General features: G+C 70.7%; 102 protein-coding genes and 1 pseudogene (2 of these 103 cut by a window edge). 39 read left to right on the forward strand and 64 right to left on the reverse strand.

Annotated features, from left to right (window positions below):
* From Q7L65_RS04010 to Q7L65_RS04060, 11 genes are all read right to left on the reverse strand, one after another.
* On the reverse strand, positions 1 to 560 hold the 5' portion of the coding sequence (locus tag Q7L65_RS04010) for a thiamine pyrophosphate-dependent dehydrogenase E1 component subunit alpha (RefSeq protein ID WP_304718952.1). 463 nt of this gene lie to the left of the window's left edge; only the first 560 of its 1023 coding nucleotides appear in the window; it begins with the start codon at positions 558 to 560; the stop codon falls past the left edge of the window.
* Positions 561 to 574: 14 nt separating this feature from the next.
* The gene (locus Q7L65_RS04015; protein ID WP_304718953.1) at positions 575 to 1648 is read right to left on the reverse strand and encodes a hypothetical protein; all 1074 of its coding nucleotides are present in this window, start codon (positions 1646 to 1648) and stop codon (positions 575 to 577) included.
* A 100-nt stretch (positions 1649 to 1748) separates the two neighbouring features.
* Positions 1749 to 2579 carry an SDR family NAD(P)-dependent oxidoreductase gene (locus tag Q7L65_RS04020; RefSeq protein ID WP_304718955.1) on the reverse strand — a complete coding sequence of 277 codons (831 nt, stop codon included), beginning with the start codon at positions 2577 to 2579 and terminating at the stop codon, positions 1749 to 1751.
* An 85-nt stretch (positions 2580 to 2664) separates the two neighbouring features.
* Positions 2665 to 3609, reverse strand: a complete 945-nt coding sequence (locus Q7L65_RS04025) for a TIGR03619 family F420-dependent LLM class oxidoreductase (protein WP_304719139.1) — start codon at positions 3607 to 3609, stop codon at positions 2665 to 2667.
* Positions 3610 to 3673: 64 nt separating this feature from the next.
* Positions 3674 to 4141, reverse strand: coding sequence for a hypothetical protein (locus Q7L65_RS04030; protein ID WP_304718956.1), 468 nt, complete (start codon positions 4139 to 4141; stop codon positions 3674 to 3676).
* A 2-nt stretch (positions 4142 to 4143) separates the two neighbouring features.
* The gene (locus Q7L65_RS04035) at positions 4144 to 5286 is read right to left on the reverse strand and encodes a branched-chain amino acid ABC transporter permease (RefSeq protein WP_304718957.1); all 1143 of its coding nucleotides are present in this window, start codon (positions 5284 to 5286) and stop codon (positions 4144 to 4146) included.
* Entirely contained in the window at positions 5283 to 6176 is an 894-nt protein-coding gene (locus tag Q7L65_RS04040) for a branched-chain amino acid ABC transporter permease (protein ID WP_304718958.1), read from the reverse strand. Before Q7L65_RS04040 ends, Q7L65_RS04035 begins: the two co-directional genes overlap by 4 nt.
* A complete protein-coding gene (locus tag Q7L65_RS04045) occupies positions 6173 to 7009 on the reverse strand; it encodes an ABC transporter ATP-binding protein (RefSeq protein WP_304718959.1) in 837 nt (278 codons plus the stop codon). The genes Q7L65_RS04040 and Q7L65_RS04045 overlap by 4 nt, the downstream gene beginning before the upstream one ends.
* The gene (locus tag Q7L65_RS04050; protein ID WP_304718960.1) at positions 7006 to 7722 is read right to left on the reverse strand and encodes an ABC transporter ATP-binding protein; all 717 of its coding nucleotides are present in this window, start codon (positions 7720 to 7722) and stop codon (positions 7006 to 7008) included. Before Q7L65_RS04050 ends, Q7L65_RS04045 begins: the two co-directional genes overlap by 4 nt.
* A gap of 3 nt (positions 7723 to 7725) precedes the next feature.
* Positions 7726 to 9006, reverse strand: a complete 1281-nt coding sequence (locus Q7L65_RS04055) for an ABC transporter substrate-binding protein (RefSeq protein ID WP_304718961.1) — start codon at positions 9004 to 9006, stop codon at positions 7726 to 7728.
* Between the two features lie 129 nt (positions 9007 to 9135).
* Complete coding sequence (locus Q7L65_RS04060) at positions 9136 to 9786, reverse strand: DUF4286 family protein (protein ID WP_304718962.1); 651 nt, start codon at positions 9784 to 9786, stop codon at positions 9136 to 9138.
* Positions 9787 to 9934: 148 nt separating this feature from the next.
* Between Q7L65_RS04060 and Q7L65_RS04065 the strand changes: the two genes are divergently transcribed.
* The 5 genes from Q7L65_RS04065 (at position 9935) to Q7L65_RS04085 (ending at position 15196) form a co-directional block, all read left to right on the forward strand.
* Complete coding sequence (locus Q7L65_RS04065) at positions 9935 to 11299, forward strand: NAD(P)/FAD-dependent oxidoreductase (protein WP_304718963.1); 1365 nt, start codon at positions 9935 to 9937, stop codon at positions 11297 to 11299.
* Positions 11300 to 11331: 32 nt separating this feature from the next.
* Complete coding sequence (locus tag Q7L65_RS04070; RefSeq protein ID WP_304718964.1) at positions 11332 to 12519, forward strand: dipeptidase; 1188 nt, start codon at positions 11332 to 11334, stop codon at positions 12517 to 12519.
* Entirely contained in the window at positions 12516 to 14303 is a 1788-nt protein-coding gene (locus tag Q7L65_RS04075; protein ID WP_304718965.1) for a D-arabinono-1,4-lactone oxidase, read from the forward strand. The genes Q7L65_RS04070 and Q7L65_RS04075 overlap by 4 nt, the downstream gene beginning before the upstream one ends.
* Before the next feature lie 66 nt (positions 14304 to 14369).
* On the forward strand, positions 14370 to 14696 hold the full coding sequence (locus tag Q7L65_RS04080) for a DUF6092 family protein (protein WP_304718966.1): 327 nt from the start codon (positions 14370 to 14372) through the stop codon (positions 14694 to 14696).
* Positions 14693 to 15196: a nitroreductase family protein gene (locus tag Q7L65_RS04085; protein ID WP_304718967.1), complete on the forward strand. Its 504-nt coding sequence runs from the start codon at positions 14693 to 14695 to the stop codon at positions 15194 to 15196. The genes Q7L65_RS04080 and Q7L65_RS04085 overlap by 4 nt, the downstream gene beginning before the upstream one ends.
* A 40-nt stretch (positions 15197 to 15236) precedes the next feature.
* On the opposite strand, the gene Q7L65_RS04090 is transcribed toward Q7L65_RS04085, so the two are convergent.
* Entirely contained in the window at positions 15237 to 16757 is a 1521-nt protein-coding gene (locus Q7L65_RS04090; RefSeq protein WP_304718968.1) for a glycoside hydrolase family 5 protein, read from the reverse strand.
* A gap of 165 nt (positions 16758 to 16922) precedes the next feature.
* Between Q7L65_RS04090 and Q7L65_RS04095 the strand changes: the two genes are divergently transcribed.
* Both Q7L65_RS04095 and cysC read left to right on the forward strand, forming a co-directional pair.
* Entirely contained in the window at positions 16923 to 17744 is an 822-nt protein-coding gene (locus tag Q7L65_RS04095; RefSeq protein WP_304718969.1) for a hypothetical protein, read from the forward strand.
* Positions 17745 to 17758: 14 nt separating this feature from the next.
* Positions 17759 to 18376 (forward strand): adenylyl-sulfate kinase, encoded by a 618-nt coding sequence (cysC, locus tag Q7L65_RS04100; RefSeq protein ID WP_304718971.1) that lies wholly within the window; start codon positions 17759 to 17761, stop codon positions 18374 to 18376.
* Here the strand turns inward: cysC and Q7L65_RS04105 are convergent.
* Complete coding sequence (locus tag Q7L65_RS04105; RefSeq protein WP_304718972.1) at positions 18373 to 18747, reverse strand: hypothetical protein; 375 nt, start codon at positions 18745 to 18747, stop codon at positions 18373 to 18375. The genes cysC and Q7L65_RS04105 overlap by 4 nt on opposite strands.
* Positions 18744 to 20321 (reverse strand): hypothetical protein, encoded by a 1578-nt coding sequence (locus Q7L65_RS04110; protein WP_304718973.1) that lies wholly within the window; start codon positions 20319 to 20321, stop codon positions 18744 to 18746. The genes Q7L65_RS04105 and Q7L65_RS04110 overlap by 4 nt, the downstream gene beginning before the upstream one ends.
* A 216-nt stretch (positions 20322 to 20537) precedes the next feature.
* Here Q7L65_RS04110 and Q7L65_RS04115 point away from each other — a divergent pair, with 216 nt between their 5' ends.
* From Q7L65_RS04115 to Q7L65_RS04130, 4 genes are all read left to right on the forward strand, one after another.
* A complete protein-coding gene (locus tag Q7L65_RS04115) occupies positions 20538 to 21380 on the forward strand; it encodes an ABC transporter ATP-binding protein (protein ID WP_304718974.1) in 843 nt (280 codons plus the stop codon).
* Positions 21377 to 22240, forward strand: coding sequence for an ABC transporter permease (locus Q7L65_RS04120; RefSeq protein ID WP_304718975.1), 864 nt, complete (start codon positions 21377 to 21379; stop codon positions 22238 to 22240). Before Q7L65_RS04115 ends, Q7L65_RS04120 begins: the two co-directional genes overlap by 4 nt.
* Before the next feature lie 328 nt (positions 22241 to 22568).
* On the forward strand, positions 22569 to 23909 hold the full coding sequence (locus Q7L65_RS04125; protein WP_304718976.1) for a diacylglycerol kinase family protein: 1341 nt from the start codon (positions 22569 to 22571) through the stop codon (positions 23907 to 23909).
* Positions 23909 to 24127, forward strand: coding sequence for an amphi-Trp domain-containing protein (locus Q7L65_RS04130; RefSeq protein WP_304718977.1), 219 nt, complete (start codon positions 23909 to 23911; stop codon positions 24125 to 24127). Before Q7L65_RS04125 ends, Q7L65_RS04130 begins: the two co-directional genes overlap by 1 nt.
* A 131-nt stretch (positions 24128 to 24258) precedes the next feature.
* Here the strand turns inward: Q7L65_RS04130 and murF are convergent, their stop codons facing one another.
* From murF to Q7L65_RS04150, 4 genes are read right to left on the reverse strand one after another with little or no spacing between them, the layout of a single operon-like run.
* Positions 24259 to 25584: a UDP-N-acetylmuramoyl-tripeptide--D-alanyl-D-alanine ligase gene (murF, locus tag Q7L65_RS04135; RefSeq protein ID WP_304718978.1), complete on the reverse strand. Its 1326-nt coding sequence runs from the start codon at positions 25582 to 25584 to the stop codon at positions 24259 to 24261.
* Positions 25565 to 26206: a D-Ala-D-Ala dipeptidase VanX gene (gene vanX / locus Q7L65_RS04140; RefSeq protein ID WP_304718979.1), complete on the reverse strand. Its 642-nt coding sequence runs from the start codon at positions 26204 to 26206 to the stop codon at positions 25565 to 25567. Before vanX ends, murF begins: the two co-directional genes overlap by 20 nt.
* The gene (gene vanA, locus Q7L65_RS04145; protein WP_304718980.1) at positions 26203 to 27243 is read right to left on the reverse strand and encodes a D-alanine--(R)-lactate ligase; all 1041 of its coding nucleotides are present in this window, start codon (positions 27241 to 27243) and stop codon (positions 26203 to 26205) included. The genes vanX and vanA overlap by 4 nt, the downstream gene beginning before the upstream one ends.
* Positions 27236 to 28144, reverse strand: a complete 909-nt coding sequence (locus tag Q7L65_RS04150; protein WP_370552518.1) for an NAD(P)-dependent oxidoreductase — start codon at positions 28142 to 28144, stop codon at positions 27236 to 27238. Before Q7L65_RS04150 ends, vanA begins: the two co-directional genes overlap by 8 nt.
* Positions 28145 to 28365: 221 nt before the next feature.
* Between Q7L65_RS04150 and Q7L65_RS04155 the strand changes: the two genes are divergently transcribed.
* From Q7L65_RS04155 to Q7L65_RS04170, 4 genes are all read left to right on the forward strand, one after another.
* Positions 28366 to 29049, forward strand: coding sequence for a response regulator transcription factor (locus Q7L65_RS04155; RefSeq protein ID WP_304718981.1), 684 nt, complete (start codon positions 28366 to 28368; stop codon positions 29047 to 29049).
* Positions 29042 to 30184, forward strand: a complete 1143-nt coding sequence (locus tag Q7L65_RS04160) for a HAMP domain-containing sensor histidine kinase (protein ID WP_304718982.1) — start codon at positions 29042 to 29044, stop codon at positions 30182 to 30184. Before Q7L65_RS04155 ends, Q7L65_RS04160 begins: the two co-directional genes overlap by 8 nt.
* On the forward strand, positions 30181 to 30942 hold the full coding sequence (locus Q7L65_RS04165; protein ID WP_304718983.1) for a FadR/GntR family transcriptional regulator: 762 nt from the start codon (positions 30181 to 30183) through the stop codon (positions 30940 to 30942). The genes Q7L65_RS04160 and Q7L65_RS04165 overlap by 4 nt, the downstream gene beginning before the upstream one ends.
* 183 nt (positions 30943 to 31125) lie before the next feature.
* The gene (locus tag Q7L65_RS04170) at positions 31126 to 32649 is read left to right on the forward strand and encodes a S8 family serine peptidase (RefSeq protein ID WP_304718984.1); all 1524 of its coding nucleotides are present in this window, start codon (positions 31126 to 31128) and stop codon (positions 32647 to 32649) included.
* Between the two features lie 78 nt (positions 32650 to 32727).
* On the opposite strand, the gene Q7L65_RS04175 is transcribed toward Q7L65_RS04170, so the two are convergent.
* Entirely contained in the window at positions 32728 to 33315 is a 588-nt protein-coding gene (locus Q7L65_RS04175) for a mismatch-specific DNA-glycosylase (RefSeq protein WP_304718985.1), read from the reverse strand.
* Positions 33316 to 33393: 78 nt separating this feature from the next.
* On the opposite strand from Q7L65_RS04175, the gene Q7L65_RS04180 reads away from it, so the two are divergent.
* Positions 33394 to 33978 carry a hypothetical protein gene (locus Q7L65_RS04180; protein WP_304718986.1) on the forward strand — a complete coding sequence of 195 codons (585 nt, stop codon included), beginning with the start codon at positions 33394 to 33396 and terminating at the stop codon, positions 33976 to 33978.
* Between the two features lie 81 nt (positions 33979 to 34059).
* Positions 34060 to 35358 (forward strand): amidohydrolase family protein, encoded by a 1299-nt coding sequence (locus Q7L65_RS04185; RefSeq protein WP_304718988.1) that lies wholly within the window; start codon positions 34060 to 34062, stop codon positions 35356 to 35358.
* 51 nt (positions 35359 to 35409) lie between these two features.
* On the opposite strand, the gene Q7L65_RS04190 is transcribed toward Q7L65_RS04185, so the two are convergent.
* The 15 genes from Q7L65_RS04190 to Q7L65_RS04260 form a co-directional block, all read right to left on the reverse strand.
* Positions 35410 to 36291: an NAD(P)-dependent oxidoreductase gene (locus Q7L65_RS04190; RefSeq protein ID WP_304718989.1), complete on the reverse strand. Its 882-nt coding sequence runs from the start codon at positions 36289 to 36291 to the stop codon at positions 35410 to 35412.
* A gap of 13 nt (positions 36292 to 36304) precedes the next feature.
* Complete coding sequence (locus tag Q7L65_RS04195; RefSeq protein ID WP_370552519.1) at positions 36305 to 37597, reverse strand: M24 family metallopeptidase; 1293 nt, start codon at positions 37595 to 37597, stop codon at positions 36305 to 36307.
* 97 nt (positions 37598 to 37694) lie between these two features.
* Positions 37695 to 38516, reverse strand: coding sequence for a transketolase (locus tag Q7L65_RS04200; RefSeq protein ID WP_304718991.1), 822 nt, complete (start codon positions 38514 to 38516; stop codon positions 37695 to 37697).
* Positions 38513 to 39469, reverse strand: a complete 957-nt coding sequence (locus Q7L65_RS04205) for a transketolase family protein (protein ID WP_304718992.1) — start codon at positions 39467 to 39469, stop codon at positions 38513 to 38515. Before Q7L65_RS04205 ends, Q7L65_RS04200 begins: the two co-directional genes overlap by 4 nt.
* A gap of 118 nt (positions 39470 to 39587) precedes the next feature.
* Positions 39588 to 40307: an SDR family NAD(P)-dependent oxidoreductase gene (locus Q7L65_RS04210; protein ID WP_304718994.1), complete on the reverse strand. Its 720-nt coding sequence runs from the start codon at positions 40305 to 40307 to the stop codon at positions 39588 to 39590.
* A 19-nt stretch (positions 40308 to 40326) separates the two neighbouring features.
* Positions 40327 to 40860, reverse strand: coding sequence for a VOC family protein (locus Q7L65_RS04215; protein WP_304718995.1), 534 nt, complete (start codon positions 40858 to 40860; stop codon positions 40327 to 40329).
* Between the two features lie 64 nt (positions 40861 to 40924).
* Positions 40925 to 41683, reverse strand: a complete 759-nt coding sequence (locus Q7L65_RS04220) for an SDR family NAD(P)-dependent oxidoreductase (protein WP_304718996.1) — start codon at positions 41681 to 41683, stop codon at positions 40925 to 40927.
* A 45-nt stretch (positions 41684 to 41728) separates the two neighbouring features.
* Entirely contained in the window at positions 41729 to 42796 is a 1068-nt protein-coding gene (locus Q7L65_RS04225; protein ID WP_304718997.1) for an ABC transporter permease, read from the reverse strand.
* On the reverse strand, positions 42793 to 44370 hold the full coding sequence (locus tag Q7L65_RS04230) for a sugar ABC transporter ATP-binding protein (protein ID WP_304718998.1): 1578 nt from the start codon (positions 44368 to 44370) through the stop codon (positions 42793 to 42795). The genes Q7L65_RS04225 and Q7L65_RS04230 overlap by 4 nt, the downstream gene beginning before the upstream one ends.
* Positions 44367 to 45599, reverse strand: coding sequence for a substrate-binding domain-containing protein (locus tag Q7L65_RS04235; protein WP_304718999.1), 1233 nt, complete (start codon positions 45597 to 45599; stop codon positions 44367 to 44369). The genes Q7L65_RS04230 and Q7L65_RS04235 overlap by 4 nt, the downstream gene beginning before the upstream one ends.
* Positions 45600 to 45926: 327 nt before the next feature.
* Positions 45927 to 46625: a FadR/GntR family transcriptional regulator gene (locus Q7L65_RS04240; protein ID WP_304719000.1), complete on the reverse strand. Its 699-nt coding sequence runs from the start codon at positions 46623 to 46625 to the stop codon at positions 45927 to 45929.
* Positions 46626 to 46737: 112 nt separating this feature from the next.
* Positions 46738 to 47487: an SDR family NAD(P)-dependent oxidoreductase gene (locus tag Q7L65_RS04245; protein ID WP_304719001.1), complete on the reverse strand. Its 750-nt coding sequence runs from the start codon at positions 47485 to 47487 to the stop codon at positions 46738 to 46740.
* A 115-nt stretch (positions 47488 to 47602) separates the two neighbouring features.
* A complete protein-coding gene (locus tag Q7L65_RS04250; protein WP_304719002.1) occupies positions 47603 to 48598 on the reverse strand; it encodes a TIGR03619 family F420-dependent LLM class oxidoreductase in 996 nt (331 codons plus the stop codon).
* Positions 48579 to 49907 (reverse strand): MFS transporter, encoded by a 1329-nt coding sequence (locus tag Q7L65_RS04255; protein WP_304719003.1) that lies wholly within the window; start codon positions 49905 to 49907, stop codon positions 48579 to 48581. The genes Q7L65_RS04250 and Q7L65_RS04255 overlap by 20 nt, the downstream gene beginning before the upstream one ends.
* The gene (locus Q7L65_RS04260; protein ID WP_304719004.1) at positions 49904 to 50866 is read right to left on the reverse strand and encodes a hypothetical protein; all 963 of its coding nucleotides are present in this window, start codon (positions 50864 to 50866) and stop codon (positions 49904 to 49906) included. The genes Q7L65_RS04255 and Q7L65_RS04260 overlap by 4 nt, the downstream gene beginning before the upstream one ends.
* A 133-nt stretch (positions 50867 to 50999) precedes the next feature.
* Between Q7L65_RS04260 and Q7L65_RS04265 the strand changes: the two genes are divergently transcribed.
* A complete protein-coding gene (locus tag Q7L65_RS04265; protein ID WP_304719005.1) occupies positions 51000 to 51602 on the forward strand; it encodes a TetR/AcrR family transcriptional regulator in 603 nt (200 codons plus the stop codon).
* Here Q7L65_RS04265 and Q7L65_RS04270 read toward each other — a convergent pair.
* Positions 51571 to 52656, reverse strand: a complete 1086-nt coding sequence (locus Q7L65_RS04270; RefSeq protein ID WP_304719006.1) for an enoyl-CoA hydratase/isomerase family protein — start codon at positions 52654 to 52656, stop codon at positions 51571 to 51573. The two genes, Q7L65_RS04265 and Q7L65_RS04270, sit on opposite strands and share 32 nt — an antisense overlap.
* Positions 52657 to 52660: 4 nt before the next feature.
* A complete protein-coding gene (locus Q7L65_RS04275; protein WP_304719008.1) occupies positions 52661 to 54190 on the reverse strand; it encodes a CoA-acylating methylmalonate-semialdehyde dehydrogenase in 1530 nt (509 codons plus the stop codon).
* A gap of 147 nt (positions 54191 to 54337) precedes the next feature.
* Between Q7L65_RS04275 and Q7L65_RS04280 the strand changes: the two genes are divergently transcribed.
* Entirely contained in the window at positions 54338 to 55435 is a 1098-nt protein-coding gene (locus Q7L65_RS04280) for a zinc-binding dehydrogenase (RefSeq protein ID WP_304719010.1), read from the forward strand.
* A gap of 31 nt (positions 55436 to 55466) precedes the next feature.
* A complete protein-coding gene (locus tag Q7L65_RS04285) occupies positions 55467 to 57368 on the forward strand; it encodes a GAF domain-containing protein (RefSeq protein WP_304719011.1) in 1902 nt (633 codons plus the stop codon).
* 36 nt (positions 57369 to 57404) lie between these two features.
* Here Q7L65_RS04285 and Q7L65_RS04290 read toward each other — a convergent pair whose 3' ends face one another.
* The 19 genes from Q7L65_RS04290 to Q7L65_RS04380 all read right to left on the reverse strand — a co-directional run bounded on the left by Q7L65_RS04290 (position 57405) and on the right by Q7L65_RS04380 (position 80711).
* Positions 57405 to 58409, reverse strand: a complete 1005-nt coding sequence (locus Q7L65_RS04290; protein WP_304719012.1) for an enoyl-CoA hydratase/isomerase family protein — start codon at positions 58407 to 58409, stop codon at positions 57405 to 57407.
* Complete coding sequence (locus Q7L65_RS04295; RefSeq protein ID WP_304719013.1) at positions 58406 to 59500, reverse strand: Gfo/Idh/MocA family protein; 1095 nt, start codon at positions 59498 to 59500, stop codon at positions 58406 to 58408. The genes Q7L65_RS04290 and Q7L65_RS04295 overlap by 4 nt, the downstream gene beginning before the upstream one ends.
* Positions 59497 to 60324 (reverse strand): SDR family NAD(P)-dependent oxidoreductase, encoded by an 828-nt coding sequence (locus tag Q7L65_RS04300; protein ID WP_304719014.1) that lies wholly within the window; start codon positions 60322 to 60324, stop codon positions 59497 to 59499. Before Q7L65_RS04300 ends, Q7L65_RS04295 begins: the two co-directional genes overlap by 4 nt.
* Positions 60321 to 61619 carry a pyridoxal phosphate-dependent aminotransferase gene (locus Q7L65_RS04305; RefSeq protein ID WP_304719015.1) on the reverse strand — a complete coding sequence of 433 codons (1299 nt, stop codon included), beginning with the start codon at positions 61617 to 61619 and terminating at the stop codon, positions 60321 to 60323. The genes Q7L65_RS04300 and Q7L65_RS04305 overlap by 4 nt, the downstream gene beginning before the upstream one ends.
* On the reverse strand, positions 61612 to 62664 hold the full coding sequence (locus Q7L65_RS04310) for a zinc-binding dehydrogenase (protein ID WP_304719016.1): 1053 nt from the start codon (positions 62662 to 62664) through the stop codon (positions 61612 to 61614). The genes Q7L65_RS04305 and Q7L65_RS04310 overlap by 8 nt, the downstream gene beginning before the upstream one ends.
* A complete protein-coding gene (locus Q7L65_RS04315) occupies positions 62661 to 63563 on the reverse strand; it encodes a sugar phosphate isomerase/epimerase (protein ID WP_304719017.1) in 903 nt (300 codons plus the stop codon). The genes Q7L65_RS04310 and Q7L65_RS04315 overlap by 4 nt, the downstream gene beginning before the upstream one ends.
* The gene (locus Q7L65_RS04320) at positions 63560 to 64480 is read right to left on the reverse strand and encodes a sugar phosphate isomerase/epimerase (RefSeq protein WP_304719018.1); all 921 of its coding nucleotides are present in this window, start codon (positions 64478 to 64480) and stop codon (positions 63560 to 63562) included. Before Q7L65_RS04320 ends, Q7L65_RS04315 begins: the two co-directional genes overlap by 4 nt.
* Positions 64470 to 65285 carry an ATP-binding cassette domain-containing protein gene (locus tag Q7L65_RS04325; protein WP_304719019.1) on the reverse strand — a complete coding sequence of 272 codons (816 nt, stop codon included), beginning with the start codon at positions 65283 to 65285 and terminating at the stop codon, positions 64470 to 64472. The genes Q7L65_RS04320 and Q7L65_RS04325 overlap by 11 nt, the downstream gene beginning before the upstream one ends.
* Entirely contained in the window at positions 65282 to 66358 is a 1077-nt protein-coding gene (locus Q7L65_RS04330; protein ID WP_304719020.1) for an ABC transporter permease, read from the reverse strand. Before Q7L65_RS04330 ends, Q7L65_RS04325 begins: the two co-directional genes overlap by 4 nt.
* A gap of 104 nt (positions 66359 to 66462) precedes the next feature.
* Positions 66463 to 67512 carry an ABC transporter substrate-binding protein gene (locus tag Q7L65_RS04335; RefSeq protein ID WP_304719021.1) on the reverse strand — a complete coding sequence of 350 codons (1050 nt, stop codon included), beginning with the start codon at positions 67510 to 67512 and terminating at the stop codon, positions 66463 to 66465.
* 193 nt (positions 67513 to 67705) lie between these two features.
* Positions 67706 to 69511: a thiamine pyrophosphate-binding protein gene (locus tag Q7L65_RS04340; RefSeq protein WP_304719022.1), complete on the reverse strand. Its 1806-nt coding sequence runs from the start codon at positions 69509 to 69511 to the stop codon at positions 67706 to 67708.
* 1 nt (position 69512) lies between these two features.
* Entirely contained in the window at positions 69513 to 70328 is an 816-nt protein-coding gene (locus Q7L65_RS04345; RefSeq protein WP_304719023.1) for an IclR family transcriptional regulator, read from the reverse strand.
* A gap of 785 nt (positions 70329 to 71113) precedes the next feature.
* Positions 71114 to 72133 carry an SIS domain-containing protein gene (locus Q7L65_RS04350; RefSeq protein ID WP_304719024.1) on the reverse strand — a complete coding sequence of 340 codons (1020 nt, stop codon included), beginning with the start codon at positions 72131 to 72133 and terminating at the stop codon, positions 71114 to 71116.
* Complete coding sequence (locus Q7L65_RS04355; RefSeq protein ID WP_304719025.1) at positions 72127 to 74295, reverse strand: hydantoinase/oxoprolinase family protein; 2169 nt, start codon at positions 74293 to 74295, stop codon at positions 72127 to 72129. The genes Q7L65_RS04350 and Q7L65_RS04355 overlap by 7 nt, the downstream gene beginning before the upstream one ends.
* A 37-nt stretch (positions 74296 to 74332) precedes the next feature.
* Positions 74333 to 76204: a hydantoinase B/oxoprolinase family protein gene (locus tag Q7L65_RS04360; protein ID WP_304719026.1), complete on the reverse strand. Its 1872-nt coding sequence runs from the start codon at positions 76202 to 76204 to the stop codon at positions 74333 to 74335.
* 41 nt (positions 76205 to 76245) lie between these two features.
* Complete coding sequence (locus Q7L65_RS04365) at positions 76246 to 77265, reverse strand: ABC transporter permease (protein WP_304719027.1); 1020 nt, start codon at positions 77263 to 77265, stop codon at positions 76246 to 76248.
* On the reverse strand, positions 77262 to 78773 hold the full coding sequence (locus tag Q7L65_RS04370) for a sugar ABC transporter ATP-binding protein (RefSeq protein ID WP_304719028.1): 1512 nt from the start codon (positions 78771 to 78773) through the stop codon (positions 77262 to 77264). The genes Q7L65_RS04365 and Q7L65_RS04370 overlap by 4 nt, the downstream gene beginning before the upstream one ends.
* A 16-nt stretch (positions 78774 to 78789) precedes the next feature.
* On the reverse strand, positions 78790 to 79827 hold the full coding sequence (locus Q7L65_RS04375) for a substrate-binding domain-containing protein (RefSeq protein WP_304719029.1): 1038 nt from the start codon (positions 79825 to 79827) through the stop codon (positions 78790 to 78792).
* Positions 79828 to 79859: 32 nt separating this feature from the next.
* On the reverse strand, positions 79860 to 80711 hold the full coding sequence (locus Q7L65_RS04380) for a PfkB family carbohydrate kinase (protein WP_304719030.1): 852 nt from the start codon (positions 80709 to 80711) through the stop codon (positions 79860 to 79862).
* Between the two features lie 156 nt (positions 80712 to 80867).
* Between Q7L65_RS04380 and Q7L65_RS04385 the strand changes: the two genes are divergently transcribed.
* On the forward strand, positions 80868 to 81926 hold the full coding sequence (locus Q7L65_RS04385; protein ID WP_304719031.1) for a LacI family DNA-binding transcriptional regulator: 1059 nt from the start codon (positions 80868 to 80870) through the stop codon (positions 81924 to 81926).
* Positions 81927 to 82824: 898 nt separating this feature from the next.
* On the opposite strand, the gene Q7L65_RS04390 is transcribed toward Q7L65_RS04385, so the two are convergent.
* On the reverse strand, positions 82825 to 85899 hold the full coding sequence (locus Q7L65_RS04390) for an RHS repeat-associated core domain-containing protein (RefSeq protein ID WP_304719032.1): 3075 nt from the start codon (positions 85897 to 85899) through the stop codon (positions 82825 to 82827).
* A gap of 1236 nt (positions 85900 to 87135) precedes the next feature.
* Between Q7L65_RS04390 and Q7L65_RS27675 the strand changes: the two genes are divergently transcribed.
* Positions 87136 to 87363: a DNA methyltransferase gene (locus tag Q7L65_RS27675; RefSeq protein WP_370552520.1), complete on the forward strand. Its 228-nt coding sequence runs from the start codon at positions 87136 to 87138 to the stop codon at positions 87361 to 87363.
* An 11-nt stretch (positions 87364 to 87374) separates the two neighbouring features.
* Complete coding sequence (locus tag Q7L65_RS04395) at positions 87375 to 87854, forward strand: hypothetical protein (RefSeq protein ID WP_304719033.1); 480 nt, start codon at positions 87375 to 87377, stop codon at positions 87852 to 87854.
* Positions 87855 to 88018: 164 nt separating this feature from the next.
* Here Q7L65_RS04395 and Q7L65_RS04400 read toward each other — a convergent pair whose 3' ends face one another.
* On the reverse strand, positions 88019 to 90517 hold the full coding sequence (locus Q7L65_RS04400) for an FG-GAP-like repeat-containing protein (protein WP_304719034.1): 2499 nt from the start codon (positions 90515 to 90517) through the stop codon (positions 88019 to 88021).
* A 938-nt stretch (positions 90518 to 91455) separates the two neighbouring features.
* Entirely contained in the window at positions 91456 to 91776 is a 321-nt protein-coding gene (locus Q7L65_RS04405; RefSeq protein WP_304719035.1) for a DUF1508 domain-containing protein, read from the reverse strand.
* Positions 91777 to 91864: 88 nt separating this feature from the next.
* On the opposite strand from Q7L65_RS04405, the gene Q7L65_RS04410 reads away from it, so the two are divergent.
* The 4 genes from Q7L65_RS04410 to Q7L65_RS04425 all read left to right on the forward strand — a co-directional run bounded on the left by Q7L65_RS04410 (position 91865) and on the right by Q7L65_RS04425 (position 96355).
* A complete protein-coding gene (locus Q7L65_RS04410) occupies positions 91865 to 93094 on the forward strand; it encodes a hypothetical protein (protein ID WP_304719036.1) in 1230 nt (409 codons plus the stop codon).
* A 197-nt stretch (positions 93095 to 93291) separates the two neighbouring features.
* Positions 93292 to 94422, forward strand: coding sequence for a reverse transcriptase family protein (locus Q7L65_RS04415; protein ID WP_304719038.1), 1131 nt, complete (start codon positions 93292 to 93294; stop codon positions 94420 to 94422).
* Between the two features lie 260 nt (positions 94423 to 94682).
* Complete coding sequence (locus tag Q7L65_RS04420) at positions 94683 to 95237, forward strand: DUF4365 domain-containing protein (protein WP_304719039.1); 555 nt, start codon at positions 94683 to 94685, stop codon at positions 95235 to 95237.
* A complete protein-coding gene (locus Q7L65_RS04425) occupies positions 95234 to 96355 on the forward strand; it encodes a hypothetical protein (RefSeq protein ID WP_304719040.1) in 1122 nt (373 codons plus the stop codon). The genes Q7L65_RS04420 and Q7L65_RS04425 overlap by 4 nt, the downstream gene beginning before the upstream one ends.
* A gap of 301 nt (positions 96356 to 96656) precedes the next feature.
* On the opposite strand, the gene Q7L65_RS04430 is transcribed toward Q7L65_RS04425, so the two are convergent.
* Positions 96657 to 98444, reverse strand: a complete 1788-nt coding sequence (locus Q7L65_RS04430) for a UvrD-helicase domain-containing protein (protein ID WP_304719041.1) — start codon at positions 98442 to 98444, stop codon at positions 96657 to 96659.
* Complete coding sequence (locus Q7L65_RS04435) at positions 98434 to 100239, reverse strand: ATP-dependent endonuclease (protein WP_304719042.1); 1806 nt, start codon at positions 100237 to 100239, stop codon at positions 98434 to 98436. The genes Q7L65_RS04430 and Q7L65_RS04435 overlap by 11 nt, the downstream gene beginning before the upstream one ends.
* A 183-nt stretch (positions 100240 to 100422) precedes the next feature.
* On the opposite strand from Q7L65_RS04435, the gene Q7L65_RS04440 reads away from it, so the two are divergent.
* Positions 100423 to 101004, forward strand: a complete 582-nt coding sequence (locus tag Q7L65_RS04440; protein ID WP_304719044.1) for a hypothetical protein — start codon at positions 100423 to 100425, stop codon at positions 101002 to 101004.
* Positions 101001 to 102071: an XRE family transcriptional regulator gene (locus Q7L65_RS04445; RefSeq protein WP_304719045.1), complete on the forward strand. Its 1071-nt coding sequence runs from the start codon at positions 101001 to 101003 to the stop codon at positions 102069 to 102071. The genes Q7L65_RS04440 and Q7L65_RS04445 overlap by 4 nt, the downstream gene beginning before the upstream one ends.
* Here Q7L65_RS04445 and Q7L65_RS04450 read toward each other — a convergent pair.
* From Q7L65_RS04450 to Q7L65_RS04465, 4 genes and pseudogenes are all read right to left on the reverse strand, one after another.
* Complete coding sequence (locus Q7L65_RS04450) at positions 102055 to 102402, reverse strand: tyrosine-type recombinase/integrase (protein WP_370552521.1); 348 nt, start codon at positions 102400 to 102402, stop codon at positions 102055 to 102057. The genes Q7L65_RS04445 and Q7L65_RS04450 overlap by 17 nt on opposite strands.
* Positions 102395 to 103081: pseudogene (gene xerC / locus Q7L65_RS04455) on the reverse strand (tyrosine recombinase XerC); the annotation flags it as partial. The gene Q7L65_RS04450 and the pseudogene xerC, both read right to left, overlap by 8 nt.
* A 313-nt stretch (positions 103082 to 103394) precedes the next feature.
* Positions 103395 to 103643 (reverse strand): helix-turn-helix domain-containing protein, encoded by a 249-nt coding sequence (locus tag Q7L65_RS04460; protein ID WP_304719047.1) that lies wholly within the window; start codon positions 103641 to 103643, stop codon positions 103395 to 103397.
* Positions 103594 to 104181, reverse strand: coding sequence for a replication-relaxation family protein (locus tag Q7L65_RS04465; protein WP_304719048.1), 588 nt, complete (start codon positions 104179 to 104181; stop codon positions 103594 to 103596). The genes Q7L65_RS04460 and Q7L65_RS04465 overlap by 50 nt, the downstream gene beginning before the upstream one ends.
* A 116-nt stretch (positions 104182 to 104297) precedes the next feature.
* Between Q7L65_RS04465 and Q7L65_RS04470 the strand changes: the two genes are divergently transcribed.
* The 10 genes from Q7L65_RS04470 to Q7L65_RS04515 form a co-directional block, all read left to right on the forward strand.
* The gene (locus Q7L65_RS04470) at positions 104298 to 104741 is read left to right on the forward strand and encodes a hypothetical protein (RefSeq protein ID WP_304719049.1); all 444 of its coding nucleotides are present in this window, start codon (positions 104298 to 104300) and stop codon (positions 104739 to 104741) included.
* Between the two features lie 889 nt (positions 104742 to 105630).
* Complete coding sequence (locus Q7L65_RS04475) at positions 105631 to 106221, forward strand: PadR family transcriptional regulator (RefSeq protein ID WP_304719050.1); 591 nt, start codon at positions 105631 to 105633, stop codon at positions 106219 to 106221.
* Positions 106222 to 106950, forward strand: a complete 729-nt coding sequence (locus Q7L65_RS04480; RefSeq protein ID WP_304719051.1) for an ATP-binding cassette domain-containing protein — start codon at positions 106222 to 106224, stop codon at positions 106948 to 106950. It abuts the gene before it with no gap.
* An 8-nt stretch (positions 106951 to 106958) separates the two neighbouring features.
* Entirely contained in the window at positions 106959 to 107675 is a 717-nt protein-coding gene (locus Q7L65_RS04485) for an ABC transporter ATP-binding protein (protein WP_304719052.1), read from the forward strand.
* A gap of 2 nt (positions 107676 to 107677) precedes the next feature.
* A complete protein-coding gene (locus tag Q7L65_RS04490) occupies positions 107678 to 110212 on the forward strand; it encodes an ABC transporter permease (protein ID WP_304719053.1) in 2535 nt (844 codons plus the stop codon).
* A 26-nt stretch (positions 110213 to 110238) separates the two neighbouring features.
* The gene (locus Q7L65_RS04495) at positions 110239 to 111282 is read left to right on the forward strand and encodes a DUF2600 family protein (RefSeq protein WP_304719054.1); all 1044 of its coding nucleotides are present in this window, start codon (positions 110239 to 110241) and stop codon (positions 111280 to 111282) included.
* Positions 111283 to 111348: 66 nt separating this feature from the next.
* Positions 111349 to 111771, forward strand: coding sequence for a hypothetical protein (locus Q7L65_RS04500; protein WP_304719055.1), 423 nt, complete (start codon positions 111349 to 111351; stop codon positions 111769 to 111771).
* Between the two features lie 150 nt (positions 111772 to 111921).
* The gene (locus Q7L65_RS04505; protein ID WP_304719056.1) at positions 111922 to 112374 is read left to right on the forward strand and encodes an autotransporter; all 453 of its coding nucleotides are present in this window, start codon (positions 111922 to 111924) and stop codon (positions 112372 to 112374) included.
* An 89-nt stretch (positions 112375 to 112463) separates the two neighbouring features.
* Positions 112464 to 113168 (forward strand): hypothetical protein, encoded by a 705-nt coding sequence (locus Q7L65_RS04510; RefSeq protein ID WP_304719057.1) that lies wholly within the window; start codon positions 112464 to 112466, stop codon positions 113166 to 113168.
* A 421-nt stretch (positions 113169 to 113589) separates the two neighbouring features.
* Positions 113590 to 113869 carry the beginning of a hypothetical protein gene (locus Q7L65_RS04515; protein WP_304719058.1) on the forward strand. The gene runs 605 nt beyond the window's last position, so the window shows 280 of its 885 coding nt (coding positions 1-280); its start codon is at positions 113590 to 113592; its stop codon lies off the right edge, out of view.

Below are 113869 nucleotides of genomic sequence, written 5' to 3' on the forward strand. Positions count from 1 at the left end.
TTCTCGCAGACGATCAGCAGCGGGCTCTCCCAGTAGCGCGCCATCGTCAGGACCTCGTGCGTGACGCCCTGCGCAAAGCCGCCGTCGCCCATGAACGCGACGGCGATGTCGTCGGTGCCGGCGCGCTTGCGCGCCCACGCGGCGCCGGCCGCCCACGGCAGGCCGCCGGCGACGATCGCGTTCTCGCCGTAGAAGCCGGTCGCGCGCTGATGCAGGTGCATCGAGCCGCCGCGCCCGCCGCTGACGCCGGTGGAGCGGCCGAACAGCTCGGCGATCATGCCGTGCGCGGTGACGCCCTTCGCGATCGCGTGCCCGTGGCCGCGGTGGGTGCTGGTGACGATGTCGGCGAGCCGCAACGAGGCGCAGACGCCGACCGCGCACGCCTCCTGACCCATCGAGGAATGGAACGATCCGTGCATCCGGCCGCGTCTGTGCAGCGACTCGATCTCGCCCTCGACCGAGCGCACGAGCAGCATCTCGCGGTAGTAGCCGAGACCGGCCTCGAGCGCGGCGCCCGTGAGCGCCTCGGCCGTGACCGCTCCGCCGTTGTCGCGTTGCATCCGTGCCATCTCCTTCACCGTGGCGCCTTCGTCGGCAGCCCGCCGAGCCAGGCGGCGCTGGCCGGCAGGTCGGTCACCGACTTCAGCCCCGGCGACGCCTGCAGCACGCCGGGGACGCTGTTGACGATCTGGGCGGCGGTCGCGGGGATCGCGTCCATGCCGGGGTCGAGCGTGAGCCGCACAGGGTGCAGGCCGTCGATCTCGAAGTGGTCGACCGATCTCATCCCGGCCTGCTCGGGACGCAGGTGCAGCACCAGCTCGAGTTGCACGAACGCAGCGCCGCCGACGCTGCCGACCGCGCGCTGCACGAAGCCCTCCGTGCGCCCGGCGGCGACCGCGCCGTAGAGCGTCGGCGCGTCGGTCTCGGCGACCATCGGCTCGAACGTCTCCTGCACGGGGCCGTCGAGCTGCACGCCGAGCCGCGCGCAGACCAGCTCGATCGACTCCGGGAAGCCGACGTGGCCGGCGATCGAGCCGTCGGCGTGGCCGGACTCGAACTCCTGCGGCGTGTAGCCGATCCCCAGCCGCAGGTGGATGTTCTGGCCGAAGCCGGCGACGTCGACGACGCGGCGGCCGCGGATCGCGGGGATGTCCCACGAGACGCCGCTCGCCGCCGCCAGCAGCGCGTCGAACATGAAGCCGGGGTTGACGCCGGTGCCGAGGATCGTCGCGCCGGCGGCGCGTGCCGCGGTGTCGATCCGGCGGGCGTCGTCGGCGAAGCGCCCGTACGGGAAGGCCAGCTCCTCGCAGGGCGAGACGAGGTCGATGCCGGCCTGCGCGACGGCGACGACGTCGTCGCCGGTTGCGCTGAGGAACGAGCCGGTCATGTAGAGGATCACGTCGGGCTGCGCGGCGAGCACGTGCTCGAGGCCGTCGCCGACGACCACGTCGCCGCCTCCGCCCGGAGCGCTCGCGCCGCTCACGTCGCGCAGGCTGCGGCCGATGTCGGCCGGCTCCTTCGTCGCCGCGGCGACCAGCTCGTAGCCGCTGCGGTGATCGAGCAGCAGGCGTGCGACGGCCTTGCCGATGCCGCCCAGTCCGCACAGCCCGATGCGCGCCGGACGCGCCAGTTCGTTACCGGTGGTCATCGCACAAGCCCCGTCGTGACAGCGTTCTCAAGATCAATGCTCGACATGTGAACATGCGTCCGGATGATGAACAGCGCCTCGGCGACTGTCAAGGCGACGGTCATGCCGCACGCTCGCGGAAGCCGCGCCAGGCGAGCGAGCCGCCGTCGGCGAGGTAGGCGGCGCCGGTCACGAACGAGGCTTCGTCGGAGGCGAGGAAGCAGACGAGGTTGGCGATCTCCTCGGGACGACCGAGCCGCGGCACGAGGTGCGAGCCCGCCGCCGCCCACTCCGCCTCGGCGCGATCGTCGGCGGCGTCGAGGTAGCCGGCCATCAACGGCGTGTCGATCGAGCCCGGGCAGTAGCAGTTGGCGCGGATCCCGTACGGCGCCAGCTCGATCGCGGCGACCTTCGTCAGCTGCATCACGCCGCCCTTCGTCGCGCAGTACGCCGGTGCCATCGGATAGCCCACGAACGAGCTGGTCGAGCCGGCGTTGACGATCGCGCCGCCGCCCGCCGCGCGCAGATGCGGGATCGCGTGCTTCATGCAGAGGAAGACGCCCTTGAGGTTGACGTCGCAGATGCGATCCCAGGTCTCCTCGGGCATCTGCTCGATCGTCGTCACGTCGGCGACGTCCGCCTCGTGCACGCCGGCGTTGGCGTTGAGCACGTGCAGCCCGCCGAACAGCTCGACCGTCGTCTCCATCAGCGCCTGCACCGACGCGCCGTCGGTGACGTCGCAACGGACCGCCTCGGCGCTGCCGCCGGCCGCCGCGATCTGCGCGACCGTCTCACGCGCGGCGTCGAGGTCGACGTCGCTGACGACGACCCACCCGCCGCGCGCCGCCATCCCGAGCGCGTTCGCCCGCCCGATCCCGCTGCCTGCGCCGGTCACGACGCAGACGCGCTCCTCCAGCGAGCGTCGCGTCCCACGTGCCGCTTGCGTGCTCATCGCAGTCTCCGTTCCGTCTTCGTTACCCGTTGCACCGCGGCCGTGTCGCGCCGATGCGCCTCGGGCCGTTGCTCGCGGCGGCCGCTCAACGCACGTTCCCGGCGCCGTTCACCAGCGGCGCGACCGCTTCGCCGAACCAGCTCAGCTGCTCGTTGACCTCGGCCGCGCTCGTTCCGGCGAAGTTGATCGCGAGCTCGTTGAAGCCCGCCGCCGCGTAGCGCGCGACCGCCTCCGCGACCGCCTCGGGCTCGCCGGGGACCGTCGCGCTGCGCTCGTCGTCGCGCGCGGCGATGCTGGCGCTGAGCCGGTCCAGCTCCTGCTCCGCTCTGCCGATCCCGATCGTGTAACGGATCGTCAGCGCGTCAGGGTCGCGGCCGGCGTCGGCGACGCGCTCCTTCAGCGTCACGACCGTCGTGCGCAGCTCGTCGTCCAGCGCGGCGCCCATCGGCATCCAACCGTCGCCCAGCTCCACCACCCGCCGCAGCGGCGCGGGCCCCGTGCCGCCGGCGATCCAGATCGGCACGTGCGGCGCCTGCGCGCAGCGCGGCTCGAACGTGAGGTCGGAGAACTGCACGTGCTCGCCCGCGAACGCCGGCCGCGGCTGCGTCCACAGCGCCTTCATCGCGCGCAGGTACTCGTCGGTGATCGCGCCGCGCTCGGCGTGGTCGACGCCCAGCATCGCGAACTCCGGCGCCAGCCAGCCGACCGCCGCGGCGAGCGTGAAGCGGCCGCCCGACAGCTGGTCGATCGTCGCGATCTGCTTCGCGGAGACGAGCACGGGCCGGTATGGCACGACGAGGCTGGTGACGATCCGCAGCCGCGTCGTGCGGGTCGCGAGATAAGTCGCGAGCACCGTCCAGTCGGGCCAGTCCGGCGTGACGCCGGCGGCGCTCGGGCCGTCGGGGCAGACGACGTGATCGGAGACGGTCACGCTGTCGAAGCCCGCCCGCTCGGCGAGCACGGCGGCGTCGCCCATCGCTTCGAGCGATCCCCAGCGACCGTACGGATAGAGCCACAGCGAGAAGCGCATCGTCACGCCGCCCGGGCGCCCCCGCGCGCGCGGCGCGTCGTGGTGCTCGCCGTCGCGGCGCCCACTAGGCCGCCTTGCCGGCCTCGACCAGCGCGCGGATCGGCGCGACCGGGCAGGCGTTGTCCCAGTGCATCAGCCGGCCGACGTGCTGCATCCCGACGAACCAGCCGAGGCTGAAGATCAGGTCGGAGAACTCCGCCTCGCTGAACTGCCCCTGCAACTCGACGGTCAGCTCGTCGGACGGTCCGCCGGGCGCGACGGCAGCGGCCGCATAGCGCTCGACCAGCGCCGCGCGGGCCTGGTCGGCCTCCGACAGCTGGGCGTCGCGCTCCATGATCGCCTCGCCCTCCTCGGCGGTGCGAAAGCGCGTGCAGTACGAGCAGCCGATCGCCTCCGCGAGCGCGATCCGCATCCGCTCCTTGATGACGGGGTCGAGCGCGTTGTCGACCCACAGGACCTGCTCGGCGTGTTGGACCAGATCACCGACGGGCGCGTGTCTGCCCATGAAGACCTGAAAGACGTTCTCGGCCATTCCTACCCTCCGACGAGTCGCGTCGCCTCCGGCGGAGGCGCAGACAGTGGTTGCTGCCGGCCCTCGTCCGGCAGCGGGGTGCTGCCCGGCGGCCGCTTGCGCGTGCCGGGCCCGACCTGCAGCTCGGCCGCGCCGAGCAGTCCGTCCGGTCGCCAGCGCAGCATCGCGATCAACGCGACGCCGAGCACGGCGGCCGAGATCCCGGTCGCGAGCTGGATGTGCACGCCGACGACGTTGACGCCGTCCTCGACGCGTCGCAGCAGCTCGTTCACGACCGAGATCACCGCCGCGCCCGTGAGCGCGCCGGTGATGCTGTTGATGCCGCCGATGATCGCCATCGAGATGACGACGGTCAGCTGCGGCAGGTAGAAGGACGCCGGCGAGAAGCCGCCCAGCAGCTGCGCGTAGAGCGCGCCGCCGATGCCGGTGATGAACGCCGACAGCGCGAACGCCCACAGCCGCGAGCGCACCAGCGGTACGCCGGAGGACTCCGCCGCGACCGGCTCGTCGCGCGCCGCGCGGGCGCGCAGGCCCAGCGCGGACCACTTGAACCACGACGCGAGCGCGACCGCCACCGCGAGGCTCGCGAAGACCCAGAAGAACGTCGTGTTCGTCGGGATGCCGTAGATCGACTGCGGCCCGCGCGTGATCGGCGTCGCCTGCGCGATCACGTTGTTGACGATGATCAGCAGCCCGAGCGTCGCGATCGACGCCGCCGCGCCCGACAGCCGCATCAGCGCGCCGCCGGCCAGCAGCCCGATCGCGCCGGCGACGAGGCCGCCGATCACGAGCGCGGGCGCGATCGAGACGCTCCAGCTGCCGATGAACGACGGCAGGTCGGGCAGGAAGATCGACTTGTCGGCGATCGGGATCGCGGCGATGCCGCCCGCGTACGCGCCGAGCGCCATGAAGGCGATGTGGCCGAACGAGACGATGCCGGTGTTGCCGACGAAGACCTGGAAGCCGACGACCATCACCGCGTTGATGCCGAACAGCAGCACGATGTCGGTCAGCCCGCTGTCCTGGTAGAGCAGCAGCGAGATCGCGGTCACGACGGCGACGGCGAGCAGCGGCCCGACGATCGCGCCCGCGAGGCCGCCGCCGCCGCGCACGCGGTCACGATGAAACGAGATCGGGCCCGTCATCGCGCCGCCTCCGCCGCTGCGCCGCGGCCGGTCAGGCCGGTCGGCCTGAGGATCAGGATCGCGATCACGAGCGCGAACACGATCGCCGGCAGGTACGAGAGCGCGCCGTCGGGCAGCGCGACGCTCATGATCGTTTCGAGCGCGCCCAACGCAAGGCCTCCGATCACCGCGCCGTAGACGCTGCCGAGGCCGCCGAGCACGATCGCGATGAACGCCTTCAGCGTCGGATCGAGGTCCGAGCGCGGCGTCACCGCGCCCGTCTTGGCGAACCACAGCAGGCCGACGACGCCGGCGATCGCGCCGCTGATCGCGAACACGATCATCAGGATCCGGTCGGGCTTGACGCCCATCAGCCGCGCGACGTCCGGCAGCTCGGCGGCGGCGCGGATCTGAGCGCCGAGCGCGGTGCGGTTCATCAGCAGCCAGAACAGCGCCACGACGACGATCCCGCTGCCGATCGTGACGATCTCGACGACCGGCACGCTGACGCCGCCGACGTGCACGACGTCCTTGAAGAAGCCCGGCAGCGGCAGCACTCTCGGACCCTCGGAGAACAGCAGGATCGCGACGTACTGGATCACCAGCAGCACGCCGAACGAGGTGATCAGCAGCGTGATCGGGTTGGCGCCGATGAAGGGGCGGTAGGCGAAGCGGCCCATCGCGACGCTCAGCACGGTCACGAACAGGATCGTGATCGGCACGACGAGCGCGAACGGGACGCCGTGGTCGCCGAGCACGTAGACCGCGTACGCGGCCCACACGAGCAGCATGCCGTAGGCGAAGTTGACGAGGTTCATGACGCTGTAGACGAGCGTCAGACCGAGCGCCAGCAGTGCGTAGGTGGAGCCGACGCTGAGCGCGTCGACGATCCGCTGGACGATCTCCGTCACCGGGTTTCGCTCCGTTCGGTCGCAGTCTCGATCTTGGTCTCTGCCTGCTCGATGCCGAAGTACGCCTCGAGCAGGATGTCGTCGCCCTGCATCGCGGAGGCGCGGTCCTCCAGCACCTTCTCGCCGAGCTTGAGGATGCAGGCGCGGTCGACGAACTCCAGCGCGCGCCGCGAGGACTCCTCCACGACGACGAGGCTCTGCCCCTCCTCGCGCAGTCGGTGCAGCACGTCGTAGACGTCGTTGCCGACCTTCGGCGCGAGGCCGAGGCACGGCTCGTCGAGCAGCAGCAGCCGCGGCTGCGCGATCAGCGCGCGGCCGATCGCGAGCATCTGCTGCTGGCCGCCGGACAGCTCGCCGCCCATGTTCGTGCGGCGTCTGCCGAGTACGTCGAACATCCCGTAGACGCGCTCAAGGCCCTCCGCCAGGTGGCGCTTCGCCTCCGCCGCGCCGAAGCGCCGCTTCAGCGCCGTCCCGCCGATCTTGAGGTTCTCCTCGATCGACAGGCTGGTGAAGATGCCGCGCCCCTCGGGCGCCAGCACGAGCCCGAGCCCGGCGCGCTCGTCCGCCGGCATCCCGGCGAGGTCCTGGCCGGCGAACGAGACGGAGCCCGACCACGGCGTCATCAGCCCGGCGATCGTCGCCATCAGCGTCGACTTGCCGGCGCCGTTGGCGCCCAGCACCGCGATCGCCTCGCCCGGCTGCACGACGAGCGACAGCTGCTTCAGCACCTGCGTGCGGCCGTAGCCGATCACGAGGTCTCTGACGTCCAGCAGCGGCGTGCCGACGGCGGCGTCGTCGGACAGCGCGCGGTCGCGGTCGCTGGTCGCCGTCATGGCGCGCTCCCGAGATACGCCTCGACGACGTGCTGCTGTCTGAACGCCTCCTGCGGCGGACCCTCGAAGATCACCTTGCCGTCGTCGAGCACCTGGATCCGGTCGCTCGCCGCCAGCATCAGGTTCATGTCGTGGTCGATCAGCAGGATCGAGATCTGACGCTCGCGCCGGACCTCCTGCAGCAGCTCCAGCAGCTCGGCGGTCTCGCTGTCGTTGAGGCCGGCGGCAGGCTCGTCGAGCAGCAGCACCGACGGCTCGCCGACCAGCGCGCGCGCCAGCTCGACGCGCCGCTGGTGGCCGTACGGCAGGCTGCCGACGACCGTGCGCTCGAACGGCTGCAGCCCGAGCCGCTCGATCTGCGCGGCGACGGCCGCCTTGCCGCCGTCACCGCGCCCGCCCGCCGCATTGACGCCAACGCTGACGTTCTCCTGCACGGTCAGCTCGCCGAACAGCTTGAGGTTCTGGAAGGTGCGCGCCAAGCCAGCCTTGGCGCGCCGCATCCGCGATGCCTTCGAGATGTCCCTGCCGTGCAGCGAGACCGCGCCGCCGTCGATCTGCAGGACGCCGGAGATGCAGTTGACGAGCGTCGTCTTGCCGGAGCCGTTGGGGCCGATCAGCCCGAGGATCTCACCGTCGTCGAGCTGCAGGTCGACGCCGCCGAGCGCCGTCACCCCGCCGAACCGCTTCACCACTGCGCGTGCCTGCAGCGACATCGGCTAGTACCCGTTCGCCGATCGCAGCTCGCCGGCGTCATAGGTGTCGAGCTGTCTGAACTCGCCACCGTCGATCCCGACGATGACGGGGTTCCAGACCGCGTAACCGTCCTGCCAGCGCAGCAGCGTCCCGCCCGGCACTCTGACGTTTCTCTGCGCGCGGATCGCGTCGGCCGCGGTCTTCGCGTCGGTCACGTCTCTCTGCTTCAGCGCCTCGGCGATCGCCAGCATCATCTGGTAGGACTCCGGCGCGTTCGCCTGCTCCGGGAAGTGGCCGAACTTTCTCTGGTAGGCCTGCGTGAATCTGAGGATCTCCGGGTCCGTTCTGGGATCGGTGCCCGCGCCGCTGAAGTAGACCTGCACCGCGAACGCGAGGTCGTTGGACTGCGCTCTGCCGACGAGCTTGGGCAGCTCCTGCGTGTCGAGCGTGACGTTGCCGAGCACCGGCGTCGTGATGCCGGCCGCGCGCAGCTGCTTGACGAAGGTGCCGACGCCCGGGAAGGCGGCGAGCGCCTGGATCACGTCCGGTCTGGTGCTCTTGATCTTCGAGATCGTCGAGGCGTAGTCGGACTGCCCGCCGATCGAGTCGACCTTGTCGCTGCCGACGACTCTGCCGCCGCCCGCCTCGAAGACCTTTCTGAACGTCGGGTCCTGCTCGGTGAAGTAAGCGCCGCCCGCGTCGATGACCTGGAACGCCGTTCTGTAGCCCTGGTCGAGCGCGTATCTGCCCTGTGCCAGGCCGAGCTCGATCGTCGTGATGCCGGCGTTGAAGAAGAGATCGCCGACGGCTCTGCCGAACTGCGTCGAGGAGGCAGCCGAGGACAGCGTCAGCGCGCCCGCCTCCTGCCCGGCGCGCGCAGCGGCGATGCCGAGGTCGAAGTCGTCGGGCACGAACAGGATCTGCGCACCCTGGTCCAGCAGCGACTTCGCGACCGTCGCACCGACGGCCGGATCGGACTTCATGTCCGCCGAGATGACCTTCAGTCTGCATCCCTTGATGCCGCCGGACGCGTTGATCTGGTCGATCGCCACGAGCAGCCCTCGTCTACCCGCCAGGTCGAAGAACGACCCGGAGCCGGAGTCGGCCATGTCCATGCCGACGGTGATGCTCCCATCTCTACACGCGAGCGAGCGGCCTCCGCCGCTGTCGCTGCTCGCACTCGTCGATCCGCTGCTGCCCGAGCTGCTGGAGCTGTCGGAGCTGTCGGAACCGCATGCTGCGACGCCGGCGCCGAGCACCAGCGCGATGCCCAGGAGGGAGCATCGCTTGAGAAAGCCGCCCATGAATACCTCTTCACGTAGTTATCACGATGCGTGCAGTTGTTCACTCTGCGTGCATTCGACCGTATCGCACCCTCCTGGCCGCGTCAACGGCCACGAGGCGCAACTCTGCTGTGGGGGAGCATCGGTGAGTCACTCTGGTGCTCCTGCGGGCAGCCGCGAGGCCGCTGCACCGAGCACGGTGTAAGAAAGGCGATAGACGCGGAAGCCGTGGTAGCCGCGCAGGTTGCCGACCTGCTCGTCCCAGCCGACGGCGGCGTCGTATTCGGGCGAGTGGAACGGCAGCCGCTCGTCCTCGAGCTCGTAGATCGCGAGGAAGCGCGCTGCTGCGTCAGCGCTTGCGAAGCGCCGCGCCGAGCGCCAACCCGGACAGCCCAGGATCTCTGGCACGTGCACGTTCGAATACCACGCGTCGAACGAAACCGCATGCTCCGGCGCCACTTCCGTAGTGATCACGTTCAGCAGCGCGGGGGTCTCGTCGTGCTCGCCGGCCCGGTCGCAGAGACGGAAGGTCTCGGCGTCGTAGTTGCGAATCCGCCGGCCGATCGACTCCTCGCGAAACGGCGTCAACTGGAGCGCCAGCTCCGCGCCCGCCTGCGTCCCGGGGGCCAGCTCGTGGATCGTCAGGTGGTCCGGCGAACCCGTCGCGCTGCCGTAGACGAGCGCCCGCACCGCGCCGCTCTGCGCGAGCGCGCGCGGGAGATGCTCGCCGCGGTACCACTGCTCGAACGACTCCGCGTACGCCGGGTCGACATCGAGCAGCGACAGGTGGATCAACGCCATCTGTTCACTCTACAAAAATCTGTTCGCATTGTGAAGGTTTTGATGCTGACTTCGGTGAAGAGGCCTTGAGCGAAGAGGACCGGGGTGGGCAGCCACCCAACCTCTCTGTCAAGCTCTTGCGCATGGAGCAGCTTTTAGGTCTTTCGTGGTGACGGGCGACGCGGAGCGGCGCGATGCCGACGTCGCGGTCGTCGGCGCCGGCATCTCCGGGCTGCACGCCGCGCGGCTGCTGACGGCGGGCGGCCTCGACGTCGTCGTGCTGGAGGGACGCGACCGGATCGGCGGCCGCACCGTCTCGGCGCCGATCGGCGCGGGCCGCCAGGTCGAGCTCGGCGGCCAGTTCGTCGCGGCGAGATACCAACGCCTCACCGAGCTGTTGCGCGAGTTGGAGATCGACACCTTCCCGACGTACGACGACGGCGAGAACCTGCTCGACTTCGGCGACCGCCGCCGTACCTACAGCGGAGCGGTGCCGCCGCTGCCGCTGCTCGCGCTCGCCGGCATGGGGCTGGCCGAGTGGCGCCTGAACCGGATGGCGCGCAGCGTCGCGCCGCAGGCGCCGTGGACGGCGCGCCACGCCGCGCAGTGGGACGCGCAGACGTTCGGCGGCTGGCTGCAGCAGCACGGTCCGCGCAGCGGCCAGGCGCGCACGCTGCTGAACCTGCTCGCCGGCACCGTCTGGGGCGCCGAGCCGGAGCAGCTGAACCTGCTGCAGGCACTCGCCTACGCCGCCGCGGCGGGCGGCCTGCGCCAGACCGCGGGGGTGCGCGGCGGGATGCAGGAGCGGCGCATCGACGGCGGGCCTGCGCAGCTGTGCGCGGCGCTGGCCACGACCGCTGGCGAGATCCGCCTCGGGACGACCGTGCGCGAGATCGTCCATCCGCGCGACCGCGTCGACCTGCGCGCCGACGGCCTGATCGTGCGCGCCAGGCACGCGATCGTCGCGGTACCACCGGCGCTCGTGTCGCAGATCGCGTTCGATCCGCCGCTGCCGGTCGCGCGCGACGATGCCCTGCGACGGCTGCCGGCCGGGCGCGTGACGAAGGTCGTCGCCGTCTATCCGACGCCGTTCTGGCGCGACGACGGACGCAGCGGCCAGGCGGTCAGCGACGCAGGGCCGGCCGGCGCGACGTTCGACAACTCGCCGCCGGACGGCCGCCCGGGCGTCCTGCTCGGCTTCGTGACGGGCAGACGCGCGACGGCCTTCTCCGCGCTCGCGGCGGCGGAGCGGCGGCAGTTGGTCGTGGCGCAGTTCAGACGCCTCTTCGGCGCGGCGGCGGACCGCCCCGAGCAGTACCTCGAGCACGACTGGGCGGCCGACCCGTTCGCGCGCGGCTGCTACTTCGGACTCGCCGGCCCCGGCATGGTCAGCGCGGTCGGCGACCTGCTGGAGCAGCCGCTCGGGCGCCTGCACTGGGCCGGCGCGGAGACGACGGTGGCCTCCTACGGCGGGATGGACGGCGCCGTGCTGGCGGGCGACCGCGTCGCCGCCGAGGTGATCGCCTCCCCATAGAGCAGATTTTCTGTATAGAGTCGCGAGCGACCATGATCGTCGATTGGCACGCGCACTATCCGATGCAGGTCGTCAAGCGCCCGCGCTCGACGCTGGACCAGATGCGCAAGGTCGGCGGCCGGGCGACGCTCGGCGATCGCATACGCGCGCTGATCATCAACGTCGCGAGCCGCTTCGCCAGCGACAAGGACGAGCACTCCGGCAACCGGATCACGGTCGACGGCATGCGCAGCGGCGGCGTCGGCGTGATGCTGTCGGTGCTGTTCCGGCCGTTCGACGAGATGGACCTGAGCAAGCCGTACGCGGCACCGCCGGCGTCGAGCTACTACGCGGGGCTGCTGCACGACCTCGAGGCGGTCGAGGCGGACATCGCCGAGAAGGACCCGGCGGTCGTGCGGTTCGCGCGCGACGGCGCCGAGCTGGAGCAGTGCCTCCAGGACGGCGCGACGGCGATGGTCCACTGCGTCGAGGGCGGCTTCCACCTCGGAGACGGCAGCGACGAGATCGCGACGCGCTGCTCCGAGCTGGCGAGACGCGGCGTCGCGTACGTGACGGTCGCGCACCTGTTCTTCCGCCAGGTCGCGACGAACGCGCCGGCGATCCCGTTCATCCCCGACCCGCTCTACGGCGTCGTCTTCCCGCAGCGCGGCAAGGACCGCCTCACGCCGCGCGGGGAGGCGGTCGTACGCGGCCTCGTGCGCAACCGCATCCTGATCGACCTCAGCCACATGGACCCGCCCGCGATCGCCGAGGTCGTGAGACTGCTCGACGACGAGCTCGACCCGGACGCGCAGCTGCCGCTCGTCTCCACGCACGCCGGCTACCGCTTCGGCAGACAGCGTTACATGCACGACGACGAGACGCTGCGCGAGATCAAGCGCCGCGACGGGATAGTCGGGCTGATCATGGCCCAGCACCAGCTCAACGACGGGATCCGCAGAGACCACACCGACACGTTCGAGCAGTCGCTGGAGGTGATCTTCAGACACGTCGACAAGATCGCGGAGGTGACCGGGAGCCACCGTCACGTCGCGATCGGGACCGACTTCGACGGCTTCATCAAGCCGACGATGAGCGGGCTCGACACGACGGCCGACCTCGCCCGCCTCGACGCGGCGCTGCACGATCGCTACGGCGACGACGCCGAGCTGATGACCTCGCAGAACTCGCTGCGCGTGCTGCGCAGACTGTGGTCGGCGGCAGGTCCGCCCGGGCGATGAGCGGGGCCGGGGTCGCGGGCGCGCCGGAGGCCGACGGCTTCCACCACCCGGCCGGCGAGCAGGAGCTCGTCGCGCTCGTGCGGCGCGCCTACCGCGAGGGGCTGCAGCTGCGCGTGCGCGGCGCCGCGCACTCCGTCTCGCACGCGATCTACAGCGACCCGGCCGGCGCCCTGCCCAACCGCGTCGGCCAGCAGTCGCCGCCGGCCGGCCCGAACCTCGACGTGATGCTCGACCGGCACGCGGGCTGGCGCGTGCGCGACGCGGCGCGCAAGCTCGTCGAGGCGGACGCCGGCATCCACCTGGGACTCGATCCGAGCGACCCGGCCGGCGCGGGCGCGCTGGAGCGCAGCCTGCTGTGGCAGCTCGCGACGCAGAAGCGCTGGACCCTGCTCGACACCGGCGGCGTCACGCACCAGACCGTCAGCGGCTTCACCGCGACCGGCTCCTCGGGCGGGTCGCTGCAGTTCTCCGCCAACCGCAACCTGTGGGGCTTTCGCTTCGTCGACGGCCGCGGCGAGCTGCACGAGCTGACGCGCGACGACGCCGACCCCGAGCTGTTCTACGCGATGTGCCCGCACCTGGGCCTGCTCGGCGTGATCTCGACGGTGACGTTCGAGTGCGTCGACGCGTTCGAGATAGACGGCCGGGAGGCGACGACGACGCTCGACGACTGCCCGGTCGACCTCTTCGGCGACGGCGGCAGCGACAGCGAGGGCGCCCGTCCGTCGCTGGAGCGCTTCCTGCGCGAGACGGAGTTCGCGCGGCTGGAGTGGTGGCCCCAGCGCGGCGGCGAGCGCGTGCTGACGTGGCAGGCCGCACGGCGGGCGCCGCAGCCCGGCTTCCAGCCGCGCCCGTACAGACGCTTCGGCGACGACGACCCCGAGGCCGCCCAGCACCTGATCGGCGTGCTGTTCGCGATCATCGGCAACCTCGACGACCTGTCCGCCGCCAAGCCCAAGCTCGAGGACGACTTCGACGAGCTGAGACGGGTCCTGGAGCTGCTCGGGAGCAAGGACCTCGGCGCCGTCGGCAAGCTGCTGGCGCGGCTGCTCAGCGTCGCGATCGAGTTCAGCGTCGACGCCGCGATCACGCTGCTGGAGCCGGCCGCGCCGCTGATCGAGCGCGAGCTGCCGGGCGTCTTCCCGCGCCTGGTCGACCTGTTCGTCCCGCTCGACGCCGACAGACACGGCGCCGGCCGCGGCAGACCGCAGACGTTCCAGGACTTCAGCTGGCACGGCCTGCCGATGGACAACCAGGCCAGCGACGTGCTGATACCGACCGAGTTCACGGAGGCGTGGGTGCCGCTGGGGCGCGCGCAGGAGGTGATGGGCCTGCTGCGCGACTACTTCGCCGCCCCGCGCGACGACGGCGCCGCGCTGCGCCGCAGCGGGACGTACGCGTGGGAGCTCTACGCGGCGATGCCCGAGCGCTTCTGGCTGAACGCCTCCTACACGAGCGGCGACGACGAGTGGCGCGACGGCGCGCTGCGGATCGACCCGTACTGGTATGCCGACAACGCCGCCGATCCCGTCGACACGCTGTTCGCCGGTCTGTGGCATCTGCTGCGCGACGCCGGGATCCCGTTCCGCCTGCATTGGGGCAAGTTCCACCCGCGCCGCCCGACGGGCGACCGCACCTGGGTCGACTTCTTCCGCGCGCAGTACCCGCGCTGGGACGACTTCCTCAGACTGCGCGCCGAACGCGACCCCAACAACATCTTCCTGACCGACTACTGGCGCGACCGCTTCGGGCTCTGGGACGAGCCACGGCCGCGGCCGCGGTGACGAGACCTCCGCCCTCGGTGATCTCGCACGGACGCGCGGCGGGCGGGCGGGCGTAGACTGGCGGCCATGTGCGCGAGCGAGCGTCTGGTGATCTCCGAGGGAACGGCCGTCGAGGTGCTGGCGTACCTCGTGACGGCGGCGCGCACCCAGCTCGACGAGGCGGCCGAGTACGCGCCGATGCGGCTGCTGACCGCCGCGCGCCGGCTCGCCGACGGGCTCGACGCGCGGGCGTCGGCGCCGCTGCGCGAGCTGGTCGCGGCGATCGACGCGATGCCCGTGGTCGCGACGCCGTCGGCCGATCGCGACGCCTACGTCGCGCGCGTCGACGAGCTCTGCGTCGCGCTCGCCGACTGCCTGCTCGCGCTCGAGGGCGACATCGGCGAAGGCGCATGAACGACGCGGCGTACGCGGCGATCACGAGCCGCCGCGTCACGCGCAACATGAGCGCCGAGCCGGTCGCTCCGGAGGCGTTCGAGCTGGTGATCGGCGCGGCTCGGCACGCCCCGAACGCCGGCAACCGGCGGCTGCAGCCGGTGGTCCCCGTGACCGACCCCAGACTGCTTCGGCTGCTGCGCTTGATCGCACCCGGGATGGTGCCGAGACCGCAGGCGGCGGCGGTCATCTGCATCGACGTCGCGCGCGCCCTCGACTACGGCTTCCGGCCCGACGCGCCCGGTCTCTACGTCGACGTCGGGACGACCGCGGCGACGCTGCTGCTGGCGGCGCACGCGGTCGGGCTCGCGTCGTGCCCCGTGACCTCGTTCAGCCGCGCCGCCGCCGGCCGCCTGCTCGGCCTCGCCCCCGGCGTCACGGCGCAGATGATCGTCTGCCTCGGCCACGCCGCCGTCGACCAGCCGCTCGCGATGGGCGCCTGGGCGCGGCAGCCGCGCTGACCGCGCGTCGCCCGGCGCCCGCCGCGGCAACCGCCGCGGCTCAGCCGACGCGGAAGCCGAGCGTCCGCGAGCGGGCTCTGTTGCCGGCGGCGTCGGTGACCGCGACGACGAGCCGGTAGCGCCCGGCGCGCAGCGCTCTTCTGGTCACGACGAGCCGCACCGCGCCGCGCTTGGCGTGACGTCTGAGCACGAGGACTCTGCGCGTTCTTCTGCCGATCCGGCGCTGCAGCGTGGCGCGCACGGTCGCCGGTTCGTTCAGCGTCAGCGCCAGGACGAGCGCGCCTCTGCGGCGGGTGACCGAGGTCTTCGTCAGCTTCGGCGCGGTGCGGTCGCCGCCGCGTCTGGCGGGCGTTCTTCTCGCGCTGCCGGGGGCCGGCGGCGCCGGGGTGCCGGATCCAGGTCCACCGGGCGGCGGGGTCCCCGCCGCGAGCGCGGCGAGGTGCGCCTTCAGCGCCGTGCCGTTGGGTGCGGCGGGCGTGCCGCTCGGACCCTCGATCAGCCGCAGGCTCGCGCACGGCGGGTCGGCCAGCTCGTCCGGCGCCAGCACGACCCACTGCCATGCGAGGTAACCGATGCCGCGCGCGTCGGCCCAGTTCATGTAGTTCGTGACATGTGTGTCCGTGCAGTCGGTCTCGCCGAACTCGCCGGTGACGACCGGCACCTGCGCCGCTACCGGCGCGATCTCCGCATCCCAGCACGCGGCCGTGTGGCAGCGCTGACCGCCGTAGTTGTGGAAGCTCGCGACGAGCTGGCCGTCGACCGGCTTGGCGTCGAGCCAGCCGCGCAGGTCGTTGGCGTAGTCGAGCCCGCCGAGCAGGATCGGCTGCGGCGCGCCGGCGGCGCGGATCGCGGCGACGAGCGCGCTCATGCCCGTGATCGTGAAGCGTCTGCCGTCGTCGGCATCGCCGTCGTTGCGCGCCATCGCCTGGCAGCCGCCGTCGCGCCAGCACGGCCACGTCAGCGTCAGCGCGTCGCGCGAGTAGGGCTCGTTGAAGGCGTCGAAGAGCACGCCGCGGTCGCCCTTGAAGGTCGCGGCGACCGAGGACCAGAACGCCGGCGAGCGGTCGTCGGCCATCATCCGCTGCCCGTCCGCCGGCAGACCGAGCGGGCCGCTCCAGTGCAGGTCGAGGATCACCGCGAGGCCGGCGCCGTGCAGCAGCCCGACCCAGCTGGCGACCGCGTCGCGGTATCCCTGCGCCGTCAGCCCAGGGCCGCCGGGCGCGCCGTCGTCACCGAGCCAGCAGTCCTGGTTGAGCGGCACGCGCACGACGTTCGCGTGCCAGCTCGCGATCAGCGCCGCCTGCTCCGCGGTCGGTCCGACGCTCGCCGGCCCGGCCGTGTTGGAGTAGCCGTAGCCGTGGAAGCAGGCGTACTCGAAGCTCGGCCAGTTGACGCCGCGCGGCACGAACGTCGCCCCGCTCGCCGTGTCGATCAGCCGGTTCCCGCTGACCGCCAGCGACGGCACCGCCGCCTGCGCTCCAGCGGCAAGCACGCCGGCCGCGGCGACCACGCAACCCGCCGCCACGAGCAACGCCAGGATCGTCCGCGTCCAGAGTCGCATGCGCAGCATCATGCCGTGCGCGAAGGACACGCGCCACCGGAATCCGGGCCTGAGCAGCCGAGCGCCCATACTGGACCCCCTCCCAGAGTTTGGGAAATCGCCTCCCAGAGGCTCCTGACGCGGCTACGATCGCCGTCGCCCGCAGACCCGAGGAGGAGCACGCCGATGCATCGCAGCAGCAGAACCCTGGCCCTGTTCGCCGCGCTCGCGCTCGCGATCATGGCGTTGGTCGCCCCGCTCGCGGGCGCCGCCGACAGTGCCGCGTCGAGCGACGGGGTCGCGCAGGCCAGCGCGAGAAGAGGCAAGAACGGCAAGAAGAGAGCTGCGACCTGCACGGCGAAGAGGGGCAAGGGGAAGCCGGGCAAGGGCAAGCGGGGCAGTGGCAAGCGAGGCCGTGCGATCGCCAGCGCCGCGAAGGGCAAGAGGGGCAAGGCGAAGGGCAAGCCGAAGCGCTGCTCGAAGACGAAGGCGACGCCGAAGCAGAAGCCGAACGCGAACCGCCCGAGCGACCGTCACGACCGCAAGCAGGGACGCCCGTCGAACCCGCGCGAGCGACGTGAGCAGCGGGAGCGGGAGCGCAACGACCGCCGGCCGACGCCACCGACGCGCAGAGCGCCGACCGTCTTGGCCCCGGCCGACGGCATCTACACGGCCGCCGCCGCACCCGGTCTGACCGTGACGATCAGCGCCAGAGGGACCAGCGCCCGCATCGTCTACACGGTCGCGAAGGCCGACTTCTCCGACGCGGTCTGCCAGACGCAGGACGTCGCGGTCGACGTGCCGGCGCAGCTGTCGCCCTCCACCGGCGGTTCGGGGATCACCGGCCACGTGCTGCTGCTGGCAGGCACCGGGACCGCCGACGTGCTCGGCAAGATCGCCGCCGACGGCACGTTCTCCCTCAACGTCAACGTGCTCGTCCCGTACGCCGCCAACCCAGGCGCCACCTGCAGCGGGAGCAAGTTCCTGACGGGGGTGCTCGCCAGATAGCATGCGCGGCTGCGATGAGAAGCGACAACGTCACCTGGCACGAGGGCTCGCTCAGCCGTGAGCAGCGCTGGGACGCGCTCGGGCGCAGCGGTGCGACGATCTGGCTGACCGGGCTGCCGGGGGCCGGCAAGACGACGCTCGCCCAGACGATCGAGGCGGCGCTGTTGAAGGCGGGACGCCCGGCCTACCGGCTCGACGCCACCACGCTGCGCGACGGCGTCTGCTCCGACCTCGGCTACTCCAGCGACGACCGCAAGGAGAACAACCGCCGCCTCGCGGAACTGGCGCGCCTGTTCGGCGACGCCGGCACGATCGCGATCATCGCGGCCGTCTCGCCGTTCGCCGAGGGGCGCAGCGCGGCGCGGCGCGTGCACGAGCAGAACGGGATCCCGTTCATCGAGGTCTTCGTCAACACGCCGCTGGCGGTCTGCGTCGAGCGCGACCCGAGCGGGATCTACCACCGCGCGATCGACCGCGACCTACGCGACGTGCCCGGCTTCGACCTCACGTACGAGCCGCCGCTGGCGCCAGAGGTCGAGGTCACGCCCGACGTCACCCCCACCCGCGCGCTCGACCTGATCGCCGCGGCCCTGCATGCGCAGACCGGCGCGCCCGCGTTCGACAACGGCTAACCGTTCGGCAGGAAGTACGTGAACGCCTGCCGGCCGTCGCCGGAGGTCTTGCGCGAGCACAGCGTCAGGGCCGGGTAGCCCGATCTGCGCGGGTTGACGCCCGCCATCCGCACGCCGGTGCGGTGACGCCAGCCGGCCGGGCACCAGCGATCGGAGTCGGCGGCCGAGGCGGCGAGCCTGAGCGCCCGGCCGCACGACAGCCCGTGTCTGAACAGCCCGACGTCGGTGGCGAGGTCGCCCGGGCAGCTGGTCAGGCGCAGCCCGTCGACCGTGCCGCTCGACGCCTGCGCACCGGTCGCGGTGGCGGCGAGCAGGCCGGCGGCGACGATCGCCGTCAGCCCGCCCCGCCGGAACCGTCGCAGCGCGCTCATCGGGCCGACACCACGAAGCGCGGGCTGGCGTCGTTGCCGCCCTGGTTCTCGACGGCGCAGCGGTACGGCGCCGTCGCATCGGGCCGGTCGCCGCGCAGGAACCCGCAGCTGAAGCTGTTGGACCCGACGATCGGGTTGTTGAACGTGAAGCGCACGCTGTAGGCGGTGCGACCGATCTTGTACGTCACTGTGCCCTCCGGCCCTCCGGCCTTGCCGTTGCTGCTCATGTTGCTCTCGACGCGGAACGTGCGCTCGTTGCTCGCGGCGACCGCGTCCGGCGGCATGCTCGCCCACTCGCCGTAGTCCAACGTGATCACGTCGCACGCGAGCGCCTGGTCGGTGCGGTTGATGACGCGCGCGGTGATCGAGCGCAGCGCGGTGCCGGCGCCGACGGGCGGGTAGTAGGCCCGCTCGTTGCCGGCCGAGGCGCCGATGCGGCAGTCCGTCCACGGCGTGTCGCTCGTGATCGCACGCACCATCAGCGCGCCGCGGCGCTCGCCGTAACGAGCGACGACGCGCTCGGCGAGGTCGCCCCAGACGGCCTTCGCCTGGCGACGCGCGCCGTCGACCGCGCGGGCGAAGTTGTCGGCGGTCTTGCCGCGCGGCGTCGACGGGTCGCTGGTGCCGCCCGTGCGCCAGTTGATCAGGCCCTTGTCCTTGTTCAGCACGCTGTGCGGGACGCGGCCGACGCACTCCGGCAGGGTGATCTTGACCAGCTCCTCGAGCGAGTCGTCGCAGCCGGTGATCGGGGCGCTGCCGGCCCGCTCGTCAGCCTCGCTCGGGATCGTGTCGCGCGCGACCGGGTAGCGCAGGAACGGCACCAGCTCGCTCTTGTGCAGGCCGATCGGGTTGGTCAGCGAGTAGACGGGATCGACGCTGTTGCCCGGCGTGACCCAGACCCAGTTCCACCCGCTCCACATCGTCTGTCTCGTACCCGGCGGCAGGATCGTCGGCTTGCTCGGGTCGGCCTGGTCGGCCCAGTTGCTGTGCGACCAGAAGTCCTCGGCGGCGTGCAGCGCGCGCCCAAGCCCGTTGTAGACGCGGCACTTGGCCGACTGACGGGCACCGTCGGAGGCGACGCGCGGGTAGGTGCAGGCCGACTGCTCGGTGGTCCCGCCGTTGATGCCCGACTCGACGAAGTTGATTCTCGCCTGGCGCGGGATCACGCTGTCGGCGTCGACGAGGTCGTCCGCCGCGGCGAGCGCCTCGTCGAGGTGGCGCTCGAACGAGTCGATGCAGGCCTTCAACGCCAACGCGGCTCTGGCGGCACCCGTCGCCGCATACGGAATGCCCGGCAGGTAGTCGCCGGCGTCGCAGTGCGCGGAACCGTCCTGGGTCACCTCCAACAGGCGGTCGGGCGCGCCGACCGCGCCGAACGTGCCGGACGCGCCCGCCAGCTCGTCCAGCGACTTCGGCTGAAAGCAGCGAGCCGGAGCGTCGGTCGCGTCGCACGACAGCACGCGCGTGATCTTCTCGTGCTCGGCGTGCTGGCCGCCGACGTCGACGGTCCCGAACGCGCCGGCGGAGGCCGGCGCCAGCAGGACCGACGCCCCCAGCACCAACGCGACCGCCAACGATTTCCTGCTCGATCTGGACACGACGTTCCTCATTGCTTGCCGGGGGACACAGGTGCGCCGCGATCGTGGCGCACAGACATCTCTTCGATCGGCAGGCGCGGGCGTCAGCTTGAGCGGCGGCGGCGGTCGCGTGACATCTTCGCCGATGGACCGGATTCAGTGCCGCGATCGATCGGGCCGCAGCCGTCGGCACCGTCGGTAAGGCTGTGCGGGATGACCGCTGCCCTGTCCGCCCGTGCCGTCTCCAAGCGCTATGGCGCGACGACCGCGCTCGACGCCGTCGACGTCACGGTGGCGGCGGGCGAGCTGGTCGGCCTGCTCGGGCCCAACGGGGCGGGCAAGTCGACGCTGGTGAAGATCGCCTGCGGCTTGGTCCGGCCGACCGCCGGAGAGGTGACCGTCGCGGGCGCGCCCGCCGGCAGCCGGGCGGCGCGCGCGTCGCTCGGCTACCTCGCGGAGCTGTTCCGCTTCCCCGGCTGGGCGAGCGCCGACGAGGTGCTCGTGCTGCACCAGCGCCTGGCCCGCTCCGACGGCGGGGCCGCGGAGCGCGCGGCGCTGCTGGCGCGGGTCGGCCTCGACGGCGAGGGCGAGCGCCGCGTGGAGACGATGAGCAAGGGCATGCAGCAGCGGCTCGGGATCGCCCAGGCGCTGATCGGCGAGCCGCGGCTCGTGCTGCTCGACGAGCCGACGAGCGCGCTCGACCCGGGCGGCCGGCGGACGGTGCGCGACCTGCTCCTCGGGCTGCGCGACCAGGGCGTCGGCGTGCTGCTGAACTCCCATCTGCTGAGCGAGGTCGAGCTCGTCTGCGACCGGGTCGTGATCGTCGACCGCGGCCGCGTCGTGACGGAGGGACGGCCGGACGACCTGACCGCGCCCGGCGGCGTCGAGGTCGAGACCTCCGAAGGCGTGCGGCGCCTGCCCGACGCGCGCCGCGAGGACATTCCGCGGATCGTCCGCGAGCTGGTCGCCGCCGGCGCCGAGGTCTACGGCGTGCGCGTCGTCAGCGGAACGCTCGAGGACGCCTACCTCGCCGCCGTCGTGGGGCGCGACGGATGAGCGACGCGATCACGATCGCCGGTCATGCGCTGCGAGAGGCGGTCCGCCGGCGTGTGCTGCTCGTCGTCGCGCTGCTGACCGCGGTCTTCCTCGGCCTCTACGCGCTGGCCGCGTTCGAGGCGTTCGCCTCGCTGGAGCGGACGAGCGGCGGGCCCGCCGGCATCGTCCCGATCGACGAGCGGGCGCTGGCGGGCGGGACGCTGCTGGGCCTGGCGATGTTCGTCGCGCTCTTCCTCGGCGTGGTGCTGGCGATCTTCCTGACGCTCGGAGCGGTCCGCGGCGACGCCGAGCGCGGCCTGCTGCAGCCGCTCGTCGTGCGTCCGGTGGGGCGCACGACGTTGCTGACCGGACGGCTGCTCGCCGCCTCCGCCGTCTGCGCGCCGTACGTCGTGATCGTCTTCCTCGCCGCGGCGCTGATCACACGGGCCGCCGGCGACTTCACGCCCGCTTCGCACGTCGTCCCCGCCGCCGGCCTGGCGCTCGCGGTCGTCACCGTCGTGGCGATCTCGCTGCTCGGCTCGACGGTGCTCGGGACGACCGCCAACGGCATCGCGATCTTCATGGTCTTCGCGACCGGCCTCACCGCCGGCCTGCTGGGCCAGATCGGCGACGGGCTCGACATCGAGGGCTTGAAGACCGCGAGCTCGATCATCTCGTGGCTCGTCCCGTTCGAGGCGCTCTACCAGAACGGCCTCTACGCGTTGACCTCGGACATCGGCGGCGCGGCCGGCGTGATCGTGCAGCTGGGCCCGTTCGGCGGCGCGAGCGACATCAGCGCCGCGATCTGGCCGTGGGCGGTCGCCTGGTCGGCAGCGGCGGTGGCGGTCGCGGCGCTGGCGTTCAAGCGCCGCGACCTCTGAGCAGCGGAACCACGGCAGAGTCTTGTAGGGGAACCCCGCTCACTAGACTCCCGCCACGCAGCGGACGAGCTTCAGCGAGATGGCCTGTTCGATCGCGCGCACGCTCGACGTGATCGGAGACAGGCGTCCGCGCTACGAGTACCACCTGACCACGAGGGGAACCGAGCTGGTCGACCTGCTGATGGGGATGACCAGCTGGGGCCGGCGACGTCGGCGAGGCCGAGGTCTCGGTGAACGTTTCACCCGGTCCGGGCGATGCCGCGGCCACCGAGATGCGCTTCGATTGGCGTTCGTGGCGTCACAGCATCGATTCGGAGGAGGTGACCGCATGAGCCGGCGACGCTTGGCGGCGATCGGTGCGCTGTCGTTCGGCGCCGCCGGGCTGGTGCTCGCGGTCGTCGTCGCGGTGGTGGAGTTCCCGCGCGGCCTGATCGCGCTGGCGTGCGTGACGATCGCGGTCGTGGCCGCGTGGCACGGCGTCCTGCGAACCGGGGCGATCCGCGTCGCCGGGCTGCTGATCGGCCTGATCGGACTCGGCGCCGCGCTCGCCCTCGTCGTCTCCGACGGCGCGATCGAGGAGATTCTCGTCGTCGCGCTGCTCGTGATCGGCCTGGCGCTCGCGCGCAGCGCGTTCGAGGTCCGCGTGCGGCTCCCGTCGCAGCCGGCGCCGCAGCGGCCCGTGCTGTTCTACAACCCGAAGTCGGGCGGCGGGAAGGCGGAGCGGTTCGCGCTCGCGGACGAGGCGCGGGCGCGCGGGATCGAGCCGATCGAGCTCGGAGCGCCCGACTGGGATCTCGAGCGGCTGGTGCGCGACGCGGTCGCGGCCGGCGCCGACGGGCTCGCGATGGCCGGCGGCGACGGGTCGCAGGCGATCGTCGCGATGGTCGCCGCAGAGTACGACCTCCCCTACGCGTGCATCCCCGCCGGCACCCGCAACCACTTCGCGCTCGACCTCGGCGTCGACCGCGACGACGTCGTCGGAGCGCTCGACGCGTTCGTGCGCGGCGGCGAGCGTCGCGTCGACCTGGCCGAGGTCAACGGCCGCGTGTTCGTCAACAACGTCTCGCTCGGCCTCTACGCCGAGGCGGTCCAGAGAACGGGCTACCGCGACGCGAAGCTGCGCACGCTGCTCGACACGGTGCCGGAGGTGGTCGGACCGCAGGGCCGTGGCCTCGACCTGCGCTGGACGGGACCGGGCGGACACGAGCACTCGGCGGGCGCCGTCATCCTCGTCTCCAACAACCGCTACCGGCTCGGCCGCGCGATCGGCTCCGGGACGCGCCCCTGCATCGACGACGGGCTGCTCGGGATCACGGTCGCGGGGGCGCCGGCCGGTCGCGCCCAGTCGCGGCACCTTCCGCAGCGACCGCTGCGCGAATGGGCGGCGCCGTCGTTCGCCGTCGCGGCCGACCACCCCGTCCCGGCGGGCATCGACGGCGAGGCCGTGCAGCTCGACCCGCCGCTGCGCTTCCACGTCCGTCCGGGGGTGCTGCGCGTGCGTGTCGCGCCGCAGCATCCGGGCGCCTCCCCTTCTGCCGCGCTGCCCGACGGGCTCGCGCGGAGCGCCCGCGCGCTCGCCCGCCTCGCGGCCGGCGGCGAGCTCACGCCGATGTCAGCCCACGCACGCCTTCCAGCCCACCAGATCGACACGACGACCAGGGAGCCCTGATGGACATCTTCTCCGTAGAGCAGAAGGAGCGCGTCGGCCGCGAAGAGGCCGCGGCGCGACTGCGCAGACTCGCCGACATGCTCGCCCGTCACAACGACGTCGAGTTCGAACGCGGCGGCCTGCGCTTCAACGTGCACGTCCCCGACGAGGTCAACCTCAAGATCGAGCTCGAGTTGGAGAGCGACGAGAGCGAGCTGGAGATAGAGCTGACCTGGTGACGGCCGGGGCGCTCACGGTCGTTCAGACGGTGGGCGCCCGCGAGGCGCGCTCGTCCTCGCCGAGCACGAGGATGCCGCGGCGAACGTGGACGCAGAGTCGTTCACCGGCTGATCCGGCGGCCCGCACCGCCTCATTCCGATCGGACCTCGCCCTCGGCCTGTACGTATGCGCGCACGACGTCTTCGAGTCGCGTGACGCGGCTGCCCTTCACAAGCGCCGCGTCACGCGGGCCCATCGTCCGCAGCAAGGCGACGGCCTCGTCAACACCCATCACGCGCGTCTCGCCGTAGAGCCCGGTCTCGTATCCGACCACGTCGATCCCGAGTTCCTCCGCCAGCAGGGCGATCCGGCGATGCTCGGACTCGCTCTGCTCCCCCAGCTCGGCCATCAGGCCGAGGACTGCCAGCTTGCGCTCGCTCGGCAACGCGGCCAGCGAGCGCACCGCCGCCTCGGCGGACGCCGGGTTCGCGTTGAAGCAGTCGACGACCAAGCGGGGACCGCCGCGAATGTGACGGAGTTCCATGCGCAGGGGTGGGCCCTGGCTCTCTTCCAGCGCCGCGGCGACGGTCTCGATCGGGACCCCGCACCAGAGCGCGACCGTCGCCGCGGCCAGCGCGTTCGGGATCTGCTGGGCGCCGTGCAGCGCCAGCCGGACCTCGGTCCGCCCCCACGGCGACGACAGGCGGAACCGTGCACGCAGGTCACGGTCGAGCGCGATGTCGTCGGCCCGCACATCGGCGTCGGCGCCCACCGCATACCCGAGCACGGGAGACGCGCTGAGCGACGCCATCGCGCGGACCCGGGGGTCGTCGAAGTTCAAGACCGCGAGGCCGGACGCCGGCAGGGCGGCCGGCAGCTCGCCCTTGGCGCGGGCGACGCCGTCGAGGTCACCGAAGTACTCCACGTGAGCCATCTCGACGCTGGTCACGACGCCGACGTCGGGACGTGCGACGTCGGCCAGCCGCTTGATGTCTCCCACACGCCGGGCCCCCATCTCGAGGACCGCCCATCGTGCAGCGTCCGACGCGTTGAGGAGCGTCAGCGGGAGGCCGAGCTCGTTGTTGAAGGAGCGCTCGCTCGCGGCGGTGCAGAACGTCGACGCCAGACAGCCGGCCAGGAGATCCTTGGTGGTGGTCTTGCCGACCGACCCTGTGATGCCGATCGCGCCGCCGACCCGACCGCGCGCCGCCGACCCGAGGCGCAACAGCGCGGCGGCGGTGTCGCGGACGCGGATGGCGGTCCCGCCGGCCGGCTCCTGCGCGGTGAGGTAGGCCGGCGCGCCAGCGTCGAACGCTGCCGAGATGAAGGCATGGCCGTCGCGCTCGGCCACGATCGGGACGTAGAGCTGCCCAGGGCGGATCGTCCGCGAGTCGATGCTCGCCCCGTCGACGCTGACGTCTGGCCCGACCAGCTCACCGCCCAGATCGGCTGCCAGCTCAACCGTCGAGAAGCGCATGCGCCTCACCCCGCCCGACGACGGAGAAGTCGAAGTAGGTGTCTGGATACGGTTCGTCTGCGAGCGTGTAATGCCACCACTCGCGCTCGTATGCGTGGAAACCGCAGGTGTCCATCAGCCCGCGGAGGGACCGTCGGTTGCTTGTTTCGACCGCCGTGATTGTGCTCGCCTCGTGATGAGAGGCCGCGTCCATCAGGTCAAAGTCACCACCCATGCGAGCAAGCTCACCGGTGGCGAGGCGGTAGAGCGTCAAGTCGACGGTGCTGCCCCGAGTGTGGGCCGACTTCACAGCCACATACCCCTGCTCGAACATCTCGGCCTTGCTGATGTTCGGGTGGTGGCGGCGCTTCGTGCGGACCTCCTCCGGCTGTTGCGCCCAGCGCAGAAAGCAATCCACGGCGCGTTGCGGCCGATAGCCGTCCCACAGCAGCAGGCCGAAGCCGAGCGATGCGGCTTCCTCGCGGGCTCGTCGCAGCGCTGCGCACAGCGCTCTCGTGCCGACGATGCGGTTGGCCAGATATCCGTCGACCGGCTTGCCGGTGAAGTTGTCCCATGTCGCGTACTTCGCGTCCCACCGTATTCCGGACACAAGCTCGTCGACGAAGGCGAAGTCGTCGTTCATCGTCCTCTCCCGGCCAGAGCCAGTGTCACGATTCGGTCGATCACTTCGCCAAGCGGCAGTCCGGCGGCCGCCATCATCCGCGGGTAGCGGCTGTAGGACGTCATTCCGGGCAGCGTGTTGACCTCGTTGAGGACCACGTGACCATCGTCTTTCAGGAACATGTCAACCCGCGCGAGCCCCCTACAGCCCAGCGCGCGATATACGGCCTTCGCCGTCTCCCGCACGCGCGAGCGAGCCGCTTCAGGGATGTCGGCGGGAACGGTGACGGTCGAGTTGTCGGAGCCGCGTTCCGGCGCGTCCTCCTGATGGATCCTGAAGAAGCCGTGCGAGAGTGCGATCTGATCGACCTCGCCGACGAACAGATCGCGATCGTCGCCCAAGACGGCACATCCGATCTCGCTGCCGGGCACCGCCTCCTCGATCAGCACCTTCGAGTCGTACTTCATCGCGGCCTGCACCGCGCTCGACAGCTCGTCTCTGCGTGACGCCCTGGTGACACCGAACGACGAGCCCGAGCGGGCCGGCTTCACGAAGACGGGATAGGTGAGCCGGTCGGGATCGACGTGCTCGTTCGCCGTCACGGTCCAGAACTTCGGCGTCGCGATCCCGGCGTCTCTGGCGACCATGTACGCCAGCGACTTGTCCATGCACAGGGCGGAGCTCTGGATGTCGCAGCCCGCATAGGGGATGCCGGCGAGCTCCAGCAGGCCCTGCATCGCACCGTCTTCGCCGAGCTTGCCGTGCAGGACGGGCAGCACCAGGTCGAGCGCGACCGTCTCGTAGCGTCCCTGCTCGAGGACGAGCAACCCGTGCGCGCTCCGGTCCGGTGACAGGACGGCGGGCCGGCAGCGGCTGTTCGCCCAGTCTGCGTCGGGGCCGTCACAGAGCTTCCAGGCACCGCTGGTCGTGATCCCGATGAAGAACGGTTCGTACCTCGCGAGATCGAGGTGACGCGCGACCTCCCGCGCCGATTTGACGGAGATCGGATGCTCTTCGGAGCAGCCGCCGAAGATGATCCCGATCCTCAACTTATCCATGTCGCTCCCTGCTGACGAAGGTCAGGCAGTTGGTCAGTGAATTCTCGACGGTGTCGTTCAGGGCGTGCTCGGTGTAGTAGGCGGTGTGTGGACTGATCAGCACGTTCGGCAGCCTGTGCAGGCGCAGCAGCAGCTGGCTTTCGACGGGCTTATCGCGGCAGTCGGCGTAGAAGATCCCTTCCTCCCCCTCGAGCACGTCCAGCGCCGCGCCGTCCAGTCGGCCGCACTCCAACGCCGAGACGAGCGCCTCGGTGTCGAGCAGCGCGCCGCGTCCGGTGTTGACGATCACCGCGCCGCGCTTCATCCGTTCGATGCGGTGGCGATCGAGCAGATGGTGCGTTGCCGCGGTGAGCGGCGTGTGGAGCGTGACGATGTCGCTGTGCTCGATCAGCGCATCGAGCGTTACGTACTCGCCGGCAGCGGTTGTGGGCCGCGTGTCATACGCGAGCACCCGGCAGCCGAATCCTCGCAGCCGGTCGATCACCGCGTGGCCGATGCGTCCCGTTCCGATCACCCCGACGGTCAGGTCGCGCAGCTCCTTCCCGCGCACGTCGTTCAAGCTGTAGTCGTGAACGTCCGTCCGCCTGATGACGGATTTGGCATGTCGCACCGCCATCAGCATCAGCATCAGCGTGTAATCGGCAACGCTGTCGGGTGAGTAGGCGACGGTTGCCACGGTGATGCCGACCGCCTCCGCGTAACTCACGTCGATGTGGTCGTATCCGACGCTGCGCGTGGAGATGTACGTCACGCCGGCCTTGCTGAGCGCGAGCAGCGTGGCGTTCGTGACGTGCGTCTTGTGACCGATGCTGACGCAGCGGTTCCCGCGCGCCAGGCCGATGTTGCCTTCGGCTGCCGCTGCCGCGGTGATCGTCGGCACGACGCCGAGGCGAGGCGCCATCTCACGGAAGCGGGTGGCCTCGTCCGGCCCGCACCCGTAGATCGTCACGCCCACGCTTGGTCCGGCAGAAGCGGACGAGGACGCCGGCGATCGAGTCCGGCGGGCCATGGTTGGTGCTGGTTCGATGCGGATCATGCGCTCAGTCAACGCACGGGGGTGTTGCCGGCGCGTATGCGGTTTTCGATACGTCGGCGATATGCGCCAGCTCGTAGCATCGAACTGTGCGCGTGCTGATCGTCGAGGACGAGCCCTACATGGCGGAAGCGATCCGCGACGGCCTGCGCCTGGAGGCGATCGCGGCGGACATCGCAGGCGACGGCGACACCGCGCTGGCGCTGCTGAGCGTCAACACCTATGAGATCGCCGTGCTCGACCGCGACATCCCCGGCCCGTCCGGTGACGAGATCGCCAAACGCATCATCGCGTCAGGCAGCGGCATGCCGATCCTCATGCTCACCGCCGCCGGCCACCTCGACGACAAGGCCACCGGATTCGAGCTCGGCGCCGACGACTACCTCACCAAGCCCTTCGAACTCCAGGAGCTCGTGCTGCGACTGCGCGCGCTCGACCGCCGGCGCGCCCACCACAGGCCGCCCGTGCGAGAGATCGCCGGTCTGCGGCTGGATCCGTTCCGCCGCGAGGTCTACCGCGACGGCCGCTACGTCGCGCTGACGCGCAAGCAGTTCGCCGTGCTCGAAGTCCTCATCGCGGCCGAAGGCGGTGTCGTGAGCCCCGAAGAGCTCCTGCAACGGGCGTGGGACGAGAACGCGGACCCGTTCACCAACGCCGTGCGCATCACGGTCTCGGCACTGCGCAGACGCCTCGGTGAACCCTCGATCATCGCCACCGTGGCCGGCGCCGGCTACCGCATCGACAGCGGGCGCGGGGAAGGTGACCGTGGATAGGCTCCCCGGCCTGAGCGTCCGCCTCAAACTCACCCTCAGCTACGCCGGCTTCCTGATGCTCGCCGGCGCCCTGTTGCTCGCGGTCGTGTGGGTGTTCCTGCTGCGCTACGTGCCCGAACGCGTGTTCCTCCTGGGACCCGGCGGCATGCCCGGTCCGTTCGTTCCCAACCGCTCCGATCTGCTGGACGCCTTCGCGCCGAAGGCGGCGATCGCGCTGGCGGCCCTGCTGGTGTTCGGTCTCGTGGGAGGGTGGATTCTCGCCGGCCAGATGCTCACCCCTCTGGCTCGCATCACCGAGGCGACACGCATGGCCACAAACGGATCGCTCTCTCACCGAATCCGGCTGCGTGGCCGTAGAGACGAGTTTCGCGAGCTCGCCGACGCCTTCGACGCGATGCTCGCGCGGCTCGAAGCGCAGGTCGCCGAACAGCAGCGGTTCGCCGCCAATGCCTCCCACGAGCTGCGCACCCCGCTGGCGGTCACGCAGACGCTGCTCGACGTGGCCCGCAAGGATCCCAATCGCGACAACGGCGAGCTCGTCGAACGTCTCCACGCGGTCAACACCCGAGCGATCGACCTCACCGAGGCGCTGCTGCTGCTCAGCCGTGCAGACCAGCGGACATTCATCCGAGAGCACGTCGACCTGTCCCTCATCGCCGAAGAAGCCGCCGAGACGCTGCTCCCCCTCGCAGAAGGACGCGGCGTCACCATCGAGGCCGCCGGCGACGTCACTCCGACGACCGGCTCACCGGCCCTCCTGCTGCAGATGGCGACGAACCTCGTGCACAACGCGATCGTGCACAACCTGTCAGAGCACGGCACCGTATGGATCACGACCCGCGTTCATCCGGGAAGCGTCCTGCTCACGGTCGAGAACACCGGCGAGCAGCTCACCCCGCAGCTGATCGCCACGCTTGTCGAACCGTTTCAGCGCGGAAGCAGACGCACACGGACCGACCACGCAGGCGTCGGGCTCGGCCTGGCGATCGTCAAGAGCATCGCCCAAGCGCACGACGGAATCCTCACGCTCGATCCCCGCGCCGGTGGCGGCCTCCGCGTCACGGTGCAACTCCCCGCCGCGCCGCCGCACGCGACGGATGACCGCCGGATGAACGTCAACACCCGCACGCCGTGATCTCCGCTGCGCAGCACCTGGAACGGCGCCCCGTCTACGAGCAGGTCGCCGACGCGCTCGGTGAGGCGATCCTCAGCGGGGAGATGGTCCCGGGCAGCGCGCTGCCGCCCGAGCGCGAGCTGTGCGCGCACTTCGGCGTCGGCCGCACGACGATCCGCGAGGCGCTGCGCGCGCTGCAGACCAGAGGCCTGGCTGTCGTGACCGGCCCGACGTCGCCGCTGCGGGTCGTCGCACCCGACGCGTTGACGACCGAACCGCTGCGCGAGACGCTCGTGCACCTGCTGCGACTCGGACGTGTGCCGCTCGACGACCTCATCGGCCTCGGCGCGACGCTCGAGGGCGCGGGCGCCGAGCAGGCCGCAAACAGCGACCCGCAGCCCGACCTCACAGCCGCGCACGATCAGATCACGGCCATGCGCGCGGCGGGCGCGGACGTCGAGGCGTTCGAGCGCGCCGACATCCGCTTCCACCTCGAGTTGGTGCGGGCCTCCGGCAGCGAGTCGCTGACGATCGTGATGCTGGCCGTGCGAGACACGGTGTCCAAAGCGTTGTTGTCGCGTCTGAAGTCACTCACCGACCCGCGCCCGACGCTCGCCCAGTTGATCGCCGAGCACGAGGGCATCCTGCGGGCCGTCCGCGACGGCGACGGCGAGACCGCGCGGCGGCTGTCCGGCGAGCACTTGCTGCGCTTCTACGACGACTCCGGCGATCGGGGCTGCGGATCGCTGCCGGGCCCGAGGGCGGCGACGACGTCGTAGCGCGCGGCGGGATCCTTGCCGTCCACGACGAGGTCGATCGCCGATTCCACGTGGTCGCTGCTTCCGGCAGCCAGCATGATCACGACGCCGCCCAGGATCGCTGCGACGAGCGCGCCGGCGGTTGACCGGAAGGCGGAGCGTCTTCATCATCGCTTCATCCGCATCCCGGAAGACTGCGACGCCATGACCAGACGACGCCTCATCACCACGGGCCTGCTCGCCGCGTCGGTCGCGGCCGCCGCCCTCCTCCCCGGCGCCGCCTCCGCGGCCGCGCCGACCGACCCGCAGGCCGCGCAGCAGGAGCCGCTGCGGCTGATGCACGTCCCCGAAGCGCTGGACTCGATCGCGCGCCCGCTCGCCGACGTGCCGGTGCTGGTCGCCGACACCGGCCTCGACCTCGACCACCCGGACATCGCACCGCGGCTGTTCTCGCTGCCCGCGGCGGTCCCGGCGCCGAACCCCGACGGAGTCGGCGACCCCGGCACCGTCGCGGCCGGCAGCTCGGGCTGGGACCTGATCGGCACGACCCACCACGGCGCGCTGAGACCGGATGCCGACCCGAGCGACCCCGACGGCTACAGCGGCCACGGGACGGCGGTCGCCGGCCTGCTCGGCGCCGCCTGGAACAACGGCCAGGGCGGTGCCGGTGTCGCACCGAACGCCCGCTTCGTCGCGCTGCGCACCTGCTGGGACGGCGACGAGTGCTACCAGTACGTGCAGGCGGCGGCGATCGACTGGGCGGCCGATCGCGGCACCCGCGTCGCCAGCTTCAGCTGGTTGTCCGGACCGCTGGAGGACTCGCTCAGAACGGCGATCCTCAGCCACCCGAACATGCTCTTCGTGACGATCCCGTCCGGCAACGGCGGCGCCTACGACGCCGACGGCGAGTCGCCGCAGCCGTGCGGCCTCGACGCGGCGAACGTGCTCTGCGTCTCGACGTCGGCGCCGAACGACGGGCTCGACTGCGGCGCCTACGGGCCGAGATCGGTCGACGTCGCGGTGCCGACGCAGAACAGCATCACGACGACCAACGGCGGTGGCTTCGGCCCGACCGCCTGCGCGACCAGCTACGCGGCGCCGACGGCCGCCGGGCTCGCCACGATCCTGTTCGGGATCGACCCGACGGCAAGCGCCGCCGACGTGCGCGCGGCGATCGTCGACGGCGCGCGCAGATCGCCGGCCTGGGCCGGCAAGTCGGTCAGCGGCGGGATCGCCGACGCGCAGGCCGCCGTGACGCTCTTCCAGCAGCGCCGCGGGATCGCGCCCGCGACGCCGCCGCCCGGCACGCCGGCGCCGAGACCGACCCCGCAGCCGGTGCCGGCCCCGGCGCCGCAGCGCGACAGAGTCCGCCCGACGATCACCGTCAGAGTGAACAGAGTCGGCACCTCGCTGACGTTCAGACTGTCGGAGCCGGCGAAGGTGCGGCTCGTCTTCGAGCGCCGCACGAGAGGCCGCAAGACCGCCGGCGGCAGATGCACGCCGGGGAAGCGCATCGGCCGCAGCTGCACGATCTCCGTGGTCGAGGGCGAATGGGCGCCGAACGTGCTCCAGCCGGCGAAGGGCCGGCGGATCGACCTCAACCGCCTGCGCAAGCCCAACGGCCAGCGGATGCTGCAGCGCGGCAGACGCTACAGCGTCACCGTCACCGCGACAGACGCGGCCGGCAACCGCTCGTGGTTCGCGGTCGGCTTCACGAAGACGCGATGAACATGGCGGCCCCGCTCCCCGGCCTCGCGGCAGGCCGCCGCCGGCTCGCCGACGGCGGCGCCGCGCGGCCGCCGGCCCTCACCCCGCGATGACGCCGGCTTCGACCGCAGGCGCGGCGTAGGCGGCGGCGAGCGAGGCGACCGTCTCGTGGGCGTTGAGGCCGCTCGGGTTGGGGACCACCCACAGCGCCGCGCCCGACCACCGCTCCGCGCCCTCGGGCGTGTCCGGCTGGCGGCCCGGAGCGGCGGTGCGGACGCCGAAGGCGTGGCGGTAGGCGGTGATGCCGGCGATCGCGACGACCGCCGGCCGGTGCTCGGCGACGAACCGCAGCAGCCGCTCGCTGCCCTCGCGCAGCTCCGCGCGCGACAGCTCGTCGGCCCGCGCCGTCGCCCGCCGCACGAGGTTGGTGATCCCGATCCTCCGCGCCACGACGGCCGCCCGGTCGGCGTCGGTCATCCCGGTGCCGCGGTCGATCTCGCGGTCGATGATCCCGGCCGCCGTCAGCGCCGGGTAGAAGCGGTTGCCGGGATGCGCGAAGTGCGTTCTGACCGCCGCGGTCCACAGGCCGGGGTTGATCCCGACGAACAGCAGCCTCAGCCCCGGGCCGACGAGGTCGTCGACCTCCCTGTCCCGGAACGCCTCCAGCTCCGCACGCGTGAACCCCATGCCCGGCATCCTGCCCGAGCGCAGCCGCGGCCGTCGCGACCCTCGGCAACCGACTTCCTGAGACCGTAAGCTGGTCCGATGAACATCCGACCGCTCGTCGCCGTCGCCACAGCGGCCGCCGGGATCGGCGCGCTGCTCGCCGCGCCCGGCATCGCCTTCGGCCAGGGGCTCAGAAGCAGCCCCGAGTACAAGACGCTCCCGCCGTCCGCGAACGCCGGCTACTTCCTCGGCCACCCGCTGCCCACGTACAGCTGGCACGGCTGCACCGTGACGGCGAGCCGCGTGCCGCTGCGGGCCCTCCAGCGTCCGCTCGCCGGCGAGCCGAGAGCCGGCAGAGGCACCAAGCCCGGCACGGTGAGATTCACGACGACCGTCGGGGCGCCGTACGTCTCCTGGGAGGTCAAGAAGGGCTGGACGATCTGCGGCGTGCAGGCGAGCGCGGTGCTGAGCAACCCCGACGTCGACGCCGACCTGCTGGCCGCGATCGGCTACCGCTCCGGAGCCGCGAGCGGCTCGACGGCGACCGGCACCGGCGTGGAGACCCTGCGCGTGCCAATCCCGAGAAGAGCGATCGACCGCGGCGAGTACGAGAGATACGAGGGCAAGGTCTTCGCGATCCGCGAGATCCGCAGCATCACGGTATTCGTCAAGAGAGCCCGCTGAGCGCGCAGCGCCGGCGCCACCTCAGATGCGGGCGAACCGGCCTCGCAGAACCGCTCGCACGCGTATGGCGACCGGCGCCGCATGAGCGCGACGCTGCTGCGCGGTGCCCGGGTGATCACGATGACGCCGGGGCGCCCCGACGTGGAGCGACTCGACGTGCTCGTCGTCGGCGACCGGATCGTGGCGGTCGGAGAGGGTCTGAGCGCAGCGGGCGCGAGCCGCTTCGACCTGGCCGGCCGCATCGTCTTGCCGGGACTCGTCAACGCGCATCTGCACACGTGGCAGACGCCGCTGCGCTCGCTCGGAGCGGACTGGGGCCTGGCCGAGTACCTCAGCAGGATCCATCAGGGAGCCGCGCAGCGGTTCACGCCGGACGACATCCATGTCGCGACGCTCGCGGGTGCGCTGAACCAGATCGACTGCGGGACGACGACGCTCGGTGACTGGAGCAACAACCTGCCCACTCCCGCACACACGGACGCGGCCGTGGACGCGATCGCACGCGCCGAGATCCGCGCCGTCTTCCTCCACGGCGGACCGCGGCGCGCCGCCGAGGTGCCGCACGCCGTCGCCGAGGTCGACCGCTTGCTCGACGTTGCGCGCAGCCACCGGCTGTTGACGATCGGGATGGCGATCAACGGGCCGCAGGCGTCGACCCCGGAGGTCGCGGTGAACGACTTCGCAGCCGCCGCGGAGCGGGGCATCATCGTCTCGATGCATCAGAGCGGCGACCGACCCAAGCCCGGGTGGGACGCCGTGCGCGCGGCAGGGCTGCTCGGCCCACGCACCAACGTCGTTCACGGCGCCGGCTTGACCGACGACTGGGTCGCCAGGCTCGTGGAGGCCGGAGCGTCGTTCACCGCCACGCCCGAGAACGAGTTGAGCCAGGGACATGGCTCGCCGATCACCGGGCGGCTGCTGCGCCGCGGCGCAGCTCCCTCGCTCGGAACCGACACGGAGGCCGTCGTCGGCGGCGCGATCATGACCGCCGCTCGCATCGCCCTCGCTCACCAGCGCAACCTCGACAACGAGCCGACTCCACGCCTCGCCGCCCCGATCACCAGTAGACAGGCGCTTACATGGGCGACGACCGAAGGCGCCAAGGCGCTCGGCCTCGCCGATCGGATCGGCCGGATCGAGCCGGGCATGCAAGCCGACCTCATCGCCGTCGACGCGCGCAGACTGAGCCTGCTGCCCGCGCACGACGCGATCGCCACAGCGCTTCGAGCCGCCGCCGGCGACATCGAGGCGATGATGATCGCGGGCCGCTGGCGCAAGCGCGACCACAGGATCCTGGACGTCGACCTCGACGCGCTCGGCCAACGGCTGCGGACGACCGGCGAGCGCGTCCTCGAAGCGGCCGAACGGCGCGCGCGCTGACCGCGAGCGCGCAGCGGTCGACCCGCGGGCGCCTGGGGCCGCGGCCACCGCTCACGGCCGCCGGCTCGCACGGAAGATCGCCGCCATGTCCTCGGCGCCGTGCCCCTCCTCGATCGCCGAGCGCGCACGCGCGATCACGAGGTCGAGCATCGGCGCCACCAGCTCCGTCTCGCCGGCTGCCAGCTCGCGAGCCAGGCCCGCGTCCTTCGGGACGAGCGCCAGCGGGAAGAAGGGATCGAAGGCGCGGTCGCGCATGGCGGCGCCCTTCGACTGGGCGTATGGCAGGTCGAGCGGCCCGTCCTCGATCGCCTCCAGGAAGCGCGTCGGGTCCAGACCCGCGGTCTCGGCCAGCGCGACCGTCTCCGCCAGCGCCTCCAGCAGCGTCAGCAGCCACGTCTGCACGACGAGCTTGAGGCGCATGCCCGCACCGACGTCGCCGGCCCAGTGGATCCGTCTGCCGATCTTGCGCAGCAACGGCTCCGCGAGCGCGCGGACCGCCTCGTCCGCGCCCGCGAGCACGATCAGCTCACCCCGCTCGGCCGGCACGCGGCTGCCGGAGACCGGGGCGTCGACCAGCGAGACCGCCGACGCGGCGACGGCGGCGGCGAGCCGCTCCGTCGACGCGATCCCGATCGTCCCCATCTGGACCAGCAGCGCGCCGGGCCGCATCGCGGCGAGCGCGCCGCCGTCGAGCAGCACCCGCTCGGTGACCGGCCCGTCGGCGAGCAGCGAGACGACCGCGTCGGCACCGGCGACCGCGTCGGTCAGCCGCTCGCGCGCGCGCAGGCCGTGGCGCTCCAGCTCCACGGCCTTCGCATGGGTGCGGTTCCAGACGGTGACCTCGCACCCTCTGCGCCTCAGGTTGACCGCGACCGGCGAGCCGAGCAGCCCGGTGCCGAGCACCGTCACGCGCGGGACGTCGCGTGCGCTCATCCCGCTGCCCCGCTCACGTCAGCGCACCGATGTCGGCGTGCGCCTCGTTGGGCGGCTGCAGGACGTTGGCACCCTCGGCGAACGACGTGCCGTTGAAGTACTTCGTGCCGGTGATCAGCAGCTCCTGCGCCGGGAAGCGCGTCAGCAGCCGGCAGCCGTCCGCCGTCACGAGCACCTCCTCCTCGATCCGCGCCGCCGACAGGCCGTCGGTGCCCGGCCAGTAGGTCTCCAGCGCGAAGACCATGTTCTCCTCCAGCTCGATCGGGTGCTCGAAGGAGTGGTAGCGGCTCATCAGCGGCTGCTCCCAGACGCTGAGCCCGATGCCGTGGCAGTACTGCAGCCCGAACGCCTCCTCCTCGTTGGCGAAGCCGAACTCCTGCGCCGCCGGGAAGTGGCGCACGATGTCCGCCGAGGAGGCGCCCGGACGCACCTCGGCCAGGGCGGCGTCCATGTGGTAGCGGGCGCGCTTGTAGGCGTCGCGCTGCACCGCCGTCGCCCCGCCGACGTTGAGGCAGCGGTAGTAGCACGTCCGATAGCCCATGAACGAGTGGATGATGTCGTAGTAGGCCATGTCGCCCGGACGGATGACGCGGTCGGAGAAGACGTGCGGATGCGGGCTGCAGCGCTCGCCCGAGATCGCGTTGACCGCCTCGACCTCCTCGGATCCGAGGTTGTAGAGCACCGAGTTGATCACGGCGACCATCTCGCTCTCCTTCACGCCGACGTGCATCGAGCGGTAGAGCTCGTCGTAGGCGGCGTCGACCATCGCGGCGGCGTGCTCCAGCAGCGCGATCTCGTCGACCGACTTGATCCGCCGCGCCTGCTGCATCAGCTCCTGGCCGTTGCGCACCTCCAGACCCTCGGCCTCGAGCGCCTTCAGGACCGGGATCTCGACCACGTCGATGCCGATCGGCTCGCCGGCCAGGCCGCGCTCGCGCAGGATGTCGGCGATCCGTCTCGCGTTGCCGCGCTCGACGCCGACCTCCTCCGGGATCGAGCCGCGCCACGTGGACACGCCGGCGCGCCAGTTCTCCGGCGAGATCCAGGGGTTGAACATCTGGTGGTTCTTGGCCGAGGAGCCGATGTCCCACAGGATCGGCTCCTCCCCGCGCGTGATCAGCACCGGGCGAAACAGCTTGTCCCGCGCCCAGTTGCCGATGTGCGTCGCGGTGGTGTACCGGACGTTGTTCATGTCGAACAGCAGCAGCGCTCCGAGCTCGGAGCGCTCCAGCTGCTCCATCGCGCGGGCCATCCGGTAGCTGCGCAGGCGCTCGAAGTCGACCCGGCTCTCCCAGTCGACGCCCATCACGGCGCCCTGCGACGCGATCGGCGTGAACTTGCGAGGCAGGGCCTCCGGTGTGGGCCCTCCGACGTGTGTGTGCATGGTGTGTCCCCAGCTCGTCTCAGATTGGTGCGTCGACGCCGATCAGGCGCCGCGCCGCGTCCCACTGCTCCTGTGGGAGCCGCAGGTAGTGCGGGTAGTCCGCGTGCTCGAAGGCCGGCACGCCGCGCCCGAGAGCGGTGCGCGCGACGACCGCGGTCGGCTTGCCGGGCGTGATCCGGTCCCGCCGCAGCGCCGTCTGCAGCGCCGCCACGTCATGGCCGTCGACGGCGACGACCTCGCTGCCGAACGCCGCGAGCTTGTCCGCGACCGGCTCGAGCGAGACGACCTCCTCGGTCGAGCCGTCGACCTGCCGTCTGTTGCGGTCGAGCACGATCGTGAGGTTGTCGAGCCCGTGGTGAGCGGCCGACAGCAGCGCCTCCCACGTCTGCCCCTCCTGCAGCTCTCCGTCGGAGATCATGCAGTAGACGTGCGTGGGGCGCCCCTGCAGCCGCGCGCCGAGCGCGAGCCCGACCGCCTGCGAGAGGCCCTGGGCGAGCGACCCGCCGGTGATCTCGAAGCCGGGCAGCCCCTCCAGCGGGCTCTCCTCGATGCGCGATCCGTCCATGCCGTACGTCTCCAGTTCGGCAGGGTCGTAGAGACCCCGCTCCAGCTGCACGGCGTAGAGCGTCAGCGCGTAGTGGCCGGGCGAGAGCACGAAGCGGTCGTGGTCCTCCTGGGGCCCCTCGAGGCGCATCGCGTCGAAGAACAGGCAGCTCATGATCTCCGCCGTGCCGAGCGCCTGGCCGACATAGCCCTGGCCGCGGCCGGCCGCGATCCGTATGGCGTGCGCGCGCAGGCGCGCGGCGCACGTGCGGAGCTGGTCGATGGAAGCGCCGGTCATCGGACCGTCCCCCGCGTGTCGAGTGCCAGTGCGGCGAGTCCCGCGGCGTCGAGCCCGAGCTGCTCGCGGATGTACGGCAGGCGGCCGCTCGGCGGCCAGACGTCGGGCACGCCGGTCCTCACGACGCGCGTGCCCAGCCCACCGCCGGCGGCGACGCCCGCGACGGCCTCGCCGAGACCGCCGACCGTCGAGGCGTTCTCGACGGTGACGACGACGCGGTGGCGCTCGCAGAAGGCGCCGACCGCCTCGTGGTCCAGCGGCTTGATCGTCGGGACGTGCAGATGCGCGCTCTCGACGCCTCGCGCGTGCAGTTCCGCGCGCGCTTCGATCACCCATTGCGTCGCCAGGCCGCTGGAGAGGAACGCCACCTCGCCCTCCGGCTCCAGCTCGACCGCGCGGCCGAGCGCGAAGCGCTCGTCGCCCCGGGGCCGGCTCAACGCCGGCTGGCTCCCGCGGTACGCGCGCACGTAGAGCGGCCCGTCCGCCTCGCCGGCCGCGCGCAGCGCGCCGTGCAGGTCGACGGCGTCAGCCGGGTCGACGACCGTCATCGTCGGCACTGCGCGCATGAGCGCGACGTCGTCGATCGCCTGGTGGGTGGCGCGGAACGGCGTGCTGATGCCTGGCATGCACCCGACCAGCGCCACGCGGGTGGGCCCGGTCGCCAGCGACATCGCGACCTGGTCGTAGGCGCGACGCGCGATGAAGACGCCGTAGGTGACCACGATCGGCAGCAGGCCGGACTTCGCCAGCCCGGCTGCGGCGCCGATGATGTTCGCTTCCGACATGCCCATCTGCAGGAGCCGGTCGGGGAACGCCTGGCCGAACGCGCCGACGTCGACGTAGCGCCCCAGGTCTCCGATCAGCACGACGATCCGGTCGTCCTCTCGGCCGCGGCGCAGGAGCGAGTCGCCGAAGGCGACGGGGCCGGCCGCGGTGGACAGACCAGACATCATCGGGCCGCCGGTCGGCCGGGCGGTGGGTACGCGGGGGGAATCAAGAACAGCTCCTCGAAGTGGTGAAGCGGGACGGTGCGGCCGAGCGGCCGCGGACTGAGGTGGTGCAGGCGCTCGGTCATCGCGCGGTGTATCCGCCGTCGATGTGAAGCTCCGCGCCGGTGACGAACCGCGCCTCGTCGCTCGCGAGGTAGACGACGCCGTGAGCGATGTCGAGCTCTTCTCCCATCCGTCCCATCGGCGTGCGCGCCACCACCTCCGCGCGGACGGCGGCGTCCTGCATCGTGATCAGCGGCGTGCGGATGATCCCGGGATGGACGGAGTTCACGCGCACCCCGGTTGCGGCGTGGGTGACGGCGGCGTTCTTGGTCATGTCGCGGACGGCGGCCTTGGTCGCGTGATAGGCGGCCGCACCGGGGACCGCCACCGTGCCCCAGATCGACGACAGGTTGACGATCGCACCGCCGCCGGCGGCGACCATGCCCGGGATCGTCGCGCGCATCGCCAACATGACCGCGGTCTGGTTGATCGCCACCACGCGGTCCCAGTCGATGAACTCGAGGTCGTCGATCGGCGGGTAGCGAAGGGCGCCGGGGTTGTTGACGAGCACCGTGGGGAGGTCGGCGGCCGTTTCCGTGCGCGCCACGCAGCGGTCCCAGAGCGCGGGGTCGGCGACCTCGCCGCGCACGAAGGCGACGTCGCCGTCGAAGGGCGTGCCGGGCTCGTCACGGTCGATCACGGTGACCGCGGCCCCTTCCGCGACGAACCGCTCGACGATCGCGCGGCCGATGCCGCGCGACCCGCCGGTGACGATCGCCGCCTTGCCTTGGAGCTTCATGACGCGCACGTCCTCCGGGTCAGGGGGCCTCGACGCCCCAGTCGACGACCAGCGGCTGGCCTTCGTCGACCCAGCGGCGGAAGGCCGCCCGGTCGCCGCCCTCATGGATCTCGATCCGGATGCCGTCCGGCTGGCGGTAGTACGCCCAGCCGATGAGCGCCTCTTCGCGGCCGTCGATCCGGTTCGCGTACTCGAGCTCGTAGCCGGCCGTCTCCAGCTGCCGCGCGGCGGCCTCCATGTCGTCTGCCCAATAGCCGATGTGGTGCAGACGGGCCTGGCCGTCGGTGACCTCCCACGGCGATCCCGGCGCGCCCTCGAACAGCTCCACCCACGGCTTCGACCCGCTGCCGTAGCGCCCGCGGCCGCGGATGTGCTTGGTCCCGCCCTCGGCCCGGGGTGCGGTCACGACGTGGTCGATCTCGACGGGGCTGGACCACTGCGTGCCGAACATGAGGCTGAAGCGCTCTCTCCACGCGTCGAGATCGGGGACCGCGATGCAGATGTGCGAGATCTCCCAGTCCTTCGGGACGGTGCTGAGGTCGGCTGCGTTCATGGGTCGCTCCTCCTTGGTCTGGCGTGTGGTGGTCGGTGAGCCGGGCGCGCGTCGCGGCTGTCGCCTACGCGAAGATCAATCCGCTGTCGACGATCAGCGACTGCCCGGTGATGCTGTTGGCGCGCGGGCCGATCAGGAACTCGACGGCGTCCGCGATGTCGTCCGAGGTCTGGTTGCGCCGCAGCGAGGTGCCCTCGGCGATCGAGTCGAAGACCGCGTCGGGATCGTCGGTGTCCTGCGCCTCGGCGCTCCACATCGCGGTCTTTATCGCGCCCGGGCAGACCGCGTTGGCGCGGATCCCGTCCGGGCCGAGCTCGCGCGCGAGCGTGCGCGTCAGCCCGATCACCGCATGCTTGGACGCGACGTAGTTGGCGAACTTGGGGAAGCCGTCGCGGCCGGCGATCGAGGCGATGTTCACGATCGCCCCGCGCCCGCGCGGTCTCATCGCCCGCGCCGCGGCGCGGCAGACCAGGAACGTGCCGCGCGCGTTGACCGTCAGCACGGCGTCCCACTGCTCGACCGTCATGTCGACGAACGGCGTCGCCGCGACGATGCCGGCGTTGTTGACGACGCCGTAGAGGCCGCCGAGCCGCTCGTCGGCGTAGCGCACGGCCTCCTCGCACGACTGCTCGCTCGTGACGTCGAGTCGCAGCGCGTGCGCCTCGCCGCCGTCGTCGCGGATCCTCTGCGCGACCAGCTCGGCCGTGTCGGCGTCGATGTCGGTGACGAGCACCGCGTAGCCGGTCGCGGCCAGCCGCTCGGCGATCGTGGCGCCGAGGCCGCGACCCGCGCCGGTGACGAGCACCGCTTCTTGTTCGGACATGGATCTACCTTTCCGTAGTGAGAGTGCTTGCAGCAACGGCCGGGGTCACGTGCCGACCTCCAGCGATCCGGTGCGATGGCGACGGATCTGAGCCGAGACGGCGATCGCGATCACGAGCGCGGCGCCGTTGAAGACGGAGGTCACCCACGGGGCGGCGCCGACGAGCGTCAGCCCGCCGACCATGCTGCCGACGAAGAACAGCCCGAGGAAGGTCCCGAAGACGTTGTACTTGCCCGGCTGCCACGTCGTGGCGCCGAGAAAGACCGCCGCCACCGCGGGGACGATGAAGTTGACGCCGCCGACGGTCGGGTCGCCGTTGCCGGTCGAGGCGATCTGCAGCAGCCCGCCGACCCCCGCGATGACACCTGAGAAGACGAAACTCGTCAGGACCACCGGCTTGACCCGCACGCCCGTGAGGCGCGCCGCACTGAGATTGGAGCCGACGGCGAACAGCGTGCGTCCGTAGACGGTCTGCGTGATCCCGAACCACACGATCACGCCGAGCACGACCGCGAGCACGAACAGGTCCGGGATGCCCAGCAGCGTGCCGCTGCCGAGGTCCGTCAGCGTCTGCGACAGCCCGCTGCTGACCGGGATGCCCTTCGAGTACGCCTGCACCAGGCCGCTGATCACCGTCGCGGTGCCGAGCGTGGCGATCAGCGAGTTGACGCCCAGGTAGGCGACGATCACGCCGTTGACCAAGCCGATCGCGACGCCGACGACGATCGCCAGCACGACGACTGCCACCAGCGGCCAGCCGTGTCTGCTCATCATCCCGGCGCAGAGGATGCTGCTGAAGCCGAGCGTCGAGCCGACCGAGACGTCGAAGCGGCCGCCGATCAGCGGGATCATCAGGGCCAGCGCGAGCACCACGAGCACCGACTGCGTGATCGTGATCGTCTGGAAGTTGGCAGACGTCGCGAACGTGTCCGGCCGCAGCAGACAGAACACCACGACCATGATCGCGAACAGGATCGGCAGCCCGAGCCGCTCGAGCAGCACCGAGAGCGAGGCCCGCGCGGCCTGCGCGTCGTGTCCGGCCGGCGCGGCGTCGTCGCCGTGCGCGACGCTCTGCACGGCGCGGGCGGTCGAGTCTTCGGAAGTTGGAGTCATGTCTGGTCTCCGTCGCTGTACACGAGCTCTGTCAGGCGACTGCGTGTCGCCTGCGCGCCGACGACCTCGCGCGTGATGCGCCCGCCCTGCAGCACCAGCACGCGATCGGAGACGTCGGCAAGCTCCTCGAAATCCGATGCGACGAGGATCGCCCCCATGCCCTCGTCGACCGCGGCGTTGATCGCTGCGTAGAGATCAGCCCGCGCCCCGACGTCGACGCCCTGCGTCGGATCGTCGAGCAGCAGCAGAAGCGGTCTGCGCCGCAGCCACCGGGCGACGATCGCCTTCTGCATGTTCCCGCCCGAGAGCGTGCCGAGCAGCGCCCGATCGCCCGCGGTGCGGATGCCGAACTGCGCGATGTCGGCGCGTGCCGCGGCTCGCTCCATGCCGTGGCGCAGGCGTCCGCCACGGCGGAAGCGGACGATGTCGGCGGCCGAGAGGTTCTCGCGCACCGTCATCGACAGCATCGCCGCGTCCAGCTCGCGGCGCTCGGGGATGTACGCCACCCCGAGCCCCATCATCTGCTGCACGCTCGACGGCTCGACGTCGCGCCCGCCGACGCTGAGTCGCTGCGCCTCGCCCCGGTCGGCGCCGAACAGCATCCGCAGCAGCTCGGTCCGCCCGGAGCCGAGCAGCCCCGCGATCCCGACGATCTCCCCCTGCTTGACGTCGAGGTCGACGCCCTTCAGCGGACCGCCGCGCAGCCCGCGCACCGACAGCGCAGCGGCCGACTGCGGCCGCCGCCGATGGGTGCTCATGACGTTCTCGACGGGACGTCCGACGATCAGGTGGACGAGGTCGCGCTCGCTCAGCCCGCGCGTCGGCCGCGTCTCGACGTGGCGCCCGTCGCGCAGGACCGTCAGCGCGTCGGTCAGGTTGACGATCTCGTCGAGCCGGTGCGAGACGTAGAGGATGCTCTGACCGCGGCGCCCGTATCGGCGCAGGCTCTCCAGCAGCACCTCGACCTCGTGCTCGGGCAGCGCCGCGGTCGGCTCGTCGAGGACGAGCAGCGACGCCGCCCCCTCGCCGTCGTCCCGCTCGTCCTGCAGCGCCCGCGCGATCGCGACCATCGTGCGAGTCGCCGGCCGCAGGTCCCCGATCAGCGACTCCGCCGTCGCCTCGATCTCGAAGCGCTCCAGCAGCCCGTCTGTCCGGCGCCGCAGCCGACGCCAGTCGATCGCGCCGAGCCGCCGCGGGAAGCGGCCGCCCAGCGCGAGGTTCTCGGCGACCGTCATCGTGCCGATGACGCCCGGGTTCTGGTGCACGAAGCGCAGCCCCAGACGCCGGGCGATCTCCGGCGTGTTCGAACGCGCCGCGATCTCCTCTTCTCCGACCAGCAGCTCGCCCGCGTCGCCGCGGTGCACGCCGGCGAGGATCTTGATCAGCGTCGACTTCCCGGAGCCGTTGCCGCCGATCAGGCCGTGGATGCTCCCGTCGCCGACCGCGAAGCTCACGTCGTCGAGCGCCTGCGTCGCGCCGAACGCCTTTGAGACGTGCGACAGGCGCAGCGCGGCGGCGGGCTCCTCGGTCACCCCGACCCGTCGCTCGGCATCCAGCGCGGCGCCGCCGTTCATCTGCCCGTCCACATCTTCGTGTAGATGGCCTTGAAGTCGACCGGCACTCTCACCGGGCTGCCCGGCTCACCGACGTTCTCTCTGTCGACGTAGGCGAAGCCGCTGCCCTCGTTGGGCAGTCTCTCCGGGTCCTCGCCGGCGAGCAGGCGGTTGACCGTGCTGGCGACGCCCCAGGACATCATCTCCCACGGCAGCAGCGTCCCCGAGTTGGCGATCTCCATCCCGCCGCTGCGGATCTTGTCGCGGCTCTGCGTCAGGCCGTCGCCGCAGCAGACGACCTTGTCTCTGGCGAAGATCGGCCCCGCCAGCGAGGAGGCGAGCACGAAGTCGCTCGCGTAGGCGACCGCGTTGGTGCCCGGATGGGCGTTGAGCGCGGTCTGGGCGATCTGCGTGCCGGGATTGGGCCATTGCGCGACGTTGAACCCGGCGTTGTTGAGTCTGCAGTCCGGACAGTTCTCCTTCATGAACTCAGTCCACTTGTCCCAGTATGCGACCCAGAAGACCTGGTCGGCGCCCGAATTGACGTAGGCGACCTCGGGCTTCTCGACGCCCTTCTCTCTCAGCACCGCGAGCATCACCCGCGCGTCGCTGACGCCGCGGTCGGCGAACAGTCTCGCGACGTCTGTGGTGCCGCCGTACCGCGGTGAGACGAACAGCGACGGGCCGCCGTCGAACGCCGGGTTGTCGCAGTTGAGGCCGAACAGGTCGACGACCGGGATCCCGGCCGCCTTGGCGGCCTGCAGCGCGCTCTTGATCGGCGGGCAGTCGACCGACTCGATCACGATCGCGTCGGCCTTGGCGGCGATCGCGGTGCGGATCACCTGGTTCTGAATTGCCGTGCTGCCCTGGGTGTCGGGCGCCTCCACCGTCCAGCCGAGGATCTTCCCGGCGTCTCTGAAGTAGCGGACGCCGTCGGCACATGCCTCGAACTTGTCGCCACAGCCGACCCACCAGATTCTCTTGCCGCTCACCGCTCTCGGGCCGGTCGGCGTCGGGCCCTCCAGTCTGGCGGCCGCCTTCGCCTCGGCGAGCGTCTGTGTCGTGCCGCTCGCGGACGTGCCGGTCTGCGACGTGCTCGCCGGCGACGAGCCCGTGCTCTGGTCCTCAGAGCTGGACGAACCGCAGCCCGCCACCGCCAGCGCCGCGGCGATCACCGCCGCCGCGCTCGCACAGGACGCCTTGCGGATGAGCCGGCGCGTGATCGCGCGCCGCTCGACATGCCTCTCCATGCTGCTCTCCTCCTCGACAGCCTTACGTTGCGTTTTTCACGCTATCTGTTTGTCTGAGTAACTGTCAAGCAGATCATCTGACAGCCGCGAGGGCACGCCGGGCCAGCGGCCGAAAAGACGGCTCATCCCCTGCAAATGGCGGGTTTCTCAGGCGACGTCGAGACGAGGCGCTGTCGCCGCAGGCGCCAACAGGACCGCCACATGGGGCCGTGCAGTCAGCTATTCGCCTCTCGGAGCAGCCCGGCGGCCGCGGAAGGCCGCCGGGCGGTCGCGGGCGGTCGCGGGCGGTCGCCGGCGCCCCGCGGCGGCGGCGCGGCGACCGTCGCGCTAGGCGACGGTCTGCGCGAGCTCGTGCGGGATGATCGAGTCGATCCAGTCCATGTGCTCGGCCATCGCTCTGTGCGCGCCGAGCGGATCCTGCGCCTCGATCGCCGCGAGGATCTTCCGATGCTGCTGCAGCGCCTCGTCGGCAACCAGATAGGTCTGCTGCAGGCTGCGCGACAGCGCGTCACGCAGTCCGGTCACCACCGCCTCCATCGCGCGGTTGCCGCTCGCCTCCGCGATCACGCTGTGGAACTCCAGGTCCGCCTCCATCGTGCGCTCGCGCGAGCTGCCGAGCCCCAGCCGCATCTCGTCGAGCGCGGCGTGCATCCGCCCCAGCAGCTCCGGGGAGCGCCGCACGGCTGCCAGTCGCGCCGTCTCGCACTCGACCAGCCTTCGCATCGCGCCGAGCTCGCGGAGGTCGGCCATCCCCAGCGTCAGCAGCAGCTGCAGCGGGCGGCTGAGCGCGCGGCTCAGCTCGCCCACCACGAACTGGCCGGTCGCCCGGCCCTGTCTGATGACGCCGACCGACTCGAGCATCCGCAGACCCTCGCGCACGGAGGAGCGCCCGACGCCATAGCGCTCGGCCAGCTCTCTCTCGGTCGCGACGAAATCGCCCGACGCGAGGCGATGCTCCGCGATCTCCAGCAGCAGTCTCTCGGCAACGAGCTCGTACGTGTTGGCCCGGGCGATCCTTTCGCTCATCGTTTCCTTCTCTGCCATGACATCGCGGCGTCGTCGACGTGTAGCTAGCGAGAGTATCGATCCACCCCGGCGCATCCCTCACCAGTGAGAGCCGGCGATCAGGCGGCGGCGCTCATGCCCGCACCCAGCCCCCGTCGACGACCAGCGTCTGCCCGGTGATGAACGCGGAGTCGTCCGATGTCAAGAACGACAGCGCGCCGACCAGGTCGGCCGGAAGCTCCGGCCGCTTGATCGCCTGCTGCTGGGAGATCTGCCCGAAGAAGTCCTTCGACGCCTGGACCCCGGACTCGGTCGTCTTCGTGCGCACGACGCTCGGCGCGATCGCGTTCACCGTCACGCCGTCCTCGCCGACCTCCTCGGCGAGACACCGCGTGAAGCCGATGATCCCGCCCTTGCTCGCGGTGTAGTGCGTGAAGCCCGGGAAGCCGGTGTGGAACGTCGTCGAGGCGACGCTCACGATGCGCCCGTATCTGCGCTCGATCATCCCCGGCACGAACGCCTTGCCGAGGTGGAACAACGAGTCCAGGTTCGTCGTCAGGACTCGGCGCCACTCCTCGAAGTCGAGCTCGACGAACGGCGTGTTCGGGTAGATGCCGGCCGAGTGGACGAGAATGTCGACGGAGCCGAGCTCCTCGCCGATGCGCGCGGCAGCCGCGGCGACGGCCTCGGGCGAGGTGATGTCCGTCTCGATCGCCGTCGCGTCTCCGCCTGCGGCGCGACACAGCTCCTCGGTCTCCGCCCCGCCGGCGATGTCGAGGATCGCCACGCGCGCACCGTCCTGCGCCAGCCGCTCGCAGAATGCCTGGCCGATTCCGTTCGAGCCGCCGGTGACGACGGCGAGCTTGCCTTGCTTGCCCAACATCTCTCTCCTCCAGTCGCCCTCTCGACCACCAACGGCAAGAGCGCTTATCTGTTTGTCAGACAAGATAGGCGGTCTGTCAAGCTGGGCACCCGATGCGGGGTCGCAGCTCGCGCCGTCAAGCCTCGCCGTTGAGCTCGGCGACCGCCGCGCCGAACCGGTCCAGCTCCCGCTCGATCTGGCCGCGATCGGCCGACGGAACCCAATGGATGGCCCGCTCGACGCCCGCTGCGCGCAGGCGCTCCAGCGCGGCCGCGTCGGCCGGCGCATCCATCGCGTACACCGGGATGCGCCGCCCGGCCGCCTCGGCGCGGGCACGCAGCTCCGCGATCCGGGGCAGCTCGTCGATCGCGTTGTTGGGAAACCACACGTCGCCGAACGCAAGCACGCGATCGAGCACCGTCGGCCCGTTGCCGCCGACGAGGATCGGCGGGTGCGGACGCTGGACCGGCTTGGGCCAGGAGAGGATCCGCTCGAAGCTCACGTACTCGCCCTGGTAGCTGGCCTCCTCCGCGCTCCAGATCTCCTTCATCGCCTCCACCTTCTCCCGCAGGACCGCCATCCGCACGCGAGCGTCGAGACCGTGATTGGCCATCTCCTCGCGGTTCCAGCCGGCGCCGACGCCCAGCTCCATCCGGCCGCCCGAGAGGTGGTCGACGCTGGCGACCTGCTTGGCGGTGATGATCGGATCGCGCTGGGCGACCAGGCAGATCCCGCTGCCGACACGCAGCCGGGAGGTCGCCTGCGCCGCGGCGGTGAGCGCCACGAAGAGGTCGTACGTATGCAGGTACTTGCGAGCCAGAGGTCTTCCGTCCGGTGCGACGGTGCTGCCTGCCGGGATGTGGGTGTGCTCCGCGAAGTGCAGCGCGACATGCCCGCGCTCCTCCACGAGCGCGGCGAGCACGCCGGGTCCGGTTGCCTCGTGACTCGCGAAGTAGCTGATCGCTGTTTCCATTCGGACCTCGATGCTTCGAGCTCGCGCGGCGGCTTGATGGCGAAACGGCACCTTGGCGGCCGATTCAGCGCACGCTGATCTGTTTCTCAGACAATATGCTTCCGCCCAAGCATGAGCAAGGACGATCCGCTCCCACCACTCAGCGCCGTACGGCTCCAACGCCCTGGTCGTCGGCCGTCGCGGCGACCGACATGCTCCTGGCCGCGTCGGGGCGACGGTGCAGCAGGTTGATGACGATCCCCAGCAGCGCGGTGAGCACGACCATCGCCATCACGATCAGGTGCAGTTGGGTGGCGTACGTGCCGCCGTGGCCGGGGGCTCCGGCGGCCACCGCGGCGGCGGTCGGTGCGGCCAGGTGGCTTCGCAGCAAGGCCGCGAGGACGGCGGCGTAGGCGCCGACGACGACGGCCTCGCTGCCCAGCCGCATGAAGTTCAGGACCCCCGCGGCCGTGCCGCTGCGATCGGGCGGCACGGCGGTGAGCGCCTCGCCGTCGACCAGGCCGATCGGGAGGCCGAATCCGAACCCGAGCAGGATCATCGGCACGACCAGCGCCCACAGCGTCGTCTGCGGTGCGAACAGCAGCAGGCCGACGTCGCCGAGGCAGAGGAGGATCAGGGCGGCGTTGATCACCGTCATCGCCCCGATCTTCGGGATGCGCGCGATCAGGACCGACGCGATGATCGGGCCGGCGAGCACGGGCACTGTCATCGGCAGCATGACCAGGCCCGCGGTGCCGGCCGACATGCCGTGCACGGCGCTGAGCGCGACCGGCAGGTAGCTCAGCACGGTGACGTAGCCGACCGCGCAGGCGACCGGGACCAGGACGATCGCCAGGAACCGCCTGTTGCGCAACAGCGAGAAGTCGACCGCCTTGCGATCCGGGTCGGGCACGATCTCGACGTCCGGCACGAGCCGGTGGCCCAGCAGCGCGACCGCCGGCACGAGGCCGACGAGGCCGAAGACCCCGCGCCAGCCGACCAGCGCGACGAGTCCGCCGGAGATCGTCGGTCCCAGCGCGAGCCCGAGGCCGAGCGTGGCGCCGAACAGCGCGAACGCGCGGTTGCGGGCGGCGCCGGTGAACGTGTTGGACAGCAGCGCGGACGCACCCGTCGCGATCGCCGATCCGCCGGCGCCGGCGAGGACTCGGGCGACGTCGAGCATCAACAGGGTGCTCGCGACGGCGCTCAGGATCGACGCCGCGAGCATGATCACCAGTCCCAGCAGGAACGTCGTGCGATAGCCGACGTGATCGGAGGCGACGCCCCAGACGAGCACGAAGAGGGCGAAGGCGACGTTGAAGCCGTTGATCACCCACTGCAGCGCGGTCGCCGAGTCGCCGAGGTCGTCGGAGATCGCCGGGAGCGCGATCGCGGTGCCCGAGATGCTGATCGGCATCACGAACACCGCCAGCAAGGCCACCGCGAGGAACAGCCGCTGCCGGCGGACCGCGTCGTCCGACGCGCTCACTGATCCGGCATCAGGTCGACCAGCACGGTTCCGCTGCCGTCCGTTCGGCGCAGGCGCTCGAGCGCCGGGCCGAGCGTGTCGAGCGTGAACCGCTGCGCGACGCGGAACAACTCGGGGCGGGTGCGGGCCAGCACCTCGACGCGTGCGACGTCCGCGGCGCGGTCGCCTGCCGCGACCGCTTCGAGCCAGCGGCTGACGCTGACGCCCTCCAGGCGCAGCTCGGTCGGCAGCAGCTCGGACGCGCGCATCCCGACCGGCTCGCCGGACAGGTCGCCCCACTGCAGGACTGACCCTCCGCGCGCGAGAAAGGCCCACAGCGCGTGGCCGTCGGGGCCGCCGTGGGCGTCGGCGACGGCAGCCGCGGCACGGCCGTCGAGGATCCGCGCGAGCTCCGCGCGCCAGCCCGCGTCGCTGGTCGCGACCGCCGGCACGCCGAAGCCGGCGGCGACGCGCTCCGCCGACGCGACCCTGCGCACGACGGCGACGACGTCGTAGCCGCGGTCCTGCGCGTCGGCGAGAAGGATGCGTCCCAGGGCCGAGGCGGCGCCCGAGACGATCAGCGGGCCGTCGTCGCCCGTCCGCGCCGTTGTGCGCTCGAACGCTCGCAGCACCATCTGGGCCGTCAGCGCGTTGACGTACAGCTGCGCGGCGACGTCGTCGGGGACCTCGTCGGAGACGGCGAAGACCCGCTCGGGCGTCAGCGCGATCCGCTCGCGCACGACGCCCCAGGCGGGGAACGTCCCGACGCGGTCGCCGGGCGCGAGGGGGCTGTCGGCCGGCGCGTGCTCCACGATGCCGACCGCTTCGCTGCCGAGCGGCCGCTCGCCCGCCCCGAGCAGATTGCCGAGGTGCAGCGCCGCGCGCCGCACCCGCACCGTCACGAGGTCAGATGCTGGTTCGGGATCGTCGACGTCACGCACGAACGGGACGCCGGAGGGATCCAGGAAAGCGGCCTTCATATCGCAACGTGGTCGTCAGGTAACAGGTCGATCATGCGTGCCTCCAAGCACTTGGCCCCGCCGAGGGGCTGGGGTACCGCAACCGTAGCAATGTTATTGGTCGACCATTCACAAATACGCTAGGCTCTCGTTCATGGCACGCCCCCGAACCTTTGACGAAGCCGACGTGGTCGTCACCGCGCGCGAGCTGTTCTGGCAGCGCGGCTTCGACGGCGCCAGCATGAGCGACCTCTGCGAGGCGACCGGCGTCGCCTCGCAAAGCCTGTACCGCGTCTTCGGCAGCAAGCACGGGCTGTTCGTCCGCACGCTCGAGGACTACTGCGACCGCCAGCTGGCCGGCCTCGCACGCGCGCAGGGCGCCGATCGCCCCCCGTGGGAGTGGTTGATGGCGGCGGTCACCTTCGAGGACGGCGGGCGCGTCGACCTCGGACCGGACGGCTGCTTCCTCTCCTCGTCGAGCACCGCTCGCTCGCGCATCGACGCCGACGTCCGCGCCGCCGCGCAGCGCACCTACGAGCGCATCCGCGAGCTGTTCGCTGTCATGCTCGAGCGCGCTCGCGCGGCCGGCGACGTGCGTGCCGACATCGATGTCGACGACGCGGCGATGGCGCTGCTGACCGCGATGCAGGGGATCGAGTTCCTGCGCAAGTCCGGCATCCAGGAGGAGCGCTTCGAGCAGGCCAAGCGCTCCACCGTCGCGATGCTCACCGCCGCGTACGCCGGCGCGACCGCATGAGCGCCGCGCCGGCCGGCGCGGGCTGCGCCCACAGTCCGCCGAGGCCTTCGGGGCCACGGGCGATGCGCGCCGCGTCGGCGTCTTCCACCTCGGCGAGCGTCGGCGGCGACCACGCCGGCTGACGGTCCTTGTCGACCACCATCGCGCGGATCCCCTCCGCGAAGTCGGCCGTGCCCAGCAGCCCGCACGAGGTCCGCAGCTCGGCTTCGAGGCATGCCTCCAGCGTTCTCAGCCCGGCCGCGCGGCGAAGTGCGGCAAGCGTCACCTTGACGGAGGTCGGCGAGGCCGCGGAGAGCGCGGCGAGCGGCTCCTCCCTTCCCGCGACCAGCAGGCGCGCCGCGATCTGCTCGGCGTCGTCGCCGGCGTAGCAGGCGTCGATCGCCTCGCGCTCGGAGGCGAGCGCCGCCGCGGGCGGCGGCCCGCTGCGCTGCGTGGCCGCGTCGATCGCCGCGGCCGGGTCGCCGTCGCGCAGGTCGGCGACCAGCTGCTCCAGCTCGGCGGCGGCGACAAAGCGGTCGGCGAAGCCGCACGCGAGCGCGTCCCCGGCGCCGATCCGCGCAGCCGTCAGGCCGATGTGGGTGCCGAGCTGCCCCGGCGCGCGCGACAGCAGGAACGTGCCGCCGACGTCGGGCGCGAAGCCGATCATCGTCTCCGGCATCGCCCATGTCAGCCGCTCGGTCGCGACGCGGTGGCGGGCGTGGCCGCTGAGGCCGACGCCGCCGCCCATCACGACGCCGTCCATCAGCACGACGACGGGCTTGGATGACGCCGCGATGCGCGCGTTGAGGTGGTACTCCTCGCGCCAGAAGCGCTCCGCGAAGCCGTCGCCGTCGAGCGCTGACCGGCGCAGCGCGACGATGTCGCCGCCGGCGCAGAAGCCGCGCTCGCCGGCGCCGTCCAGCAGCACCGCGCGCACGCGCGGGTCCCGCTCCCAGCCGGCCAGCGCCGCGTCGATCGCGCGCACCATCGGCAGCGTCAGCGCGTTGATCGCGCGCGGGCGGTTGAGCGTGATGCGGCCGAGCGCGCCCTCGACGCCGACGATGACCTCGTCCATCCGCTCAGCCCGGGAAGTTGAGGCTGACGCGCGACTGCTCGTCGGCCGGCCAGCGGCTCGTGACGACCTTTCCGCGCGTGTAGAAATGGAAGCCCTCCGGCCCGTACAGGTGCGTGTCGCCGAACAGCGAGTCGCCCCAGCCGCCGAAGCTGTAGTAGCCGACGGGGACGGGGATCGGCACGTTCACGCCGACCATGCCGGCCTGCACCTCCTGCTGGAAGCGACGCGCGGCGGCGCCGCTGGAGGTGAAGATCGCGGCGCCGTTGCCGTACGGATTGCTGTTGATCAGCGCGAGCGCGTCGTCGAGCGTCTCGGCGCGCGTGATGCCGAGCAGCGGACCGAAGACCTCGTCGTCGTAGACGTCCATCCCGGGCTCGACGCCGTCGAGCACCGTCGGGCCGACGAAGTACCCGTCGCGCGCGGTCGCCGGCGCGTCGCGGCCGTCGAGCACGACGCGCGCGCCGGCGCGCGCGCCGCGCTCGATGTAGTCGACCACGCGGTCGCGGGCGGCCCGCGTGATCAGCGGCCCCATCTCGGAGCCTTCCTCTGCCGCGGCGCCGATTCTCAGCGCCCGCACGCGCTGCGCGACCGCCTCCACGAGCGGCTCGGCGACCGCGCCGACGGCGACCGCGACGGAGATCGCCATGCAGCGCTGGCCGGCGGAGCCGAACGCAGCCGAGACGACCGCGTCGGCCGCCTGCCCGACGTCGGCGTCCGGCAGCACGACGACGTGGTTCTTCGCGCCGCCGAGCGCCTGCACGCGCTTGCCGCGCGCTGCGGCGCGCTCGTAGACGGCGCGCGCGATCGGCGTCGAGCCGACGAAGCTGACCGCCGCCACCTCCGGGTGGTCGATCAGGCCCTCGACAGCGGCACGGTCCCCCTGCACGACGTTGAGCACGCCGGGCGGGACGCCGGCCTCGGCCGCCAGCTCGGCCAGCAGCAGCGACGCCGACGGATCGCGCTCGGACGGCTTCAGCACGAACGTGTTGCCGCACGCCAGCGCGACGGGGAACATCCACAGCGGAACCATCGCGGGGAAGTTGAACGGCGTGATGCCGACGCAGACGCCGACCGGCTGACGCAGCGAGAAGGTGTCGATCCCACCGGCGACCTGCGGCGAGTAGGAGCCGCGCAGCAGCTGCGGCGCCGCGCACGCCAGGTCGACGATCTCCAGCCCGCGCGCGATCTCTCCCGCAGCGTCGTCGAGCACCTTGCCGTGCTCGGAGGAGATGATCCGCGCCAGCTCCCCAGCGTGGGCGAGCAGCGCCCCGCGCAGCCTGTGGATGATCGGCAGCCGGCGCGACATCGGCAGCGTCCCCCAGGCGGCGCCGGCGGCGACCGACGAGGCGACGGCGGCGTCGACCGTCGCAGCGTCGGCGAGCGCGACCGCCTTCGTCGCGGCACCGGTCGCGGGATCGTGGACCGGGAGCGTCGCGGCGCCGGGCGCGCTGACGCGCCCGCCGTCGATCCAGTGCTCGACGAGGGAGTTCGCGCCGGCAGTCGTCTCGGTGCCGGCCTGCTGGGTGGAGGACATGCGCCGACGATAGGCAAGCCGGCACCGCCGTCCAATAGAGGACACCTCCACTTGAAGTAGTTCTCGGTGTGCACTCCCTCCATGGCGCTACGCGGTCCCCGCGGCGATGATCGTCGCCCGCAAGCAGCGAGAGAGAGCGAGTCAGCGATGCGAGCCGCCGTCGTCCGGCAGCCGTCGGGCCCCTTCGAGATCGAGCAGGTGCGAGACCCCGAACCGGCGGCGGGCGAGATCCTCGTGCAGGTCGCCGCCTGCGGCGTCTGCCACACCGACCTTCACGTCCACGACGGCAGCGTCCCGTTCCCCTTTCCGTGCGTGCTCGGCCACGAGGTGTCGGGCAAGATCGCCGCCGTCGGCGACGGCGTCGTCGACCTGCGGGTGGGCGATCGCGTTGCCGCCGGGTTCATCATGCCGTGCGGCAGCTGCCGGCTCTGCGTCGCCGGCCGCGAGGAGCTGTGCGAGCGGTTCTTCGCCCACAACCGGCTCAACGGGACGCTCTACGACGGTCGCACGCGACTCTATGACGCCGACGGGGGACCATTGGCGATGTACTCGATGGGCGGCCTCGGCGAGCTCGCCGTGATGCCCGAGCTGGCGGCCGCGCGGATCCCCGCCGGGCTGCCGCTCGCCGACTCGGCGATCTTCGGCTGCGCGATGCTGACCGCCTACGGCGCCGCCCACCACGTCGCGGCGCTCCAGCCCGGCGAGTCGGTCGCCGTCGTCGGCGCCGGCGGGGTCGGGATCAGCCTCGTGCAGGTAGCCCGCGCGCTCGGCGCCGCGCAGGTGATCGCCGTCGACCTCGCCGCCGACAAGCTCGCCGCCGCGCAGCGCGCCGGTGCCGGTGCGGTCGTCGACGCCAGCGCCGTCGATCCCGTCGCCGCGGTGCGGGAGCTGACCGACGGCCGCGGCGCCGACGTCGTGTTCGAGGCGATCGGACTGCCGGCGACGTTCCGGCAGGCGACCGAGATGGCCGCCGACGGCGGCCGCTGCACGATGATCGGGATCGCGCCGGCCGGCCGCCTCGGCGAGGTCGAGATCACCCGCCTGGTGCGGCGCAAGCTGCAGATCCTGGGCTCCTTCGGCGGCCGTCCGCGGACGGATCTCGCCGAGCTGATGCGGATGACGCTCGCCGGGCTGCTCGATCCTACCGCGGCGATCGGCCGGCGCTTCTCGCTCGACCAGGTCGACGAGGCCTACGGGCTGCTGGCGCGCGGCGAGATCGTCGGCCGCGCGATCGTCGAGATGTGACGGCGACGGCGGGGGCTCTACCCTGCACCGCATGTCCGCATCCGCCGACGACGAGCTGCTCGCGATCGAGCTGCTCGCCGGCGGCGCTTCGCTGGAGCAGCTGGCGCAGCGTCTCGCACGGGCGCGCGCCGACGCCATCGACGACGAGGACGCGCGCGAGCGCCTCGACGCGCTGGAGGCCGCAGCGCAGCAGCTCTACCGGATGCGCGCGGAGGACCGCCGGCGGCTGCAGGCGATGGCGGTGCTCAACCGCACCACGGCAGACCTCGCCGGCCTGCTCGACGTGGACGACCTGCTGCAGACGATCTGCAGCCGCGCGCGGACGCTGCTCGGCACCGACACCGCGTACATCACGCTGATCGACGAGCAGCGCGGCGACACGTTCGTGCGCGCCACGTCCGGCGTCGTCTCAGCCAGCTTCCGCCGCATGCGGCTCGGCTTCGGCGTCGGGCTCGGCGGGCTCGTCGCCGACAGCGGCATCTCGGTCGCGACCAGCGACTACAGGGCCGACGACCGCTTCGCCCACGCGAGCAGCGTCGACCGGCTCGTCGAGGCGGAGGGCCTGCGCGCGATCGTCGGCGTCCCGCTGCGACGGCGCGACGAGGTGCTGGGCGTGCTGCTGTCGGGCTCCCGCACCACGCGTCCGTTCGAGCCAGGCGACGTGGCGCTGTTCGAGACGCTTGCGACGCACGCCGCGATCGCGATCGAGAACGCCCACCTGTTCGAACGCGCGCGCGACAGCTATCGCGAGCTGCAGCGCACCAGCGCAGCGCTCAGACAGCGCAACCGCGAGGTGCAGGAGGCCGCCGCGCTGCACCAGCAGCTCGCGACGCTCGTCGCCGAGGGCGGCTCGGCCGACGAGGTGCTGGAGGAGGTCGGCCGTCGCGTCGGGGGTCGCCTGGAGCTGCTCGCCGACGACGAGCCGGAGCAGGCCGGCGCCGCACGCGCCGACACGGGCGCCGCCGGCGCGAGTGCCGGCGCACACGTCGGCGCCGGCGTGCGCGACTTCCCCGTCGCGGTCGCGCTCGGCGGCGACCGTGTCGCACGCCTGCGCTGGTGGCCGCCCGACGGCGGCGCGGACGACTTCCACGCCGAGCTGGTGCAGCGCAGCGCGGTGATACTCGCCGGGCTGCTGCTCGCCCAGCGCGCCCGCTCCGACGTCGACCACCGTCGCCGTGCCGAGTTCCTGACGGCGCTGCTGGAGCCCGGCGAGCCGGCGGCCGAGCTGGTCGCGCGGGGCGCGGCACGGATCGGCCTGTCGCTGAAGGCGCCGGCCATCCTGCTCGTCGCCGACCCGCCGCCGAGATCGGACCGCTGGGCGCAGCTGCGGATCACCCGCGCCGCCGCCGCCGAGAGCGGGGCGGCCGGCGAGCTGGACGGCCACGTCGTCGTGCTCGTGCCGGGCGACGACGCGGGCGCGGTGGCCGAGCGCTGGGCGAAGCTGCTCGCCGCCGACGGCGCGCCGGCGGCGGCGGGCGTCAGCGAGCCGGCGGCCGGCATCGCGGGACTGCGCAGCGCCTACCGCGAGGCGCGCGACGCGCTCGGGCTGCGACGCGCGCTCGGCCACGACGCCGGGATCGCGCGCGCCCGCGAGCTGGGGCTGTTCGCGCTCGTCTTCGGACACGGACCACCGGACGGCCTGCACGACTACCTGCGGCGCACGCTCGGACCGCTCCTGGACCACGACGCCGCACGTGGCGAGCCCACGCTGCTGACGACGCTGGAGGCGTACTTCGAGGAGCAGGGCCAGCTCACCCGCACCGCACGCCGGCTCGACATCCACGTCAACACGGTCTACCAGCGCCTGGAGCGGCTCGACGCGCTGCTCGGCAGCGACTGGCGGACCCCTGACAGACAGCTCGAGCTCGCCTTCGCGATCCGCGCCAACCGCATCGCCGCCGACCTCGGCCACGAACGGAGAAGGCCGGCGTGAACCAGCCGACCTCCTGACCCGGCGGCCGGCTCGCCGTCAGCCCGCCCCGCGCCCCGCACGCGCATCGGCGACGGCGCGGATCCCCTCGGCGAAGCCGGGCGTCGAGAGGAAGTCGCACGAGATGCGCAAGCCGTGCGCGAGGCACTCCTCCAGCGTCGGCAGGCGGGCCGCGGCTCGCAGCGCCCGCAGCGCCACGGCGACGGCCGCCGGCGGCTGCCGCGCGAGCGTCTCGCCCGCCCGTCGCGCTTCCGCCTCCGGACGAGCGCGCAGCGCGGCGAGGATCTCCGTCGCGTCGTCGTGCGCGTACGCCGCGGCGATCCACGGCCACGCCTGCGCCAGCGTCCCGCGCGGCACCAGCCGCGTCGACGAGAGCGAGGCGACGCGGCGCCCGAGCGCGGCATACACGTCGCCTTCGCAGAGGTCCTCGGTGAGCGCGGCGAGCGCGGCGGAAGGCACCACGACGTCGGCCAGCCCCACGGTCAGCGCGTCGCGCGCGCCGACGCGCGCGCCCGTCAGCGCAAGGTGCGTGCCGAGCTCGCCGGGCGCGCGTGAGAGCAGCCACGTGCCGCCGACGTCGGGCGCGAAGCCGATCGACACCTCGGGCATGGCGGCATCCAGCCGCTCTGTCGCGACGCGGTGCGAGGCGTGCCCGGCGAGGCCGATCCCGCCGCCCATCACGATCCCGTCCATGATCGCGACGATCGGCTTGGGATAGCGTGCGATGCGGGCGTTGAGGTGGTACTCGGCCCGCCAGAAGGCGCGCGCCGCCGCGCCGTCGGAGAGCGCCGACTGCCGCAGTGCGACGACGTCGCCCCCGGCGCAGAAGCCGCGCTCGCCGGCGCCGTCCAGCAGCACGACGCGCACCTCGGGATCGTCTTCCCAGGCGCGCAGCGCCGCGTCGAGCGTGTCGACCATGGGCGTGGTCAGCGCGTTGATCGCGCGCGGCCGGTCGAGCGTCAGGTGACCGAGGGCGCCCTCGCGCGCGACGCAGACGCCCGCGCCCGCCGCGCCGCGCAGCCGCCGCTCGCCGGGCGCCGTCATCGTCGCCTCACCTCAGCCGTCGGTATGCCGCGGGCCGAATGAGGCAGGCGAGGCGGTCGGATCGTGCGGCCGGTGCGCGCGGCCTCGCGCGCGGCCACGGCGACGGCCAGCGCACGCAGCCCGTCGAGGCCGCTGGAGGCCGGCTCGCCGACGCCCGCGATCGCCGCCTGGAACGCGGCGACGCCCACCGCGTACGGATCCTCGTACGGGGGCGTCGCGAGCAGCCTCTCGACGTCGCGGCGCCACAGCGACAGGCGCGTGCCGGGCGCGACCGAGAGCCCGTCGGAGGCGATCGCCGCCGCTTCGGTCCCGAGCAGCTCCAGACGCGTGCCCGCGTGGTCGAGCGTGAGCGTGGCGTCGAAGCCGACCAGCGTCCCGCCCGCGGTCGCCATCGTCCCGGCGGCCGTCTGAGCGACGGAGCGCGGCGCATGGGCCGTCATCGCGCTGACCGCGACGATCTCGTCGTCGAGCAGGAAGCGCACGAGATCGGCTTCGTGGACGATCAGGTCGAGGATCACGCCGCCGCCGGCGCCGCTGGTGCGGCGCCAGTCGTGGGCGACGTCGACCGCGAAGCGATGCGCCAGCGAGATGCTCTGGATCTGGCCCAGCTGGCCGTCCGCGACCAGCTCGCGCAGGCGCCTGATCCAGGGCAGGCAGCGCAGATGCTGGTCGACGGCCAGCACGACTCCGGCGCGCGCGCAGGCATCGACCATCTCGGTGCCGGCCGCGACGTTCGTCGCCAGCGGCTTCTCACAGAAGACGTGCTTGCCCGCCGCGGCGGCCGCCAGCACCTGATCGTGGTGGCGGTCGTTCGTCGAGCTGACGTAGACCGCGTCGATCGCGGGATCGGCGAGCAGCTCGTCGACCGTCGCGCAGGCGCGCGGCACCGCGTGCTCGGCCGCGAACCGCCGCGCGCGCTCGAGCGAGCCGCTGGCGACCGCCTCGATCGTGGCGCCCGGCGCGCTGCGGATCGCCGCGACCATCCGCTTGCCGGCGATCGCGCTCGCTCCGATCAGGCCCCAGCCGATCGGTCGCGACGATGCGCGCGGACCGTCCGCGCCGAGCGCCGCCTGCGTGCCGCCTGCGCTCATCTCGCGCCCGCGTCCCGGCGGATCGCGGAGCGGTAGCCGGCGTTGAGACCGCCGTCGACGACCAGCGGCACGCCGACGACGAGGCTGGCGTCGTCGGAGGCGAGGAAGGCCGCGACGGCGGCGATCTCCTGCACCGTCCCGAACCGCCCGATCGGCTGCGCGCCGCCGAGCGCCGCGCGCCCGTCGACGCCGTGGGCGTCGAACTCGGCGATCAGCCGGTCCATCATCGGCGTCTCGATCATCCCGGGGCAGATCGCGTTGACGCGGATGCCGAGATGCGCGACCTGCAGCGCAACCGACTTCGTCAGCACGGTGATCGCGCCCTTGGAGGCGCTGTAGGCGGGAAAGCCCGGCGACGCGTTGATGCCGGCGCCGCCCGAGCTCATGTTGATGATCGAGCCCGCGCCCTGCCGGCGCATGTGCGGCAGGACGAACTTGGTGCAGAGGAACGTGCCCGTGAGGTTGATCCGCAGGATCCGCTCCCACTCCTCCAGCTCCAGCTCGTCGACGTCCTGCATCGCCTCCTGCACCCCGGCGTTGTTGACGAGCACGTCGATCCGGCCGAGCTCGGCCGCGACGCGCGCCACGACCGCCTCCACCTCGGCGGGGTCGCCGACGTCGAGCCGTGCGAAGCGCGCCTGGGCGCCGCCGTCGCGCAGTCGCTCGGCGAGTTGCTCCCCGAGCCGCGCGTCGAGGTCGGCGACGACGACGAGCGCGCCCTCCGCCGCGAACCGCTCGCAGATCGCGCGCCCGTTCCCGCTGCTGCCGCCCGTCACCAGCGCGACGCGCTCGTGCAGTCGCCCGGCGTGTCCGGCGATGGTCATGCGATCAGTCCCTTCAGCGCATCGGAGAACGTTCCCAGCGCGGCGGCGATGCGGGGCACCTGGAGCGCCTCGCCGCGGCGGGCGGCGTCGAGCGTCTCCCACCGCTCGGCGTCAGTCGCCCCGTACAGCATGCTGGTCGCGACGCGGAAGCGCAGCGCATCCTCGGACTCGCCGAACGCGGCCGCCCCGAGCACCACGACGCCGAATCGCTCCAGCAGCGCGGCGGCCAGCTGCGGTCCGCTCGCGATGCCGTTGGCGGCCAGCGGCTCCGCCAGCGCACTGAAGTCCGGATAGACGTAGAAGGCGCCGCCCGGCGGCCGGCAGCTCGCGCCGGCCGCCAGCACCAGCTCGTGCGCCCCGCGCACGACCTGCGTGTGCAGGGCGCGCGAGTCGGCGACGTGCGCGACGATCTCCGGCGGCTCCGCGAAGCCGACCTCGGCGGCCGCCGCGATCGGCGGCGGGAGGCACGACCACAGCTCGCTGCCGATCGCCATCGCCGCGGCGGCGACGGTCCGCCCCAGCGGCGTCTGCGGCATCCGCACGTAGCCGACGCGCCAGCCGCCGAGCGCCAGCGACTTGCTCAGCCCGCCGGTCGCGAAGACGTTGTCGGGATCGAGCTGCGCCGCGCTGACGAACTGCCGCGGATCGTGCGCGAGGTCCTGGTAGATCTCGTCGGCGACGACGAACAGGTCCAGCTCGCGCGCCGTCGCCAGCACCTCGCCCAGCAGCTCGCGCCCAGCGAGCGTCCCGGTCGGGTTGTCCGGATTGGTGATGAAGAGGACCCGCGGCCGGCTGCCGCGCGCGCGTGCGGCCCGCACCGCTTCGCGCAGCAGCTGCGGGTCCGGCACCCCGCCGACGTCCGCCGGCGTCGGCACGCGCACGACCGCGCGCTCGCGCAGGCGGGCGTGGCCGGCGTAGCTGACCCAGGAGGGCGTCGTCACGACGACGTCGCCGCCGAGCGCCAGCGCGACGGCGTAGATGCCGGCCTTGCTGCCGGGCGTCACCACGACCGTCTCGGCCGTTGCGCTCACGCCGCGCCGCGCGAGGAAGCCGGCGACCAGCTCGCGCAGGTGCGGCGAGCCGCCGACCGGCCCGTAGCGCGCGTCTGCGGCCGCCTCCACGAGCGCGTCGACGAGCGCGCGCGGCAGCGGCAGGCCGGCGTCGCCGAAGCCGAGGTGGACGACCGGCTCGCCGCGTGCGGCGCGCTCGCGCGCGAGCTGGTTGGCGGCCAGCGTCGCCGAGATCGGCGGCGGTTCGAGCACGAGCGCCGAGGCGCCTCCGTCGCGATCAGACATCGGCGCCGACCGTGACCGCGGCCTTCACGACGCCGTCGCGCCGCTCGGCGACCGCCAGCAGCGCCTGCTCGAGATCCCCCCAAGCGAACTGGGCGTTGACGAGCTGCTCGTAGGGGAACTCGCCGTCGGCCAGCAGCTGCGCGCCGAGCGGCAGCAGCCCGTTCGGCGCCGCCCACGAGCCGCGCAGCTGCAGCCGGTTGTGGTGGATCCAGTCGACGTCGATCGGCACCGCGCCCGGTCCGTCGACGCCCGGCGTCGGACGGCCGCCGCCGGCCGCCTCGCCCATGAACACGACGATCCCGCCGAAGCGGCACATCAGCAGCGAGTCCTGCACCGAGCGCACCGTGGCGGTGTTCATGACCGCGTGGACGCCCTCGCCGCCGGTCAGCTCCAGCACGGCGGCGACGGGATCGCCGTCGTCGCGCGAGATGCACGCGGTCGCGCCGAGCTGCTCGCAGAGCGCGAAGCGCGAGGCGTCGGCGGCCGTGCCGACGACGATGATCCGGCGTGCGCCGCGCAGCTTCGCGACGCGCACCGCCAGCATCCCGATCGGGCCCGGTCCGACGATCGCGACGCTGCTCTCGAGCCCGACCTCGGCGAGGCGGTTGATGTCGAACGCCATCCCCATCGGCTCCAGCAGCACGGCCGCGCGGTCGGGGATCCCGTTGGTCTTCCAGACGATCCGGCGGTCGACCGCGACGCGCTCGGCGAAGAAGTCAAGTCTGAGCGTGCGGGCGCGGTTGGTGCAGTCGGCCATGCGGCCCATCAGGCAGCCGCGGCAGTAGCCGCAGGCCGCGCGCACCTGCGCGGCGACCGTGTCGCCGACGACGAGCCCGTCGACGTCGTCGCCGACGCCGACCACCTCGGCGACCAGCTCATGGCCGAAGCGCTCCCAGTCCTTCGCGAGCGAGCGGGCACGCTGGATGTCGGTCCCGCAGATGCCGACCAGCTTGGGGCGCAGCAGCACCTGGCCGGGCCCGGGCTCCGGCTCGGCGACATCGCGGAACTCGACTCTGAACGGTGCCTTCAGGAATGCGGCTCTCATCGTGTCGGCTCCTTGTCGGCGGCGAGCGCGGCGATGTTCGCGAGGCTGCGCCGGCTCCACTCGTGCACGTCCTCGGGGTCGCAGTACGGGTCGAGCGTCAGCCACCCGTCGAAGCCCTCCGTCGCGAGCCCGGCGAGGATCTCGCGCCACGGCAGCGCGCCGTCTCCGACCGCGGTCGAGCGGGCGTGGCGGCGGTCGCCGTCGCGCAGCACGCGGCGGTCCTCGCCGTCGTCGGCGACGCTGTCGAGCACGACGCAGTCCTTCAGGTGGACGTTGACGACGTACGGCCGCAGCGTCTCGTAGGCGGCGAGCGGGTCGACGTCGCAGAGGACGAAGTTGACAGGGTCGAAGGCGAGCGCGAGGCGCTCCCGGCCGACCGCCTCGACCAGCTCGCCGAGCGCCTGCGGCGAGCGCGCGACGTTGACGCGCGCGGCGTCCTCGGCGCGATGGTCGAAGTTGTTCTCGACCACGAGCGTCACGCCGACCGCCTCGGCCTCCCGCGCCAACGGCGTCAGCGAGCGCGCGAGGTCGTCGACACGCTCGGCGACGCGCTCCGGCGGCGGCGGCGCGAGGTACAGCTGCACGTAGGGAGCCTCGAGCGCGACCGCCTCCTCGATCGCGGTGCGCGTCGCGTCGGCGGCGAAGCGCTCCAGCGCCGGCGCGCCGAAGCGGCCGCGCGAGGTGTCCTGGTTGACGGTGTAGGCGGTCAGCCCGTGCCGGTCCAGCAGCTCGCGGTAGTCGTCGAGCGGGAGCGCGCCGCGGTTGGACGGCCAGTAGTCGAGCTTGTCGACGCCGAGCTGCGCGAACTCGGCCGCGAGCGCGTCGGGGCTGCCGCGGAAGTCGTGGCCGGCGATGCCGAGTCCCTGTGCGCTCGGCACCACGTCGCTGATCTGAGTCATCGTGTCATCGCTCTCGTTGTGGTCCAGGTCCCGATCCGCGGCCGCAGCCAGTCGAGGCTCGCTCGGCTCCAGCCGATCGTGTCGCGCGGCTCGCAGTGGGGGTCCAGCGTCAGCCAGCCGTCGAAGCCGTCGGCGGCGAGTCCGGCGATCAGCCGTTCCCAGCCCGTCGTGCCGGCGCCGACGACGGCGGCACGAGCGGCGAGGCCGTCGCCGTCGCCGTCGCGCAGCACGCTGCGGTCGTGCGACGGTACGTCGGCGACGAGGGCGCGGTCGACCGGCACGCAGTCCTTCAGGTGGACGTTGACGACGTGCTCGCGCATCGTCGCGAACGCGGCGGCGGGGTCGACGCCGCCGAGCACGAAGTTGCAGTGGTCGACGGTCAGCCGCAGGCGGTCGGCGCCAACCGCCTCCACCAGCGCGCAGAGCGCCTGCGGCGAGCGCGCGAGGTTGCGCCGCTGCGGATCCTCCCAGCGGTGGTCGAAGTCGTTCTCGACCAACAGCGCGATGCCGTGCTCGTGCGCCTGCGCCGCCGCCGGCGCGAGCGCCTCGGCGACCGCCGCGACCCGCTGCGCCAACGTGCCCGCGGCCGGCGGGCCGAGGTACAGCTGGACGTAGCGAGCGCCGAGCGCGACGGCGCGCTGGACCCCTTCGCGCGCCGCCGCGAGCGCCGCCTCCCGCTCTGCGGGCGGTCCGAAGCGGCCGCGGCCGGTGTCCGCGTTGACGGCGTACACCGTGACGTCGTGCTCTGCGAGCAGCTCGGCGTAGGCGTCGAGCGAGAGGTCGCCGAGGTTCGACGGCCACAGCTCCAGCGCGTGCAGCCCGAGCTCGCCGCCGAGCGCCGCGAGCGCCTCCCGCGGCGTGCCGCCGAGGTCGTGCCCGGCGATGCCGAGCCGCGGTGCGCGCACGTCAGTGGTCATGCCCGCCCTTCTCGGCGAGGTTGTGCGGAACGGGGTGCGCTCCGCCGACCATCAGCCGCACGACCTCCTCGATCGAGGTCTCCTCGCAGCGCATGTCGGCGACCTTGTGGCCGCGCAGCATCACGACGATGCGGTCGGCGACCTCGAACACCTCCGGCATGCTGTGGCTGACCAGCACGACGCCGAGGCCCGAGCGCTTCAGCGTGCCGATCAGCTCGGCCACCTTGCGCTGCTCGGGCACGCCGAGCGCGGCAGACGGCTCGTCCATGATCACCAGACGCGCCTGCCAGTGCACGGCGCGCGCGATCGCGACGGCCTTCTTCTGGCCGCCCGAGAGGACTCTGATCGGCGCGTCGATGTCCTTCAGCTCGATGTCGAGCGTCTTCAGCGTCTCGCGCGCCTGCTCGCGCATCGCCTTGCGCGCGAGCCGCGAGCCCCACCGCCGCGACAGCCGCAGCTCGCGGCCGAGGAAGATGTTCGCCGCGGCGTCGAGGTTCTCGCAGCACGCGAGATCCTGGAAGATCGTCTCGATCCCGCGGTCGCGCGCCTCGGTCGGGGAGCCGAGCGACACCTCCGCCCCGTCGATCGCGATCGTCCCGCTGGAGGGCGGGAAAACGCCGGAGGCGAGGTTCATCAGCGTCGTCTTGCCGGCGCCGTTGTCGCCGACGACGGCCACGCACTCGCCGCCATGGACGCTGAAGCTGACGCCCTCGGCCGCCGTGACGGCTCCGAATCTGCGCGTCGCGTTGCGAAACTCCAACCGCGGCGGCTCCACCGCTGCGGACGACTCGACCGCGGCGCTCATGACAGCTCCGTGCGAGCGCGGTCGACGACGACGGCCAGCACGATCACGAGCCCGACAGCGATGAACTGCCAGTACGGGTTGACGCCGAGGATCACGAGCCCGTTCTGGATCACGGCGATGATCAGCACGCCGACGAGCGTGCCGCCGACGTTGCCGGCGCCGCCGAACATCGACGTGCCGCCGATCACGACCGCGGCGATCGACTGCAGCAACGTCGCGTCGCCGGTGATCGCGGAGCCGCTGGTGAAGCGCAGCACGTAGACGAGCCCCGCGATCCCCGCGAGCACCGAGCAGAGCACGAACGTCATCATCGACGTGCGTCTGACCGCGACGCCCGCGCGCCGCGCCGCGTTGCGGTTGCCGCCGACTGCGTAGACGTGCCGGCCGAAACGGGTCTTGGCCAGGATCCACCAGCCGGCGACGAACAGCGCGCCGACCAGCACGACCATGTTCGGCACGATCCCGGTGACGTCGCGCAGCTCGCGCTGGCTGAGGCCGTCGGGCGTGCTGAAGAACGACAGCGAGCCGTCGTGCAGATAGGCGACGTACCCGTTGCCGACCTGGTTGAGCGCGTTGGTGTCGAGGCTGACCGGCTGCCCGTGCGACAGCAGCAGGCCGATCCCCTGGGCGACGCCGTAGATGCCGAGCGTCGCGATGAACGGCGGGATCCGCAGGCCCTCGACGATCGCTCCGTTGGTGACGCCCGCGACGACGCCCACGCCGATCGCCACGCCGACGCCGACGAGCACCAGCAGGACCGCGGAGGTGTCCGCCCCCAGCGCGTTCATCGCGAGCGCCGCCAGGACCGAGGAGACGCCGGCGACGAAGCCGGCGGAGAGGTCGATGCCGCCGGTCATGATCACGAACGTCTGTCCCAGCGCCAGCAGCGCGAGGATCGAGGCGTTGAGCAGGATGCTCTGGAAGTTGAAGACGTCGAAGAAGCCCTGGCCGGTGATCGAGAAGACGATCAGAAGCACGAGCAGGAACATCCACGACCACTGGCGCAGCAGCGTCGCGACGCCCTCCGCGAGCGCCTTGTGCTGGCTGCGCGTGGATGCGGCCTCGGCGATCACGACGCCACCGAGCCCGGGCCCTGGCCGGCAGCGGGACGGACTGTCCCGCCGCCGGCGGTGCGGTGCGGCCGGTGGCCGCTGCGATAGGTGCCGGTCATCATCTCTCAGCCGTAGATCAGAGCCTGGTTGGCGGGCTCGTCGACGTTCTCGCGCGTGATCACCTTGACGCCCAGCGTCTGGAGCCGCTCGACCTCCTCGTCGTTGAGCGCGGCAACCGCGTCGCGCACGCCGGCGGCGCCCATGTCGGTCGTCTGCTGAGCGATCAGCAGGTCGACGATGCCCTCTCTGAGAGCGTCCGCGCCGGCCTTGCGCGCGTCGAAGTAGGCGACCGCGACGTCGTCGGAGACGTTCGCCTGGCGGACCGCCTGCACGACGCCGTCGGAGGCGTAGCCGTCGGTGCCGAAGATCCCCGTGATGTCGGGGTCGCGCTGAAGCGCGGCGGCGACGTCGGCGGCCGCCTTGCTGGAGTCCTCGTTGCAGTAGCCGTGGCCGACGATCTTGACGCTGCCGTCCGTCGCGTCGACCGCTCTCTTGCAGCCGCGGAAGCGATCGTCTGAGGAGGTGACGCCCGGCTGGACGTCCTCCACGAAGATCTTGCCTCTGCCGCCCATCTCCTTGATCAGCGCCTCGCACGCCGTCTGGCCGCCGCCGGCGTTGTCGGAGGTGATCAGTGAGACGGGGAAGCTGACGTCACCGCCCTCGTAGTCGCCGTCGCCGACCGGCGTGTCGATCGTGACGACCGGGATGCCGGCGTCGTTGGCGCGCTGCAGCGGGCCGATCATCGCCTTCGGGTCCGTCGGGGACACGACCATGGCATCCACTCTGCGCGCCGTGAGCGCGTCGACCATCGGCGTCTGCAGAACCGGGTCGTACTTCTGCGGGGCCTGCACGGTGAGGGCGACGCCGAGCTTGTCCGCCTCGGCCTGCGCACCCGCCTGCACCGACGAGTAGAACGGGCTGGCGTTGCCGAGCACGAGGCCGACGGTGAGCCCTTCGTTGTCGCTCGCCGAGCTGTCTGCGGTCGTGTCCGCCGCGGTCGCGGCCGCGGCCGTCGTGCCGCTGTCCGCCTCATCGTTGGAGCTGCCGCAGCCGAACGCGGCGCCCGCCACGACGAGGCTGGTCACGGCCGCGAGAATGCTTGCCCTGAGACTCATGCTGATCGCTCTTTCTGTCGTTATGCGGAACGTTTGGTGTCAACTGCACCTGCACGTGGGCCCAGGGGGGCACTGACCCGCGTACTACACGTACATCGAGAGGAGACTGCGAGAATGGTGAGTTGTCGCTACTTCAGCGTCGATTAAATGATCGACGCGCCGGCTTCGCCGAGCCGAGGCCGATGCTCCTTGGTTACACGAGAGAAGTGGTGGTGATCTCCGCCTGCTGCTCGGCCAGCACACGGTTGACGTCCCAGTGACCCGAGGCCCGTCCGCGCGGCGCCGGCTCGCTGACGACCTCGACGACGTAGGGACGCCCCGACGCGATCGCGACGTCGATCGCCGCGCGCAGGTCGCCGGGCCGCTCGACCCGCACCGCGCCTGCGCCCGCCGCCGTCGCGATCGCCGCGATGTTGAGCGCCGGCAGCCCGGTGTCGTCGTTGGAGAACGCCGTGCCGAACAGCTCGTTGTCGAAGTGCTTGCGATGGTAGACGGCGATCGAGCTGAAGAGCGCGTTGTTGCGCACGATCCAGACGACGGGGATCTCGTACTCGACCGCCGTCACCAGCGCGGTCATCAACGACGTGAAGCCGCCGTCGCCGATCTCGGCGACGACGACGCGGTCGGGCTCGGCCACCTTCGCGCCGAGCGAGGCGGCGATCGCGAAGCCCATCGTCCCCCAGCCGCTGGGGAAGTGCAGCAGCCGCGGGCCGTCGACGGGAAAGGTCTGCGCGATCGCACCACGCAGGCCGGCGTCGCAGAAGAGGATCCCGTCGGCGGGCATCGCGCCGCGCAGATCGGCCATCAGCCGCTCGGGCTTGATCGGCAGCGCGTCCGTCAGCAGCGAGGCGGCTATTTCCTGCTCCCAGCTGCGGCTGATCTCGGCCAGCTCCGGCGCGCGCCACCAGGGTGCCGCGGGGCCGGTCGCGGAGGTCGCGCGCAGCTGCTCGTGGATGTCCTCCACGGCCGCGCGCACGTCGGCCTGGATCCCGATGCGGACGTCGTACTGGCGACCGATCACCGACGGGTCGATGTCGACCTGCACGATCGCGCTGCGGTCGGCGCTGAGCGTGTGCTCGGGACTCCAGGAGCTCATGTCGAACTCGGCCAGGCGACTGCCGAGCACGAGCACGCAGTCGGCGCTGGTGATCAGCGCGTGCGCCGGCTTGGTCCCGAAGGGCGAGACGAAGCCGCCGTAGAGCTCGTGGTACTTGGAGATCGCGCCCTGGCCGCTGAGTGTCGTGACGACCGGGATCTGCAGCTGCTCGGCGAGCGCGGTGATCGCGCCGTCGGCGTCGGCCAGGACGGCTCCGCCGCCCGCCAGGATCAGCGGACGCCGCGCGCTGGCGAACAGCTCGGCCGCGCGCACGACGGCGTCGCGGTCGGGCCGGGGACGCGCCGCGAGCGCTCCGCGCGCGGCGATGTCGGGGATCTCGTACGCCTGCTTGTGCGAGAAGATGTCCAGCGGCACGCTCATCAGGATCGGGCCGGGAGCGCCGGTGAGCGCGACCCGGAACGCCGTCGCGATGCCGAACATCAGCACGTCGGGGTGGGCGACGCGCCATGCGCGCTTGGTCAGCGGCCGGGCGATCTCCCACTGGCTCGTGTCGCTGTGGAGGCTGACCTCCTGGAAGCCGTCGCGGCCGGCGTAGTAGCTCTGCGACTCGCCCGAGATCACGATCACGCCGGAGCAGTCCAGCGATGCGTCGCCGAGCGCGGCGACCGTGTTGGCCATGCCCGGGCCGCTCGTGGTGAGCACCACGGCGGGACGGTGGGAGACGCGGTAGTAGCCGTCGGCGGCGTGCACCGCCACCTGCTCGTGGCGGGTGCTGACGTAGCGGATCGTGGATCGTGACAGCGCATCGAGGAAGGCGACGTTGGTGTGGCCGGCGACGCCGAAGACGACGTCCACCCCGGCCTGCTCCAAAGCGCTGACAAGCGCCTGCGCGCCCGTGACCGTCGCCGATCTGCCGCCGGCGGTCGTTGTGTCGAGGCTCACGTCAAAGGCCTTTCTCGCGGGTGGACTGCTGCTCGAGGTTGTGGGACATCGCATGCGCCAGCTCGACGAGCCGCTGCACCGCACGCGTGCGGTCGCCGCCCGACATACGACCGATCGGGCCGGTGATGCCGACGGCGGCGACGACGAGTCCGAGGTCGTCGTGGATCGGGGCAGCGAGACAGACGAGCCCGGGGGCGAACTCCTCGACGTCGATCGCGTGCCCCTGCTCCTGGACGGTCGCGATGTTGCGCTCGAGCGCCTCGGGATCGGTGATCGTGTGCTCGGTCACCTGCTCCAGCGGCTTGGAGCCGATCAGCTCCCAGCGGCTGGCGCGGTCCAGACCGGCGACGAGCACCTTGCCGACCGCGGTGCAGTGGATGTCGCGCCGCGTGCCGATCGGCGCCGCGGCGCGCAGAGCGTGCGGGCTCTCGACCGAGTCGATGTAGATCACCTCGGAACGATCGAGCACCGCGACGTAGCCGGTCTCGCCGATCTCGGCCACGGCCGTCTCGAACAGCTCGCGCATCCGGCGCGAGAGCGCCGCTCCCGACTGCAGCCGCAACGAGGCTCGCGCGCAGAGGGCGGACATCCGCAGCCCCATGCCGTAGCGCAACGACGACGGGTCCTGACTGACGAGCCCGCGTGCCTCGAGGTTCGCCAGCATCCGGTGCACGGTGGCCTTCGGCATGTCGAGTTGCTCGACGAGCTCCGAGAGGCTGATGTCGTCCTGCGCCAGCAGGATCTCCTCCAGCACGCGCAGCACCCGCTGCACCGACTGCGAGAGACCCTGCTGAGCCCCGTCGACCTCCGGGAGCATTTTGGAACTCGTTTCCATTTTGGGAGTATAGGCAGCGCCTTCAGGGACCGTCAAGAAATAAGTCACCGTGACACGCCAACGCTCACCATCATGTCCACCGCGTTCGTTTAGTCACAAGGCCACCAAGAGAACGGCGCTTCGTCACGAGGCCCGTCACAGTCACTTACCATTGATAATTACGCTGCTACATCGCGGCCGGGGCTTGCCTTCCTCACGCGCGAGGTGTCGTCGCGATCATCGCGGGAGTCCCCGAGTGATCCATCCGGCGCGTTCTACCGCATTGTGACGTGATGGGTCGGGAACGTCTTTTCCTTCTGAAGGCGCCCCGGCGCGAGCGCCCCGGCCTTCCCCCTGCCGGGGCGCTCGTTCGCGCGTTACGGATGGCCCGCGAGCGTTCGTTGACCCAACCGGATACGCCAGATCCTCGAACAAACGTCCAGGGTGCGCTAAGGCACGCATCCGCCGGGGAAGGCCGCACGTCAACCTCCCGAGGGTCCCTCTCCTCCCTCACTTGAGGATCACGGACAAGACGCCCCGGACCGCTGGTAACGGTTCGGGGCGTCTTGCGTCTGCCGGCGGCACCCGATGGCGCGTCAGCAGTCAGACCTGGCGCGGGTGTAGCTGCGCGGCTCGCCGGCAAGGCTGCCTACCAGCAGGAGCCTTCGCAACACATCCGCTCCTGCTCCCCGACACTCCCGAGCGCCCCGGATCCCCCGCCGGGGCGCTCTGTCATTCCCGTCGATCGATCGGCGGACGCGGCATCGCCCTCTGACCCGTGCCCCGGCTCAGTACTCCATCCGGCGGTAGTAGCGGCGCGTCGTCAACGGGTGGTCGCGGAGCACCTCCAGGTGGGCGCTGACCCGCTCCAACAGCGTCGCGAGTACGACGTGCGGGACGAGCCGGCGGATCTCGGCCGGCACGCTCGGCAGCTCCTGCTCGGCCGCGTCGATCAGCAGGAAGCGGTCGGTCACCTGCGGCGCGAAGGCGGCGACGCGCTCGACCAGCACCCGGCTCGCGTCCTCGCCCGCGAAGGCGATCACGCTGACCTCTCTCTCGACCAGCTCGAGCGTCCCGTGGAAGAAGTCCGCGGCGTGGATCGGCCGCGTGCGGATCCACTGCATCTCCTCGAGGATGCAGGTGCCGTAGTACCACGCCTCCGTCCACGCCGGGCCGGCGGCGGTGAGGACGTGGTAGTCGTCGTGCTGGATCGAGGCGGCGATCTCGCGCGCTCGCGGCTCGAACGCCCGCTTCGCCTCCAGCAGCGCGTTCGGCAGCGCTCTCAGCCCCTCGACCGTCGCGGCGTAGCCGTCGCCGACACGTCCCCCGGCGTGCTCCACGACCGCCAGCGCGACGATCAGCGACTGCAGGTAGAACGACTCCGAGGAGGTGTCGTCCTCCGCGAACGTCGTGAAGTTGCGATCGGCCTGCCGCGCCACGGGAGTGTCGGCGTGGCCGGTCAGCGCGATCACCTTCGCGCCTCGCTCCTGCGCGTACGCGAGCACGTCGACGGCCTCTCTGGTCGTTCCCGACAGCGACGGGATCACGACGATCGAGCCGGCCCCGAGGTTGGCGTCGCCGACCGCCATCAGCTCGGCGGCGTGGACGAGCCGAACCGGGAAGGCGCAGCTGCGCTCGATCAGCTGCGCGGCCGGCTGCATCAGCACCCCGGCGCCGCCGGCGCCGAGGAAGAAGAGGTTGTCGGCACCGTCCTCCAGCAGCTCGGCGACGGCCCCGCGGATCCCCTCCGACAGCGCCAGCGCGTCGCTCTGGATCGTGCGGAAGCGGGACTCGTCGAAGTTCAGCATGTGCGTCCTCTCTCGCTGCGCGCGGCGTCGGCGTCGGCGCCGGCGAGCGGTCTGGTGGTCGTGGTGGTGTCGGCGTCGCGGCGACGGCGCTGCGCGTCGTCGGTCGCCACCGAGATCGAGAAGCCGTTCGCCGTCGGGCGCGACAGCGTGTCGCCCGCGTCGATCACGATCGTCGTCGTCGGAGCCGTCAGGATCGCCGGCCCCGCGATCGAGGCGCCGACGCCGAGGTCGGCGACGTCGTGGACCGGCGTCGGCGCGAAGGCGCCGAGCGCGGCCGAGTACGCGTCGCGCACGGCGCGCGGCGCGATCTCGGCGCTGCCGCTGGCGGCGGCGGCCGGCAGCTCGCGGGCGCGCCGGCCGGAGGCCGCCACCCGCCAGTGCAGCAACTCGACCGCCATCGCCGGGCGGTTGTAGGCGTACCGCTCCTGGTGTGCCGCGTGGAAGCCGGCGACGGTCGCCTCCACGTCGGGCCGCAGCCGGCCCGGCTCCATCGCCACCGGCACCGTCATCTCGTGGACCTGCCCGGGGTAGCGGGCGTCGACCGACCACTCGAGCGCGATCTCGCCGGGCGCGAACCCCTCCTCGCGCAGCTCCGCGCTCGCGCGCTCGCCGAGCTCGCGCAGCACGGCGGCGACGGCGTCGTGGTCGAGTGCGTCGGAGAGCGCGTGATGGGAGACGAGGTGGTCGTGGCGGACGTCGGTGACCGTCATGCCGAACGAGCAGAAGACGCCCGCCTGCAGCGGCACGAAGACCGCGCGCATCCCCAGCTCGCGCGCGAGCGCGGCGGCGTGGAGCCCGCCTGCGCCGCCGCCGCTGACGAGCGTGAAGCCGCGCGGGTCGATCCCGCGCTCGACCGAGACGCTGCGGATCGCCGCGACCATGTTGGCGTTGACGACGCGGATCATCCCGGCGGCCGCGTCGGCGACCGACAGACCGAGCGTCGCGGCGACGTGCTGCTCGACGGCGCGCGCGGAGAGGTCGGCGCGCAGCGTCCGCCGGCCGCCGAGGAACGCCTCCGGCGCGAGCCGCCCGAGCACGACGTTGGCGTCGGTGACGGTCGGCTCGGTGCCTCCGAAGCCGTAGCACGCCGGGCCGGGGCGGGCGCCGGCGCTGCGCGGCCCGACGCGCAGCGCGCCGCCGTCGTCGATCCAGCCGATCGAGCCGCCGCCCGCGCCGACCGACTGCACGTCGACGGCCGGCACGCCGATCGGCTGCGCCTCGACCTGCACGTCGCGGCTCATCGTCGCACGGCCGTCGGCGATCAGGCAGACGTCGAGGCTGGTCCCACCCATGTCGATCGCGATCAGGTCGCGCTGCGTCGCGGAGGCGTGGTAGAGGGCTGCCTTCGGCGCGGCGGCAGGACCCGAGGCGAGCACGTTGATCGGCCGCTTGACGATCTCGCGCACCCGCGCGCAGCCGCCGTTGATCTGCATGATCAGCGGCGGCTGCGCGAGCCCGCCCGCCCGCATCTCGGCCTCGAAGCGGGTGAGGTACTCGGCGATCCGCGGGACGATGTACGCGCTCAGCACCGTCGCCGACGTCCGCTGCCACTCGCGGATCTCCGGCAGCACGACGTGCGAGCAGATCACGTGCGCTGCGGGCAGCTCCTCGCGCACGATCTCGGCCGCGCGCCGCTCGTGGCCCGAGTTGAGCATCGACCAGAGGAAGGCGATCGCGACCGCCTCGACGCCCTCGTCGCGGAGCTGCCGCGCCGCCGCGCGCACCGCGGCCTCGTCGAGCGGCTGCACGACGCGCCCGTCGCGGTCGATCCGCTCGGGTACGCCGAGACGCAGCCGGCGCGGGACGAGCGGCTCGGGGTGCGGCAGGTGGACGTTGAAGCGCTCGGGCTTGTAGCCGTCGCGGAAGTAGAGGACGTCGCGGAAGCCCTCGGTGCAGAGCAGGCCGATCGCCGGGCCGTTGCGCTGGATCAGCATGTTCGTGGCGATCGTCGTGCCGTGGACGAGCACGTCGGTCGCGGCGAGCAGCCCGGCGCGGTCCCCGCCGAGCTCGCCGGCGATCGCGTCGAGCCCGCGGAGGATCCCGGCGAGCGGGTCGTCCGGGGTGCTGTCCTCCTTCCACAGCACGACCTCGCCGTCGTCCCGCACGACCGTGAAGTCGGTGAAGGTGCCGCCGATGTCGATGCCGATGCGGTGCTTGGCCATCAGGTCGTCCGTCCAGTCGTCGAGTTCACGGGGCCGCTCACAGCGGCGGGTTGAGCAGGTAGGCGTCCCCGGGCCGCATCACGCGGCGCAGCCACGGCGCCGCGCCCGGCTCGGCCGGATCGACCGTCGCGACCTCGCGCTCGGCCAGCTCGGCGCGCCGCGCCGCCGTCGCCTCGGCGTCGAGCTCGCGGCCGGGGGCCGGGCCGAGGACGACGCCGAAGACCTCTCGCGCCGTCTCCGCGCCGAGCAGGCCGTCGCGCACGTCCTCGCGCACGCGCGCCGGATCGCGCCGCTCGGGACGCCCGAAGCCACCCCCGCCGGTCGAGACGCTGACCCAGCGCTCGTCGCGGGCGACGCGCAGGCTGGCGGTCGAGGAGACGTAGGTGCGCGGCCCGCCGTCCGGTCGCTCGCTGTACTGACCGCCGCCGATCCCGGCGGTGCCGCCAAGCGCCCCGTGGGGCGGGTTGGCGCAGCCGTCGCCGCAGTTGACGACGATCATCTCCCCCTCCAGCGGCTCGGCGACGAGCCGCACCCCGGGCCCACCGATCCACTGGCCGAAACCCATCGACTCGGGCTCGATCTCGGCCTGCCGCACGCGCACCGGGTAGAGCAACTCGAGCTGCTCGACCGGCAGGATCTTCATCGCCCCGAGCGCGGCGAGGTTGTAGTAGAGCGGCCAGCCGTCGCAGCCGTGCGAGGCGCCGCCGCCCCCGGCGCTGTTGAGCATCGCGAACGCCCAACCTCGGCCGTCGCTGCCGGAGACGATCGGGGTGTTGGCGTTGCGCGTGCCGCCGGCGGGTACGCGCTCGGGGATCGCCTCGGCCATCGCCTTGTTGACGACGTCCTGCATCAGGTCCGACGGGATGCAGGTCGCGACGCTCGTCGAGGCCGGGTAAGCGGCGTTGCAGATCGAGCCGAGCGGGGCGCGGACCTCGATGTGGCGGGTCGCGCCGTCGTTGTGCGGCACGTCGGCGGCGACGTAGTAGAGGAACGGCACCGCCCCGGCGGCCTGCGCAGTCGCCTCCGAGCCGTTGACGCCGCCGTCGACCTGCGGGGCGCTGCCCTCGTAGTCGACGACGACGCGGTCGCCGGAGACCGTGACGCAGACGCGCACCGGCAGGTGCTCGACCGCGCCGCCGTCGCTGTCGACCCACCCCTCGGCGCGGTAGACGCCGTCGGGGATCGCGGCCAGCTCTCTCGACATCCGCCGGTCGGCGTAGTCGATCATCTCCTCGACGTAGACGAGCAACTGCTCGCGGCCGTGCTCATCGCCAAGCTCGCGCAGCCGCTGGGCGCCCTTCTCCGTCGAGCCGATCTGCGCTCGCAGATCGCCCTCCAGCAGGTCGGCGTAGCGGACGTTCGCGAGGTAGAGCCGGAGCACGTCCTCCCGCAGCGCGCCGCGCTCGACGAGCCGCGTCGGCGGGATCGTGATCCCCTCCTGCCAGACGTTGCGCGCGGACGGCACGACGCTCGAGGGGACCGGCGCCCCGGTGTCGAGCTGGTGCCCCTTGGTCACCGACCAGAACGCCGGCTCGCCGTCGAGAAAGACCGGCGCGGCGGTGACGAGGTCGCCGATGTGCGTGTTGCGCGAGTACGGGTCGTTGGCGAGGAAGAGGTCGCCGGGGTTCACGTCGCCGCCGAAGCAGCGCGCGATCTCCTGCACCAGCAGCCCCATCGACGTCGCGTGAATCGGCAGCGCGTCGAACATCGAGATCTGGCGGCCGCGGGCGTCGAACAGCGCGCACGAGTAGTCGTGCGCGAGCGCGATGATCGACGTCCACGCCGAGCGCTCGAGCGTCAGCGTCATCTCCTCGACGATCGCGTCGAAGCGGGAGAGCAGCACGCTGAACGTGATCGGGTCGACCTGCTCGGCCGTCGCGTCGCGCCCGCGCTGGGGTTCGGGAGTCACGGCTTCCTTCCTTCGGTTGGTTGTCGCACGCGTCCGCGCGCTCAGCGCGTCGCCCGGGTGCGCACGCGCCACTGGCTCACGAGGACGCCGACGAGGATCACGCCGCCCTGGACGACCTGCTGCGCGTAGTTGTTGATGCCGAGCAGGACCATGCCGTTCGCGAGGATCGTGATGAACAGCACGCCCAGCGCGGTTCCGACGATCGAGCCGCGGCCGCCCATCAGGCTCGTCCCGCCGATGATCACCGCCGAGATCACCTGGAACTCGAGGCCGACGCCGATCGTCGGGTCGCCGGCCGAGAGGCGCGCCGACTCCAGGATCGCGACGGCCGCCGCGAGCAGCCCGGTGATCGCGAAGATCGCGACGCGCACCGCGGCGACGGGGAGCCCGGAGAGGCGGGCCGCCTCGGCGTTGCCGCCGACGGCGTAGACCGAGCGCCCGAAGACGGTCTTGCGCGCGATGAACCAGAACAGCAGGAAGACGGCGATCAGCACGAGCGCGGGCACCGGGATCCCCGCGACTCTGCCGCTGCCCCAGAAGGAGAAGTGGTCGGCCTCGATCGAGATCGGCAGCGCGTTCGTGATCAGCAGCGCAAGGCCGGCGAGGCCCGTGTAGAGCGCGAGCGTCACGATGAACGACGGGACGCCGATGAAGGCGCGGATCGCCCCGCCGAGCGCGCCGATCAACGCCCCCTCCAGCAGCACGAGCACGACCGCGACCCCGAGCGGGAGCCCCGCGTGCTGCGTCAGCACGCCCAGCATCGCCGAGCCGAGCGCGACCGCCGAGCCGACGCTGATGTCGATCTCGCCAGCGATGATCACGAGCGTCATCCCGAACGCGATGATCCCGACGAAGGCCGCGTTCTGCAGGTTGTTGAGCTGGTTGTTGACGGTCAGGAAGTTCGGCGCCGAGATCGCGAAGGCGACGATCAGCGCCACCAGCGCGATCGGCAGCCCGATCGCGTTCGGGTCGATCCGTGCCGTCAGCGCACCGAGCGCACGCCGGCTCCCGTCGTCTGCCGCAAACCCCTGCTCGTCTCTCTCGATCTGCCCGGCGCTCACTGCTCGTCTCCCGTCGGTTGCTCCATCGACAACGCCAGCACCTGCCGGACGTCGGTCTCCGCCGCATCGAGGACGGACACGAGCCGCCCGTGGTTGAGCACGCCGATGCGGTTGCAGACCTGGAACAGCTCCTCCGTCTCGGACGAGACGAAGACGACGCTCTTGCCCTCGCCGGCGAGCGCGCGCACCAGCTCGTAGGTCTGCTCCTTCGCGTGCAGGTCGACGCCGCGCGTCGGCTCGTCGAGCAGCAGGATCTCCTTGTTCGCCGCCAGCCACTTGCCGAAGACCAGCTTCTGCTGGTTGCCGCCGCTGAGGCTCTCGGCGGGCGCGGTGGCGCTCGCCGCCTTGACGCTGAGCCCGCGCATCACCTCGCCGGCGAGGCGCCGCTCCGCCCGGGCGGAGATCACGCCCAGACGCTGGTGGTCGCCGCGGGCGACGAGCGCGACGTTCTCCTCGACGCCGAGGCCGAGCACGAGTCCCTCCGCCTTGCGGTCCTCGGGGGAGAGCCCGACGCCGGCGGCGATCATCCGCCGGGGCGTCGGCCGCTTCACCGCGCGGCCGTCGACCAGCACCTCGCCGCCGTCGGCGCGGTCGAGGCCGAAGATGCAGCGCAGCACCTCGGTCCGCCCCGCCCCCATCAGTCCGGCGAGGCCGAAGACCTCGCCGCGCCGCACGTCGAAAGTGACGTCCTCGACCTTCGGCCGCCGCGTTAGGTGCCGCACCGACAGCCGCACCTCGCCGCCCACGCGCACCTCTGCGGCGGCGGCCTCCGGCCGCTCCCAGGTGCCGCCGACCATCAGCGCGGCGACGCGGTCGGCGCTCGCCTGCGCGACGTCGAGCGTCGCGACGGCCCGGCCCTCGCGCATCACCGTCAGCGTGTCGGCGACGCGCGGGATCTCATCCATCCGGTGCGAGACGTAGATCACCGCGAGACCGCCCGCCGCGAGCCGTCTCACGAGCGCGATCAGCGCGCTGGCCTCCTCCTCGGCGAGCGCGCTGGTCGGCTCGTCGAGGATCAGCACGCGCGGCTCGGCGCTGAGCGCCTTCGCGATCTCGACGAGCTGGCGCTGGCCGAGGCTGAGCCGCTCGACCGGCAGCTCCAGCTCGAGCCGCTCGCCGAGCAGCGCGACGGCGCGCGCGGCCTCCGCCTTCGTGCGGCGCACGTCGACGACGCCCGGCAGGCGCCGGTGCCAGCGGCCGAGCATGACGTTCTCCCACACGGTCAGCCCCGGCACGAGGCTCAGCTCCTGGTGGACGACGGCGACGCCGGCGTCGCGCGCCTCCGCCGGGCTGCTCAACGTCACGCCCTCGCCGCCCAGCCGCATCACGCCGCTGTCCGGCTTGACCGAGCCGTTGACGATCCCGATCAGCGTCGACTTGCCGGCGCCGTTGCTGCCGAGCAGCGCGCGGACCTCGCCGGCGCCGACCGCGAGGTCGACGCCCGAGACCGCTCTGACGGGCCCGAAGGACTTGCTCATCCCCTCGAGCTCGAGGACGGGGCTTCTCATCTCACGTCGCCTCCGCTCAGCCCTTCGCCCGCGCGAGGTACTGTCTGACCGCGTCCGGGTCGCTGCGCGAGAAGAAGCTGCCCGGGACCAGCTGCGTGAACGGCGTCACGGGGTCGCCGGCCATCGCGCTTCTGACCGCCGCATACGCTCTCGTGCCGATCGCTCTACCGTCCTGCCCGGTGGTCGCCTGCAGGATGTCGTCGGAGGTCAGCAGATAGCCGGCGATCTGCGGGTTGATGTCCGTCCCGAAGACGACGACTCTGTCGTCGCCGGTCTTCGCCTTGACCGCCGCGCGCGCGCCGGAGGTCGCGCCGTCGTTGACCGTCCAGATCGCGTCGACGTCGGGATGCGCGGTGAGGATGTCCTGCGTCACCTTCGCGGCCGTGTCAGAGGCGTACCCCGTCTGGTCGGCGACGAAGTCGACGTCGAGCCCTCTCAGCGCCTCCTTGAAGCCCGCCTTGCGCTGGCGACAGATGTCGAACTCGTCGCAGTTGAGCAGCGCGACCTGCGCTCTGCCGCCGAGCTCTCTCCTGATGTAGTCGGCGGCGTATCTGCCCGTCTCGCTGCCGAGGTCCGCGTTGTCGGCCTCGATGTAGGCCTTCACGTTCGCTCTGCTGTCCTCCGGCGAGAGGCAGGTGTTGTAACAGATGACCGGGATCCCGGCCTGGTTGGCCTGCTTGACCCCCGCGAGCGACGACGTCGGCGAGATCGGGCCCATCACGATCGCCTTCACGCCCCGCGAGATCAGGTCCTGGACGTCCTTCAGCTCCGCGCTCGCGTCGTTGTTCGTGTTGACGGTGATCACCTTCCCGCCGTCCTGCGCGGCGGCGGCCGACAGCGCGTCGCCGACCTCCTGGTAGAAGTAGACGCTCTGGTTGGTGAGGTAGCCGATGCTGAAGCTCTTCCCGCCTGACGACGATCCCCCGCCGGCGGAGGCGCCGCCGTCGTCGTCGGAGGCGCCGCACCCCGCCAGCAGCGCCGCGAGCGCCGCGACGAGCGCCAGCGAGAGCACGCCGCGCCGGCGGCGAGACGTGCGATTGGGACTGTGCGACATCACCTTCTCCTTCGTTCGATGCTGGGTGGGGGTCATGACGGAATCTCGATCGGTTCGAGCGGCAGCGGTGCCTGGCGCCACGCGCCTCGATGCGCGCACGTCCGCGCGGCGGCGGCGGTGGCGCTGCGCATGCAGCGCTCCAGCGGCGCGCCGGCGAGCCGGGCGGCGGTGAACGCCGCGATATAGCTGTCGCCCGCGCCGCAGGTGTCGACGACCGCGACGTCGGCCGCCGCGGCCAGCTCGACGACCCCGTCGCCGGCGACGGCGACGCTGCCCGCGGCGCCGCACAGGCCGACTGCGACGCTCGTCCCGCGCTCGATCGCGGCGGCCAGCCGGCGGGTGACCGGCGGCCCCGGCGCCTCGGCGAAGGAGTAGAAGGCGACCGCGAGCGGCGCCGGCAGCTCGGCCTCCACGTCGGTGGCGAAGTCGTAGCTCATCGGAACGCCGTGCGCGGCCATGGCGCGCGCGAGCACCTCCGGGTCGGCGAGGGCGGCGCCGTGGACCCAGCGCATCCCCGCCAGCAGTTCGACGTCGGCCGCGGACGGGCGATAGCCCCGCAGGGAGCGCAGCTCCTCCGCCTCGATGACGCGATCGCCGTCGCCCATCAGCCGCAGCCAGGTGCGGTCGGTCGGCTCCGTGCCGCGCACCATCCGCTCCGTCCGGACGCCGGCCGCGGCGAGCCCGGTCCGGATCGCCTCGCCGGCGGCGTCGTCGCCGGCCGCTCCGAAGTAGGCGGAGCGCTCCCCGGCGAGCGCCCAGCCGACCGCCACGTTCGCGGCGTTGCCGCCGATGTAGCGGCCGTCGCCGTAGTCGTCGATGCAGCAGTCGCCGACCGACGCCATCGTGGCGCACGCGTCGTGGCGGGCGGATTCCGGGTACGGCAAGTCGACTCCTTCGCGAGCGAGCGTCGTGGCTGGTTGTGCGACGGCGTGAGCGGAACGGCGAGTGAGAGCGCTTTCACTCTCGCGGAGAGAACGCTATCACCGTAATAGTGAGAGCGCAATCACTCGCGCCGCCCGCTGTCTATATGCTGTTGCGCCATGGCGATCACGCTCCGCGACGTCGCGCTCCACGCGCAGCTCTCCCAAGCGACCGTCTCCCGGGCGCTCGGCGACTATGGAAAGGTCAGCGCGACGGCCAAGAAGCGCGCGCTGCAGGCGGCCGAGGAGCTCGGCTACCGTCCGAACGCTGTCGCACGAGCGCTCGTCTCCGGCTCGACGAAGACGATCGGCCTGATCGTCAGCGACATCGAGAACCCGTTCTTCGCGACGGTCGCCCGCGGACTCTCGGACACCGTCGAGCCCGACGGCTACATGGTGCTGCTGGCGAACTCGAACGAGGACCTCGAGGAGGAGCGCAGAGCCGTCAACGCCTTCCACCGGCGGCTCGTCGACGCGCTCGTCGTCGCCCCCGCGTCGGCGAGCGAGGGCAGCCACCTGCTGAGCCCCGACCGCTCGGTGCCGCTGGCGCTGATCGACCGCGCGGTACGCGGTCTCCACGTCGACACCGTGCTCGTCGACAACAGGGGCGCCGCGGTCTCGTGCGTCAACCACCTGCTGAGCCTCGGCCACCGCACGATCGGCGTCGTCTCCGACCACCCCGAGATCGGCTCCTCGTCCGAGCGCCTGCGCGGCTACCGGCATGCGCTCAAGAGCGCCGGGGTCGCGGTCGACCCGGAGCTGGTCGCGCTCACCAGCCCGACGCGCAGAAGCGCGCACGACGCGGCGATTCGGCTGCTGCAGGATCACCCGGAGATCACGGCGATCTTCACCACCAGCAACTTCATGACGGTCGGCGTCTTCCAGGCGATCCGCGAGCTCGGCCTCAAGGTCCCCGAGCAGCTCGCGCTCGTCGGCTTCGACGACCTCGACTGGACGACGCTCGTCGATCCCCCGCTGACGGTCGTCGCGCAGCCCGCGGAGCAGATCGGCCGCGAGGTCGGCCAGACCGTCCTCGCGCGCCTGCGCGGCGATCAGGGCAGACCGCGCCGGATACGCCTCAAGACGAGACTGATCGTCCGCGCCTCGGCGGGCGAACTGCTGAGCCGGGCCGCCGAGACGCCGGTGGCCACGCCGAACGGAGCGGACGACGAGTTGTAGATCCCGAGCCATGGGGCGCCGCCAACGGGCGCGATTGCCCAGACGCTCACCGCTCTCGCGCGACCGTGCGCATCAGCACGATCCGGCTCGAACTCCTCGCCCCGGATCGTCCAACAGTCGCATGTGGCCCTCATAGCGGCGCCGCACCCCGAGCGCCAGCGGATCCGGGCCAGTGTCGAGCAGCAGGTGAATCTCGCCGATGTCACGCAGCTCCACCACCTACAGCGCTGGCGACAGCAGGTGGAAGGTCATCCACCGGCAAGGTCACAAACCAGCAGGAGCACCCGAAAAGTCAGCCCGCTGGCACCCGCAGGCCGCCGACCGCGCGTGCCAGATGCAAAGCATGACACCGGCAACCCCCTCAGATACGCGAAAAGCCCGGCGTTAGCTGGGCTTTTCATCAATCGGGGAGCCGAGATTTGAACGCGAAGGGAAGCGCCCACGCGGCGCGTTTGCGCTGCATATCAGCGCATCTCAGTACGCCCGGATACGGCGAGTAACGCATCGAGTGGAACCTCAGATGGAACCTCCGGCTACGGCCGCAGGGTGCAGCTAAGACGGTGTAACGGTATCCAAAGCAGCACGACACGCACGTGATGCCACGAGCCACCGAAACAGTTCGCCCCGATCCGCTCTGAGCTGCTGGGCAGCTGGGCAGACCGGGGCAAACGAATTAGCGGAACTGCAGTTCTCGTTGACAACTGATGCCGAGCCGCCGGCTGCTTGATCTCAGTGATCCTTTCGTCGCGACAAGGACCACATCCAGAACGCCGACACGAGGAACACAACCATGCCAGCATAAAACAGCCGATCGTCAACAAACGCTCCTACAATCGCAACCAGCGCAGCGATGACAAAGATGCTCCGTGGCAAGAACGGTACGTGCACAGAACAATCCTCAGTCGTCGCCGTTGATCCGGTGGCCGATGCGCGCTCCCGCCCGTCCGGCCGTGATGCCACAGACCGCAACGGCTGCACCAATGGCAAGCCCCCCGGATCCAGCAGCGCCGGCGGCGCCACCAGCGCAAACAGCTCCCGTCTCGACAAGGTCTACTGCGGAATTGAACACGTCCCCGAAGATCGAGAGCCCGGTCAGGTCGTAGTCATTGATGGGATCGGCCCCTGCATACGCGTATCGGTTGCCGTTGCTGAGGTCGGCGGCTTGGTCGAGTGGGTCTTGCTGGGTCCAGCGGCCGGTGTTGGAGTCGTACCAGCGGTAGCCGTAGTGGACGAATCCGTTGGTGGTGTAGCCGGCGTTGTAGCCGAAGGGGTCGGTGAGTCCGGTGGCGGTGCGGCGGCCGTAGGGATCGTAGCTGTAGCTGCCTTGCACGGTGGCAGCGTACTCGGCGTCTCCGACCGTGTCAGCGAGTCCGCTGACATTGCCCTGTCCGTCGTAGAGGTAGTAGTACGTGTCCCCGCCGGGGCGCAGTTGGCTGATCAGCGTGCCGTCGTTGTCGCGCACGTAGTAGGTCGCTCTGCCGCCGGTGACGGTGCTGCTGATGCCCAGCAGCGTGTTGCGCAGGTCGGTGCTGCCGTCCTGGGTCTGCTCGGTCTGGGTATGGCCGGCGTAGGTGGCCGACGCTCTGGTGCCGGCGGGTGGCAGGAAGCTGGTCGTCTGTCCCATCGCGTTGTAGCCGAGTGCCAGTCTGCCGGGTCCGGCGGTGAGCTGGCCCGCGCCGTCATAGGTGTAGGTGGCGCCAGCGGTGCTGGTGTCGGAGACGAGCAGATTGTCCTGGTTGTAGGCGTAGGTCACGCTGCCGGCGTTGTCGGTGCGTCTGGTGATGTTGCCGGCCGCGTCGTAGCTGTACTGGTAGGTGCGCAGGATCGGCCCGAGCGCTCCGTCGCGCACGGTCACCTGCTGCAGGCGCCCGTCGTCGCCGTAGCTGTAGAAGGTGATCTCGCCGGCGATGCCGTCGATCATCGTCGCGCGGCGGTCGCCGTCATAGGTGTAGGTGTAGCTGGCCAGCTCGCTGGACCCCTCGCCGGTGATGAAGTCGTCAACCCGCGTCGTCAGTCTCAGCAACCGGCCCCCGGCGTCCAACTCGCGCGTCATCGCGACGCTGTTGGGATAGGTCGTTCTCGTACGCTCCCCGTCGGCGTCGTAGGCGAACGTCGTCAGATCGCCGCTCGGATCTCTCAAAGAGGCGAGGCGGTTGGCTCTGTCATAGGTGTAGGTGACCGTGCCGCTGACGTCGGTGAATCTGGTCAGGTTGCCGGCCGGGTCGTAGGCGTAGCTGGTGGAGTTGCCGCTGCTGCTGCGTGAGGTCAACTGCCCGAGCGGGTCGTATCTGTAGGCGGTCGTGCCGCTGGCGTCGGTGCGGGCGAGGAGGTTGCCATCGTCGTCGTAGTCGTAGGTCGTCGTCGTTCCCGTGTCGGGCACGACTCTGGTGACCCGGTCCAGCAGGTCGTAGGTGTACGTTCTGCTCACGCCCCGCCCGTCGGTGATTCTCGTGGGCCGGCTCAAGCTGTCATACGCGATTCTCGTTACGCCGATCTGGCTGCCCGTGCTCACCGCCGCCGGCGTGATCGAGGTGAGGTTGCCGGCGGTGTCGTAGCCGTATCTGGTGACGTTGCCGTTGGGATCGGTCGCGCTCGAAACCAGCCCGCGGCTCCCATACGCCAGCGTCGCCTGCACCGCGGGCGTTGAGCTGTCGGCGATGTCGGTGAGGTTGCCGACCGAGTCATAGGTCCGGGTCAGCACGCGTCCGTTGGGGTCGGTCTCCGTCTGCGGCAGGAACGGATTCGCCACGCCGTAGGTGTAGGACGTCGTCAGGCTTCTCCCGCCCTCGAGCCCCTGTCTGGTCTGCTGCAGCACACCGTCGGCGTCGAACGTCGACGCGGTCGAGATCCCGCTCGAGGCGTTGGAGGCAGCGGTGAATCTCGCGACCTGCTCACGCGGCCCCCACTCAGTGCTCGCAGACCCGCCCAACGGATCGATCGTCTTCACGACGCTGAACGACGCATCCGCGCAATATCTGGTCGCGAACCCGTTGGGGTCGGTCACCGTCGTCATCGACGACGACGGGCTCGCCGGACAGCCGGCGGCTGGCGTCGCGGTGTAGGCGTATCTCGTCGTCGGCCCCGTCGTGTGGAGCGCGTCGGTGGTCTGCGTCACCGACTCCACTCTGCCCGTGCCCGTCACGTACGCGATTCTCGTCACGTTCCCCGCCGGCGAGGTGACGCTCGTCAGCCGCGAACTCGTGTACCCGTACAGGGTTCTGTCACCCGTCGGGCTCTGCACGCTCGTCAACTGCCCCGACCCGTCATAGGCGTACACCCAACTGCGGCCGGACGGGTCGGCGACTCTCGTGACCCGCACCCCTGTCGCGTCCGTGGTGACCGTCAGCACGCGCCCTTGGCTGTCGGTGATGCTCGCAAGGGCGCCTCTGCCGTCATAGGCCGGTCTGACCGTGTTGCCGTTGCGATCGGAAACGGACACCAACTCGCCCTGGGATGCTGAGCCGAACGTCCATCTCTCCCCGGTCTCGCGCCACGTCAACGTGAACGGCGGGTTCGCGCCGGCACCGGTGGCGTCGACCTTGATCGCCGAGCCCCATCTGCCCCCGGCATAGGTGAAGCCGTATCTCGCCCCGTCGCCGGGCTGAAACCAGAACTGGTTGGCGACCGAGTTGTCGATCGAGGCCGCCGTCCAGCGACTCGCCCACCCGAGGCCGAGCCCGCCGTCGGTGGTCATCGCGCTGCTGTAGGTGCGCGGGAACTCAAACGACAGCCCCGTCCCGGCGATGCTGAGGTCCGTCGCGTTGACCGCCAGAAATCCCGATCCGCGATCGACCGAGATGGACTCACGATCCGACACGGGATACGTGTCAAACGACGCGCTCTCACGATTGCCGCTCGTCGCCGCGCCCCATCTCTGATGCCATGCCGCCGCGCCTGCATCCGCTGCGTGCACGCAAGCCGTGCCTACGATCGCGCACGCGACCGCGAGGCCAATGCCGCCCCTGAACCTCATGAACTCAATTCCCCTAACCGACGAGCAGACCGCCGCCGAGTCGTCACCAATGCGCAGCAACGTACTGAGCGCTCAAAGCGCCCGCAAGGAAGCCGCACCTGCGGGCGGTGGACCGAAGGGACAGCTCGCCTGGCCCCGGCGGCACTCCGACTTCGGGTTTGACCGATGCGACGGTTCTCGAACCGAGAGTCTCAGCCGCTCGGAGACCTCCGAGCGTCTGGTCATCCTTCGGACCGACACCAGACATTTCAGGTTTCACGGGTGGAGCAGGCACCCGCTGAGGCCCCCGCCGGGCCCTAAGCGGCCTCATTCGTGACCGTTGGTCCGTGCGCCTTCGACTTTCGTCTCGTGCCGGCGTCGACGGCCGCCTCGGCGGGTGGGATTCATCTCTTGTCTGCGCCGACGGGTGCGACGTGCGCTTCCTGCCGGGACTTCGCCCGATGCTCGCCGGGCTCCTGCCCGAAGCGTGACCGCCGCCCCAGAGCGGCGCGCGCCCTGACGCGGTGCGGCCGCCCAAGCCTGCCGCACGCCGCGCGGTGGCGAAGTTCCTAGCGGGATGTGGGCCCGCGCGACGAATGAAGGGCCACGAGCCTGCGACAATCTCCTAATTCGCGGTGACGCGTTGAACGCACTCACGAGCTTGACCAGCCTTCTGGAGCTTGCAGCGCACCTCAATGGCTCCGTTCGCCTGTGCTACATCGATCCGTCATTCAATACCGGACAGGCTTTCACCAGTACGACGACGCGCTTGAGCACTCGGTGTGGCTGACGATGATGCGCGACCGTCTTGAGAAGGTGAGCGCATGCTCTTGGTGCATCTCGATGACGCTGAGATGGCCTATTGCCGGGTGCTGCTGGACGAGATCTTCGGTCGCGATGCGTTCGTTGCAACGATTATTTGGCAGAAGCCCACTAGTCGCGACACCGAGCAGCCTTCTCCTCGATGCATGATTACCTGCTTGTGTACTCACCGATGGGCTCCGAATGGAAGGACACTCGTAACCGACTGGTCGATTAGGGCGAATATTCGAACCCCGATGATGATCCCCGCGGGCCGTGGCGATCGGTTCCGATGAGCGCCCAGGCAGGACACGGGACCGCTAGCCAGTTCTACGAACTCGAAACGCCGACTGGAGCTAGACATTGGCCTCCAGAGGTTCGCGCGTGGACGTACACGCAGAAGCGCCTCGAAGGACTCATTGCTGAAGATCGCGTGTACTGGCCGAGAAGAGGCTCATAGACCGTGTCCTCCACACCGCGACAGATCCCGGAGACCTCGTCCTTGATTGCTTCGCGGGTTCCGGAACTACTGCAGCGGTCGCTCAGAAGGTGGGTCGACGCTGGATCGCCTTCGCCGCACGCTGGCGACGCACGGGCACGAGGCTAGCGACGAGTTGCGCGTACGGGATTCCCGCTCGACCACGACAGGTCAGGACTTCGCGTATGCGCCGCAGCGCGCCGTAGCATCGCCTCACATGGAGATGCACTCGGCACTCGACTGCCTGAACTCGATGCTCGCCAGAACCGGCGCGGACGCGTCTACCCCAGCGCTCGATTCGATCTGGCCTGTGATCCAGCAGTGGGCCGCCACACCTGTCACCGACGTCAGTGGGCACGACAGCGACCTGATGCTCTACGAGACCGCCCTGTCGCTCAAACCCGCGTCCCGCCACCAATCGCCACCGCACTTCTGGATCGGCATCACACGCCAGTTCGCCCCGAACGACGAGGAAGTCGAGGGCATCTGCATCGCACTCGAATACGAGCACGACGAACAGCTCGCGGCCACCGTCACGATGAGCGGACCCGAGCACGGCTTCGGGGCGCAGACATGGGGGCAGGCTGGAACAGACGAGATTCACAGATGGTCGAGCGCAGTCGAGACCGAGCGCGGATTCGCGATCGCCCGCCACCGAATCCCGCGCAGCATGACCATCGAATACGGCGGCGGCTGAGCACCACCCGATACGCCACCACACGGGCCGCGCCGATCTCACCGTCGAGGACGGGCACCGCCGGCCCGCGGGATGCACCCACTCCGACGCTCGCGTCGAGGGCAGCGACGAGGGCAAGCGACATCGCTAGAGATCGTCCGCGCACTTGGAAGCGCTGAGTCTGCTCAGTGAGATGCGGTCGTAAGGTGCGCGGTGAGAGCGGTGCGGATGGTCGTCGTGCGGCGGTTGCCGGCGAGGTCCCGTGCCGCGATCGTCAGCCGCGTCGCGATCCCGCCGCGGGTGGCGCGCAGCGCGGCCCGTGCGGCGCGACTGAGGTGAATGTGGGCGACCGTCCGCTTCCCCGCGCGGGCGCGGAAGCGGGCGCCGCCGAGCAGGCGGCCGTCTCTGCCGGCGGCACGCAGCCTGATGGTGCCACGGCATGCGCCGTGGCCCGCGCCCTCGCGCGGCGAGCAGCCCAGCACGACCGCGACGACGCCCGCACGGCTGGCGCGCAGGCGGGCGCTCGCGAGCGTGATCCCCGGCGGATACGGGTTGACCTGGAAGCTGACCTGCTTCGCGGCTCCCGGGCTGCCGTCGGTGCCGACGGCGCGCACGGCGGCCATGTGATCGCCGGCGTCGACGCCAGCGAGCACGAACGGCGAGTTGCATGGCGTCCACGGGCCGTCGTCCAACCGGCACTCGTAGCCGCGCGCGCCGGGAACCGCGGCGAACGCGACGCGGGCGTCTTTCGCGCGTCCGAGCGCCGGGGGGCCCGCGGTGATCCGCGGAGCCGGCAACCGGCTCGGCGGCAAGGCGCCGCTCCCGGGCGGCGGCTCCTTCGCCGTCCCGCCGTCCGGCGCCGGCTGGGTCACCGTCGAGATCCCGTCGTCGGAACCGCACGCGGTCGTCGTCCCGTCGTTGTCGCCGTCGCCGCTGTAGACCGTCTCCCAGCGATAGTCACCGGGCGCCGGCGCGTCGAAGGGCGGCGACGCGTAGGTCCCGTCGCCGGCGACCGGCACCGGCCCGCTCTCGAACGCGGGCTGTCCCGCGCACGACCCGTCGGCCCAGGCGCGGAAGACGAGCGTGCCGGTCTGGCGGTAGCCGCCCGCGAGCGTCGCGGCGTCGGCGACCGGCGTGCCGAGCGAGGCGTCGCTCGCCGCCTGGGTCAGCGACGGCGCGGCCTTCGCGACCGTCGTCGTCTGCGCCGGGTCCTCGCACCCGCTCTCGCCCGAGATGGTCTGGTCGCCGCCCCAGTACTCGGCGCTCCAGCGATACGCCCCCGCGTGATCCAGGAGCTGGGCGGACGACCTGTAGACGCCGGGCCCGGAGACCGGGACCTCGCCCCACCACAACGGGGCGCCCGAGCAGTCCGGGTCGTCCGGGCCGTAGAGCGAGAAGGTGATCGAGCCGCCTGCGTCCGCTCTCACGTCCGACAGCGTCACGCTGTCCGCAGCGGTCTCGCCGATCGTCGCGGACGCCGGAGGCGCAGCGAGCAGCGACGCGACGTGCTGGCCGAGCAGCACCATCACGCGCTGCTCGCCTGACGCGGTGCCGACGACGAGGTCCGCCAGCCCGTCGCCGTTGAGGTCCCCCGCCGCGGCGCTGACTGCGGCCGTCTCGGGATCGGAGGTGTACAACTCGGCGCGCGACGCGTCCGCGAACGGCTGGCTGTGGCTGGGCTGCCCGTTCAGCAGCGCGACCTGCCGAGACGAGGGCTCGATCACGGCGAGGTCGTCGCGGCCGTCGGCGTCGAAGTCGGCCGCGACCACGCTCGCAGGCGCGCCGCCGCCGGCCAGCGGATGCGAGATCGCGCTCTCGAACCCGCTCCCCGGCGCGTGCATGCTCGCGACGACGAGTGGCGAGCCCGGGGCGGCGCCCGCGACGTCGACGCGGCCGTCGCCGTCGAAGTCGCCGAGCGCGATGCTCGAAAGCGCGCCGCCGAAGAGCTGGCCGGGGGTGAAGCCGAACGCGCCGAAGCCGCTGTTGGACCAGACCCGGACGCCGGAAGAGGAGTCGTCGCCGGTGAGCACGTCGAGGTCGCCGTCGCCGTCGGCGTCAGCGAGCTCGACGTCGGTCAGACGCGACTGCACCGGCGTCGAGGTCAGGCTCCCGAAATTGCGGTTCGAGCCGGCGATGAGCACGCTCAGCGAGTCGCCGGCGGCCACGATGTCCGGTCGGCCATCCCCGTCCATGTCGCCGATCGCGATCGCCTTCGGGCCGTTCCCGACGGGGAACGCCGAGGACCGGTTCGGGCTGAGCGGCGAAGGGCTTCCGTCGCCCCACATCACGATCACGCGACCGTGCGCCTCGTCGGTGACCGCCACGTCGAGATAGCCGTCGCCGTCGAGGTCGGCGACCGCGACATCCCCCAGCGCGGCCGGCCCCTGGCCGCTTGAGACGGTCTGTGGTGTCAGGAAGACGCCCTGCGCGACGTTGGCGATAAACGTCACCGTGCCGTCGGCGTTCGACGTCACGATGTCGAGGTCGTCCGGCACGCTGAGATGGCCAAGCGCCACGCCCGTGACGCTGTGGCCGGTGCCGAACGCGATCACCTGTCGCAGCCCGGCTCTCGCGTTCGCGGCCGCCGCCGTCCCCAGCAGCGCCGCCGCCGCGAGCGCCAGCGCGATCGCAGCCTGCCAGGCGCGACCGCGTCCGCTCCGCGATCCTGCACGTCCGGTCCTCACAACCCCTGCACCCCCGGCCTCCGTCCCGTGCATAGCGCTCGCGCCAGTCGCTGCCGACGACGACAAGCGTCATGGTGCCATACCGAGCGCGGCGACGGCAATGACCGCGGTCACAGTGACGGCCAGCGAGGGTCCTGGTCTCGAGCAATTCGGAGACCTCGACGCTGACGCGATAGCCGATCAGCCGCGCCTCGCTGCGCAACCCGCACTCCTCGGCATCGAGGATCTCCCCGAGGCTCACCCGCAGGTCGATCGCGATCATCCGGCGCAGGACGTCCCGCTCCGACTTGGTGACGCGCACGAGCACCCGGCGACCGCCGACGACGCTCTGCGCACGCGACTGTGCGCGTGAGGAACACTGGTCTTGCACCGAAAGCCTATTTTCGGTGCCGGGCCCGGGGTGTTGGCGCACCGCCGGGCCGCTTTTCACTTGATTGCTACCTACAGCACGCTGCCCGTAGGCGGACCGCAATCCAGTGCAAGGTACTACGCCAGCACGCGCACCTACGACGACTACGCGTGTCGTGAACCCGATCCAACGAGACGACGCGCCGACGGTGTCATTCCGGCCCAGCCCTATCTGCAGGCGGGGCGCGCGACGCCCTGCAGCGCCCCTGGCGGGTCGCCTCGGAGGCACGCATATCCTAAAGATTGCCTAAAAAAGCACCTGCAATAGCGCCTGCGCACCCACGCCGGAAAGGCAGAAAACCCCGCATATAGCGGGGCTTTCCTGTAATCGGGGCGCCGAGATTTGAAAGACTTAAGATAAGTCGCGTAGGCGCTTTTCCGCTGCTATTCGCTTGTTTGAGGTTCTGCGAAGTTTGCTGAGATCTGCGCGGGTTAGAGCCTTGGTTAGATCCTTCCGCCCGCAATTTGCTCTAGGTCCATGAGCCGGCGGTCCGCGATCTGCTGGACATCGCGCCCGCTGTCGCAGCCGTCTACGGCCCGGTCGCGCTGCCCGCGTTGTCGCGCACGTTGTCGGCCGCGCTCGTCGCGTTGGACCGGCTCGAGAACGACTCGCCCGAGGACGCCACCTTCTCGCCGTTGCCGGCCTTCGCGCGCCAGCGGTAGTTGCCGCCCGCATCCTCGTAGATCTCGTACGTATAGGTCTTGGCGCCGGCCTTGAATCCTTCGGCGGCGCGAGTGGCGTTGGACTGGCTGGCGAAGGACTCGCCGGAGCTGGCGACGTTCTGCCCGTTGCCGTCGAGCAAGCGCCAGCGGTAGCTCCCGCTGGCGTCGGCGTAGACGTCGAACTGCATGGCAAAGCCCCCTGGTAGGGAATCGGTACACGGAGATGTTCCTCGGCCCCTCGGACGGATCACTCCCGGCAGGTCCACCTTGCGTACGATGACCTCAACGATGCGTCCGAGCGAGACAAGTGACGGCAGAGCCTGGCTGCGCAATTTCCACCGATCAGATGCGGAACTCGCGACAGTCGTCCTCGACCGCTTGCGCTTCTTGAGCCTCGGCGACCTGCATGACAAGCTCCAGCGGTTCCTCGATCAGCCGCCTGGCAGCATCGTGCTCGAACGTCCGGCGCTCGTCGTTCCCGAGCGAAACCTTTCCCGTCTGGAAGAGGAGATGCCTGACCCTGCAAACGCCGTCGCCTGGCGTGATTTCGAACCGGGAGGCCCGATCTCTCTGCCATCGGGAAGCGACGGTTTCGTCGGGATGGTCCTGAGAGATTTCGCGCCGCGAGGCAGAAGACCGATCTCGGACTCAGGCCTGATTGCCCCGACCGCCGGTATCGAGGAGTTGCGGCAGCTGAGATGTCGCTCGATCGTGATCTTGACGGACTACGTCGGCTCGGGCTCTCAGGCGCAGACGCTCGCTGCCGCGATCGCTCGCCACCCCACGATCCGCAGCTGGCGTGCGCTCGGTGTCATCAAGATCCACGTCGCGGCCGTCGCGGCGCAACGTATCGGCATCGAGCGCCTCAGAGCGAGCCGATCAGTCGATCATGTGCACGAACTCGAGGTGGCGCCTTCGATCTGGACAACCTTCCCGGACCGCCACGTGCAGCAGGCCGTCATCGATCTCTGCGAGGGTTACAGCGCGAAGGGATGGCGCGCGCTCGGCTACGACGACGCGGCGGCGTTGTTCGTCACCCAGCGCAGCGCACCAAACAACCTTCCAGCGATCTTTCTTCAACAGGGTCCTGCCTGGCAGCCGCTGTTCCCCGGTCGCAAGATCCCGAAGCGCTTCGCGTCGGAGCTCGGCGCGTACCGTCCGTCGGAGAGACTTGAAGAACTTGCTGAACGAGTGGGTCACTTGCGTCTTGGCCGCAACGAACGCCTTCGCTCGATGCGGCGATCCAGTCGCGCCCTGCTGCACGTCCTCACCCAGGCGAGCCGCGAAGCGTCCGATGCTCTCCGCTTGGCGGAAGGCATGGGCATCGACGTTGCGGAGGCAGCAGCCTATCTGGTCGTCCTTCAGGACTGGGGCTTCCTCGACGGGTCCGGCCGCATCACGCCGGCCGGACGCACGGAACTGACCGAACACCGAAAAGGCCGACGGCGGACGACAGCACATTTGGCGGGGTCCTCTGAGCCGTACTATCCTCTCGCGCTGAGGTGAGGAGGTCGGACGGACACTTAGTGATGCCGGCGAACTTCCGCCGGCCGAGGGTCAGTGATCCACTGGCTCTTGAGGCGCGGCTCACCGCGTCTCTCCGGACAAGCTCACGCCTGTCGCGTGCAAGACAGACACACAGCCTGTCCTTCACACGGCTTGGGTCTGTGCGTCTGTCTCCTTCGGGATCAAATCGAACGTAAGTGTCCGGCCTTCCTCCTCACCTCAAGCGCCAGCAGGCCGCTGAGCTCCAGCGCGACCCCGAGACAATCCGAAGAGCGCACGCAGTCGCGAAAGGATTACACCGACGAGGCGTCGTTCCCGTCGTTACACTCGGCCACCTGGCCCACCTCACCGGCGCACGATCTCGCTATCTGCGCGAGATCGTCAACCGTAGCCGCGATCCCTACGTCGACATCGCCCGCCCTAAACGCGACGGCACATCGCGGCCGATCTCGAGCCCTGAGCCAATCCTCATGGACGTGCAGCGCTGGCTCCTCACCAACGTGCTCGACACTTGCGAGCCCCATCGTTGCAGCTGGGCATACCAGCGCAGACGCTCCATCGTCAGATGCGCCAACGAGCATGTCGGCGCCCGATGGCTCATAAAGCTCGACCTCCACGACTTCTACGGCAGCGTCAGAGAACCAGCCGCATTTGCGATCTTCAACAGACTCGGGTATCCGCGGCTGCTGAGCTTCGAGATGGCACGACTCTGCACTCGGAGTCCGACACAGTTGGGTGGCATTCGGGCTAGTCGTCTGCCCTACCGGGAGAAACGATGGCTCGGCGTCCTTCCACAAGGCTCGCCTACCAGCGGTGTCCTCGCGAACGCCGCAATGCTGGAGGTCGATGAAGAGCTCGCGGAACTCGCCGATGCGCTGGATCTCGTCTACACGCGATATTCCGACGACATCGTCTTCTCCGCTTGGGACGAGTTCTCCCGCGCCCGCGCTTCCGCGCTGATCACGGACGTCACCAACATCCTTCGCAACTCACGTTTTCGAGTGCACAGGCGCAAGACCACCGTGGTCCCTCCCGGCGCCCGGAAGATCGTCTTGGGGCTCGACGTGCTCGACGATCGAGTCGCCCTTCCGGCCCAGTTCAAACGCCGGCTTGAGGTGCACGTTCGAGGTGTCAAGCGATTCGGCGTCGTGAGCCACGCTCAGCACCGCAGATTCCGGTCGGTGCTGTCTATGGTCGACCACGTCGATGGATGTCTCGCGTTCGCGGGCAACGTTGACAGAGGGTTCGTCGATCGCCTCCGGCCTGAATGGGAAGCCGCGCTGCATGCCAACGGGTACCCCGACCGACAGAACACGTTCGAAGGATAGGAACACGAGCCAGCGCCCTACCGCTGTGATGGGCCGGGCCTACGAACGATCGCACACGGCCTGTTGCTCGCTCGCCTACGACAGCGGCGCTGCTCTGCGCTCTTTCGGCGAGCGCTTACGAGAGCCAAGCTCTTCGGGAAGTCGCCGCGGGATGCGGATGCGCGCGTGTTTCGTTCACGGAGCTAGGATCTCGCCATGCGCCGTGCATCCGGTCCCGTATCTGAGGACTTTGCCACCGTTCCTGGTCGGAGAGAGTAGTCGTGGCGGGTCCCTACGCCCCGACCGGGTTTCGCGCTGAGATCACGCCTGGGACGGCTGGCTTTCCCGGCCTTCAAGATCTCCACAACAATTTTCGTGAGTGGTACTCATGGGCCGTAGTCGCCTCGATCGCCGGGGCTGCTGGACTCTATTGCCACGTCCCCGTGATCGATGGCAACAAGACAGACGTTCGTCTCGAAACGGTCAGTATGTGGAACGGCAAGCAGCGCTCCGTTCGTCTCCAGCTCAAGGCGACGTCCAATATCGGGACGGCATCGGAGCACGGGATTGATTACGTCACAAAGTCGTTCGAGCGCGACTACTACGACGGGATGCAAGAACCAGCGCCGATCCCGCTTTTCCTTGTTCTGATCGCGTTGCCGCCACTGACCGCTCCGTGGACCCGAGTTCGACAGGGCATCCATGCGTTGCACGCGGCAGCTTGGTGGGGAAGAGTCACTGAACCTTCAAATGGGCTGGCCAACCAAACCGTGCGCATTCCAGCGAGCCAGCGCTTGGACCTTGCCGGCCTCCAAACAATGCTGATGCAGGCATGACGTCTCTCAATGTCTCACCGGCGGCGATCCGCCACGAGCTTCAGCGACTGGGGTTCCGCGAGTACGACACCGAAGGTCGTGCTGGGGTGACGTGGGCTCATCCCAGCCATTTGGACGGACCAGCGGTTCTCGTGCCTCGCGAAGACGACCATGCCCTGCGCGGCTACGAAGAAACGCTGGTATCGGCAATCCATCGTATCTCGTGGATCACTGAACAGCCTTTCGACGCGGTGGTAGCTCGGCTCGCGGGCGGCGCCAACCGAATGGAGCTTCGTATCCTCCATGCGTTGACGGTCCGAAACTCTCTCAGGGCTCTCGATGCACCAGTTGTCGTTAGATCGTTTGTAGACTTGATCAAGAACGGCGCTCGAACAGAGTTTACCGGCGCCCGCGTGGACCATCGCGGCTCGGGCGGCCCTGACTACGACGCCGCACTCGACGGAATTGAATTGCTTGCTCCAGAGCCCGGAAGCTTCCGGCTGGTCGCGATCTCTGTGGAGCTCCCACAAATGGCCTTTACAGGGAACGCCCCGATCAGATCTCGAGATGCACTCGTAGCAACACTTCGTAGCCTTGTCGCTCTTAGCGAAGAGAGCCGACCTGCGGATGAACTCGACGAGGATGATGTTGAGTCGCTCGTCGATGCCGGCGTTTCAAAACAGCTGCTCAATGCAATCGAAGGTCTTGCCATCACCGACAAATCTGGCTTGCGATTGGAGTTCAGCGGCGCGTGGGATCCCACGCTCCCTGCGCCGGACGCGCCAAGCAGAACTGTGGTGATTGGAGATGCGGAGATTAGTTTTGCGCGGGCATTGAAGCCGCTCCTCGCCCCCTACGAGCCGATCGATGACTATCAGCTCACTGGGTGGGTAGAAACCACGAAGGCCGAGGGGCTTTCTTTTGACGGTTTCCCGTCCGGAACCGTAGTCGTCCGCCAACGGGTCGCCGGACGCCTGCGGGACATTGTTGTTCAGTTGGACAGCGAGAGCTTTCCCCAAGTTCAAGCTGGTGTTTCGGAGGTGCGGATGCTCGGTACGCTCGAACGCATTGCCGGTCGGTGGCATCTCACCGATCCTCGCGACGTAGTCATTTCAAGAGCCGAGCCGCCTAAATCCTGACCCGCCGCATGACGGGTCTGGGACGCCTCTCGACAGAGCCATCGGTTCTAGTTGCCGCCACTGAGCGAGATGCGCGCGGCAGATCGGGTTCTACACCAGGAGATCACCATCAACTAGGGCGGTCCATACCGGGCACCATCCCTGGCGCGTGATCGCCGCCGCGACCATCCGAGACTCGTGCCGGTCGGGGAGCTGACCGCGGTGCCGCGCGCCACGGTTGTTCGTCAGCGGTGAGGAGCACGGAGCTGGTTTCATAGCGAGGCGTCATCAGATCCACAACGAAGGGGCCGTTGCTGCGGCGCTAGGCAAGGGTCGAATGAAAGCCCATCGTCAGGTACCGCGTAAAGACATCCTCGGCGACGCTGTCAGGGAGCGCGACGGCGCAGTAGCGCTTGGCTCGGGAGACGGAGACGAAGCCGATTCGCAATTCTTCGCGCTCGGAGGGGTCGACGTGCTCTTCAGCCACGATCGCGGAGAGCAGACTCGCTTGGTCGGTGCGGCCCGATCGCGAGGCGCCCTCGACAATCAGGAGAACCGATTCGATCGACCGTCCCTTGACGGCATGGACGGTGTGGACAGGTGGTGAGGTCGCCGCCGCCACGAAATGCGCGTCGGCCTGGACGGTCTTGTACTTCGGCAGATTCTTGAGCACGTCCCGTGGCTTGTGCGCCAGTTCCTGTCTGACACCGAGTTCTGTGAGTGCGGTCACCACGTGTGGGCGACAGGCGGCGGACCACTCGCCCAGGGGACCTTTCAGGGGAGGGAGGCGTGTGCGAAGACGTCCGACGACCAGTCGGAGCTTGCGTTGCTTGTCGTGCGGCAGGTCGTCGTAGTTCAGCTCTGGTCTGATGAGCCACAGCAGCGCGTCTTCGACGGCGCGGACATCGGCAGCGCTGAGGGTTTTGCCTGTGCTCGAGGCGGCGCCGAAGCGTCCGAGCGCGCGGAGCACTCGGTGCGAGTCGATCGAGATCCTGCCTTCGATCGTGTCAGCCAAGCGCGCCGCACGTACGACGACGACCGCCTCCGCGGGGTCAAGTCCGTGGAGCGCCAGCCGCGCATGGAACTGTTCGACAGCAGCAGCAGGTCGGTCGCGGTCGTATCGGTAGATCTCGGGTGGCACATCGCAGGCCGCGTTGGGTCCCTTCGCGATGTCGGCATGGGGTCGCTGCGTGAAACGGTGCGCTACGTCGCAGATGAGCTGTGAGGAGCGGAAGTTTGCTGTGAGGTTAAGCTCGTCGAGACCGCGTGCCGAAGCAAACTCCTGGAAGCGCTCGGGGTCTGCGCCCTGGAAGGCATAGATCGATTGCTCCGGGTCGGCGACGGTCACGAGCGACTTCAGCTTGCCGGTGTCCATGAGCGCTTCGAGGCACGCGAGTTGAACGTCGGAGGTGTCCTGCGCCTCATCGATGATGATCTCGTCGAAGCGGCCTGCGATGGCGCGGGCGATGCGCGGATAGCCGCGCAGGACTTGCAGCGCCCAGTAGAGCGCGTCGGAGTGGCTCACCACGCCGCTGCGGGCGTGCAGCGTCTTGAGCTGTCTGGCCTGTGCGGCGCCTTTCTCATTGATCTCGTCCAGATCCATGTAGTGGAAGTCCGAGGGGCGGGAGTGGCACAGCGCGTTCCCGTTGCGGTCGAAGTGGAAGTGCGCGACCGAGAGGCGCATTGTCTTTTCCTCGTTGAGGATGACTGCTTTCCAGCCTCGTGCGGCGTTGGCGTCTTGATCCCAGTCGGGGCCTCGGATCCGTAATCGCTTTCTGTAGTCGCAGACGAGATGGCCGAATGGTCGGAGCACGTAGGTGTTCAGGAACCTGTGCAACGTGTCGACGAAGTGCTCGCGCCCAAGGACGACATCTGTCTGGCGGCAGACTTCTCGGACTTCGTCGACGGCGACGTTCGTGTAGGACGCCACGGCGATGCGGCGTTCGCCGTCGCGAGCTGCATGCGCGAGTCGCAGGGCCACGGTGCGTGTCTTTCCAGAGCCTGGTCGAGCGGCCAACGTGAAGTTGCCTGGGTGGACGACGGCGGCCCGCTGCTGCTCAGTCAGTTCGTCGAGGGCAACCTGCAGCTTTGAGCGGCTGTCAGAAACCACAGGCGAAAGCGATCGCATCGCGAAGGTACGTGGGCGGTGAGAGTTTTCTTCCGCCGTCGAGTTGACTCACAAGAGCCTGCGCGAAACGTCCCTTGCTTTGGTTGCGTCTGATCGCGTCGAGGAACTCGTCGGCGCGCTCGTCCGGATCAGCGTCGGCTGCGAAGCGCCGACGGAGATCTCTCGCGATGTTGCGGTGGATCGCGGCCAGCGATTCGAGCAGCAGATCCCAATCGCCGGCGAGGACGAGTTCGCGTTCGAGCGTGCTGTGACCGTGATAGATCCTCACGGCGGGCCAGTGCTTGACGCGTGCGATGAGCGCACGGGTGGATGTCGAGAGCGTCTCATCGTCGCCTTCGTCGTCAGTCGTGCCGGTTCTGCTGTCGCCGTCGGTCACGAGGGCGCATCGGTAAGGGAGCCGATCGGGACCGAACAACTCGACGAACGGACCAAACGCGAGGCCTTCGACGTTGACCACCGTGACGCCGTACTCGTGCAGCGGCAGGTCGATGCCGCTGGCGAGTGCTGGGACGATCAACTGCTCGGCGATCCCTTCCACGAGCACCACACCTCGCGCGAACAGCAACCCCGATTTCGTCACGTCGAGGTACCGCCGCAGATGATCGAGATCCCGCGTTGGCAGGCCGAACTGCGACGGCGATCTCGCAATCGTCTTGCCGCCGGTCGACCGGCTCAGAACCGACACACGCTCAACGCCGGCTGCTGCCGCGAAGTTCGGCGAGTGGGATGTCACGATCGATTGAATCGGCGCCGCTTCGGACTGTGGATCGTCGGCAGGTTCCGCGTTCTGCTCCTGATCCTCGTCGGAGGAGTCAACTGTTGGTCCGCGTCGCGCGCGCTCGCGTTCCAACATCCCGCTTGGATCCTCGAGGAAGCGCATCAGGAGGTCTTGAAGCTGAGGGTGAAGGTGCGCTTCTGGCTCCTCCACGAGGAACACCGTCAGGAGCGCGTCGCGGTTGCCCTGCAATGCCGACAGCAGCGTCGCCATGAAGAGCAGGTTGTTGAAGCCGAGCCCGTTGCTTTCCAGATCGAGATCGCTGATCTCACCGGCGAATGCGCGCAGCTGACGAATGATCGCCTCGAACCGGGCTGGTGCGAACTGGAGATCGGACGCTTGGGCAAAGTTGGGCCCTGACATCGCGTGGAGGTGCTCGTCGATCGTCAGCTCGGCAGCCACCATCGACTCGACGCTGTCGAGCGCGGCGTTGGCCTCGCGGACGATTCCCTCCATGGCTGACCGGTCGGAGTGCCCTTCGGGAACACGGGTCCGCAGAAGCGCCGCAACCCGGTTGTTCGCGCCAGGGCGCAGCTCGCGAGCTGCATCGCGCAGAGCAGGGAGGTACACGAACTCGACGGCCTCCCGCGCCATGCGGTCGACCGCAGCGGCGCTGGCGTCTCCGCCGACGATCTCCGTATCGACCTTCCCAGTGGTCCCAAGTCTCGCCCGCAGCCGCAACCGAGCGAAGCCGTCACCAAGCAGCGGAGACAGACACGTCGCCATAACCGCTTCTTCATCGGCCGAGAGATCACTGAAGATGACCTCGATCTCAAAGTCGTGGCGAACCGTCGCTCCGCTTGAATCGCAGCTGAAATCCTCCGTGGTGATCCATCGTCGAGCTCGATGTCCGTCAGCTGGCCAGAGAACGGTTCGCAAAGCGTCGATCAGGTTGGTCTTGCCCGTGTTGTTCGCGCCGACAACGATGCACAGCGGCTTCGACAACGTCACTTCGCAGTCGAGATTCCGAAAGCCGTCCAGGCGCACACTCGCGATTCGCACGCGGTGACCCTATTGGGCGCGTCTGACGCGAAGGGCGAGAGCTGCGACTACACAGCCCGATGCCAATGCGAACGGGGCGCTGCAGTCTTCGTGTTGCGATTCGTTCATCTGGCTACGAGCGGAGGCGCAGCCGGCCGGTCGAGCGGGCCTTGACTCGTCATATTTTGCTGTCATAATCCGCGCATGCTCGAAATCGAACAGGCTGTGACGTACCTTCAGCGCCTTGCCGCTCCTACGCTCGAGGCCTTCGGGGAGGCGCGAGTCCTCTACGGAACGCTCCAGGAGACGCTAGAGCCGGTCCGCTTCCGCTTGAGTCGTCAGGTCGGCGGGGTGATCGACGGCGTTACGTACTGGGGCCTCTTTGCCACGTGCCTTGTCGAGCGGTTCGCCCGCGTGGAAGGTGTCGCTCGCGCTCTCGAAACGCATCCTCTCGCGCACCACTGGGTCATCGAGGAGCAGGTGACGGTCCAGTTGAAGTCGGATACCGGCAACCTTCCGTTGGATCAGCTCGTCCTCCCCGGTATGCGCGAGGTGCGGGGCATCGCAAGAGAACTCGTGGTCCTCACGTGGGATCACGATCATGTCGATCGCTTCGACCCGACATTCGTTCAGATGGACGGGAAGCGTGAGGCGTGGCGCGTTCCCGTCGCGGCGCTTCTCGATGAGCAGGTGGCAGCGATTGAACCTGTCACGCCCAAGGCGACCGTCACGTCGCCGCGGACCGGCGTCGCGTCGAACGAAGACGAGACGAACGAGCAGTCATGAACGTCGACGCCCTGCGCATTTCGCGCGAGGCGCTCGGCTGGACCCAGACGGACCTTGCTGGTCAAAGCGGTTTGGAGCAGTCTGACATCTCGCGGTGGGAGCGAGGCCTGCGCATTCCGAATGAGGACCAGTTGGCGCAGCTTTCGTTGACGCTGCGCGTTCCGGGCTCACTGCTCGCCTCAGACGTTCGCCTCACGCAGCCGGTGCATCGGACGCAACGAGCCGAGACCAAGCGCGTCGAGCGCATGGTCAACGGCCGTATTGAGTTGGCTCGGCTCGCCGCGTCGAGAATGCTCGCGGACCTCAACATCGACACGCCGTTTGAGTTCCCCACGGCGGATGATCCCGCTCCTCCTGATCCCGAGGATGCCGCCGACGCGATTCGCCGTGTATGGCGCGTTCCCGCCGGACCGATCAGAGATCTGACGGCATTGATCGAGAGCGCCGGCGCGGTCGTGCTGCCGGTCGACTTCGGTGATGCGAGCGTTCTCGCGGCCTATGCTCACTTGCGCGGCGATCATCGATGGTGCTTCCTGAACACCCGTTCCGTCGACGGTGCTCGAGTGCGATTCAGTCTCGCCCACGAACTTGGGCATGCCCTTCTGCACTGGGACCGGTTCGACGCGCCGGACGGGAAAGACGCCGAGCGGGAGGCACATCGCTTCGCGGCCGCTTTCCTCATGCCACGCAGAGACATGGTCGCCGCACTCGGTCGGATCCGCTTCTCGCTCGACGAACTGGTGACCTATCGGATGCGTTGGGGGGTCTCTGTGCAGGCGCTCATAACACGCGCGCGAGATCTCCGCCTCATCAGTCCCGATCAGTACACACGGCTGTGGAAGCAGATCAGCGCGCGGGGATGGCGCAGATCGGAGCCAGGGAACGTCCCACTTGAGCGCCCCTCCGTGCTCTCCGACGCGCTTACGATCCATCGCACCCAGCATGGGTACTCCGACTCGGACCTCGCCCAGATCTCGGGGCTGGGCTTGGATCGTCTCGCCGAACTGCTTCCGGAGCACTTCGTTCGCCGTGAGGGTCGGCGACCCACTCTCAGCGTGGTGCGATAGAGCCGCCGGCCACAACGGCCAGCTGCGGCCTTGCCGCATCACGCGGCGGCGCCGGCCGCGCGAACGCAGCCGCCACCATCTCCCCCTCATGCTCGCTCGGCGCGTAGTCGGCATAGCGCTGCGTCGTCGTGAGGTCGCGGTGCCCCATCCATTCCTGGAGCGTGCGCAGCGGGACGCCGGCGGCGGCCATGTGGGTACCGAAGGTGTGGCGCAGGTCGTGGAAGCGGTGGGACTCGTCGATGTCGGCGTTCTTGAGCGCGAGGCGGAAGCGGCGGGCGATGTTGGCCTTTAGGATGAACGCCGCCGTGGTCGGGGTGGGCGAAGACGAGATCGTCGGGCCGGCGCCAGCGCGAGCCGGCTTCGAGGGTGCGCAGTGCGGCGGCCAGCTCGGGCGTCATCGGGACTGAGCGGGTGGAGCGGCGGGTCTTGGGGGTGCCGAATTCGCCGCAGGTGTAGTTGCGGCGGATGCGGATGCGGGCGGCGTGCCAGTCGACGTCTCTCCAGCGCAGCGCGACCAGCTCGCCTTTGCGCATGCCGGTCATGACGGCGGCCATGAACATCGGTTTGTCGATGTGTTCGAACATGCCTGGGTGGACGTGGGCGAGCATGCGGTCGATCTCGTCGAGGGTGAGGAAGCGGACTTCCTGGGGCTCGGGGACGGCGGGCAGCTCGATGCCTTCGCATGGGTTGGAGAAGGCGTATCTGCGGTGTGGGGCCTTGGCGAAGTTGAAGAGCGCTGAGAGCGTGCCGAGGATGTCGCGGACGGTCTTGGGCGCGAGTCCTCTGCGTTCGAGCAGGCCCATGAGCGTGATCACCTCGGCGGCTTCGAGCGCGTCGACGGGGCGTCTGCGGAAGAACGGGTCGAGGTGGACGCGGACGTCGCTCTCTATGCCTATGAGCGTGCCTTTCTTGCGACCGCGGCGTCTGGCGTTCTCGACGTAGAGCGCGCCGAGGTCGGCGATCGTGATGCGGTCGTCGGCGATCTGCTTGACCTCGGTCTCGTAGATCATGCGCCGCAGCTTCTCCTCGGCCTGCAACTCGGTCAGCCCGCCGTCGCGGCTGTTGCGGCCGCGTTTGGGGCCGATGTGGCGCTTGAGGCGTCTGCCGCTGGCGTACCAGGTGCCGTAGTAGACCTCTTCGCCGCTGGCCGTCGTGCGGATGAGCAGGCGGCCGGAGCCGCGCTTGCGGCGGCCTCTGCCGGCCGGCCGCTCTCGGAAGCCGGTGCTGGTTCTGCTGCGTGGTCTTCTCGCTCTGGCTCTTGGCACGGTCGCTGCGATGGTCGGGCTGCTGCTGGGCAGGAGCGGCCGACGCTACGGGGAGCGGTCATCCAGACCAAGGGGCTTTGCCAGGACCACGACGTTGTGCCGCCCACCAACGTCGCAGCTCCGCGGGTTCGAAGCGCACATAGCGGCCGAGCCGCAGGTGCGGGATGCGCTGCGCGCGCGCCTGGGCGAGCACCCACGTCTTGGGCACGCCAAGCAGCTCGGCGGCGGCCTGCGCGTCGATCAGGCCGGCGGGCGGCTCAGCGGCCGGGTCGAGGTTCGTGATCGTCGGGGTCGGCGTCTCGGTCATCGATTAGCCATCCGGTCGTCGTTTCAGGGTCGGTGGGGGTGGTGAAGATCGGCGCGAACGGGCCGGGCTCGGTGAGGTCGTCGAGCAGGCAGATCGCGGACTCGGCCTCGGGCGTGGCGGTGAGCAGCGGGTCGGCGCGGCAGAGTCCGAGGACGGTGCGTCGCCGTTGCAGCAGCCGTTCGCGGCGCTGGCCGGCGAGCACGACGATGACGCTCGGGAAGACGGCGTAGCTGTGGGTCCAGAGCGGTTCGGGCGGGTCGTCGGGGTCCTCGGCGGGTTGGTAGTGGTGGTAGAGGCGGGCGTACTTGGCGAGCTTGTCGGCGAGGTGGTCGACGGGGATCGTCGCGCGGTCCAGCTCGATGAAGCGGGAGTGGAAGCTCGGCCCGTGGTCGCTGTTGAGCTGGTAGGTGAGGACGGCGTCGGCGATCAGTTGCTCGGGCGTGCGGCGGCCCGGCGGTGGGCCGAGCGGGTGCGCGATCTCGTGGCGCCAGCTCAACGGTCCGCAGTCGTCGCCGCGCTCAGGCACCGGAAGCGTCATGGCTGCCCTCCCTTTCTCCCGCTCGACCACGGCAGGTCGGGATCTCGCGTGTGCGCGCTGCGCGCCGTAGCATCGCCTCTCATAGAGACGCGCACGGCACTCACTGCCTGAACTCGATGCTCGCCAGAACCGGCGGGGACACGTCGGCCCCGACGCTGGATTCGATCTGGCCCGTGATCCAGCAGTGGGCCGCTACACCCGTCGCCGACGTCAGCGGGCACGACAGCGACCTGATGCTCTACGAAACCGCCCTGTCACTCAAACCCGCGTCACGTCACGGATCGCCACCGCACTTCTGGATCGGCATCACACGCCAGTTCGCCCCCGACCGCGAGGAAGTCGAGGGCATCTGCATCGCGCTCGGATACGAGCACGACGAAGATCCCGCCGCCACCGTCACGATGAGCGGACCCGAGCACGGCTACGGGGCGCAGACATGGGGACAGGCCGGAACAGACGAGATCCCAAGATGGTCGAGAGCAGTCGAAACCGAGCGCGGATTCGCCGTCGCCCGCCACCGAATCCCGCGTAGCATGACCATCGAATACGGCGGCGGCTGATCACCAGCCGAATACCGCCGCCATGTGATCCGCGCCGATCTCACCCGTCGAGGGCGGCACTGTCGCCCCGCGGAATGCCATGCACTCCCGCCGCTCGTGTCGAAGGCGGCGACGAGAGCGGGCGACATCACCAGCGGATCGTAGGCTACAGCGAAGGTGATCGCTGCCTTACGAGACCGCCCTGAAGCGCGTCGGTGCGATCTCTGTCGCGCGCCTGACCATCGGCGAGTCCTATCCGTGCAGCGATGCCAGAGATCGCCCGCACGGTGGTCCTCGTCTGTCGGGTGAGATCGTCCACGCGCTGCTCGATCCGGACCAGCCGATCGCTGTGATCCAGCCGCACGAGGCGCTCTATGACCGCGTCGCGGATGAACGCCGCATGCGCGATCCCGAGCGTTTGGCACCGAGGCGAACGATTCGACGGCGCGGCAGGCGATTTGCGCGCAGCCTCGTTTCCACGCGGCATTCTGGCCGGGCGCTTGTCTCCTGACCGACTCTAGGAATAAGCGTCGTTCGGCCGAGGCAGGCGAAAGGCCCCGGCGATCATAAGGGGAAGGTAATCGCCGGGGCCGTAATTCACGCATGGCGACGCTGCCGCTTGTCCGAGGGGCGCCGTGCGGAGCGTCACGCGTGTTCGCCTTCGTGGGCGCGGGCGACGACATGGCCGTTCGCCCGCTTGCCGCTCCGTCAACGCGGGGTTATCCGGAGTGCTGCGAGCATCATGTGGCGCCATCCGATTCTCAGCAATGCCAATTTCAGAAACTTCCGCAGATCTACGATGCGGGGCGGTTGTGGAGCTGCTCCGCTGTCGCGTGAAAGTGGTGTAAGGTCGCTCCGTGAGCCTGTGCGCCAGGGGCGCGTGCGGGTGGGAGGAATCGGAACGGGGAATATGGGTGCTGGGGCTCCTCATGGTCTGAAGTACGCGGTGCTCGGGTTGGTGATCGAGCACAGGGGCTACGCCTACCGGCTCGCGCAGCGGCTGGAGGAGCTCGTCGGCGACGCGTACGAGCTGAACCCCAGCGCCGTCTACACCGCGCTCAACCAGTTGGAGAGCGCAGACCTGATCGAGATAGACGAGCGCGCGAGCGTCGGCGCCACACGCCGCAGCCCGCGCGTCGTCTACGCCGCTACTGTCGCCGGCCGGGCGGTCTTCGAGACGTGGATCACCACGCCGCCGACCAAGCCCGACCCGATCCGGTTCGAGTTGGTGCGCAAGCTGGCAGTCAGCAAGCCCGATCACGGCGAGCGGCTGTTGGGGATGATCGAGCGCGCAGAGCTTGAGTGCCTGGACAGAATCGAGGCCGCGACCCTGCGCATGGGTCAGACAAGCGGCGCGGACCGCTGGGACGCCACCACCAACAGGCTGGTCCACCAGTACGGGATCCGTCAGCTTCACGCGCGCCTGGAATGGCTGCGCGACGCTCACGCCGCCGTTCAGCGCCTCACGGACGAGGCCGCCGCCTCCGACGAGGTTCCGTGAATGTTGCGGTTCGAGGGCGTCACGAAGCGGTATCTGCGCTTCCCGCGCGAGATCGTCGCGCTCGACCGGATCTCGCTCGAAATCGCGGCCGGCGATCGGTTCGGGGTGCTGGGCTCAGCTCGCGCGGGCAAGTCGACGCTGCTGCGCCTCGCCGCGGGGTTGGAGCGGCCGGACGAGGGATCGGTCTGGTTTCGCGATCGGGACCTCGCGACCGTGTCACGCTCTGAGCAGGAGCACCTGCTGCGACACGAGATCGGCTGCGTCTGGCAGACCGCGAGCGCCGGCAGCCGCATCGACATCGTCCAGTACGTGGCGTGGCCGTTGTTCAGCGCAGGCGTCCGCTATCGCAGAGCGATACGACAGGCACACGAACTCCTCGCCCGTGTCGGCGCGCAGGCATGCGCGGGTGCGCAGCTGTGCGAGCTTGCCGCCAGTGAGCTGACGCGGGTGTCGCTGGCGCAGGCGTTGATCCGCGAGCCGAGCCTGCTGCTCGCCGACGAGCCGTCCAAGACGCTGGACCCCATCGAGCGCGACGAGATGCTTGAGCTGTTGCGGTCGACCGTCTGCGACAAGCGGATCACGTTGGTCGTCACCGCCGGCGATGCGACCGGCATCGTCGCGCCGACGCAGCTGGCGTCGCTTGATCGTGGGCGGCTGGTCGTGAGAGCGCGCCGCGGCGGGCAGGTCGTCCCGATCCAAGGGCAGCGCCGCCGCCCGAGCACCGGATAGCGGTCGCCGTGCTCGAACTGCGCTCGATCACGAAGCGCTTTCGTTCCGGTCCGGAGCTGGTCACGGCCGTTGACGGCGCGTCGCTGACGGTGGCGCCCGGCGAGCTGATCGCGCTCTACGGACCGAGCGGATCGGGCAAAACGACGGTCCTTAGCATTGCGGCTGGCATCGTCAGACCCAACGCGGGCACAGTGCTCTTCCAGGGGCGCGACATTGGCGCCTTCAGTGAGCGCGAGAGCGTGCGCTACCGCCGTAGCGAACTGGGGTTCGTGTGGCAGTCGTTCCAGTTGCAGCCGGGCTTGTCCGCGCTCGACAACGCGGCGACGAAACTGCTCGCCGAGGGCATGAAGATGAGAGCGGCGCGCGCCCGCGCGCTCGGCTACCTCGACCTCGTCGGCCTGGCTGCGCGCGCCGACCATCTCCCGGGCGAGCTGTCGACTGGCGAGCGCCAGCGGGTGAGCATCGCTCGCGCGCTCGCGAACGAGCCGAGGCTCGTGCTCGCCGACGAGCCGACTGGGAACCTCGACACGCGCCGTGGCGCGCAGATCCTCGACGTGCTCGCGCAGGCGTGCGCCGATCGCGACGTCGCCGTCCTGCTGGTCACCCACGACGAGCGCGCCGCGGCCTACGCGAGCCGCGTGCTTGCGCTCCGCGACGGGCACATCGAGGACGGCGCGGCCGACCACGCGTCGCAGCTCCGGTCGGCGGACATGATCGGCGGCTGAGCGTGCGCCCGGGGACGCTGTGGCGGTTCTACCTCGCGCGGCTGCGGACGCGGCCGGTGCACGAGCTGCTGGCGCTGCTGGGGATCGCGACGGGCGTTGCACTCGTGTTTGCGGTGCAGGTCTCGAACACCAGTATCGCCGGATCGATCGACCAGCTCGTGCACGCGGTCACCGGCGAGGCCACGCTGGAAGTCGCAACTCGCAGCGACCAAGGCTTCAATCAGGACGTCGCGAAGGTGATCGGCGACGTTGACGGCGTCGCGGTCGCCGCACCAGTGCTTGAGCGAAGAGTGACGCTCAGCGGCCCGCGCGGCGAGCGCACAATCCTGCTGATCGGCGCTACCTACGACCTCGCCCGCCTCGACGGACCCGTCACGAGAATGCTCGGCCCCGACGGCGTACAGCTCGGGCGCGGTCTGCTCCTGCCAGCTGAGGCCGCCGAGGCGACCGGTGCGCGCGCCGACCACTCGATCGACGTCAGATCCGGCGGGCGGCTGGTTTCCGCAAGGGTGACCTTCGTGTTGCCCGGCGCGCTGATCGGGTCGTTGGCGCAGAGCCCGATCGCCGTCGCGCCGCTGGGCTATGCGCAGGAACTCGCCGAGCGCCCCGGCAGAGTGACCCGCGTGCTCGTGCGAGCCGATCCGGGCAAGACCCAAGAGGTCCAGCGGCGTCTTCAGCAGACGCTGGGTCCGATCTTCGACGTGCGTCCCAGCGACACGGAGGCGCGGCTGATCCGGCAGGCGGCGCAGCCCAACGACCAGTCCACGAGCCTGTTCGCCGTCATCTGCGCCGCGATCGGATTTCTCTTCGCGCTCAACGCGGTCCTGTTGACAGTGCCCGAGCGGCGGCGGCTGGTCGCCGACATGCGAATGGAAGGCTTCTCGGCGTGGCAGCTGGCGTCGATGCTCGCGTTCGAGGCGATCGTGCTCGGCCTCGCCGGCTCGCTGTTGGGCCTGCTGCTCGGCGATCAGCTCTCGCGCCACGTCTTCCAGTCGGCTCCGGGGTACCTCAGCTTCGCGTTCCCGGTCGGCGGTCAGCGCGTGATCGCCACCTCCGCGGTGCTGCTCGCGATCGCAGCCGGCGTCACCGGCAGCCTGCTCGCGACCGCTCAGCCGCTGCGCGACATCTTCGGCCGCTCGCCCGTCGAAGGCGAGCGCCGAGCGCGCCCGGCGGGCGGACGGGTCGACACGTCCACGATCCTTGCCGCGCTCGGCGGCGTCTTGCTGCTGATGACGGTCGGGGTGCTGCTGCTGGCGCCGGCGGCGACGATCGTCGGGATCGGCGCGCTCGTACTGGCCACGCTGCTCCTGCTGCCAACCCTGCTCAGGGGGATGACCGCTGTCGCATGGTGGGTCGCCGAACGGGCCTCGTGGCATCCGTTGATCGTCGCGGTCGGGGAGCTGAGAGCCGGTCGCGGGCGGGGCACGGCGCTCGCTGCGACCGCCGCGCTCGCCGTCTTCGGCACGACCGCGATCGAGGGTGCGCACCGCGACCTGCTGCGCGGACTGGACCACGCCGCCTACGGGCTCACACACACAGCCGACATCTGGGTGCAGCCCGGCGGCACCGAGAACACCCTGACGACCGTCGACTTCACCAGACCGGCAGCCGCCGACGCACTCGGCAAGCTCGACGCGGTCACCGACGTACGGACCTACCAGGGCGGCTTCCTCGACTACGGCGGCCGGCGCCTGTGGGTCATCGGCCGCCCCGCCGAGGACCGCATCACGATCCCGGCGGGACAGGTCGTCGACGGCGGCGACGCCGACCTCGCCACGAGCCGCATCCGCGCCGGCGGCTGGGCCGTCGTCTCCAAGGCCGTCGCCGACGCGCAGGGTCTGCGCGTGGGCGAGCGCTTCGAGCTGCCGACGCCCGCAGGCGCCACGTCGCTGCGGCTGGCAGCAAAGATCTCGAATGTCGGCTGGGCCCCGGGAACGATCATCCTGAACCAGCGCGACTACCGGCGCGCGTGGCAGACAGCCGACCCAAGCGCGCTCGAGATCGACCTCGCGCCGGGGATCGACCCGGCCCGCGGCGCCGCGCTGGTGCGCGAATCGCTCGGCACCTCGGCGAGCGCGCTGAGCGTCGAGACCGCCCAGCAGCGCTGGGACGCGCTGCGCCGCAACGCGCGCCAGGGCCTCGATCGCCTCACGCAGATCTCGACGCTGGTGCTGATCGGCGCGATCCTCGCCACCGCCGCCGCCGTCAGCGCGACCGTGTGGCAGCGGCGAAATCGCCTCGCCGAGCTGCGTGCGCAGGGCTTCTCGCTCGGCCAGGTCTGGAGCGCCCTCCTGACCGAAGCGGGACTGCTGCTCGCGTTCGGCGCGGTGATCGGCGGGCTGGCCGGGCTCGCCGGCCAGCTGCTGCTCTCGCGCTGGCTCACGCTCTCGACTGGGTTCCCGACCGACTACTCCCCGGCGTTCGGACTCGCCGCGATCCTCTGCGCGCTGGTTGCCCTGATCGCGCTGCTGGTGATCGCGCTGCCAGGATATGCGGCGGCCCGAGCGCCGCTCTCGCTCAGCTTCCGAGAGGACTAACCGCCAGATCGGGCGATACTCGCTCCGTGCCGACCCTGCTGCTGGCGACGATGCTCGCTCGCTACTGGCTCACGGTCTTCCCGCTCGCTCGCCGCGCCCTGCGCGGCTGGGCCGCGGCGGCGGCCGCGATCCCCGACCCCGAGCTGCGCCGCCTCGCCCAACACACGCTCCAGAACGAGCACCTCAACGCCGAGGGCGCCGCGATCTTCGCGACCCTCGCCCCATGGCGCCGCACCCCGGCGCTTGTGCGCGCCGTCGTCGCCTATCAGGTGCTCTACGACTACCTCGACACGATCACCGAAACGCCGGCGCCGAGAACGGACGACGCCCGCCAACTCCACCGCGCGCTGCTCGACGCGCTCGACCTCGAAGCGACCCCGAGCGACTGGTACGCGCTGCACCCAAACCGCGACGACGGCGGCTACGTCGCCGCGCTCGTGACCGCCTGCCGCGCAGCGCTCTCCACGCTGCCGGCCTACGACCAGGTGCGCCCGTCCGCGCTCCGCCTCGCCGCGCTGTCGCGCGAGGTCCAGGCACTCAACCACGACGCTGCCGGCGACCGGGCCAGCAAGCTCGGCCGATGGGCGCAGACGCATCCCGCGCGAACGCACCTGCGCTGGTGGGAGTGCGCCGCGTCGGCAAGCTCCTCCCTCGGGGTGCACGTCCTGCTAGGACTCGCGACCGACCGAACGACGACCGCGACGCGCGCACGTGCGGCCGAGCGCTCCTACTGCGTGTCGCTCGGAGCGCTCAACACGCTGCTCGAATCGCTCGTGGACCTCGAAGAGGACCAACGCACCGGCGACCACAGCTTCGTCAGCTACTACCGCACCCCACATGAAACCGCCGACCGGCTCCAGGTGATCGCGGCCAGTACACGCGACGACGCCCGCCGGTTGCCACGAGCAGACCGCCACGTCGTGATCCTCGCCGGGATGGTCGGCTTCTACCTCGCCTGCCCCGAGGCGTGGCGGCCGCATGCGCGCGACACCGCCGCACGCACCCTTCACGCCATCGGCCCGCCCACGATGACGCTGACCCGTGTGCTGAGACTGCGCCGCGCGCTCTGAGCGATCCAGGACGTTTCTGCGGTTGGCATTGCGCCGGAACCCGGTGCTCAAAGAGCATCCGGACGGATGACCCGACACACCCAACGCACCACCCTGCGCCAGCGCCTGTCCGCCGCCCGCGAGGCGCGGCGCCAACGACGCTCCGAGCACTTCGACGCGCGCATCACCGCCCGCAAGGCGAGACAGACCGCCCGCGCCAGGATCGGCGTGATCCGGATCCCGCGGATCGGCGACGACCTCACCGCAGCCGAACGGCTCAGCCGCGACCTACCGCAACGCATCATCGAATGGTCCGACAACCGCGCACAACCATCCCGACTCGTCTCCGTCGAGATCCTCGCCCCGCTCCCGCGACCTGGCGAGCGGTTCGTCGCTCAGGGACGGCGCGCGGACGGACGCACCGTCTTCGTCAACTGCAAGATCGTCCGCCGAACCCCGTGGCGCCGACGGACCGACATCGTCAAGTTCACGATCCTCGACGCACGCTGACAAACGACCGGCCGAAGGCAGCCGGCCAACCGCCGCGCGCTGCACCGGGCCTCGGTAGGTTGCGACGTCGACGGTGAGCGGCGAATGGGCTTGCCGTCCGGGGCAGTCGAAATGAATCGAAGGGGACGCCGGATGCTCAGATTCCTGACCATGGCCCGCAAGCGTCGTCCGATCGCGCTCGCGCTCGTCATCGCTACCGCAGTCGCGCTCGCCGCACCGACCGTCGCGACCGCGCGAACGATCAACATCAACGCGCAGACGAAGTTGCACCTCGTCAAGAACGGCAAGAACGGCAACCAGCTGCGCGAGCGCGGAACCGCGACCGGCACCCTGCCCGGCCCGGTCGTCGCGCTCTTCACGGTCTCGCTCACGAGCATCACCGGGACCGTCACGCTCCTGCCCGAAAAGGGGTCGATCACGCTCACGATCAGCGGGCGGCCGACCGGCTCCCGCAGAGGCAAGACCACGGCCAGCGGCACCATGACGATCGTCGCCGGCACCGGCCGCTACAGCGGCGCGCGCGGCAGCGCGAGCTTCAACGGCACGCTGGACCGCTCGACGTGGGCCACCACCGTCCACGCGACCGGCTCGCTCACCTATTGACCGCCGACTGCGCACGACGAGCCGGCGCGGCGCTCGCGCTGCTCACGCTCGTCGCGCTCGCTTGGTCAGGCGCGGCGTCGGCGGCACCGGTGCATCTCGCCGCATCGTTCGGTCCTGACGCGCGTCTGGGGCATCCGACCTCGCTGCGCCTGCAGCTGTCGATCAGCCCGCGCCTCCCGTCGCCGGTGACGCGCATACGGATCCGCTACGCCCAGGGACTCGAGATCGCGACCAGCGGCCTCGCGCTCGACGAATGCCGCCTGCGGCCCGCGGACTTCGTCGGCGTGATGATCCCCCTCACCGGGCGAGCGGTCTGCCCCGCGAACTCCGTGATCGCGACCGGAACCGCCAGCGGAGAGGTCCGGCTCGACACGCTGACACTCCGCCAGACCGCGCTCATGACGATCCTCGCAGGCCCACTCCAACCCGGCCGCCTGCGACTCGTCGGCCTCGTCGAAGGCGTCAACCCCTTCGGCGTCCTGCTCGCCTACGACGGCACGCTCACACCCGCACGCCCACCCTACGGCGGCGCGATCACGATGACGCTTCCACCGATCCCCGACCTCCCCTACGACGACGCCCGTGTCGCGCTGCTCGGCGTCGACGCCACCATCGCCTCCCCGACCATCCTCTACCGCCGCACCGTCGCCGGCGAAGTCCGCCGCTACCGCCCCGACGGCATCGGCCTCCCAACCAGATGCCCGGCAGCAGGAATGCGATTCCGCGCCGACTTCACCTTCGAGGACGGCACGACCGCAGGTGCGGCGGCACGCACGCCCTGCCCGCCGAGCTGACGCAATCAGCCTCTGTACCACAAGCGAGTGCCTGGTCATCGAGGCAAAGTGCTCGTGAGGTCGGCTATCGACCGCCGCAGCGCCTTCTAGGCGCGTGCTCGACCAACCTGTTGGCTGCGAGATGTCGCTGACATGTGACATCGATCGTCAGAAAGGAAACAAGCAACCGCAATTCGTCGAATAACCGGCGCACTGTCGATCTAGATCTGCGAGGCTCGCGAGCAAGGGGACGGGCAGCCCGACGCACGGGTTCAATGCAGGAGGGCAGCATGAACGAGCCGTGACACCACCCCTGCGCGCGCACGCGCTTCCGCCGGAGTTGATCGCGGATCGCTCACAGCGCGCACCTAAGCTCCACAACCATCGTTACCTGAGGAGTGACATGAATTCTGCAAGGACTCCGCGCCGACGGATCGTCGGCGTGCTCAGTGTGCTGCTCGTGGCGGGCTGTTTGGCAGCTGTGTCTGGGACCGCATCGGCCGGCTACTACTGCAACATCCTGGTCGCGGCCAACTCGCAATGCTCGGGCAATTCGGGCATCGCGAGATGGAGCAGCAACGTCGCGCAGTACATAGGTGCCGGGACCGTGTCCGTCTGCGAGAAGACGACCTGGGCCACGAGCGGTCCCGACAACGGCTACGTCCTCAGCCGGATCTGTGCCAACAACACCGCCATCAGCAGCGCGGCGGACGGTTGGTCGT

The organism is Conexibacter sp. CPCC 206217 (genome assembly GCF_030646165.1).
In the GTDB taxonomy this organism is placed as follows: domain Bacteria; phylum Actinomycetota; class Thermoleophilia; order Solirubrobacterales; family Solirubrobacteraceae; genus Conexibacter.

Coding starts and splice junctions, on each gene's coding strand:
- Q7L65_RS04015 (WP_304718953.1), bottom strand. CDS start 1,648: ATGACCACCGGTAACGAACTGGCGCGTCCGGCGCGCATCGGGCTGTGC.
- Q7L65_RS04020 (WP_304718955.1), bottom strand. CDS start 2,579: ATGAGCACGCAAGCGGCACGTGGGACGCGACGCTCGCTGGAGGAGCGC.
- Q7L65_RS04025 (WP_304719139.1), bottom strand. CDS start 3,609: ATGCGCTTCTCGCTGTGGCTCTATCCGTACGGTCGCTGGGGATCGCTC.
- Q7L65_RS04030 (WP_304718956.1), bottom strand. CDS start 4,141: ATGGCCGAGAACGTCTTTCAGGTCTTCATGGGCAGACACGCGCCCGTC.
- Q7L65_RS04035 (WP_304718957.1), bottom strand. CDS start 5,286: ATGACGGGCCCGATCTCGTTTCATCGTGACCGCGTGCGCGGCGGCGGC.
- Q7L65_RS04045 (WP_304718959.1), bottom strand. CDS start 7,009: ATGACGGCGACCAGCGACCGCGACCGCGCGCTGTCCGACGACGCCGCC.
- Q7L65_RS04050 (WP_304718960.1), bottom strand. CDS start 7,722: ATGTCGCTGCAGGCACGCGCAGTGGTGAAGCGGTTCGGCGGGGTGACG.
- Q7L65_RS04055 (WP_304718961.1), bottom strand. CDS start 9,006: ATGGGCGGCTTTCTCAAGCGATGCTCCCTCCTGGGCATCGCGCTGGTG.
- Q7L65_RS04060 (WP_304718962.1), bottom strand. CDS start 9,786: ATGGCGTTGATCCACCTGTCGCTGCTCGATGTCGACCCGGCGTACGCG.
- Q7L65_RS04070 (WP_304718964.1), top strand. CDS start 11,332: ATGATCGTCGATTGGCACGCGCACTATCCGATGCAGGTCGTCAAGCGC.
- Q7L65_RS04075 (WP_304718965.1), top strand. CDS start 12,516: ATGAGCGGGGCCGGGGTCGCGGGCGCGCCGGAGGCCGACGGCTTCCAC.
- Q7L65_RS04080 (WP_304718966.1), top strand. CDS start 14,370: ATGTGCGCGAGCGAGCGTCTGGTGATCTCCGAGGGAACGGCCGTCGAG.
- Q7L65_RS04085 (WP_304718967.1), top strand. CDS start 14,693: ATGAACGACGCGGCGTACGCGGCGATCACGAGCCGCCGCGTCACGCGC.
- Q7L65_RS04090 (WP_304718968.1), bottom strand. CDS start 16,757: ATGCGACTCTGGACGCGGACGATCCTGGCGTTGCTCGTGGCGGCGGGT.
- Q7L65_RS04095 (WP_304718969.1), top strand. CDS start 16,923: ATGCATCGCAGCAGCAGAACCCTGGCCCTGTTCGCCGCGCTCGCGCTC.
- cysC (WP_304718971.1), top strand. CDS start 17,759: ATGAGAAGCGACAACGTCACCTGGCACGAGGGCTCGCTCAGCCGTGAG.
- Q7L65_RS04105 (WP_304718972.1), bottom strand. CDS start 18,747: ATGAGCGCGCTGCGACGGTTCCGGCGGGGCGGGCTGACGGCGATCGTC.
- Q7L65_RS04115 (WP_304718974.1), top strand. CDS start 20,538: ATGACCGCTGCCCTGTCCGCCCGTGCCGTCTCCAAGCGCTATGGCGCG.
- Q7L65_RS04120 (WP_304718975.1), top strand. CDS start 21,377: ATGAGCGACGCGATCACGATCGCCGGTCATGCGCTGCGAGAGGCGGTC.
- Q7L65_RS04125 (WP_304718976.1), top strand. CDS start 22,569: ATGAGCCGGCGACGCTTGGCGGCGATCGGTGCGCTGTCGTTCGGCGCC.
- Q7L65_RS04130 (WP_304718977.1), top strand. CDS start 23,909: ATGGACATCTTCTCCGTAGAGCAGAAGGAGCGCGTCGGCCGCGAAGAG.
- murF (WP_304718978.1), bottom strand. CDS start 25,584: ATGCGCTTCTCGACGGTTGAGCTGGCAGCCGATCTGGGCGGTGAGCTG.
- vanX (WP_304718979.1), bottom strand. CDS start 26,206: ATGAACGACGACTTCGCCTTCGTCGACGAGCTTGTGTCCGGAATACGG.
- vanA (WP_304718980.1), bottom strand. CDS start 27,243: ATGGATAAGTTGAGGATCGGGATCATCTTCGGCGGCTGCTCCGAAGAG.
- Q7L65_RS04150 (WP_370552518.1), bottom strand. CDS start 28,144: ATGGCGCCTCGCCTCGGCGTCGTGCCGACGATCACCGCGGCAGCGGCA.
- Q7L65_RS04170 (WP_304718984.1), top strand. CDS start 31,126: ATGACCAGACGACGCCTCATCACCACGGGCCTGCTCGCCGCGTCGGTC.
- Q7L65_RS04175 (WP_304718985.1), bottom strand. CDS start 33,315: ATGGGGTTCACGCGTGCGGAGCTGGAGGCGTTCCGGGACAGGGAGGTC.
- Q7L65_RS04180 (WP_304718986.1), top strand. CDS start 33,394: ATGAACATCCGACCGCTCGTCGCCGTCGCCACAGCGGCCGCCGGGATC.
- Q7L65_RS04185 (WP_304718988.1), top strand. CDS start 34,060: ATGAGCGCGACGCTGCTGCGCGGTGCCCGGGTGATCACGATGACGCCG.
- Q7L65_RS04190 (WP_304718989.1), bottom strand. CDS start 36,291: ATGAGCGCACGCGACGTCCCGCGCGTGACGGTGCTCGGCACCGGGCTG.
- Q7L65_RS04195 (WP_370552519.1), bottom strand. CDS start 37,597: ATGGGCGTCGACTGGGAGAGCCGGGTCGACTTCGAGCGCCTGCGCAGC.
- Q7L65_RS04200 (WP_304718991.1), bottom strand. CDS start 38,516: ATGACCGGCGCTTCCATCGACCAGCTCCGCACGTGCGCCGCGCGCCTG.
- Q7L65_RS04205 (WP_304718992.1), bottom strand. CDS start 39,469: ATGATGTCTGGTCTGTCCACCGCGGCCGGCCCCGTCGCCTTCGGCGAC.
- Q7L65_RS04210 (WP_304718994.1), bottom strand. CDS start 40,307: ATGAAGCTCCAAGGCAAGGCGGCGATCGTCACCGGCGGGTCGCGCGGC.
- Q7L65_RS04215 (WP_304718995.1), bottom strand. CDS start 40,860: ATGAACGCAGCCGACCTCAGCACCGTCCCGAAGGACTGGGAGATCTCG.
- Q7L65_RS04220 (WP_304718996.1), bottom strand. CDS start 41,683: ATGTCCGAACAAGAAGCGGTGCTCGTCACCGGCGCGGGTCGCGGCCTC.
- Q7L65_RS04225 (WP_304718997.1), bottom strand. CDS start 42,796: ATGACTCCAACTTCCGAAGACTCGACCGCCCGCGCCGTGCAGAGCGTC.
- Q7L65_RS04230 (WP_304718998.1), bottom strand. CDS start 44,370: ATGAACGGCGGCGCCGCGCTGGATGCCGAGCGACGGGTCGGGGTGACC.
- Q7L65_RS04235 (WP_304718999.1), bottom strand. CDS start 45,599: ATGGAGAGGCATGTCGAGCGGCGCGCGATCACGCGCCGGCTCATCCGC.
- Q7L65_RS04240 (WP_304719000.1), bottom strand. CDS start 46,625: ATGAGCGAAAGGATCGCCCGGGCCAACACGTACGAGCTCGTTGCCGAG.
- Q7L65_RS04245 (WP_304719001.1), bottom strand. CDS start 47,487: ATGTTGGGCAAGCAAGGCAAGCTCGCCGTCGTCACCGGCGGCTCGAAC.
- Q7L65_RS04260 (WP_304719004.1), bottom strand. CDS start 50,866: ATGAAGGCCGCTTTCCTGGATCCCTCCGGCGTCCCGTTCGTGCGTGAC.
- Q7L65_RS04265 (WP_304719005.1), top strand. CDS start 51,000: ATGGCACGCCCCCGAACCTTTGACGAAGCCGACGTGGTCGTCACCGCG.
- Q7L65_RS04270 (WP_304719006.1), bottom strand. CDS start 52,656: ATGGACGAGGTCATCGTCGGCGTCGAGGGCGCGCTCGGCCGCATCACG.
- Q7L65_RS04275 (WP_304719008.1), bottom strand. CDS start 54,190: ATGTCCTCCACCCAGCAGGCCGGCACCGAGACGACTGCCGGCGCGAAC.
- Q7L65_RS04280 (WP_304719010.1), top strand. CDS start 54,338: ATGCGAGCCGCCGTCGTCCGGCAGCCGTCGGGCCCCTTCGAGATCGAG.
- Q7L65_RS04285 (WP_304719011.1), top strand. CDS start 55,467: ATGTCCGCATCCGCCGACGACGAGCTGCTCGCGATCGAGCTGCTCGCC.
- Q7L65_RS04290 (WP_304719012.1), bottom strand. CDS start 58,409: ATGACGGCGCCCGGCGAGCGGCGGCTGCGCGGCGCGGCGGGCGCGGGC.
- Q7L65_RS04295 (WP_304719013.1), bottom strand. CDS start 59,500: ATGAGCGCAGGCGGCACGCAGGCGGCGCTCGGCGCGGACGGTCCGCGC.
- Q7L65_RS04300 (WP_304719014.1), bottom strand. CDS start 60,324: ATGACCATCGCCGGACACGCCGGGCGACTGCACGAGCGCGTCGCGCTG.
- Q7L65_RS04305 (WP_304719015.1), bottom strand. CDS start 61,619: ATGTCTGATCGCGACGGAGGCGCCTCGGCGCTCGTGCTCGAACCGCCG.
- Q7L65_RS04310 (WP_304719016.1), bottom strand. CDS start 62,664: ATGAGAGCCGCATTCCTGAAGGCACCGTTCAGAGTCGAGTTCCGCGAT.
- Q7L65_RS04315 (WP_304719017.1), bottom strand. CDS start 63,563: ATGACTCAGATCAGCGACGTGGTGCCGAGCGCACAGGGACTCGGCATC.
- Q7L65_RS04320 (WP_304719018.1), bottom strand. CDS start 64,480: ATGACCACTGACGTGCGCGCACCGCGGCTCGGCATCGCCGGGCACGAC.
- Q7L65_RS04325 (WP_304719019.1), bottom strand. CDS start 65,285: ATGAGCGCCGCGGTCGAGTCGTCCGCAGCGGTGGAGCCGCCGCGGTTG.
- Q7L65_RS04335 (WP_304719021.1), bottom strand. CDS start 67,512: ATGAGTCTCAGGGCAAGCATTCTCGCGGCCGTGACCAGCCTCGTCGTG.
- Q7L65_RS04345 (WP_304719023.1), bottom strand. CDS start 70,328: ATGCTCCCGGAGGTCGACGGGGCTCAGCAGGGTCTCTCGCAGTCGGTG.
- Q7L65_RS04350 (WP_304719024.1), bottom strand. CDS start 72,133: ATGCTGAACTTCGACGAGTCCCGCTTCCGCACGATCCAGAGCGACGCG.
- Q7L65_RS04355 (WP_304719025.1), bottom strand. CDS start 74,295: ATGGCCAAGCACCGCATCGGCATCGACATCGGCGGCACCTTCACCGAC.
- Q7L65_RS04370 (WP_304719028.1), bottom strand. CDS start 78,773: ATGAGAAGCCCCGTCCTCGAGCTCGAGGGGATGAGCAAGTCCTTCGGG.
- Q7L65_RS04375 (WP_304719029.1), bottom strand. CDS start 79,827: ATGTCGCACAGTCCCAATCGCACGTCTCGCCGCCGGCGCGGCGTGCTC.
- Q7L65_RS04385 (WP_304719031.1), top strand. CDS start 80,868: ATGGCGATCACGCTCCGCGACGTCGCGCTCCACGCGCAGCTCTCCCAA.
- Q7L65_RS04390 (WP_304719032.1), bottom strand. CDS start 85,899: ATGAGGTTCAGGGGCGGCATTGGCCTCGCGGTCGCGTGCGCGATCGTA.
- Q7L65_RS04395 (WP_304719033.1), top strand. CDS start 87,375: ATGGAGATGCACTCGGCACTCGACTGCCTGAACTCGATGCTCGCCAGA.
- Q7L65_RS04405 (WP_304719035.1), bottom strand. CDS start 91,776: ATGCAGTTCGACGTCTACGCCGACGCCAGCGGGAGCTACCGCTGGCGC.
- Q7L65_RS04410 (WP_304719036.1), top strand. CDS start 91,865: ATGACCTCAACGATGCGTCCGAGCGAGACAAGTGACGGCAGAGCCTGG.
- Q7L65_RS04425 (WP_304719040.1), top strand. CDS start 95,234: ATGACGTCTCTCAATGTCTCACCGGCGGCGATCCGCCACGAGCTTCAG.
- Q7L65_RS04440 (WP_304719044.1), top strand. CDS start 100,423: ATGCTCGAAATCGAACAGGCTGTGACGTACCTTCAGCGCCTTGCCGCT.
- Q7L65_RS04445 (WP_304719045.1), top strand. CDS start 101,001: ATGAACGTCGACGCCCTGCGCATTTCGCGCGAGGCGCTCGGCTGGACC.
- Q7L65_RS04460 (WP_304719047.1), bottom strand. CDS start 103,643: ATGACCGAGACGCCGACCCCGACGATCACGAACCTCGACCCGGCCGCT.
- Q7L65_RS04465 (WP_304719048.1), bottom strand. CDS start 104,181: ATGACGCTTCCGGTGCCTGAGCGCGGCGACGACTGCGGACCGTTGAGC.
- Q7L65_RS04470 (WP_304719049.1), top strand. CDS start 104,298: ATGCTCGCCAGAACCGGCGGGGACACGTCGGCCCCGACGCTGGATTCG.
- Q7L65_RS04475 (WP_304719050.1), top strand. CDS start 105,631: ATGGGTGCTGGGGCTCCTCATGGTCTGAAGTACGCGGTGCTCGGGTTG.
- Q7L65_RS04480 (WP_304719051.1), top strand. CDS start 106,222: ATGTTGCGGTTCGAGGGCGTCACGAAGCGGTATCTGCGCTTCCCGCGC.
- Q7L65_RS04500 (WP_304719055.1), top strand. CDS start 111,349: ATGACCCGACACACCCAACGCACCACCCTGCGCCAGCGCCTGTCCGCC.
- Q7L65_RS04505 (WP_304719056.1), top strand. CDS start 111,922: ATGGCCCGCAAGCGTCGTCCGATCGCGCTCGCGCTCGTCATCGCTACC.